The 115,343-nt window shown below is 73.3% G+C and carries 94 protein-coding genes, 3 rRNA genes and 4 pseudogenes (1 of these 101 only partly in view); 18 read left to right on the top strand and 83 right to left on the bottom strand.

Annotated elements, in window-relative coordinates; all coding sequences use genetic code 11:
• Window positions 1–226, bottom strand: partial view of an SDR family oxidoreductase gene (locus HUT16_RS24570; RefSeq protein ID WP_176190231.1) — the start only. The gene continues 563 nt to the left of window position 1, outside the view; only the first 226 of its 789 coding nucleotides appear in the window; it begins with the start codon at window positions 224–226; the stop codon falls past the left edge of the window.
• Window positions 227–330: 104 nt separating this feature from the next.
• On the opposite strand from HUT16_RS24570, the gene HUT16_RS24565 reads away from it, so the two are divergent.
• Both HUT16_RS24565 and HUT16_RS24560 read left to right on the top strand, forming a co-directional pair.
• Window positions 331–987, top strand: coding sequence for a TetR/AcrR family transcriptional regulator (locus HUT16_RS24565; protein ID WP_176190230.1), 657 nt, complete (start codon window positions 331–333; stop codon window positions 985–987).
• A gap of 59 nt (window positions 988–1,046) precedes the next feature.
• Window positions 1,047–1,556 carry a GNAT family N-acetyltransferase gene (locus HUT16_RS24560; protein WP_176190229.1) on the top strand — a complete coding sequence of 170 codons (510 nt, stop codon included), beginning with the start codon at window positions 1,047–1,049 and terminating at the stop codon, window positions 1,554–1,556.
• Between the two features lie 48 nt (window positions 1,557–1,604).
• On the opposite strand, the gene truB is transcribed toward HUT16_RS24560, so the two are convergent.
• The 9 genes and pseudogenes from truB to HUT16_RS24515 form a co-directional block, all read right to left on the bottom strand.
• A complete protein-coding gene (gene truB / locus HUT16_RS24555; protein WP_176190228.1) occupies window positions 1,605–2,510 on the bottom strand; it encodes a tRNA pseudouridine(55) synthase TruB in 906 nt (301 codons plus the stop codon).
• Between the two features lie 103 nt (window positions 2,511–2,613).
• On the bottom strand, window positions 2,614–3,780 hold the full coding sequence (locus HUT16_RS24550) for a bifunctional oligoribonuclease/PAP phosphatase NrnA (RefSeq protein WP_303392097.1): 1,167 nt from the start codon (window positions 3,778–3,780) through the stop codon (window positions 2,614–2,616).
• 2 nt (window positions 3,781–3,782) lie between these two features.
• A complete protein-coding gene (gene rbfA, locus HUT16_RS24545) occupies window positions 3,783–4,220 on the bottom strand; it encodes a 30S ribosome-binding factor RbfA (RefSeq protein WP_176190226.1) in 438 nt (145 codons plus the stop codon).
• 139 nt (window positions 4,221–4,359) lie between these two features.
• On the bottom strand, window positions 4,360–4,656 hold the full coding sequence (locus HUT16_RS24540) for a DUF503 domain-containing protein (RefSeq protein WP_176190225.1): 297 nt from the start codon (window positions 4,654–4,656) through the stop codon (window positions 4,360–4,362).
• A 126-nt stretch (window positions 4,657–4,782) separates the two neighbouring features.
• Window positions 4,783–7,865, bottom strand: a pseudogene (gene infB, locus HUT16_RS24535) (translation initiation factor IF-2).
• Between the two features lie 191 nt (window positions 7,866–8,056).
• The gene (locus HUT16_RS24530) at window positions 8,057–8,359 is read right to left on the bottom strand and encodes a YlxR family protein (protein ID WP_176192853.1); all 303 of its coding nucleotides are present in this window, start codon (window positions 8,357–8,359) and stop codon (window positions 8,057–8,059) included.
• 69 nt (window positions 8,360–8,428) lie between these two features.
• The gene (nusA, locus tag HUT16_RS24525; protein WP_176190224.1) at window positions 8,429–9,430 is read right to left on the bottom strand and encodes a transcription termination factor NusA; all 1,002 of its coding nucleotides are present in this window, start codon (window positions 9,428–9,430) and stop codon (window positions 8,429–8,431) included.
• Between the two features lie 2 nt (window positions 9,431–9,432).
• Complete coding sequence (rimP, locus tag HUT16_RS24520) at window positions 9,433–9,975, bottom strand: ribosome maturation factor RimP (RefSeq protein WP_176190223.1); 543 nt, start codon at window positions 9,973–9,975, stop codon at window positions 9,433–9,435.
• 209 nt (window positions 9,976–10,184) lie between these two features.
• Window positions 10,185–10,451, bottom strand: a complete 267-nt coding sequence (locus tag HUT16_RS24515) for a hypothetical protein (protein ID WP_176190222.1) — start codon at window positions 10,449–10,451, stop codon at window positions 10,185–10,187.
• 355 nt (window positions 10,452–10,806) lie between these two features.
• On the opposite strand from HUT16_RS24515, the gene HUT16_RS24510 reads away from it, so the two are divergent.
• The 3 genes from HUT16_RS24510 to HUT16_RS24500 all read left to right on the top strand — a co-directional run bounded on the left by HUT16_RS24510 (window position 10,807) and on the right by HUT16_RS24500 (window position 12,917).
• Window positions 10,807–11,202: a ferritin-like domain-containing protein gene (locus HUT16_RS24510; RefSeq protein WP_176192852.1), complete on the top strand. Its 396-nt coding sequence runs from the start codon at window positions 10,807–10,809 to the stop codon at window positions 11,200–11,202.
• 217 nt (window positions 11,203–11,419) lie between these two features.
• Window positions 11,420–12,316 carry an aminoglycoside phosphotransferase family protein gene (locus HUT16_RS24505; protein ID WP_176190221.1) on the top strand — a complete coding sequence of 299 codons (897 nt, stop codon included), beginning with the start codon at window positions 11,420–11,422 and terminating at the stop codon, window positions 12,314–12,316.
• Window positions 12,317–12,365: 49 nt separating this feature from the next.
• Window positions 12,366–12,917, top strand: coding sequence for a GNAT family N-acetyltransferase (locus tag HUT16_RS24500; protein ID WP_176190220.1), 552 nt, complete (start codon window positions 12,366–12,368; stop codon window positions 12,915–12,917).
• Window positions 12,918–12,924: 7 nt separating this feature from the next.
• Here the strand turns inward: HUT16_RS24500 and HUT16_RS24495 are convergent, their stop codons facing one another.
• From HUT16_RS24495 to HUT16_RS24465, 7 genes are all read right to left on the bottom strand, one after another.
• Window positions 12,925–13,800, bottom strand: a complete 876-nt coding sequence (locus HUT16_RS24495; RefSeq protein ID WP_176192851.1) for a GNAT family N-acetyltransferase — start codon at window positions 13,798–13,800, stop codon at window positions 12,925–12,927.
• Between the two features lie 81 nt (window positions 13,801–13,881).
• Complete coding sequence (ispG, locus tag HUT16_RS24490; RefSeq protein ID WP_176190219.1) at window positions 13,882–15,042, bottom strand: flavodoxin-dependent (E)-4-hydroxy-3-methylbut-2-enyl-diphosphate synthase; 1,161 nt, start codon at window positions 15,040–15,042, stop codon at window positions 13,882–13,884.
• Window positions 15,043–15,169: 127 nt separating this feature from the next.
• Window positions 15,170–16,477: an RIP metalloprotease gene (locus HUT16_RS24485; RefSeq protein ID WP_176190218.1), complete on the bottom strand. Its 1,308-nt coding sequence runs from the start codon at window positions 16,475–16,477 to the stop codon at window positions 15,170–15,172.
• Between the two features lie 19 nt (window positions 16,478–16,496).
• The gene (gene dxr / locus HUT16_RS24480) at window positions 16,497–17,726 is read right to left on the bottom strand and encodes a 1-deoxy-D-xylulose-5-phosphate reductoisomerase (protein ID WP_176190217.1); all 1,230 of its coding nucleotides are present in this window, start codon (window positions 17,724–17,726) and stop codon (window positions 16,497–16,499) included.
• A 106-nt stretch (window positions 17,727–17,832) separates the two neighbouring features.
• Entirely contained in the window at window positions 17,833–19,275 is a 1,443-nt protein-coding gene (locus tag HUT16_RS24475; RefSeq protein WP_176190216.1) for an aldehyde dehydrogenase family protein, read from the bottom strand.
• A gap of 127 nt (window positions 19,276–19,402) precedes the next feature.
• Window positions 19,403–20,968 carry a PucR family transcriptional regulator gene (locus HUT16_RS24470; RefSeq protein WP_176190215.1) on the bottom strand — a complete coding sequence of 522 codons (1,566 nt, stop codon included), beginning with the start codon at window positions 20,966–20,968 and terminating at the stop codon, window positions 19,403–19,405.
• 164 nt (window positions 20,969–21,132) lie between these two features.
• Entirely contained in the window at window positions 21,133–23,148 is a 2,016-nt protein-coding gene (locus HUT16_RS24465; RefSeq protein WP_176190214.1) for an ATP-binding protein, read from the bottom strand.
• A 220-nt stretch (window positions 23,149–23,368) separates the two neighbouring features.
• On the opposite strand from HUT16_RS24465, the gene gabT reads away from it, so the two are divergent.
• On the top strand, window positions 23,369–24,724 hold the full coding sequence (gene gabT, locus HUT16_RS24460; RefSeq protein ID WP_176190213.1) for a 4-aminobutyrate--2-oxoglutarate transaminase: 1,356 nt from the start codon (window positions 23,369–23,371) through the stop codon (window positions 24,722–24,724).
• A gap of 364 nt (window positions 24,725–25,088) precedes the next feature.
• Window positions 25,089–25,781, top strand: a complete 693-nt coding sequence (locus HUT16_RS24455; protein WP_254897970.1) for a phosphatase PAP2 family protein — start codon at window positions 25,089–25,091, stop codon at window positions 25,779–25,781.
• Between the two features lie 105 nt (window positions 25,782–25,886).
• Here the strand turns inward: HUT16_RS24455 and HUT16_RS24450 are convergent, their stop codons facing one another.
• Window positions 25,887–26,219, bottom strand: a complete 333-nt coding sequence (locus HUT16_RS24450; protein ID WP_176190211.1) for a DUF2218 domain-containing protein — start codon at window positions 26,217–26,219, stop codon at window positions 25,887–25,889.
• Between the two features lie 139 nt (window positions 26,220–26,358).
• Here HUT16_RS24450 and HUT16_RS24445 point away from each other — a divergent pair, with 139 nt between their 5' ends.
• The gene (locus tag HUT16_RS24445; protein ID WP_176190210.1) at window positions 26,359–26,829 is read left to right on the top strand and encodes a MarR family winged helix-turn-helix transcriptional regulator; all 471 of its coding nucleotides are present in this window, start codon (window positions 26,359–26,361) and stop codon (window positions 26,827–26,829) included.
• Window positions 26,830–26,855: 26 nt separating this feature from the next.
• On the opposite strand, the gene HUT16_RS24440 is transcribed toward HUT16_RS24445, so the two are convergent.
• From HUT16_RS24440 to HUT16_RS24425, 4 genes are all read right to left on the bottom strand, one after another.
• Window positions 26,856–27,599: a ZIP family metal transporter gene (locus HUT16_RS24440; RefSeq protein WP_176192850.1), complete on the bottom strand. Its 744-nt coding sequence runs from the start codon at window positions 27,597–27,599 to the stop codon at window positions 26,856–26,858.
• Between the two features lie 215 nt (window positions 27,600–27,814).
• Window positions 27,815–28,252, bottom strand: a complete 438-nt coding sequence (locus tag HUT16_RS24435) for a DUF6278 family protein (protein WP_176190209.1) — start codon at window positions 28,250–28,252, stop codon at window positions 27,815–27,817.
• Between the two features lie 61 nt (window positions 28,253–28,313).
• A complete protein-coding gene (locus HUT16_RS24430) occupies window positions 28,314–29,996 on the bottom strand; it encodes a restriction endonuclease (RefSeq protein WP_176190208.1) in 1,683 nt (560 codons plus the stop codon).
• 195 nt (window positions 29,997–30,191) lie between these two features.
• Window positions 30,192–30,749: a hypothetical protein gene (locus HUT16_RS24425; RefSeq protein WP_176190207.1), complete on the bottom strand. Its 558-nt coding sequence runs from the start codon at window positions 30,747–30,749 to the stop codon at window positions 30,192–30,194.
• Between the two features lie 40 nt (window positions 30,750–30,789).
• On the opposite strand from HUT16_RS24425, the gene HUT16_RS24420 reads away from it, so the two are divergent.
• Window positions 30,790–31,539 (top strand): hypothetical protein, encoded by a 750-nt coding sequence (locus HUT16_RS24420; protein WP_176190206.1) that lies wholly within the window; start codon window positions 30,790–30,792, stop codon window positions 31,537–31,539.
• A gap of 410 nt (window positions 31,540–31,949) precedes the next feature.
• On the opposite strand, the gene HUT16_RS24415 is transcribed toward HUT16_RS24420, so the two are convergent.
• The 12 genes from HUT16_RS24415 to HUT16_RS24360 form a co-directional block, all read right to left on the bottom strand.
• On the bottom strand, window positions 31,950–32,597 hold the full coding sequence (locus HUT16_RS24415; protein ID WP_176190205.1) for a YigZ family protein: 648 nt from the start codon (window positions 32,595–32,597) through the stop codon (window positions 31,950–31,952).
• Between the two features lie 119 nt (window positions 32,598–32,716).
• Window positions 32,717–34,000 carry an aldolase gene (locus HUT16_RS24410; protein ID WP_176190204.1) on the bottom strand — a complete coding sequence of 428 codons (1,284 nt, stop codon included), beginning with the start codon at window positions 33,998–34,000 and terminating at the stop codon, window positions 32,717–32,719.
• A 196-nt stretch (window positions 34,001–34,196) separates the two neighbouring features.
• Complete coding sequence (locus HUT16_RS24405) at window positions 34,197–35,906, bottom strand: DUF2637 domain-containing protein (protein WP_176190203.1); 1,710 nt, start codon at window positions 35,904–35,906, stop codon at window positions 34,197–34,199.
• Between the two features lie 304 nt (window positions 35,907–36,210).
• A complete protein-coding gene (locus HUT16_RS24400; protein ID WP_176190202.1) occupies window positions 36,211–36,879 on the bottom strand; it encodes a response regulator transcription factor in 669 nt (222 codons plus the stop codon).
• On the bottom strand, window positions 36,831–38,243 hold the full coding sequence (locus HUT16_RS24395) for a sensor histidine kinase (protein ID WP_368662710.1): 1,413 nt from the start codon (window positions 38,241–38,243) through the stop codon (window positions 36,831–36,833). Before HUT16_RS24395 ends, HUT16_RS24400 begins: the two co-directional genes overlap by 49 nt.
• Window positions 38,244–38,434: 191 nt before the next feature.
• A 5S ribosomal RNA gene (gene rrf / locus HUT16_RS24390) occupies window positions 38,435–38,551 on the bottom strand.
• 88 nt (window positions 38,552–38,639) lie between these two features.
• A 23S ribosomal RNA gene (locus HUT16_RS24385) occupies window positions 38,640–41,745 on the bottom strand.
• Window positions 41,746–42,025: 280 nt separating this feature from the next.
• A 16S ribosomal RNA gene (locus HUT16_RS24380) occupies window positions 42,026–43,542 on the bottom strand.
• The 16S, 23S and 5S rRNA genes sit together here, the layout of an rRNA operon.
• Window positions 43,543–44,173: 631 nt before the next feature.
• Window positions 44,174–45,700: a CoA-acylating methylmalonate-semialdehyde dehydrogenase gene (locus HUT16_RS24375; RefSeq protein ID WP_176190201.1), complete on the bottom strand. Its 1,527-nt coding sequence runs from the start codon at window positions 45,698–45,700 to the stop codon at window positions 44,174–44,176.
• A 106-nt stretch (window positions 45,701–45,806) separates the two neighbouring features.
• Complete coding sequence (locus HUT16_RS24370) at window positions 45,807–46,652, bottom strand: hypothetical protein (protein ID WP_176190200.1); 846 nt, start codon at window positions 46,650–46,652, stop codon at window positions 45,807–45,809.
• A gap of 116 nt (window positions 46,653–46,768) precedes the next feature.
• A complete protein-coding gene (locus tag HUT16_RS24365) occupies window positions 46,769–47,215 on the bottom strand; it encodes a hypothetical protein (RefSeq protein ID WP_176190199.1) in 447 nt (148 codons plus the stop codon).
• 179 nt (window positions 47,216–47,394) lie between these two features.
• A complete protein-coding gene (locus tag HUT16_RS24360) occupies window positions 47,395–48,909 on the bottom strand; it encodes a gamma-aminobutyraldehyde dehydrogenase (RefSeq protein WP_176190198.1) in 1,515 nt (504 codons plus the stop codon).
• A gap of 185 nt (window positions 48,910–49,094) precedes the next feature.
• Here HUT16_RS24360 and HUT16_RS24355 point away from each other — a divergent pair, with 185 nt between their 5' ends.
• Window positions 49,095–50,741 carry a PucR family transcriptional regulator gene (locus HUT16_RS24355; protein ID WP_176190197.1) on the top strand — a complete coding sequence of 549 codons (1,647 nt, stop codon included), beginning with the start codon at window positions 49,095–49,097 and terminating at the stop codon, window positions 50,739–50,741.
• Window positions 50,742–50,768: 27 nt separating this feature from the next.
• Here HUT16_RS24355 and HUT16_RS24350 read toward each other — a convergent pair whose 3' ends face one another.
• From HUT16_RS24350 to HUT16_RS24340, 3 genes are all read right to left on the bottom strand, one after another.
• On the bottom strand, window positions 50,769–51,473 hold the full coding sequence (locus HUT16_RS24350; RefSeq protein WP_176190196.1) for a hypothetical protein: 705 nt from the start codon (window positions 51,471–51,473) through the stop codon (window positions 50,769–50,771).
• Window positions 51,474–51,588: 115 nt separating this feature from the next.
• A complete protein-coding gene (locus tag HUT16_RS24345; protein ID WP_176190195.1) occupies window positions 51,589–52,947 on the bottom strand; it encodes an aspartate aminotransferase family protein in 1,359 nt (452 codons plus the stop codon).
• A gap of 172 nt (window positions 52,948–53,119) precedes the next feature.
• Window positions 53,120–54,565: a gamma-aminobutyraldehyde dehydrogenase gene (locus tag HUT16_RS24340; RefSeq protein WP_176190194.1), complete on the bottom strand. Its 1,446-nt coding sequence runs from the start codon at window positions 54,563–54,565 to the stop codon at window positions 53,120–53,122.
• A gap of 266 nt (window positions 54,566–54,831) precedes the next feature.
• Here HUT16_RS24340 and HUT16_RS24335 point away from each other — a divergent pair, with 266 nt between their 5' ends.
• The 4 genes from HUT16_RS24335 (at window position 54,832) to HUT16_RS24320 (ending at window position 58,797) form a co-directional block, all read left to right on the top strand.
• A complete protein-coding gene (locus HUT16_RS24335; protein WP_014138339.1) occupies window positions 54,832–55,305 on the top strand; it encodes an Lrp/AsnC family transcriptional regulator in 474 nt (157 codons plus the stop codon).
• Window positions 55,302–56,696, top strand: a complete 1,395-nt coding sequence (locus HUT16_RS24330; protein WP_014138338.1) for an aspartate aminotransferase family protein — start codon at window positions 55,302–55,304, stop codon at window positions 56,694–56,696. Before HUT16_RS24335 ends, HUT16_RS24330 begins: the two co-directional genes overlap by 4 nt.
• A gap of 240 nt (window positions 56,697–56,936) precedes the next feature.
• Complete coding sequence (locus tag HUT16_RS24325) at window positions 56,937–57,647, top strand: ABC transporter ATP-binding protein (protein WP_176190193.1); 711 nt, start codon at window positions 56,937–56,939, stop codon at window positions 57,645–57,647.
• Window positions 57,648–57,657: 10 nt separating this feature from the next.
• Window positions 57,658–58,797, top strand: coding sequence for a hypothetical protein (locus HUT16_RS24320; RefSeq protein ID WP_176190192.1), 1,140 nt, complete (start codon window positions 57,658–57,660; stop codon window positions 58,795–58,797).
• Window positions 58,798–58,869: 72 nt separating this feature from the next.
• Here HUT16_RS24320 and rlmN read toward each other — a convergent pair whose 3' ends face one another.
• From rlmN to rpsB, 6 genes are all read right to left on the bottom strand, one after another.
• Window positions 58,870–59,970 carry a 23S rRNA (adenine(2503)-C(2))-methyltransferase RlmN gene (rlmN, locus tag HUT16_RS24315; protein ID WP_176190191.1) on the bottom strand — a complete coding sequence of 367 codons (1,101 nt, stop codon included), beginning with the start codon at window positions 59,968–59,970 and terminating at the stop codon, window positions 58,870–58,872.
• A gap of 192 nt (window positions 59,971–60,162) precedes the next feature.
• Window positions 60,163–61,029, bottom strand: a complete 867-nt coding sequence (locus tag HUT16_RS24310; protein ID WP_176190190.1) for a phosphatidate cytidylyltransferase — start codon at window positions 61,027–61,029, stop codon at window positions 60,163–60,165.
• A 184-nt stretch (window positions 61,030–61,213) separates the two neighbouring features.
• Window positions 61,214–61,771: a ribosome recycling factor gene (gene frr / locus HUT16_RS24305; RefSeq protein WP_033256297.1), complete on the bottom strand. Its 558-nt coding sequence runs from the start codon at window positions 61,769–61,771 to the stop codon at window positions 61,214–61,216.
• Between the two features lie 81 nt (window positions 61,772–61,852).
• Window positions 61,853–62,608 (bottom strand): UMP kinase, encoded by a 756-nt coding sequence (gene pyrH / locus HUT16_RS24300; protein WP_033215167.1) that lies wholly within the window; start codon window positions 62,606–62,608, stop codon window positions 61,853–61,855.
• Between the two features lie 289 nt (window positions 62,609–62,897).
• Window positions 62,898–63,737, bottom strand: coding sequence for a translation elongation factor Ts (gene tsf / locus HUT16_RS24295; RefSeq protein ID WP_176190189.1), 840 nt, complete (start codon window positions 63,735–63,737; stop codon window positions 62,898–62,900).
• A 132-nt stretch (window positions 63,738–63,869) separates the two neighbouring features.
• Window positions 63,870–64,769 carry a 30S ribosomal protein S2 gene (rpsB, locus tag HUT16_RS24290; protein WP_176190188.1) on the bottom strand — a complete coding sequence of 300 codons (900 nt, stop codon included), beginning with the start codon at window positions 64,767–64,769 and terminating at the stop codon, window positions 63,870–63,872.
• A 646-nt stretch (window positions 64,770–65,415) separates the two neighbouring features.
• Here rpsB and HUT16_RS39325 point away from each other — a divergent pair.
• Complete coding sequence (locus HUT16_RS39325) at window positions 65,416–66,003, top strand: murein hydrolase activator EnvC (RefSeq protein ID WP_303392096.1); 588 nt, start codon at window positions 65,416–65,418, stop codon at window positions 66,001–66,003.
• 181 nt (window positions 66,004–66,184) lie between these two features.
• Here the strand turns inward: HUT16_RS39325 and HUT16_RS24280 are convergent.
• The 18 genes and pseudogenes from HUT16_RS24280 to proS all read right to left on the bottom strand — a co-directional run.
• A pseudogene (locus HUT16_RS24280) lies at window positions 66,185–66,760 on the bottom strand (TetR/AcrR family transcriptional regulator); the annotation flags it as partial.
• Window positions 66,761–66,915: 155 nt separating this feature from the next.
• Window positions 66,916–67,770, bottom strand: a complete 855-nt coding sequence (gene whiG, locus HUT16_RS24275; protein ID WP_176190186.1) for an RNA polymerase sigma factor WhiG — start codon at window positions 67,768–67,770, stop codon at window positions 66,916–66,918.
• 1,385 nt (window positions 67,771–69,155) lie between these two features.
• Window positions 69,156–70,769: a DNA-processing protein DprA gene (dprA, locus tag HUT16_RS24270; protein WP_254897969.1), complete on the bottom strand. Its 1,614-nt coding sequence runs from the start codon at window positions 70,767–70,769 to the stop codon at window positions 69,156–69,158.
• Window positions 70,770–70,899: 130 nt separating this feature from the next.
• Window positions 70,900–72,567 carry a YifB family Mg chelatase-like AAA ATPase gene (locus tag HUT16_RS24265; protein WP_176190185.1) on the bottom strand — a complete coding sequence of 556 codons (1,668 nt, stop codon included), beginning with the start codon at window positions 72,565–72,567 and terminating at the stop codon, window positions 70,900–70,902.
• Window position 72,568: 1 nt separating this feature from the next.
• Complete coding sequence (locus tag HUT16_RS24260) at window positions 72,569–73,060, bottom strand: YraN family protein (RefSeq protein WP_254897968.1); 492 nt, start codon at window positions 73,058–73,060, stop codon at window positions 72,569–72,571.
• Between the two features lie 275 nt (window positions 73,061–73,335).
• Window positions 73,336–73,662 carry a DUF2469 domain-containing protein gene (locus HUT16_RS24255; protein WP_030458804.1) on the bottom strand — a complete coding sequence of 109 codons (327 nt, stop codon included), beginning with the start codon at window positions 73,660–73,662 and terminating at the stop codon, window positions 73,336–73,338.
• 56 nt (window positions 73,663–73,718) lie between these two features.
• Complete coding sequence (locus tag HUT16_RS24250; RefSeq protein WP_176190183.1) at window positions 73,719–74,189, bottom strand: NUDIX hydrolase; 471 nt, start codon at window positions 74,187–74,189, stop codon at window positions 73,719–73,721.
• A gap of 82 nt (window positions 74,190–74,271) precedes the next feature.
• Complete coding sequence (gene lepB / locus HUT16_RS24245; protein WP_176190182.1) at window positions 74,272–75,015, bottom strand: signal peptidase I; 744 nt, start codon at window positions 75,013–75,015, stop codon at window positions 74,272–74,274.
• Window positions 75,016–75,182: 167 nt separating this feature from the next.
• A complete protein-coding gene (gene lepB / locus HUT16_RS24240; RefSeq protein WP_176190181.1) occupies window positions 75,183–76,100 on the bottom strand; it encodes a signal peptidase I in 918 nt (305 codons plus the stop codon).
• A 204-nt stretch (window positions 76,101–76,304) separates the two neighbouring features.
• Window positions 76,305–77,069: a signal peptidase I gene (lepB, locus tag HUT16_RS24235; protein ID WP_368662709.1), complete on the bottom strand. Its 765-nt coding sequence runs from the start codon at window positions 77,067–77,069 to the stop codon at window positions 76,305–76,307.
• 253 nt (window positions 77,070–77,322) lie between these two features.
• The gene (gene lepB, locus HUT16_RS24230; protein ID WP_176190179.1) at window positions 77,323–78,294 is read right to left on the bottom strand and encodes a signal peptidase I; all 972 of its coding nucleotides are present in this window, start codon (window positions 78,292–78,294) and stop codon (window positions 77,323–77,325) included.
• A 64-nt stretch (window positions 78,295–78,358) separates the two neighbouring features.
• Complete coding sequence (gene rplS / locus HUT16_RS24225) at window positions 78,359–78,709, bottom strand: 50S ribosomal protein L19 (protein ID WP_176190178.1); 351 nt, start codon at window positions 78,707–78,709, stop codon at window positions 78,359–78,361.
• 155 nt (window positions 78,710–78,864) lie between these two features.
• Window positions 78,865–79,683 (bottom strand): tRNA (guanosine(37)-N1)-methyltransferase TrmD, encoded by an 819-nt coding sequence (gene trmD / locus HUT16_RS24220; protein WP_176192846.1) that lies wholly within the window; start codon window positions 79,681–79,683, stop codon window positions 78,865–78,867.
• Between the two features lie 5 nt (window positions 79,684–79,688).
• On the bottom strand, window positions 79,689–80,336 hold the full coding sequence (gene rimM, locus HUT16_RS24215; protein ID WP_176190177.1) for a ribosome maturation factor RimM: 648 nt from the start codon (window positions 80,334–80,336) through the stop codon (window positions 79,689–79,691).
• Between the two features lie 151 nt (window positions 80,337–80,487).
• Entirely contained in the window at window positions 80,488–80,727 is a 240-nt protein-coding gene (locus HUT16_RS24210) for an RNA-binding protein (RefSeq protein WP_014138265.1), read from the bottom strand.
• A gap of 2 nt (window positions 80,728–80,729) precedes the next feature.
• Complete coding sequence (gene rpsP / locus HUT16_RS24205) at window positions 80,730–81,158, bottom strand: 30S ribosomal protein S16 (RefSeq protein WP_176190176.1); 429 nt, start codon at window positions 81,156–81,158, stop codon at window positions 80,730–80,732.
• A gap of 343 nt (window positions 81,159–81,501) precedes the next feature.
• Window positions 81,502–82,080, bottom strand: coding sequence for a hypothetical protein (locus tag HUT16_RS24200; protein ID WP_014138263.1), 579 nt, complete (start codon window positions 82,078–82,080; stop codon window positions 81,502–81,504).
• A 353-nt stretch (window positions 82,081–82,433) separates the two neighbouring features.
• The gene (gene proS / locus HUT16_RS24195) at window positions 82,434–83,846 is read right to left on the bottom strand and encodes a proline--tRNA ligase (protein ID WP_176190175.1); all 1,413 of its coding nucleotides are present in this window, start codon (window positions 83,844–83,846) and stop codon (window positions 82,434–82,436) included.
• Between the two features lie 236 nt (window positions 83,847–84,082).
• Between proS and HUT16_RS24190 the strand changes: the two genes are divergently transcribed.
• Window positions 84,083–84,898 (top strand): SAM-dependent methyltransferase, encoded by an 816-nt coding sequence (locus tag HUT16_RS24190; RefSeq protein ID WP_176190174.1) that lies wholly within the window; start codon window positions 84,083–84,085, stop codon window positions 84,896–84,898.
• 83 nt (window positions 84,899–84,981) lie between these two features.
• On the opposite strand, the gene ftsH is transcribed toward HUT16_RS24190, so the two are convergent.
• From ftsH to HUT16_RS24155, 7 genes and pseudogenes are all read right to left on the bottom strand, one after another.
• Window positions 84,982–86,889: an ATP-dependent zinc metalloprotease FtsH gene (gene ftsH, locus HUT16_RS24185; protein ID WP_176190173.1), complete on the bottom strand. Its 1,908-nt coding sequence runs from the start codon at window positions 86,887–86,889 to the stop codon at window positions 84,982–84,984.
• Window positions 86,890–86,950: 61 nt separating this feature from the next.
• On the bottom strand, window positions 86,951–87,475 hold the full coding sequence (locus tag HUT16_RS24180; RefSeq protein ID WP_254897967.1) for a GNAT family N-acetyltransferase: 525 nt from the start codon (window positions 87,473–87,475) through the stop codon (window positions 86,951–86,953).
• An 88-nt stretch (window positions 87,476–87,563) separates the two neighbouring features.
• Window positions 87,564–89,123 carry a signal recognition particle protein gene (ffh, locus tag HUT16_RS24175; protein ID WP_176190171.1) on the bottom strand — a complete coding sequence of 520 codons (1,560 nt, stop codon included), beginning with the start codon at window positions 89,121–89,123 and terminating at the stop codon, window positions 87,564–87,566.
• Between the two features lie 102 nt (window positions 89,124–89,225).
• Window positions 89,226–91,663: pseudogene (locus HUT16_RS24170) on the bottom strand ([protein-PII] uridylyltransferase).
• A 125-nt stretch (window positions 91,664–91,788) separates the two neighbouring features.
• The gene (locus HUT16_RS24165; RefSeq protein WP_176190170.1) at window positions 91,789–92,127 is read right to left on the bottom strand and encodes a P-II family nitrogen regulator; all 339 of its coding nucleotides are present in this window, start codon (window positions 92,125–92,127) and stop codon (window positions 91,789–91,791) included.
• Window positions 92,124–93,446 carry an ammonium transporter gene (locus HUT16_RS24160; RefSeq protein ID WP_176190169.1) on the bottom strand — a complete coding sequence of 441 codons (1,323 nt, stop codon included), beginning with the start codon at window positions 93,444–93,446 and terminating at the stop codon, window positions 92,124–92,126. The genes HUT16_RS24165 and HUT16_RS24160 overlap by 4 nt, the downstream gene beginning before the upstream one ends.
• Before the next feature lie 263 nt (window positions 93,447–93,709).
• Window positions 93,710–95,167, bottom strand: a complete 1,458-nt coding sequence (locus HUT16_RS24155) for a hypothetical protein (protein WP_176190168.1) — start codon at window positions 95,165–95,167, stop codon at window positions 93,710–93,712.
• 452 nt (window positions 95,168–95,619) lie between these two features.
• On the opposite strand from HUT16_RS24155, the gene HUT16_RS24150 reads away from it, so the two are divergent.
• Window positions 95,620–96,285, top strand: a complete 666-nt coding sequence (locus HUT16_RS24150) for a bifunctional DNA primase/polymerase (protein ID WP_176190167.1) — start codon at window positions 95,620–95,622, stop codon at window positions 96,283–96,285.
• Window positions 96,286–96,380: 95 nt separating this feature from the next.
• Here the strand turns inward: HUT16_RS24150 and ftsY are convergent, their stop codons facing one another.
• The 5 genes and pseudogenes from ftsY to HUT16_RS24125 form a co-directional block, all read right to left on the bottom strand.
• The gene (gene ftsY, locus HUT16_RS24145) at window positions 96,381–97,631 is read right to left on the bottom strand and encodes a signal recognition particle-docking protein FtsY (protein WP_176190166.1); all 1,251 of its coding nucleotides are present in this window, start codon (window positions 97,629–97,631) and stop codon (window positions 96,381–96,383) included.
• 24 nt (window positions 97,632–97,655) lie between these two features.
• Window positions 97,656–101,643, bottom strand: a pseudogene (locus HUT16_RS24140) (chromosome segregation SMC family protein).
• Window positions 101,644–101,931: 288 nt separating this feature from the next.
• Entirely contained in the window at window positions 101,932–102,135 is a 204-nt protein-coding gene (locus HUT16_RS24135) for a hypothetical protein (RefSeq protein WP_030458828.1), read from the bottom strand.
• 382 nt (window positions 102,136–102,517) lie between these two features.
• Complete coding sequence (locus tag HUT16_RS24130) at window positions 102,518–102,811, bottom strand: acylphosphatase (RefSeq protein ID WP_254897966.1); 294 nt, start codon at window positions 102,809–102,811, stop codon at window positions 102,518–102,520.
• A 117-nt stretch (window positions 102,812–102,928) separates the two neighbouring features.
• Window positions 102,929–104,293 carry a hypothetical protein gene (locus tag HUT16_RS24125; RefSeq protein ID WP_176190164.1) on the bottom strand — a complete coding sequence of 455 codons (1,365 nt, stop codon included), beginning with the start codon at window positions 104,291–104,293 and terminating at the stop codon, window positions 102,929–102,931.
• Window positions 104,294–104,529: 236 nt separating this feature from the next.
• On the opposite strand from HUT16_RS24125, the gene HUT16_RS24120 reads away from it, so the two are divergent.
• A complete protein-coding gene (locus HUT16_RS24120; protein ID WP_176190163.1) occupies window positions 104,530–105,444 on the top strand; it encodes a hypothetical protein in 915 nt (304 codons plus the stop codon).
• Between the two features lie 3 nt (window positions 105,445–105,447).
• On the opposite strand, the gene mutM is transcribed toward HUT16_RS24120, so the two are convergent.
• The 10 genes from mutM to HUT16_RS24070 all read right to left on the bottom strand — a co-directional run bounded on the left by mutM (window position 105,448) and on the right by HUT16_RS24070 (window position 115,126).
• Window positions 105,448–106,305, bottom strand: a complete 858-nt coding sequence (gene mutM, locus HUT16_RS24115) for a bifunctional DNA-formamidopyrimidine glycosylase/DNA-(apurinic or apyrimidinic site) lyase (protein WP_176190162.1) — start codon at window positions 106,303–106,305, stop codon at window positions 105,448–105,450.
• A gap of 13 nt (window positions 106,306–106,318) precedes the next feature.
• Window positions 106,319–107,113, bottom strand: a complete 795-nt coding sequence (rnc, locus tag HUT16_RS24110; RefSeq protein ID WP_176190161.1) for a ribonuclease III — start codon at window positions 107,111–107,113, stop codon at window positions 106,319–106,321.
• A 20-nt stretch (window positions 107,114–107,133) separates the two neighbouring features.
• On the bottom strand, window positions 107,134–107,307 hold the full coding sequence (gene rpmF, locus HUT16_RS24105) for a 50S ribosomal protein L32 (protein WP_014138241.1): 174 nt from the start codon (window positions 107,305–107,307) through the stop codon (window positions 107,134–107,136).
• Window positions 107,308–107,356: 49 nt separating this feature from the next.
• Window positions 107,357–107,983 carry a DUF177 domain-containing protein gene (locus HUT16_RS24100; RefSeq protein ID WP_176190160.1) on the bottom strand — a complete coding sequence of 209 codons (627 nt, stop codon included), beginning with the start codon at window positions 107,981–107,983 and terminating at the stop codon, window positions 107,357–107,359.
• Window positions 107,984–108,131: 148 nt separating this feature from the next.
• Entirely contained in the window at window positions 108,132–109,316 is a 1,185-nt protein-coding gene (locus tag HUT16_RS24095) for an ATP synthase F0 subunit B (RefSeq protein WP_176190159.1), read from the bottom strand.
• Window positions 109,317–109,446: 130 nt separating this feature from the next.
• The gene (gene coaD / locus HUT16_RS24090; protein WP_176190158.1) at window positions 109,447–109,932 is read right to left on the bottom strand and encodes a pantetheine-phosphate adenylyltransferase; all 486 of its coding nucleotides are present in this window, start codon (window positions 109,930–109,932) and stop codon (window positions 109,447–109,449) included.
• A 32-nt stretch (window positions 109,933–109,964) separates the two neighbouring features.
• Window positions 109,965–110,549 (bottom strand): 16S rRNA (guanine(966)-N(2))-methyltransferase RsmD, encoded by a 585-nt coding sequence (gene rsmD / locus HUT16_RS24085; protein WP_176190157.1) that lies wholly within the window; start codon window positions 110,547–110,549, stop codon window positions 109,965–109,967.
• A 93-nt stretch (window positions 110,550–110,642) separates the two neighbouring features.
• The gene (locus HUT16_RS24080) at window positions 110,643–111,152 is read right to left on the bottom strand and encodes a hypothetical protein (RefSeq protein WP_176190156.1); all 510 of its coding nucleotides are present in this window, start codon (window positions 111,150–111,152) and stop codon (window positions 110,643–110,645) included.
• 105 nt (window positions 111,153–111,257) lie between these two features.
• Entirely contained in the window at window positions 111,258–113,468 is a 2,211-nt protein-coding gene (gene recG, locus HUT16_RS24075; protein WP_176190155.1) for an ATP-dependent DNA helicase RecG, read from the bottom strand.
• Window positions 113,469–113,506: 38 nt separating this feature from the next.
• Window positions 113,507–115,126 (bottom strand): DAK2 domain-containing protein, encoded by a 1,620-nt coding sequence (locus tag HUT16_RS24070; protein WP_176190154.1) that lies wholly within the window; start codon window positions 115,124–115,126, stop codon window positions 113,507–113,509.
• Between the last annotated feature and the right edge of the window lie 217 nt (window positions 115,127–115,343).

The raw sequence follows: 115,343 nt of genomic DNA, 5'->3' as shown, positions 1-115,343 counted from the left end.
AGCGTTCGAGCCGGGCGGCGGCGCCGGGCGCGGTGAGGTCCAGGGGCAGGGCGAGGGCCGGGACGCCGTGCGCGGCGGTGAGTTCGGCGGCGAGCGCGGCCAGCCGGTCCCCGCTGCGGGCGACCAGGACCGGGTGCGCGCCGCGGGCGGCGAGTTCGCGGGCGAAGGCGGCGCCTATCCCGGTGGAGGCGCCGGTGATCACGGCGGTGCGGCGGGCGTGGTCCATCACTGGCTCCTGACGGGCGGGCCGCCCGGGATCGGCGGCGACGGGACCGAATGTAGTCGCCGACTACAAAGTGGTCAATGGCTACATCCGCCTATCATGACCCCATGCGAACGGGCCGCTACCACCACGGGGACCTCCGCGCCGCACTGCTGGCCCAGGCCGAGAAGGCCCTCCAGGAACACGGCCCGGACGCCCTCTCGCTGCGCGAACTCGCCCGCGCCCTGGACGTCAGCCACGCCGCGCCCAGCCGCCACTTCCGCGACAAGCAGGCCCTGCTCGACGCCCTCGCGCTGACCGGCATCCAGCGGATCTCCGCCGCCGCCCGGGCCCGGCTGGCCGAGGCCGGCCCCGGCTTCGACGCCCGGATCCGCGCCTTCGCCCGCGCCTACACGGACTTCGCCGCCGAGCGCCCGGCCATGCTCGAACTGACCTTCATCCGCAAGCACGCCCCCGGCGTCACCGACGAACTGCGCACCGCCTGGCAGCCGTTGGAGTCCGAGGCGTACGAGGTCATCGCCCGCGGCCAGCGCGCCGGGCTGGTCCGCCCGGGCAGCCCGGAGCGCGTCTTCGAGGTGCTCTTCACCGCCGTCCACGGCGTCGCCGCCCGCGCCGCCGCCGGCGTCCTCACCGGCCCGGCCCTCGGCCAGGTCCTCGACGACGTCCTCGACCACCTGCTGCGCGGCCTCGCCCCCGCCCCCGGCGACGCCCCGCTCGCCCCGCCGGCCCGGCCCGCCTGCCCGGAGCCGCCCGGCCCCCGCTGAGCGCCCCGCGCCGGAAAACCGCTGGCGCCGCCCCGCCGCCCCGGGCCACCCTGCCCGGCATGGACGTCCGCCTGGAACCCTGGTCCGACTCCCGCCTCGGCCTGCTGCGCCGGATCAACACCCCGGCGATGCGCCGGCACGTCGGCGGCCCGGAGACCGAGGAGCAGCTGCTCCTGCGCCACCGCCGCTACCTCGCGCTCCCGGCCCTGGGCGGCGTGGTGCACGCGGTGCTGGTCGACGGCGCGGAGGCCGGCTCGATCGCCCGCCACCGGCGCGAGTGGCGGAGCGCCGAGGTGCACGAGAGCGGCTGGAACGTGCTGCCGGAGTTCCAGGGCCGCGGCGTCGCCCTGGCGGCCGGCCGGGCGCTGCTGGCCGAGCTGCGCGCCCTGGTGGCCGCCGACCCCGCCGCCCCCGGCACGCTGCACGCCTTCCCCGCCGTCGACAACGCCCCCTCCAACGCGCTGTGCGCGCGCCTGGGCTTCACCGACGGCGGCCCGTGCGACTTCGAGTACCCGCAGCGCTCGGGCCGCTTCCTGCGCAGCACCGACTGGCACCTGGCGCTGCGCTGAGCCGCCGGCGGCCCCGGCCCTCGGCCCCTGACCCCCGGCCCTGGGCCCTCAGCCGACGAACACCGCCACCGGCTTGGCCTTGCCGCCGCGCTCCTCGATCAGCGCCAGGAACCGCCCGTCCGGGTCGAAGACCGCGACCGGCCCGTCCGCGCCCAGCCCGGGCGCGTCCAGCCGGACGCCGTTGGAGAGCAGCCGGGCCTGTTCGGCGTCCACGTCCCAGCGCGGGAAGGCGGCCGCCGCGGCCTCGGCGATCGGCAGCACCTCCAGCTTCTCCTCCAGCTGCTCCAGGGTGCGCGCGGACTCCACCGCGTACGGCCCGACCCTGGTGCGCCGCAGCGCGGTCAGGTGCCCGCCGACGCCGAGCGCCGCGCCCAGGTCCCGGGCCAGCGCCCGGATGTACGTCCCGGAGGAGCACTCCACGGTGACGTCCAGGTCGAGCACCGGCGTGCCGTCCTCGGCGACGGCCGGGCGCACCTCGTGCACCGTGAACGCGTGCACCGTGGTGGGCCGGGCGGCCAGCTCGAAGTCCTCGCCCTCGCGGACCCGGGCGTACGAGCGCTTCCCGTCGATCTTGATCGCGCTGACCTTCGACGGCACCTGCATGATCTCGCCGGTGAGTGCGGCGATCCCGGCGTCGACGGCCTCGCGGGCCACGCCGTCGGCCGGGACGGAGGCGGTGACCTCGCCCTCCCGGTCGTCGGTGACCGTGGTCTGCCCGAGCCGGATGGTGGCCTCGTAGGTCTTGGCGGTGAGCATCAGGTGCCCGAGCAGCCGGGTGGCCCGCTCGACGCCGATCACCAGCACGCCGGTGGCCATCGGGTCGAGGGTGCCCGCGTGCCCGACCTTCCGCGTCCCGGCCAGCCAGCGGAGCTTGGCGACCACGCCGTGCGAGGTGATGCCCTCCGGCTTGTCGACGACGACCAGCCCGTCGGGGCCCGTCCCTTTACGCTTCATCGCTCATCATCATTTCGAGATCCTGCGCGCGTCGATCGTTTCGCGATCCCGCGCGCGTCGCTGCGCGGCCGCTCCGGCGGCCCGACCGCCGGACCGCACGAGCCTAGCGCGCGCCCGGCCCCGCGGAGTCCGCCGCCGCCGCGACCTCGGCCAGCGCCGCCCGGAACCGCTCCACCACGGCGTCCACGGCCTCCCGCGCGCTGAACCCGGCCGCGTACACGTGCCCGCCGCCGCCCAGCCGGGCGCACACCGCCGCGACGTCCACCGCGCCGCGCGAGCGGCAGGAGCCGCGCAGCGTGCCGTCCGGGTCCTGCTTGAGCACCAGCGCGACGTCCGCCTCGGCGGGCTTGCGCAGCACGTCGATCAGGCCCTCGATCTCCTCCACGGTGACGCCGAACAGCGCCAGGTCCTGGTACGGCACCCAGGTCCACACCAGCCCGTGCCCGCCGGCCTCCTCGGGCTCGAAGGCGGCCCGCTCCAGCGCCCCGGCGAGCACCTTGAGGTACCCGAAGGAGGTGGTGTCCCACAGCTGGCGGGAGATCAGGTCCTGCCGGATGCCGGTGGCCAGCATCCGCCCGGCCATCTCGTGGGTGGCGGGCGTGGTGGCCCGGTACTTGAACGAGCCGGTGTCGGTGGCGATGCCGGTGTACAGGCAGGTCGCCAGGGACTGGTCGAGCGGCACCCGCAGCCGCCGCAGCAGCTCGTCCACCAGGACGGCGGTGGCGGGCGCGGCCGGGTCGATCAGCCGGACGGTGCCGAAGCCGGGGTTGGAGGCGTGGTGGTCGAAGACCACCAGCGCGCCCGCCGCGAACGCCTTCTCCCGCAGCAGGCCGAGCCGCTCCTCGGAGGCGGCGTCGAAGGCCAGCACCAGCGCGGGCGCGGCGGGCACCGCGGCGGCGGGGACGATCAGCTCCTGCCCGGGCAGGAAGGACAGCGACTCCGGGATGACCTGCGGGTCGTCGCCGAACGACACCCGCACCCGCTTGCCCAGGCCGCGCAGCGCCAGCCCGGCGGCCAGCGCCGAGCCCAGCGCGTCGCCGTCCGGGCAGATGTGGCAGACCAGGTCGATCTCGTCGCTGTCCGCGATCAGTTCGAGGGCGCGCCGCCACTCCTCCTCGAACCGGCCCGGGCCGCCGCTGCCGCCGTCCGCCTCCGCCCCGGAGGCGGACGGCGAGGCGCTGCGCGGGCCCGGAAGCACCGCGAGGGCGGTCTCCACCCCGATGGTGGAGACCGCCCCCGCGGCACCGGACTCGGCCGGCTCCCCGGCCACGGTCACTCGTCCTCGTCGTCGTCGCGCGCCGCCTTGTAGGGGTCGGCCTCGCCGGCGTACGCGGCTCCGGCGGCGGCCGTGCGGACGGCGGCGTCGGAGAGCCGCGCCTTGTCCAGCAGGTCGTCGATGTTCCGGGCGTTGTCCGGCAGGGCGTCGGCGACGAAGGTCAGGGTCGGCGTGAACCGGACCCCGGTCTGCTTGCCGACCTCGGAGCGCAGGATGCCCTTGGCGCTCTCCAGCGCGGCCGCGCTGGACTCGCGCTCGGTCTCGTCACCGTAGACGGTGTAGAAGACGGTGGCCTCGCGCAGGTCCCCGGTGACCCGGGCGTCGGTGATGGTGACGTACCCCAGGCGGGGGTCCTTGATCCGGCGCTGCAGGGTCTCCGCCACGACCACCTGGATGCGGTCGGCGAGCTTGCGCGCCCTAGCGGTGTCGGTCACGTTGCCTCCTCGTGCAGTAGGCGCGTACCCCGGGTCATGACCTCACCCGGTGGGGCCCTCTCCCCAACGTACCCGCCCGCGCCCAGCCTTGTGGGCGCTCTCGGTCCTGTGCGGGTGTGACGGTGGTGACTCCCGCAGGTCATTCGTCGTCGTCGTGGTGGTACCGCCTCCGTGCGGAGAGCAGCACCACCTCGGGGCGGCCGGCGACGAGCCGCTCACAGCTGTCCAGGATCTCGCTGACGTACCCGGCGTCGCCGGACACCACCGCGCAGCCGATCTCGGCCCTGCGGTGCAGATCCTGGTTGCCTACCTCTGCGGCGCACACGCTGTACTTGCGCTGCAGTTCGGCCACGATGGGCCGCACGATCGAGCGCTTCTCCTTGAGCGAGTGCACGTCGCCGAGGAGCAGGTCGAAGGTGAGTGTTCCTACGAACATGGGGGACAGACCTGAGCCGGTCTGGGGGCCTCGAAGGATGTTCCGACTGGCCCCGACCCTAACAAGCGCGGCCGGGGCCGGTCGACGGGTTAACGCACCCGCCGACCGGCCCCGGTCAGGCACCTGCTACGAGCGCGGCTTCTCCCGCATCTCGTAGGTCTCGATGACGTCCTCGACCTTGATGTCGTTGAACGAACCGAGGGTGACACCGGCCTCGAAGCCCTCGCGGACCTCGGTCGCGTCGTCCTTGAAGCGGCGCAGGCCCTCGATGTTGAGGTTCTCCGCCACGACCTTGCCGTCGCGCAGCAGGCGCGCCTTGGTGTTGCGGCGGATGATGCCCTCGCGGACGAGCACACCGGCGATGTTGCCGAACTTGGAGGAGCGGAACACCTCGCGGATCTCCGCGGAGCCGAGGCGCACCTCCTCGTACTCAGGCTTGAGCAGGCCCTTGAGCGCGGCCTCGATCTCCTCGATCGCCTGGTAGATGACCGAGTAGTACCGGATGTCGACGCCCTCGCGCTCGGCCGCGGTACGGGCACGCCCCTCGGCGCGCACGTTGAAGCCGATGATGATGGCGTCCGAGCCCATCGCCAGGTCCACGTCGGACTCGGTGATGGCACCCACACCGCGGTGCAGGATGCGCAGCTCGACCTCTTCGCCCACGTCCAGCTTGACGAGCGCGTCCTCGAGGGCTTCGACGGAACCGGAGACGTCACCCTTGATGATGAGGTTGAGCTTCTCGATGTTGCCGGCGGCCAGCGCGGCCTCGAAGCCCTCCAGCGAGACGCGGACGCGGCGCTGGGCCATCGAGGCGTTGCGGTCGCGGGCGGAGCGCTTCTCGGCGATCTGGCGCGCGGTGCGGTCCTCGTCGACGACGATGAAGCTGTCGCCGGCGCGGGGCACCGAGGTCAGACCGAGCAGCATGACGGGACGGGACGGGCCGGCCTCGGAGAGGCTGTTGCCGTTCTCGTCCAGCATCGCGCGGACGCGGCCGTAGGAGTCGCCGACCACGATCGAGTCGCCGACCCGCAGGGTGCCGCGCTGGATGAGCAGCGTCGCCATGGCGCCGCGGCCCTTGTCCAGGTGGGCCTCGATCGCGATGCCCTGGGCGTCCTGCTCCGGGTTGGCGCGCAGGTCGAGGGAGGCGTCCGCGGTCAGGACCACGGCCTCCAGCAGCTCCTCGATGTTGAGGCCCTGGCGGGCGGAGATGTCGACGAACATGGTGTCGCCGCCGTACTCCTCGGCCACCAGGCCGAACTCGGTGAGCTGGCCGCGGACCTTGGTCGGGTCCGCGCCCTCGACGTCGATCTTGTTGACCGCGACCACGATCGGCACGCCGGCGGCCTTGGCGTGGTTCAACGCCTCGACCGTCTGCGGCATGACGCCGTCGTTGGCCGCGACCACCAGGATCGCGATGTCGGTGGACTTGGCACCACGGGCACGCATGGCGGAGAACGCCTCGTGACCCGGGGTGTCGAGGAAGGTGATCCGGCGCTCCTCGCCGTTCACCTCGGTCGCCACCTGGTAGGCACCGATGTGCTGGGTGATGCCGCCGGCCTCGCCCGCGACCACGTTGGTCTTGCGGATCGCGTCCAGCAGTCGGGTCTTGCCGTGGTCGACGTGACCCATGACGGTGACCACCGGCGGACGCGGGGCCAGCATCTCCTCGTCGCCCTCGTCGACACCGAAGTCGATGTCGAAGGACTCGAGCAGCTCGCGGTCCTCGTCGTCCCGGCTGACGATCTCCAGCACGAAGCCCATCTCGTCGGCCAGCAGCTGCAGCGTGGCGTCGGAGACCGACTGGGTGGCGGTGACCATCTCACCGAGGTTGAACATCACCGAGACGAGCGCCGCCGGGTTGGCGTTGATCTTCTCCGCGAAGTCCGTCAGCGAAGCGCCGCGCGAGAGGCGAACGGTCGAGCCGTTGCCGCGCGGCAGCATCACGCCGCCGACGGACGGGGCCTGCATGGCCTCGTACTCCTGGCGCTTCGCGCGCTTCGACTTCCGGCCGCGCGCCGGACGGCCGCCGGGGCCGCGACCGAACGCGCCCTGCGTGCCGCCACGGGCACCCGGGCCACCGGGACGACCGCCGAAGCCGCCGGGACGGGCACCGCCGCCACCGAAGCCGCCGCCGCCACCGGCACCGCCACCCGGACGGGGGCCGCCGAAGCCGCCGCCGGCCGGACGCGAGCCCGGACCGGCCGGACGGCCCTGGAAGCCGGGACGGGCACCGCCCGGAGCACCCGGACGCGCACCGGGGCCACCCGGACGCGCACCGGCACCCGGACCCGGGCGCGGGCCCGGACGCTGCGGCATCATGCCGGGGTTCGGACGGGGCATCCCGGACGGGCTCGGCGCACCGGGGCGCGGAGCGGCCGGACGGGGCATGCCGTCGGGACGCGGGGCACCGGCACCCGGACCACCGGGACGCGGGGCGCCACCGGGACGGGGACCGCGCTCACCGGCCGGGGCACCGCCCGGACGCGGCGCACCGGCGCCCGGAGCGCCACCGGGACGGGGACCGCGCTCGCCACCGGGACGGGGACCGCGCTCGCCACCCGGCGCACCGGCCGGACGGGGACCGCGCTCGCCACCGGGGCGGGGACCGCGCTCACCGGACGGCGCACCGCCCGGACGCGGGGCGGACGGACGGGCCATGCCCGACGCGCCGCCCGAGGTGAAGGGGTTGTTGCCCGGACGCGGACCGGCCGGACGCGGGCCCGGACGGGCCGCGGGTTGGCCGGGCCGGCCGCGGGCGGCCGGACGCGCCGGAGCCTCACCGGCCGGGGCCGGGAGGAGAACTCCGCCGGCGCCGGAGCGGCGGGCGGGCGCCGCCGGGCGCGGACCTGGTCGGGCCGGCCGGCTTCGGCGCGGCCGGACCCGCGGCGGGCGCGGGGGCGGGGTCGGACGGGGCCCGGCGTCACGGTGGGACGCGGGCCGGGGGTGGGGGCACCCGGCTTGGGTGCGGCCGAACCGGCGCCGCCGGTCGGCTGGGGCGCCGCGGGCTTCCGCGGGCCCGGCTTCGCGGAGGACGCGCCGCCGGACGGCGGGGTCGCTCCCAAAGCGTCAGTCAGCTTGCGCACGACCGGCGCCTCGATCGTCGAGGACGCCGAACGCACGAACTCGCCCAGCTCGGTGAGCTTGGCCATGACGGCCTTGCTCTCCAAACCGAGCTCCTTGGCGAGTTCGTATACCCGGACCTTAGCCACTTCGCTCCTGTCTATGCGTCCGGGGTATTCGTCCGCCGGACTGCCGTTACTTCATGGGCGTACTCATCGCGTACTCATCGAGTGCTCATCGCAATCTCGACCTACTTCCATCTCGCGAGGTACCTGACTGGGGCGCACGGCGGCGTGACCGCGTGCCGTGCGCTGGTGCGTGTTGCCGGGCGCGATGCCCGTCAGTGGGCCGACTGCCGGTCGGCCGGACCTGCTCCCGCCCCGAGGTGATCCCGCAGGGCGCCGGGGTCGAGCGCGCCCTGGACCCGAAGGGCCCGGGGGAACGCCCGGCGGCGGACCGCGAGGTCGAGGCAGTTCGGGTCGGGGTGCAGATACGCGCCCCGGCCCGGCAGAGTGCCGCGGGGATCGGGGACGCATCCGTCCTCGCCCGCCACGACACGCAGCAGCTCGTGCTTGGCCGCGCGCTTGCGGCAGCCCACGCAGGTGCGTTCAGGGCATGCCCGGACATGCGTCCGGCCAGACACGTTCAAGTCTACCCCTCCGAAGGGACTCACCGCCGCCGAGTAGATCTCCGGAGGCACCTGACAACGTTGCTAGCGGGCTGCCGATTCCCCGGCGGGGGCCTCGGTGTCCGGACGGATGTCGATCCGCCAGCCGGTCAGCCGGGCGGCCAGGCGGGCGTTCTGCCCCTCCTTGCCGATCGCCAGCGACAGCTGGTAGTCCGGGACGATCACCCGGGCGGAGCGCTGGGCCAGGTCGACGATCTCCACCTTCGTCACCCGGGCGGGCGACAGCGCGGCGGCGACCATCTCGGCCGGGTCCTCCGACCAGTCGACGATGTCGATCTTCTCGCCGTGCAGCTCGGCCATCACGCCGCGCACCCGCATGCCGTTCGGGCCGATGCAGGCGCCCTTGGCGTTCAGGCCCTGGCGGCGCGACCAGACCGCGATCTTGGTGCGGTGGCCGGCCTCGCGGGCGATGGCGGCGATCTCCACCGAGCCGTCCGCGATCTCCGGGACCTCCAGCGCGAACAGCCGCTTCACCAGGTTCGGGTGGGTGCGCGACAGCGTCACCGACGGACCGCGGACCCCGCGCCGCACGCCCACCACGTAGCACTTCAGCCGGGTGCCGTGCCGGTAGTCCTCGCCCGGGACCTGCTCCTGCGGCGGCAGGATGGCCTCCAGCTTGCCGATGTCGACCAGCACGCTCTTCGGGTCGTTGCCCTGCTGGACGACACCGGTGACGATGTCGCCCTCCTTGCCCGCGTACTCGCCGAAGGTCTGGTCGTCCGCGGCGTCCCGCAGCCGCTGCAGGATGACCTGCTTGGCGGTGGACGCGGCGATCCGGCCGAAGCCCGACGGGGTGTCGTCGAACTCCTTCGGCTCGACGCCCTCCTCCAGCTCCGAGGCGTCCTCCAGCGCCCAGACCGTCACGTGGCCGGTCTTGCGGTTCAGCTCCACCCGCGCCCGGCGGCGCGAGCCCTCGGTGCGGTGGTACGCGATGAGGAGGGCCGACTCGATCGACTCGACCAGCAGGTCGAACGGCACGCCCTTCTCGGTGACCAGCCCGCGCAGGGCACTCATGTCGATGTCCACGACTACGCCTCCTCTTCCTCTTCGTCCACGTCCGCGATGTCGGCGGCGGCGTCGAGCAGTTCCTCGTCCTTGCGGTTGAACTCGACCTGCACCCGGGCCCGCGCGATCTCGGCGAACTCCAGTCGGCGCTCCTTGGGGCGGCCGCGCCCCTTCACCGGCTGCACCTCGACCAGCGCGCCGTCCTCGTCGCTCTCCAGCACCCGCGCGGTCAGCTCCGCGCCGTCCACCAGCTTGACCGCCGCCAGCCGGCCGGTCGCCCGGCGCCAGTGCCGCGGCTCGCTCAGCGGGCGCTCGGCGCCCGGGGAACCGACCTCCAGCAGGTACGGGGTCTCGCCCATCAGGTCCGACTCGTCCAGCGCCCGGCCCACCAGGCGGGAGAACTCCGCGATCGCGTCGAGGTCCACGCCGCCGTCGGCGTCCACGTCGATCTGCACCTGGCGGCGGCTGCCGGCCTGGGTCACCTTGACCTCTTCGAGGTCGAGCCCGGCCTCGGCGGCCAACGGCTCCAACAGAGCGCGCAGCCGGTCAGTGGGGGTGGTGCTCATCCGGGTGACTCCTCGGCCGCGTCTGCTGTTGTCGAAGGTGCTAACTCATCGCGAAGCCTATCGGGTCAACCCCCGAACCGCCGATTCCGACCCGGACGCCCGCACCCCCCTGCGAGCAAGCTCACAGCGGTCGGATAGCGTCCGAGGTCCGTACGGAGCGCGTGCGACTCCGGTAAAGATTCTCCCGACGGGGTGCACCGGGCCCCCACCTACCCGCTGGAGCACCGATGCCCGCGCCCGCACGCCGGACCTTCCTGGCCCTCGGGGCGCTCGCCGGGCTCCAGCTGCTCGCCGGCTGCACCGGCGGGCACCCCGCGGAGGCCGCCCGGCCGCAGGCCGAGGACCCGGACCGCCCGCTGAGGCTGCGCCAACTCGCCGCCACCGACGCCCTCCTGGCCGACTACGACGCCGTCCTCGCCACCGGGCCCGCCGAGGCCGACCGGCTCGGCGACCTGCGCGAGGACCTCCTCCGGCACCGCGAGGCGCTCGCCCGGACGCTGCCCTCGCCGTCGCCCTCCCCCACCGGCTCGGGTGCCGCTTCCGGCTCCGCCTCCCCCGCCGGTTCCACCGCCCGGACCGCCGCCGACCTGGCCGCCGCCGAACGCCGCACCGCCGAGCTGCGGCTCGCCGACCTCGCCGCGGCCTCCCCCGGGCTGGCCCGGACCCTCGCCTCGGTCGCCGCCTCCGGCGCGGCCCACGCGGCGGCCCTCGGCGACACCACCGCCCCGGCCACCCCGCGCCCGCGCCCGCCGCCCGGACCCCGCGTCCGCGGCCGCCTCCGCCTCCGCCTCCGCCTCGGCCGGGGCGCTCACCGCCGCCGACACCGAGGCCCTGCAGGCGGCGCTCGCCGCCGAGCACGCGGCCGTCTACGGCTACGGCGTGGTCGGCGCGTTCCTGCCCGCCGGGCCCCAGCGCGAGGACGCCCGCAGCACGTACGCCGCGCACCAGGCCCGGCGCGACGGCTGGCAGCGCGTCCTCGCCGCGGGCGGCGCCTCCCCCACCGCCGCGGCCCCCGGCTACCGCCTCCCCTTCCAGGTCCAGGACGGCCCGACCGCCACCCGGCTGGCCGCCTACCTGGAGACCCAGCTCACCGCCGCCTACGCCGACCTGACCGCCGCCCCCGCCCTGCGCGCGCAGGCCGCCGCCGCCCTGCGCGAGTCCGCCCTGCGGGCCGCCCACTGGGGCGCCGACCTCCCCGCCCTCCCGGGCCTCGCCGACGCGGACTGAACCGCAGCGCGCGCACTCAGGGGCTCGGGGAACGGCGAGGCCGTGCTGCTGGTGGTCGGAGCCCATCGGAGTGTCCGTGCTGCTGCGTGTCTTGAACAGAACCCGAAGCCGATGCGCCCAACGGCAATGCACCGCTCGCAGACCCGGGCTCGCCGTTCCCCGAGCCCCTGAATGCGCGTCGCGTGCACCCGGGCCCCCGGCGGTTAATCTCGCTCCCATGGCACAACCTGCGCAGTTCGACGTCCCCGCGCGCCTGGCCGAGTCGGTGCGGACGGGCTCCCCCGCCGGGCGGTCCTGGCTGGCCGGGCTCCCGGAGCTGGCTGCCGAACGGCTGGCGGGCTGGGGGCTGGTGCCGGAGCGGGTCGTGGAGCCGGGCGGCCGCGGCAGCCTGGTGCTGTACGCGCACCGCGCCGACGACCTGGCGCCCGTGGCGCTGAAGCTCGCCGGGCCGTCCGCCGAGGCCGCCGCGCTGCGGACGTGGGCGGGCCGGGGCGCGGTGCTGCTGCTGGACGAGGCGGACGGGGCACTGCTGCTGGAGCGCCTGCACGGGGAGATCCCGCTGCGTTCGCTCGCGGAGCCGAAGGCGATGCTGGAGGCGACCAGCCTGCTGCGTCGGCTGTGGGTCGAGGCCCCGGCGGGGCACCCGTTCCCGGCCCTGGCGGAGCACGCCGGGCGGCTGGCGGAGCGGATCGCCGAGCGGCGCTCGCTGCCGTCCGCCGCCGACGCCGGCCCGCTGGTGGACGAGGCGCTGGAGGCCCTGGCGCTGGCGGCGGACGGCGGCGGGTGGCTGCTGCACGGGGAGTTCCAGCACGGCCGGGTGCTGGCGGCGGACCGTTCGCCGTGGCTCGCGGTGGCGCCGCGCCCGCTGGTGGGCGACCGGGCGTACGACCTGGCGGGCCTGGTGCTGGACCGGCTGGACACCCTGGCCGCCGCCCCGGGTCCGCGCGGGGAGGCCCGGCGCCGGCTGTCCCGGCTCGCGGAGGCGGTGGAGCTGCCCGCCGACCGGGTCCGGGCCTGGACCCTGCTGCGGGCGGTGGACACCGCGCTGGGGGCGTTCGCGGCGGGCGACGCCGCGGCGGCCGAACTCCATCTGGAGTTCGCCGCCTGGCTGTGAGACCGGGGCGCTCGGCCGCCCGGGGCGGCAGGTAGTAACGTCCCGCTTCATGGAGCAGCTCACCGGGGTGACGATCGAGGCCATCGACCTGGCGGCGTGGGCACCCGCCGTGCTGGAGGTCCAGGCGGTCGCGTTCGGCCTGGCGCCGCACGAGGTGGCGGTGCGGCTGCCGATCGTGGGCCGGCACGCGGCGCAGCCGGGGGTGGTGGCGCTGGGCGCGATGGCCGGGGGACGGCTGGTGGGGTTCGGGTACGGAATGCCGAACCAGCGGACGCACTGGTGGTCGACGGTGATCGAGCCGTACCTGGAGGCGGGCGGCCACGAGGGCTGGCTGGACGGCGTGTTCGCGGTGACCGAGCTGCACGTGCTGCCGGAGTTCCAGGGCCTGGGCGTGGGCACCCGGCTGATCCGTTCGCTGTGCGGGCGCTCGGGCCTGGACCGGTCGATCCTGTCGGCGATCGACGCCGAGACCCCGGCCCGCCGGCTGTACCGCTCGCTGGGCTACCGGGACCTGGCCGCGGCGGTGCGCTTCCCGAACACGGTGCGCCCGTACGCGGTGATGGGCGCGCACCTGCCGCTGCGCGACCCGGCCCGGCGCTGACCGGCCGTCAGAACAGCACGCTCATGAACGCGCCGACCTCGCGGAAGCCGACCCGGCGGTAGGCGGCCCGGGCCCGGACGTTGAAGTCGTTGACGTACAGCGAGACGACGGGGGCGACCTCGGCCAGCGCGGTGTTGACGACGGCGGCCATGCCGGTCTCGGAGAACCGCCTGCCGCGGTGCTCGGGGGCGACCCAGACGCCCTGGATCTGGCAGGCGGCGGCGGTGACGGCGCCGATCTCGGCCTTGAAGACGACCTTGCCGTCCTCGTCGAAGCGGGCGAACGAGCGTCCGGTGGAGACGAGTTCGGCGACCCGGGCCTGGTAGAGCAGTCCGCCGTCGCCGGCCAGCGGGGAGATGCCGACCTCCTCGGTGAACATGGCCACGCAGGCGGGCATCAGCGCCTCGATCTCGTCGCGGCGGACCCGGCGCACCAGCGGGTCGGGCTCGACCTCGGTGACGGGCGTGGAGGTGGCCATCAGCGGCTGGTGGGCGCGGACGTCCCGGGCCGGGCCCCAGGAGCGCTCCAGCAGCGCCCAGAGCATCGCGGTGGCCTCGGCGGGGCCGACGATGGAGGAGCAGCGGCGGCCCTGCCGGCGGGCGCGCTCGGCGAAGGCGCGGACGGCCTCCGGCCCGGCGCCGACCGGGACCAGATTGGCCCCGGCGTAGCAGAGCGCGTCGAGCCGGCCGTCGGCGTCGTGCCAGCCCCACATCTCGCCGCCGAGCCGCCAGGGGTCGAGGCCGACGGCCTCCACCCGGGTGGCGACGAAGGCGTTGGCGACGGCGTCGCGGTGCAGGATCTCCAGCGCGTCGTCGAGGTCGGGGGCCTCCAGCACGCGGGTGGCGGCGAGCGCCCGGGCGGCCTGGAAGGGGCCGGGCAGCATCACACCTCGGTCGAGCACGGGGGCACCTCTCGAACGGGCGGGGCCGCCCGCTGGGCGGCCCCGCCGGGGGACTTCAGGCCGTCACTCGGCGGCCACGACGACGGGGGCGCCGGATTCGACGCCCTCCTCCTGCATCTGCTCGGCCAGCTTCATGGCCTCCTCGATCAGGGTCTCGACGATCTTCGACTCGGGCACGGTCTTGATCACCTCGCCCTTGACGAAGATCTGGCCCTTGCCGTTGCCGGAGGCGACGCCGAGGTCGGCCTCGCGGGCCTCGCCGGGGCCGTTGACGACGCAGCCCATGACGGCGACCCGCAGCGGCACCTCCATGCCCTCCAGGCCGGCGGTGACCTCCTCGGCGAGCTTGTAAACGTCGACCTGGGCCCGGCCACAGGACGGGCAGGAGACGATCTCCAGACCGCGCTGGCGCAGGTTCAGCGACTCCAGGATCTGGATGCCGACCTTGATCTCCTCGGCCGGCGGGGCGGAGAGCGAGACCCGGATGGTGTCGCCGATGCCCTCGGCGAGCAGCGCGCCGAAGGCCACCGCGGACTTGATGGTGCCCTGGAAGGCCGGTCCGGCCTCGGTGACGCCCAGGTGCAGCGGGTAGTCGCAGGCGGCGGCGAGCTGCCGGTAGGCGTTGATCATCACGACCGGGTCGTTGTGCTTGACCGAGATCTTGATGTCGCGGAAGTCGTGCTCCTCGAACAGCGAGCACTCCCACAGCGCGGACTCCACCAGCGCCTCGGGGGTGGCCCGGCCGTACTTCTCCAGCAGCCGCTTGTCGAGCGAGCCGGCGTTGACGCCGATCCGGATCGGCACCCCGGCGTCCTTGGCGGCCTTGGCGATCTCGCCGACCTTGTCGTCGAAGGCCTTGATGTTGCCCGGGTTGACCCGGACGGCGGCGCAGCCCGCGTCGATCGCGGCGAACACGTACTTCGGCTGGAAGTGGATGTCGGCGATCACCGGGATCTGCGACTTCTTCGCGATGATCGGCAGCGCGTCGGCGTCGTCCTGCGAGGGGACGGCGACCCGGACGATCTGGCAGCCCGAGGCGGTCAGCTGGGCGATCTGCTGGAGCGTGGCGTTGACGTCGGAGGTGAGCGTGGTGGTCATCGACTGCACCGAGACCGGCGCGTCGCCGCCGACCGGCACGTTGCCGACCATGATCTGACGCGAGTGGCGGCGCCGGGCCAGCGGCTTCAGCGGCAGGGAGGGGATACCGAGCGAGATCGCGGTCATGTGTGCGGTGTTTCCTCTGGAGAGGTCGGTGATGCCGGGGCGCGCGCGCCGTGGTGGCGGGCGCCCGGCGTCCAACGGTACGGCACGGCCGGGTGGCGGGGCACACCCGGCCGTGGGTGGCGCGCGGCTAGTTGATGCGCACCGGGTTGACGATGTCGGCGGCCATCACGAGGCCGGTGAAGCAGACGAAGATCCCGGCGACCACGTAGGCCAGCGGCATCAGCCGGGCCACGTCGAACGGCCCCGGGTCGGGCCGGCGCAGCACCCGGGCGGCGGTGCGGCGCACCGACTCCCACAGCGCGCCGGCGATGTGGCCGCCGTCCAGCGGCAGCAGCGGCAGCATGTTGAACAGGAACAGCATGAAGTTCATGTACGCGAGCAGCTGGACGAAGAAGGCCAGCTGCTGGGTGGCGGGCAGGTCCATCGCGAACACGTCGCCGCCGAGCCGGGCCGCGCCGACCATGCCGACCGGGGAGTCCTGCTCGCGCGGGGTGCCGTCGACCACGGCGTGCCACAGGCCGGGGATCTTGCCGGGCAGCTGGCCCAGCGACTGCACGCCGTGCTCCGCCATCTTCGCCATCTCGTCGAAGCTCTCGCCGACCGCCATGTGGTGGACGCCGGTGGCGGGGGTGATGCCGAGGAAGCCCGCGGTGACGGTCTTGTCCTTGATCGGGGCGCCGTCCTTGTCCACGGCGGCGAGGGTGTTGGTCTTGATGTCGGCGCCCAGGGTGCCGGGGGTGCCGTCCTTGTGCCGGACCTCGATCGCCACGTGCTTGCCGGCCGAGTCCCGGATCAGGGCCTGCAGCTGGGGGTAGTCGTGGATCCGCACCCCGTCGAAGGCCAGGATGGTGTCGCCGGCCCGCAGCCCGGCGGCGTTGGCCGGGGACTTCTCGGCGCCGGGCGCGCAGGTGTCGGTCTTCTCGCTGACCGGGACGACGCACTCGCTGACCGAGTTGACGGTCGGGGTGGAGCGGGTGATGCCGATGCCCATGAACAGGGTGAGGAACAGGCCGATCGCCAGGATCAGGTTCATGCCCGGGCCGGCGAACATCACGATGACGCGCTTCCACGGCTTGCGGGTGTAGAACAGCCGGGTCTCGTCGCCGGGCTGGAGCTCCTCGTAGGAGGCGGCCCGGGCGTCCTCGATCATGCTCCGCCAGGGCGAGGAGGACCGCTTCGTTATCCGGCCGTCCGCCCCGGGCGGGAACATGCCGATCATCCGGATGTAGCCGCCGAACGGGATCGCCTTGAGGCCGTACTCGGTCTCGCCGCGCCTGGTCGACCAGATGGTCCGGCCGAAGCCGACCATGTACTGCGGCACCCGGATGCCGAACAGCTTGGCGGTGGACAGGTGGCCGAGCTCGTGCCAGGCGATCGAGAAGAGCAGCCCGCCCACGAAGATCAGGACGCCCAGCACCCACATCAGCTTGTCCACCGCGTCGCCTCCGTCGTACCTAACCTGCCGCCAGTTCCCGGGCCCGCGCGCGGGCCCAGTGCTCAGCCTGGAGTACGTCCTCCACCGTGAGCGAAGTTCCCGCCGCCGGGGTGCCGTGTTCGGCGACCACCTTCGCCACAGTGTCCACGATTCCGGTGAAGGGCAGTGCGCCCTTCAGGAAAGCGTCCACGCATTCCTCGTTGGCGGCGTTGAAGACCGCGGGGGCCGTCCCACCGAGCGTACCCACCTCGCGGGCGAGCGCGACGGCCGGGAAGGCGTCGTCGTCCAGCGGGAAGAACTCCCAGGTCGCGGCCTTGGTCCAGTCGCAGCCGGGCGCGGCGTCGGGCACCCGGTCCGGCCAGCCGAGGCCCAGCGCGATCGGCATCCGCATGTCCGGCGGGCTGGCCTGGGCGAGCGTTGAGCCGTCCGTGAACTCCACCATCGAATGAACGACCGACTGCGGATGGACCACGACCTCGATCCGGTCGAAGGGCACGTCGTACAGCAGGTGCGCCTCGATCACCTCCAGGCCCTTGTTCACCAGGGTCGCCGAGTTGATCGTCACCACCGGGCCCATCGCCCAGGTCGGGTGCGCCAGCGCCTCGGCCGGGGTGACGCCGGCCAGCTGCTCGCGGGTGCGGGTGCGGAACGGGCCGCCGCTGGCCGTCACCACCAGCTTGCGGACCTCGGCGCGGGTGCCGCCGGCCAGCGCCTGGAACAGCGCGGCGTGCTCGGAGTCCACCGGCACGATCTGGCCCGGCCGGGCGACCGCCTTGACCAGCGGGCCGCCGACGATCAGCGACTCCTTGTTGGCCAGCACCAGCACCCGGCCGGCCCGCAGCGCGGCCAGCGTCGGGGCCAGGCCGATCGAGCCGGTGATGCCGTTCAGCACCGAGTGGCACTCCAGCGCGGCCAGTTCGGTCGCCGCGTCCGGGCCCGCCAGCACCTCCGGCAGCGGGGCGCCGCCGGCCTTCGCGGCCAGCGCCTCGCGCAGCGGCCGCTCGGCGGCCGGGTCGGCCACCGCGACGGTGCGCACGCCGAGCGCGACGGCCTGCTCGGCGAGCAGGTCCACCCGGCCGCCGGCCGCGGACAGCGCGACCACCCGGAACCGGTCGGGGTTGCGGAGCACCACGTCGATGGCCTGGGTGCCGATCGAACCGGTGGAGCCCAGGATGACCAACTCCCGGGGGCCGTCCGGGTCCTGGACCGCCGGGGTGAAGCGCGAGTGCGGATGGGCGAGCGAGTTCATGCCCCCATTGTGTCCTGCCGCCGGGCCCGCCCCGGCCCCGACGAGCCGCGCCCCGCCGCCGCGACGGGCGCGGCGGCGGGGCGGCGGGGGCGGAGCGGGAGGGCGCTCAGAGGTCGAGACCGGTGAGGACCAGCACCTTCTCGAAGGTGAAGTCGTCCATCGCGTAGCGCACGCCCTCGCGGCCCACGCCGGAGTCCTTCACGCCGCCGTAGGGCATCTGGTCGGCCCGGTAGGACGGCGCGTCGCCGATCACCACGCCGCCGACCTCCAGCTCCCGGTGGGCCCGGAAGGCGGTCTGCACGTCGTGCGTGAACACGCCCGCCTGGAGGCCGAACGCCGAGTCGTTGACCGCGGCGAACGCCTCCTCGGTGCCCTCCACCCGGTGCAGCGACAGCACCGGGCCGAACACCTCGGCCCGGGCCAGGATCGCGTCCGCGGGCAGCTCGGCCAGCACGGTCGGAGCGTACGCGGCGCCGTCCCGGCTGCCGCCGATGAGCAGCTCGGCGCCCTTGGCGACGGCGTCCTCGACCCAGGACTCGACGCGCTTCGCGGCGTTCTCGTCCACCAGCGGGCCGACGTCGGTGGCCTCGTCCGACGGGTCGCCGGTGACCTGGGCCTTCACCTTGGCCACGACCTTCTCCACCAGGCGGTCGTAGACGCTCGCGTCGGCGATCACCCGCTGCACCGAGATGCAGGACTGGCCGCCCTGGTAGTTGGCGAACAGCGCGATCCGGCTCGCCGCCCAGTCCAGGTCCGCCTCGGAGTTCCAGTCGGCCAGCACCACGGCCGCGGCGTTGCCGCCGAGCTCCAGGGTGACGTGCTTGCGCGGCACCGAGTCCATGATCTGGTAGCCGACCTTGTCCGAGCCGGTGAACGAGATCACCGGCAGGCGCTCGTCCTGCACCAGGGCGGGCATCTTGGCGTTCTCCACCGGCAGCACGCTCCAGGAGCCGGCCGGCAGGTCGGTCTCGGCCAGGATCTCGCCGAGCACCAGGGCGGACAGCGGGGTGGCCGGGGCGGGCTTGAGGATGATCGGCGCGCCCACCGCGATCGCCGGGGCGACCTTGTGCGCCACCAGGTTCAGCGGGAAGTTGAACGGGGCGATGCCCAGCACCGCGCCGCGCGGGAAGCGCCGCACGATCGCGTACCGGCCGGTGCCGCCCGGGTCGGTGTCCAGCCGCATGGTCTCGCCGTTGGTGCGGCGGGCCTCCTCGGCGGCCCAGCGGAACACCGACACGGCCCGGCCGACCTCGCCGCGCGCCCACTTGATCGGCTTGCCGTTCTCGGCGGTGATCAGCCGGGCGATCTCCTCGGTGCGCTCCGCCAGCCGCTTGGCGACGTGGTCCAGCGCGGTCGCCCGCTGGTGGGCCGGGGTCGCGGCGAACACCGGCACCGCGGCGGCGGCGGCCGCGACGGCCTCCTCCACCTGCGCGTCCGTCGGCACGCCGACCGTCGCCACCAGGCTGCCGTCGTGCGGGTGGCGCACCTCGAACGCCGTCTCGCCGCTCGCCCGCCGCCCGGCCAGCCAGAACTCATGAGTGGTGGTCACGGTCGCACCGGCCCCTTCCCTCGAAAGACTTGTCGCCTTCACGGTAGGGGTCGGCCCGGGGGTTTCCGATTGGACGGACGGGACGAAAGCAGAGGTCCGATTAGGACGCCGCGGAGGACAGGACGGCCTACTCCTCGCCCGACCTGAGCGCCAGCCACAGCTCCATCCGGACGTCGGTGTCGTCCAGCGAGCGGCCGAGCAACTCCTCGACCCGGCGCATCCGGTAGCGCAGGGTGTGCCGGTGCACGCCCAGGTCGGCCGCGGCGGCGTCCCACTGGCCGTGCCGGGAGAGCCAGGCGCGCAGCGAGGCGACCAGGTCGCCGCGGGCGGTGCGGTCGTGCTCGCGCAGCGGGCGCAGCAGGCCCTCGGCGAAGGCGGTGACCGCCTCCTCGCCGAGCAGCGGCAGCAGCGAGCCGGCGCCGACCTCCTCGTGGTCGACGGTGCGGCGGCCGCCGCGCTGGGCCACCGCGAGGGCGCGCTCGGCCTGGGCCTGGGCGGTCCCGGCGTCCTCCAGGGCGGCGGGCGCGGAGACGCCCAGCGACAGGCCCTCGTGCTCCTCGACGGCGCCCAGGCAGGCCCGGTGCACCGAGCCGTTGTCCAGCGCGAGCACCGTCAGGCGCGGCCCGTGCGCGCCGTCCTCCCGGGCCACCAGCAGCTTCTCGCCGACCTTGCCGCCGGCGTTCTCGGCCCGGTCGGCGAGCTCGCCGAGCGCCTCCGCGGCCTCCGGCCCCGGCCCGGCGGCGGCGACCAGCACCCGGACGGTGCCCTCGGGCAGGCCGCCGAACAGCCCGGCGGCGACCTGCCGGGCGGTGCCGACCTCGCCGGCCAGCACCATCCGCAGCAGCGCGGCGCCCATCCGCTCCTCGGCCTGCCGCAGCTCGCGCGAGCGCTCCAGGGTGAGGGTGAGCAGCGCGACGGCAGCGTTCAGCACGTACCGCTCGGTCGGGGTGATCCGGTCCTCGGTGCCGACCGCCAGGAAGCCGCGCGGACGCCGGTCGGCGCCCAGCGACTGGACGACGACGTAGTCCTCGTCCGCGGTGTCGACGGTGCCGGCCCGGCCCTGCAGCGCGGCGCTGGACGGGGCGGGGCGGCGGCGCAGCCGGTCCACCTCGGCGGCCAGCCGGCCGGCCCGCCGGGCCGCCCAGTCGGGGGCCACCGCGGACAGCGCGCCGGAGCCGTCGTACAGCGCCGCCCAGCCGCCCAGCCGGGCCGCCAGCCGGCGCACCACCGCGGTGGTGCCGTCCTTGCCGAGCGCGGCCCGGGTCAGCTCCTCCTGCGCCTCGAAGCTGGTGGTGACGGCCTCGTACTGCTCGGCGGCCAGCGCGGCCGAGACGGTCTTGGAGATCGCGATGAACGGCGTCGCCTCGGGCACCCGCAGCAGCGGCAGCCCGCGCTGGGCGGCGGCCTCCACCAGGGCCTGCGGCACCTCGCTGTGCGAGAGGCCGACGCCCAGGCCGAGGCCGACCACGCCCGCGTCGGCCAGCCGGTGCACGTACGCCTGCAGCCCGGCGGCGCCCCTGCCCAGCTTGATGCCGGTGGTGAGGAGCAGTTCGCCCCCCTCCAGGAACGGGGTGGGGTCGTCCAGCTCACTGGTGTGCACCCAGCGGACGGGTCGTTCCAGGTGGTCCGCGCCGGCCAGCACCGTCAGGTGGAGCGCGCTGGTGCGGACGACGGAGGCGAGAGTGGGGGGCATGGCACCTTCGGTGGTTCGACCTGGACGCGCCGTTGCGACCGGGCGAGTGAGGGATCTCTCCCCATTATGTACGCTCCGGCCAACCCGGAGCGCCGAAATCCGCCGGTCCGTAGCTTCCGTGACCCAACGATGACCGCTCCGCGATCCGCCGCCGCACCGCCCGCTCAGTGCCGCAGGTCGACCAGCAGCGGCGGCACCTGCTCCCCCGTCACCGAGGTCAGCGAGACCACCGCGTGCCCGGACGGCAGCGCGTGCGCCAGGTCGGACGGCGACCAGCGGTGCCGCTCGACGTCCCGGGTGGTGACCGACTCGGTCTGCGCGGTGGTGCCCGACAGCGCCTTGCGCAGCAGCCGCCCGGCGCGGCGAACCGTTCCTCCGGAGGTGTCCGGGACGTGCGTGACCGCGGTCTCCCGGACCAGGTGGGTGCCCCAGGCCTCGGAGAACAGCCGGCCGTCCCAGGGCGCGATGCCCGGGAACGCCATCCGGTTGCCGACCGCGCCGAACAGCGGCGCCCGCAGCGCCTCCGGCAGGTCCGACAGGGTGCGCAGCAGCAGCAGCACGCCGGCGTTGGCGCCGCGCAGCCGCTGGACGCCGCGGATCGCCTGCGCGTCCACGGCGGCGGTCGCGTCGTCCAGCACCATCCCGGCGAACAGCTCGCGGTCCCGGCGGTCGGCGGCGGCCTGGGTGAACTGGCCCAGCAGCAGCCGCGACAGGATCCGGGCGGCCTCCGGGTGGCTGCGCTCGGGCAGCTTCACCCGCACCCGCAGCGGGTGCTCCAGGGCGCGCATCGCGAACGCCGGCTTGGCGTCCGGGCCACCGGAGAACCCGGCCGCCAGCGCGGGCCGGTCCAGCAGCGCCAGCCGGTCGGCGAGCAGCGCGCCCGGGTCGTCGGCCCTGCCGTGCATCCGCTCGCGCTGCTGCAGGTCCGCCTCGAACTCCGACCGGCGGCCCGACGTGCGCAGCCGCTCGCCCAGCTCCGCCCAGCCCTCCGCGTCCCCCGCCAGCAGCGCCCGCAGCGCCCGCACCCCCGGGTAGCCGCCGTACGCCGCCCGGTACGGCCCGACCACCTGCTGCATCGCGGCCCGGGCGCTCTCCGCCCGCGGCGCCAGCTCGTCCGGCAGCAGCGCGTCCGCCAGCCGGGCCGCCGCCTCGTCCGAGTGCGGCGCCGCGCCGTACAGGTCCAGGCCGTACGGGGCGGCCGGGTCGCCGGGGGCGATCACCACGTCGTACCAGTCGTCCGGCCCGAGGTCCGCGTCGGCCGCGCCGACCACCACCGCGCAGGCCGCGCCCGCCAGCGCCTGCAGGCAGAGCGCCTCGGCGACCGGACGGGCCAGCGACACGGTCTTGCCGGTGCCGGCCGGGCCGACCGCCAGCAGCGAGGTGCCCAGCACCCGCGGGTCCAGCGCGAAGCCGGCGTTGCGGTGGGCCACCGGGTTCTTCGGCACGTCCTGCGCGGTGCCCAGCCGCACCTGCCGCACCAGCAGGTCGTGCCGCGCCGCCCGCCCGCCCGGCAGGTCCCGCTGCTCCGACGGGTGCGCGCAGGCCGCCGCGCCCCGGGCCGCCAGCTGCCCGGCGAACTCCTGCCACGCGACCGGGTCGCTCCCCACCGTCCGCCACGCCTGGTGCAGCCGCACGTAGTCCACGTCCCCGACCTGCTCCCCCTCCAACCGGCGCACGGCCTCGCCGACCGGCCGCAGCTCGGCCCACACGTCGACGACGGGGGCCTCCTCGGGGGCGGCGGGGACCTCGGTGACGGTGTGGGAGAGGACGGGGGCGATCCAGCGCCGCCACACCTCGGTCCAGCGGCCCATCCGCCCGAAGACCATCAGCACCATGATGATCAGTGCGGCGTTGACGGCGGCGGCGATCAGCAGGGAGATGACGAAGGAGCCGGGGGCGGTGAGCCCGAGGGTGGTCAGTAGTCCCTGCACCAGGGAGACGCCTTCGAGGTAGACGAAGAGCCCGACCGCCAGGTTCAGCGCCGCCCGCAGCAGCAGCGGCCCCGCCGGGGTCCTGGCCTGTTCGGCGGCCTTGGGGTCGTGCGGGACGTGGTGCTGCCGGTAGATGCCGGGGGCGGCCTCGGGGCGCGGGGCGGTGGCCCAGGTGGGGAGGTGGAAGGGGGCGCGGGGCGGGGGGAGATGGGGGTGGGTGTGCTGGGTTCTCGCGTCGTTCAGTTCCACTTCGGGCCCCTCCTACGTTGCCGGCGGTGCCATACCCGCATCGCCGTCCCACCGACACACCCGGGGGCCAATCTAGTGGAGTGCGCGGGCGCGCAACCGATCTTCGGCCACTGGCCGCGCCGGACAATCGGGGCGTCCCGGTACTACCGAGTGGCGCATGCCCGGGCCGGGCGGCCGGTCGTAGCCTGCGGTTACCGCGTCGAGAACTTGGAGAAGACTGATGAGCGCTGCAACGCCGCTCCCGCAGGAGCGCCGACTGGTCACCGCGATCCCCGGCCCGAAGTCGCAGGAGCTGCAGTCCCGCAAGCTCGGCGCGGTGCCGGCCGGCGTGGGCACCACGCTGCCGGTGTACGTGTCGCGGGCCGGCGGCGGCGTGCTGGAGGACGTGGACGGCAACAGCCTGATCGACTTCGGCTCGGGCATCGCCGTGACGAACGTGGGCAACAGCGCCGCGGCCGTGGTGGCGCGGGCGACCGAGCAGCTGGCCGCGTTCACGCACACCTGTTTCATGGTGACCCCGTACGAGGGCTACGTGGCGGTGGCGGAGCAGCTGAACGAGCTGACCCCGGGCGACCACGAGAAGCGCACCGCGCTGTTCAACTCAGGTGCCGAGGCGGTGGAGAACGCGGTGAAGATCGCCCGCGTCCACACCAAGCGGACCGCCGTGGTGGTGTTCGACCACGGCTACCACGGCCGCACCAACCTGACCATGGGCCTGACGGCGAAGAACATGCCCTACAAGCAGGGCTTCGGCCCGTTCGCGCCGGAGATCCACCGCGTCCCGGTGGCGTACCCGTACCGCTGGCTGACCGGTGCGGAGAACTGCGCCGCCGAGGCCGCCGCGCAGGCGATCGAGATCATCAACAAGCAGATCGGCGCGGAGAACGTCGCGGCGATCATCATCGAGCCGATCCAGGGCGAGGGCGGTTTCATCGAGCCGGCCAAGGGCTTCCTGCCGGCGATCGCGGAGTTCGCGAAGGCGAACGGGATCGTGTTCGTGGCGGACGAGATCCAGACCGGTTTCTGCCGCACCGGCCAGTGGTTCGCGTGCGAGGACGAGGGCGTCGTCCCGGACCTGATCACCACTGCGAAGGGCATCGCCGGCGGTCTGCCGCTGGCGGCCGTGACCGGCCGGGCCGAGATCATGGACGCGGCGCACTCCGGCGGCCTGGGCGGCACCTACGGCGGCAACCCGGTGGCGTGCGCGGCCGCGCTGGGCGCGATCGAGACCATGAAGTCCGAGGACCTGAACGGCAAGGCGCAGCGGATCGGCGAGGTCATGCTGGGCCGGCTGCGCGCGTTGCAGGAGAAGTTCGCCGACTCCGACCGGGTGCGCATCGGCGAGGTCCGCGGCCGCGGCGCGATGATCGCGGTGGAGCTGGTGAAGCCGGGCGGCAAGGAGCCGCACCCGGAGGCGACCGCGGCGATCGCGAAGGCCTGCCACGCGGAGGGCCTGGTGGTGCTGACCGCCGGCACCTACGGCAACGTGCTGCGCTTCCTGCCGCCGCTGGTGATCCCGGAGCACCTGCTGGTCGAGGGCCTGGACATCCTGGAGTCGGCCTTCGCGGGCGTCTGAGCCCGGCTCGGCACGCGGAAAACCCCTGGTGGGCGGCGCGGGGGCCGGACGGGGCGGGTCCCGTCCGGCCCCCGCGCGGGCGGCTGCCGGCCCGGTGGGTGGAGGTTGCCCCGCCGGTGGTGAAGATGCTGTGCACGATGGCGGGTCCGCCGTCGCGGGCCCCGGCTTTGACGTACTGTCATCACAGATGGACAGCGAACAGCACCCACTGCCCACCACCCCGTCCGCCGTCGAGGCGGATGCACCTGACCGATCGACCGGCCGTCCCGCCCACACCCCCCGGGCCGCACGGCGCGGCGATCACCTTGGCCGCCCCGGAGCTCTCCCCCCTGCTCCGGGGCGGCCGATTTTTGCTGTCCTGGCCATGACACTGGCGGTGGTGCTGGCCGCGGTCTCCTGGCAGGTGGCGGTGGACGGGCCGTTGCTGGGGCTCGACACGGCGGTCCGCGACGGGGTGCGGCACCTGCGCCGGGCGATCGGCTCGGCGCTGCTGAACCACCTGGGCGTGGCGCTGTCGGACCTGGGCGGCGGGCTGGTCGCCGTCCCGGTGCTGCTGGCCTGCGCGGGCCTGGCGGCCCGGCTGGCCCGGCGCGGCGGCCGACCGCGCTGGTGGGTGCCGGTGCCGGTCGCGGTGGCGGCCGCGGTGCTGGTCCCGCTGCTGGTGGTGCCCGCGAAGGTCCGGTTCGCCCGGCCGGGCCCGTTCGGGGTGCCGTTGGCCGGGGACCAGTGGGGCTGGTACCCGTCGGGCCACACCGCGACCTCCTCGATCGCGTACGGGACGGCGGCGCTGCTGCTGGCTCGGGTGCTGCCCGTGGCGGCCGGGCGGCGGCTGGGCGCGGCGACCGCGCTGGTGTGCCTGGGGGTGGGGGCGGGCCTGGTGTGGAGCGACTTCCACTGGCTGCTGGACGTGGTGGCCAGCTGGTGCCTGGCCGGCCTGCTGCTGCTCGGGCTGCACCTGCTGCTGCCGCGCCTGCTGCCCGACCGGCCGGACCGGCCGGACCGGCCGGACCTCGCGGGCCGACGCCGCGCCGGTCCGCCGTCCGGCCCGGGCCGCTGACGCTCCCGCAGCACGCGACCGCCGGGCGGTGGCGGGAGCCCGCTCCCCCAGCCTCCCCGCGGCGCGTTCCGCCCGCAGGGCTGCGCGGCTACGGGCGCGGGGCGGTCAGCCCTCCTCGCCGGTGAGGCGCTGGACGGTGCCCGCCGCCCCGCCGTCGCGCTGCCAGGCGACGACCAGCTCGTCGCGGGTGCCGAAGCGGACGAGGTGGCGGCCGACCACGTCCTCCAGCTGGTCGAGGCTCTCCTCGGCGCCCTCGACGGACAGCAGCAGCGCGCCGTCCTCGGCGGCGAGCTCGGCCCGGCCGGCGCCGAAGACGAGCGAGCCGCGGCCGGTCTCCTCCGACCACTCGGCGGGGACCTTGCGGCCCATGTGGGCGGCGAGCTGCTTGGCGTAGCGGGCGGGGCGGTCGGTGCTGACGCGGGCGGTGGAGCGGGCCATGACGGACTCCTCGGATCGAAGGCACGGGGGCACTTAGGCTCGCCTAAGCTACTCGATTGCTGAGCCAAGCTCAACAAGTTATCGAGGCGAGATCGGTCACCCTCCGTACCGGCCCCGACCCGACCGCTAACCTGTGCCCATGACCTCCCCGGGCCCCGCCGACACCGCAGCGGAACTCGCCGACGCGCTGACCAGGGCGATGAAGCGGATCCGCCGACGGACCATGCAGCGGCTGGAGCCGTACGGCCTCACCCCCGCCCAGGGCCGGGCCCTGCGCACCCTCGCGCACGCGCCCGGCTGCGAGAGCGCCGAGACCATGCGGCTGAGCGAGCTCGCCGAGCGCCTGCACATCGCGCCGCGCTCCGCCACCACCGTGGTCGACGCCCTGGAGGAGGCCGGCCTGGTCGCCCGCACCCCCGACCCGGCCGACCGCCGGGCGGTGCGCCTGGTCCTCACCGAGGACGGGCACGGCGCGCTGGAGCGGATCTCCCGGGTCCGGCACGAGGTCGCCCAGGAGTACTTCGGCCCGATCGGCCCCGCCGAACAGGACGCCCTGCTGCGCGCCCTGCGCCGCGCCGAGGAGGCCTACGAGGCCGGCCCCACCCCGTAGCGGTCCCCGGGGTGCCGGCGGCCGCGTCACGCCAGCCCCACCACCAGCCACATGAACCCCACCCCCAGCAGCGTGCAGGCGAGCGTCGCCTTCGACGGGTGCGGGCTGTGCGCCTCGGGCAGGATGTCCGAGGTCGCCAGGTACATCAGGAACCCGCCGAAGAACCCGAGGTAGAGCCCGAGCAGCTGTTCCGGGATGGTGAACAGCAGCGTGATCCCGGCCCCGGTGACGGGCGCGAGCGCGTCGGCGAACAGCAGCGCGACGGCCCGCCGCCGGTCGTTCCCGTAGAGCCGGGTGAGGGTGTACGTGTTGAAGCCGTCCGCGAAGTCGTGCGCGACGACGGCGATGGCGACGACCGTGCCGACCGTCGTCCCGGCCTGGAAGGCGGCGCCGATCGCGAAGCCGTCCATCACGCTGTGCAGGACCAGCGCGGAGGCGGCGGCGATCCCGACGCCCTGCTCGCGCTGCCGCCCGCCGTGGCCCGCCCCGTGGCCGTGACTGTGCGCGTGGCCGTGGCTGTGCGCGGCGTACTCGCCCTCGTGGCCGCGGTGGATGGCGACGGCGCGTTCGACGACGTGGATGGTGAGGAATCCGGCGGCGAACATCAGCAGCGCCTCGGGGACGCCGTGCAGTTCCTGCGGGGCCTGCTCCATCGCCTCGGGCAGCAGGTCGAAGGCGACCACGCCGAGCATCAGGCCGGCCGCGAAGCCGAGGACGAGGTGGCGGCGGTCGCCGGTGCGCTGAGCGACGAATCCGCCGATCAGGGTCATCAGGAAGGCGCCCGCGGCGACCAGCACGGCGGTCAGTTTCGGCCTCCCCGTCGCACGGTGCCGGGGGCCGGACGGCTGTGCTGACCGCTGCCCACGGGCATCCAGTCCGTCCGGCCCGGGCCGGACGGTGCCGGGCCCTGCGACCAGCCTGCGGGAGGCGGCGGCGGCGCGCCGCCCGGGCGGACCGTCGGGGTGACGGGCGCCGCGCGGGGCGCTCAGCCGTCGCCGGCCGCCCGGTAGACCGCGGCGAGCTGCGGGGCGCCCTGCTCGGCCCAGTCCCGGCCGATCGCCGTGGCGTCGAGCTCGAAGCCGGTGCCGAGCACCATCAGGGGGCGGCCGTCGGCGGCGAGCCGCCAGCGGGCGCCGGGCACCCCGCGGCGGATCACCGTGCCGAGGTAGAGGCCCGCGTCGGTGCCGAGCCACTGGGACACCTGCGGGTCGTCGCGCCAGCGCGGCAGCAGCTGGTCGAGGGCGGTCAGCGAGTCGACGGTGTCGTCGAGGCGGACGCCGGCCGACTCGGCGAGCTCGCGCAGCAGCCCGCACTCGGCGTACATCTCGGTCATCGCCAGTTCGCGGTCGTGCTCGGACGCCTGCCGGGTCGTCCGCGCGGCCGCGCGCCGGTCGTCCCGGTGACCGGGGAATCGATTCTCCACTCCCCCAGCCTGACAGCCCGTCGGGCCGCCCGCCGGGCGAACCCGCCGGTTCACACCGACCTCACAGGGTCAGCGGCAGCGCCAGGTGGGTGCGGGCGAGTTCGCGGATGCCGGGGCCGTCCATCAGGTGGATGCGCTGGTGGCGTTCCTCGCCGGTGAGGTCGAGCGCCTCGTCGGTGAACCGGCCGCAGGTCATCCGCAGGCCGCGGTCGGCGCCCTCCTCGCGGACGGCCTCGGCGAGGGTGGCGATCTCCTCGGCGGTGACCGGCCCCGGGCCGCGGGAGGCCCACACCACCCAGCGCCCGGGCAGCCCGCTGCCCGGTTCGCCCTCGGCGGTGGCGACCAGCCCGGCCGGTCCGCGCAGCCGCACGCTCCAGTCCCGCAGCCCGCCCGCGGTCAGGACGGCGCGCACCAGCAGGGCGAACTCGCCGGGCGACAGCTCGCCGAGCGCGGGCACCGCCGAGGAGGCGCTGCCCCAGGGCTGCACGGCCTCGCCCGCGTACGGGTCGGGGGTGATCACGGCGGCCAGCGCGCGCAGCCGCAGCAGCGACTCGTCGTGCTCGGCCTCCGCGTAGACGCCGCCGTCCGCGTCCTCGTCGCCGAGGTGCCCGGTGTCGGGGACGAGCCGGGTGCGGGCCAGCGCGTCGCGGTCGGCGTCGACGCTGAGCAGGCACTGCGGGGGCTGCCCGGGCACCCGCAGCCAGCCGTTGAGGACGACGCCGGACAGCACCTCGTCGGTGTCGACGGCGTCGGCGGCCTGCAGGGCGCGCAGCGCGAGCCGGGCGGCCAGCCGCAGGTAGTCGGTGCGGACGTCGGCGGCGGGGCGGGGCACCGGTTCGATCCCGCCGGCCTCGGTGAGCCGGTGGCCGGAGAGCGCGGGGACGGTGTCCAGCGGCGGCAGGTCGAGGTCGAGGACGGCGGTGCGGGTGAGGGCCCGGAACACCGCGCGGCAGGGGGCCGGCAGGTCCCGGGTGGCGCCCTCGGCGGCGGCCAGGGCGCGTTCCAGCAGCGACTCGACGGCGGCGGGCTCGGCCTGCCGGTAGGCGCGGCGGCACTCCTCCAGGCTGTCGTTGTACTCCTGGACGGCCCGGGCCCGGGCCTGTTCGGCCTCCTCGTGCGCCCGCCGGGCGGCGACGGCGCCGCTGTCGGCGAGTTCGGCCTGCCGGGTGCGCCACTCGCGCAGTGCGCGCTGGTGGCGCAGCCGGGCCTGGGCGAGTTCGCGCTGGTAGCCGGAGTCGAGCAGGCGGCGCGAGCGCGGCTGCTCGGGGTCGGTGTCGGCGGGCTCCGGCGGCGCGAAGTCGGCCCAGGCGGGCTCGGGTTCGGCCGCGGGGCCGGCGTCCGGGAAGGGTTTGGGCTGGTAGCTGCGCAGCTGGCTCTCGAAGTCCATCGCGGAGACCGGCTGGGCGGCCCGGCGCAGCAGGTCGGCCAGGTGCCGGTGCTCGGCCTGGACGGCGAGGGTGCGGTGGTGGGTGAGCGCGGCGGCCCGGCCGTGCGCGGCGACCGGGTCGTCCGCCGCCGGGTCCACCGCCTCGTCCGCCGCCTCGTCCGCCGCCGCGTCCGCCGGGGCGGGCGGTGGTCCGGGCTGCGGCGGCACCACGGGCGGGGCCGGCGCCGCGGCGGGGCCGGGTGCGGTGGCGGGTTCCTCGTCCTCGTCGGCGCCGAGTTCGCGGAACAGCGAGGCGAGGAATCCGGGCTGGAGCACCGTGGTGGTGCCGTCGGTGCTGCCCTCGGCTGGATGCTGCATCGGCGGTGGTTCCCCCTGCTCGTCCGGTCGTCCGGTCGCCCGGCGCACGTCGGCGGGCCGCCGTGGCGGGGCCCGAGCAGCATTGTCCCCCGTCCGGGGCGCGGGGGCGGCCAACACCGGTGGTTTGGCCGACCCTTGACGTCCGTTCGGTACCGTCGGCAGGGGGCGGATGCGCCACCGCCCCCTGCCGGACGGTCAGTTGGTGCGGGTGTTGGTCAGGTGCAGCCCGATGTAGCCGACGTAGATCCGGCCGCTGCCGGAGCAGTCGTCCAGGTAGTGCACCCGGGGGGCGGTGCCGCCGCCGCCGATCCGCAGGTGGGCGCCCATGAACGCGCGGCAGGAGGCGTCGACGGCGGCGGGGACGGGCAGCATCCGCTGGCGCTTCCACTTGCCGTGGCTGGCCACGGTGCGGGACTCGCCGCGGACCGCCTTGCGCGGCGGGAAGCGGTGGCAGCCGGGCGGGGTGTGCTCGCACCACTGCTTGAAGTCGCCGCCGGCCTCGCCGAGGACGGCGGCGGCCGCGTACTCCTGGAGCGCGGTCAGGCCGTCCCAGGTCAGCCGGGCCCAGCCGTCGGCCTCGCTCTGGCCGTCCAGGGCGAGCGTCTCCTTGCTGTCGCCGGTGAACTGCAGCAGCGGGAACTCGCCGAAGCGGTCGACGAGTTCGCCGAAGCTGACGGGGCCGCCGCCGACGCAGCGGGAGCGGCGCGGTTCGCGCGGAGGCTCGATCCGCAGCCGGCAGCGCTCCAGCCGCACCGGCGGGCGCTCGACGACGGCCCGGGGCGCGGCGGGGGCCTTGCGGGCCTCGGGCGGCAGCCACAGCCCGGGACGGCGTCCAGCGGGCGGGCAGCGGCAGGGCGGCCGCGATCCGGCGCGGTTCGCGGGCCAGCAGGGCGGCGGCGCGGCGCGGGTTCTCGTCGATCCGGCCGCGCGGCAGGACGGGGTGGCGGGTGGCGTCGGCCCGGGACGCCGGGTCGACCTCGGGCAGGAAGGTGCGCACCGCGCCGCCGTAGACCTTGTGGTACTCCAGCGCCAGGTTGAACCGGGGCAGCGCGCCGTGCCCGAGCACGTACAGCGAGGCCAGGCCGGGGAGTTGGCGCAGCAGCGGGTCGAGCACCCGGTCCTGCCACTGCTCGACCGGCACGGCGGGCGGCACGCTGGCCACCACGGTGGGCAGCGTCCGCTCCGGGTCGCAGAGCTCGTCGATCAGGCCGTCCAGGTCGGCGGGGGCCAGCAGCCGGGGTGCGACGGTGAGCGGCACGGGGCCCTCGGCGGCGTCGAGCAGCGGCAGCAGGCGGCGGACCAGTTCGGGGACGGGCACCCGGCCGGGCGGGACGGCGGTGGGCCCGGCGGGGAGGTACTCGGCCTCGATCCGCAGCCGGGTCGGGCCGTCGGCGGTGTCGGAGGCCAGGGTGAGGGTCAGTTGGTCGGTACCGGGCTGCACGGCGGGCGTGCGCAGTCTGCGGCGGCTGTAGCGGGCTCGGGGGGCGCGGCCGGGCAGTGGGCCGTCGTCGCGGTCCAGCAGGACCCGGTCGCCGAGCCGTAGTCGTTCGGCGGGCGCCTGCCGTGCGCGGGGCGCGGGCTCCTCGTGGCCTTCGGACTTGAGCCACTCGGCGAGCAGTTGGTCGGCGAGGGCGGCGGTCTCGTGGTGCGGGCGGGGTGTCGCGGCCGTCAGCCGGTACGGCGGCTGGGCGTGGTCGGTGGGCATGCGCGGAACCTCCCGTGGTGCGGTGCTGGGGTCTGCGAGTCCTCCTCCCGGAAGTCGATGGCGAATCGTTGTTCCTGCTACCTAGGAGACGAAACGATCAGGAGCGGAAGTTCCGCATCCGGACCCGTTTCCTTCGATCGGGTGTCATCCGGCGACAACCGGAACACTTCCGGTGCCGCCTCTGCTACCCGCTCGCCCGCGAGGGATGCACGCGTCCCCGGGCTTTCCGCGCGGGAGCTGACCGGGCGTCAGACCTCGACCTCGACGAAGGTCCGCCCCGCCGGGCGGGCCTCGGCCGATCCACCGGTCGCCCCGGCCAGCCAGGCGTGGAACCCGGCCGCGTCCGGCTCGGGGACGCCCACCTCGATCCGCACCCCGTCCGCCAGGTACTCCAGCCCGGCGACCGCGTACCCGGCCGCCCGCAGCTCGTTCTCCAGCCGCCCGGCCCGGGTGTGGTCGACGGCCACCGACAGCAGCGCGACCGGCCGCCGCTCCAGCAGCCCGACGCCGTCCAGCGCCTCGGACACCGCCGCCCCGTACGCCCGCACCAGGCCGCCGGCGCCCAGCTTGATCCCGCCGAAGTAGCGGGTCACCACGGCGGCGGTGTCGGTCACCCCGCGCCGCCGCAGCACCTCCAGCATCGGCACCCCGGCCGTCCCGGCGGGCTCCCCGTCGTCGCTGGAGCGCTCGCGCGGCTGCTCGCCGCCGACCACGAACGCGGTGCAGTTGTGCCGGGCGTCCCAGTACTGCTTGCGGACGGCCGCGATGAACGCCTGCGCCTCCTCCTCGTCGGCGACCCGCGCCAGGTGGCAGATGAACCGGGACTTCTTGATCTCCAGTTCACGGCTGCCGGAGCCCCGGACGGTCAGGTACGGCTTGGGGCTCGGCTCCGCCATGGCGCTGGTGCTCTCCGCTGTCGGTCTCGGCTGTCGGTCTCGGCTGTCGTCCCGTCCCGGCGGCCAGGTGCGCCGCCGGTCCCGCCGTCCAGCCTATGCCCGGCGCCCGGGGCCCCCGTTCAGCGGCCGGCCAGGGCGTCCAGCCGGGCGCGGTCGAGGCCGGTGCGGCCGGTGACCTCGGCGGGGTCGACCGCGCCGCAGTCCAGGCCGCGCAGCAGGTAGCCGCTGAGCGCGCGGGCGGTGGCGGGCTCGTCCATCACGTCGCCGCCGGACTTGGCGACGTACCCGGCGAGCCGGGCGCAGGCCGCGTCCAGGCCCTCGCGGTAGAAGGCGTACACCGCCGCGTACCGGGTCGGCAGGTGGGCCGGGTGCATGTCCCAGCCCTGGTAGTAGGCGCGGGCCAGCGAACGGCGGACCAGGCCGTGGTGCAGCCGCCAGGCGGCGTGCACCTGCTCGGCGGTGCCGGCCGGGACGACGTTGGTGGAGCCGTCGGAGAGCCGGACGCCGGTGCCGGCCGCGGCGACCTGCATCACCGCCTTGGCGTGGTCGGCCACCGGGTGGTCCATGCTCTGGTGGGCGGCGGAGACCCCGCAGGCGGCGCTGTAGTCGAAGGTGCCGTAGTGCAGGCCGGTGGCGCGGCCCTCGGCGGCGTCGATCATCAGGGCGACGGTGGCCCGGCCGTCCGGGCCGAGGATCGCCTGGGTGGTCTCGATCTGGATCTCGAACCCGATCCGCCCGGCGGGCAGTCCGGCCCGCCGCTCGAAGTCCTCCAGCAGCCGCGCCAGCGCGCCGACCTGGGCGGCGTGGGTGACCTTCGGCAGGGTCAGCACCAGCCCGTCCGGCAGCCCGCCCCCGGCCACCAGGGTGCCCAGGAACAGTTCCAGGGTGCGGATGCCGCGGGCCCGGACCGGTGCCTCCATGCACTTGGTCCGGATGCCGACGTACGGCGGGGCGCTGCCGTCGGCGACCGCCGCGGCGACCAGGCGGGCGGCCCGGACGGCCTCGGCGTCCTCCTCGGCGTCGGGGCGCGGGCCGTAGCCGTCCTCGAAGTCGATCCGCAGGTCCTCGACCGGCTCGCGCTCGAGCTTGGCCCGCACCCGGGCGTGCACGTCGGCCAGCAGCGCGTCGTCCGCGACCCCGAGCGCCTCGGCGAGCCGCCCGGGCGTGCCGGCGTGCTCGTCGAACACCGCCAGCGCCTGCGCGCCCCACTCCCGGACGGTGTGCGCCCCGAACGCGTCGGCCGGCACGTACACGGTGTGCACCGGCTGCCGCGAGCCGCTCTCGCCCGGGTAACGGCACGTCAGTTCGGCGTCCACCGGGGTCAGCAGCGCCTCGACGGCCGCCCGGGCGGTGTCCGAGAACGAGACGGGCCGGGCGGCATCGAACTGGGCAGGCTGCGACATCCGGGGGTCCTCCGCTCACCACACGACTTCAACAATTTGTTGATGTGAAGGTAGTGGCGGCGCCGCGGAAGCGTCAATGGCCGCCCGGCCGGAAGAACCGGCGGACGGCCATCGCGTTCCTGTGCTTACCTCCGAACGGCGGGACCGGCCCCCGGCCCGGACCACCCGGCCCGGGACACCGCCGCCCGCTGCCGGGTCACTCCCCCCGGCCGGACTCCATGTACCGCTCCTGGAGGTCCTGCCAGACCTTCTCCACGTCCTTCACCGCGACGCCGCCGTCCGGCCGCGAACCCGGGACGCCGCGCTGGCTCAGGTACTCGGCGAACCGACGCTCGTCGGGCTGCCGCTGGTTCTCCTCCATGTAGCTGACCAGCGCGTCGAAGCACTCGTTGGCGTCCAGCGGCTCGGGAGCGCCCGCGATCGGACGGCGCGCCGGGGCCTCCTGCCCCTCGAACGGCAGCGGCTCCGACTCGGGCGCCATCATCGTCTCCAGCCGCACCGGCCGGCCGGGCACCAGGATCGGCTCCACCCCCGCCGCCACCCCCGCCTCCGTCGGCGCGTGCTGCTGGATGTGCTGCTGGACGTGCTGCTGCGGGTGGGGCGCCGGAGCGTGCCCGCCCGCCGCCGGGTGGTACTCCTCCGGCCGGTACTCCTGCGCGGGGTACCCCTCCGGCCGGTACTCCTCCGGGTGGACGCCCTGCTCGGCGTACGCCTCGGCCTGCGGCGGCTGGTAGCCCGACTGCGGCCCGGCCTCCTCCTCCGGGCCGCTCGGGCGCGGCGCCTTGAACCACGGCGAGGCCTGCCCCGGCACCCGCGCCGTGTGCACCTGGCCCGGCTGCTCCAGGTGCGAGCGCACCGGGCGGGCCGTCCACACGTTCAGCTCCGCGGACGGGTCGATCACCGGCGCGGCCTGCGCCGCCTCGGGGTCCTGCTGGTCGCGCAGCCGCACCGCGGCCAGCTTCGCCAGCGTCGGCACCGCGACCGCCGCCGACACCTGCGGCACCGCCTGGGCCTGCGCCGGGCCCACCGGTGCCTGCACCTGGGCCGTCGGGGCCTGGGCCCGGGCGGCCTGCACGGGCGGCCGGGCCTGCGACCGCGCGTGCGGGCCCGGCGCCCCCAGGGCCGCCGGCCCGGCCGACGAAGCCTGCTGAGCCTGCGTCACCTGACCGCCCCGCACCGCCGGGAGCTCCTGCTCGGACTCCTCCACCGCGCCGCCAGGCACCATCAGCGGACCGTCGATCCGGTCCAGCACCGTCGGGTCCAGCGGGACACCGTACTTCGCCAGCTTCAGTGGCAGCAGCGCCTGGAACGGCGCCGACCGGCGCCAGCCCCGCCCGTACCGGAACCGCAGCTGCGCCCGGTACACCAGCCGGTTCTGCTCCAGCCGCACCGTCTCGTCGTACGAGCGCAGCTCCCAGAGCTTCATCCGCCGCCACAGCCGGAAGGTCGGCACCGGCGACAGCACCCAGCGCATCAGCCGCACCGACTCCATGTGCCGGTCCGCGGTGATCGCCGCGATCCGCCCCACCGCGTGCCGCGAGGCCTCGACCACCACCACGAACAGCACCGGGATCACCGCGTGCATCGCCATGCCCAGCATGTCGCCCCAGGAGGCCGCCGCGTTGAACGCGATCGTCGCCGCGGTCAGCAGCCACGCCGTCTGCCGCAGCAGCGGGAACGGGATCCGCAGCCAGGTCAGCACCAGGTCCAGCGAGAGCAGCACCACGATGCCCGCGTCGACGCCTATCGGGAAGGCGTAGGAGAAGGCGCCGAAGCCCTTCTCCATCGCCAGGTCGCGCACCGAGTTGTACGACCCCGCGAAACCGATGCCCGAGATCACGCACGCGCCGACGGCCACCACACCCAGCAGTGCCCGGTGCGCGCGGGTAAGGGAAGGACGTGCCATTCGTTGATCAACCCCTGGGACTCGGCAGCTGCCGTATACGACCTGTAGCCGCCGAGTACACGTCCCCACCCCGGGGCGCACGCTTCACGTCGTCGCGTCAGGACACGATGACGGTGCACCGTCGACAGACTCGGCCCACCGGATACTACTCGTACGGGCGTTCTCCCCCGCCGCCAGCCCGGGCCACCGCCCCCGATCGCCACCACACCTCCACTGGTCCACACCAATGGCGCGTCCGCACGCAGCGCCGCGCCCGGCACCGCACGCCTCGCCCGGACGTCCGCCGGCCCTCCGGCCTGCCGCTTCAGCCACCCACCGACCGCTCCGCCCCGCCGTTCAGGTACGCCAGCACCGCGAGCACCCGCCGGTTGCCGTCCTCGGTCGGCGCGAGCTCCAACTTCCCGAAGATGTTGGCGATGTGCTTGGCCACCGCGCCGTCGCTGACCGTCAGCCGCGCCGCGATCGCCGAGTTCGAACAGCCCTCCGCCATCAACCCCAGCACCTCCCGCTCCCGCGGCGACAGCCGCTGCAGGGGCTCCGACCCGGCGTTGTGCTGCAGCAGCCGGCCGATCACGTCCGGGTCCATCGCCGTCCCGCCCGCCGCGACCCGCCGCACCGCGTCCACGAACTGGTCCGCGTTGAACACTCGGTCCTTGAGCAGGTACCCCACTCCGCCCGTGCCGTCCGCCAGCAACTCCCGCGCGTACAACTGCTGCACGTGCTGCGACAGCACCAGCACCGGCAGGCCGGGAATCTCCCGGCGCGCCGCCAGCGCCGCCTGGAGCCCCTCGTCCGTCAGCGTCGGCGGCAGCCGGACGTCCACCACCGCCACGTCCGGCCGCTCCGACAGCAGCGCCGCCAGCAGGTCCGGCCCGGTCTCCACCGCCGCCGCGATGGTGAACCCGTGGATCTCCAGCAGCCTGGTCAGCCCCTGGCGGAGGAGGTAGAGGTCCTCGGCGAGGACAACGCGCACGGCAGCTCCATCGTGATCGTGGTCGGCCCGCCCACCGGACTGTCGAGCGAGATCATTCCGTCGAACGTACCCAATCGCTTCTCGATCCCCCGCAGCCCGCCGTCCGCCTCCATCCGCGCACCCCCGTGCCCGTCGTCCGTCACCACCACCCGCAGCCGGCCCGCCCGGTGCAGCACGTCCACCCACGCGTGCCGGGCCCCGGCATGCTTGGCCGCGTTCACCAGCAGCTCGCTCACGCTGAAGTACACCGCCGTCTCCAACGCCGCCTCCGGACGCCCCGGCAGACTCACCGTCACCTCCGTCGGCACCACCGAGGTCAACGCCAACTCGCGCACCGCGTCCGGCAGCCCGCGCTCCGCCAGCACCGGCGGATGGATGCCCCGCACCAGGTCACGCAGTTCCTGGAGCGCCTTCGCCGAAGCCTCCCGCGCCTCCGCCAGCAACTCCAGGGCCGCCGCCTGGTCCGTGGCCATCAGGTGCTCGATCGTCCCCAGCGTCAGCCCGATCGTCACCAGCCGTGCCTGCGCCCCGTCGTGCAGGTCACGCTCGATCCGCCGCAGCTCCGCCGCCTGTGCGTCCACCGCGTCGGCCCGGGTCTCCGTCAGGTGCGCCACCCGCTCGGTCAACTGCGCCCGGCTCTGCTGCGGCCCACCGCCCAGCACCCGGCAGGCGAACGCCCCGTGCATCCGCACCGCCCACGGCATCGCCGCCAGCCCCGCCACCGCCAACACCCCACCGATGAGCCCGGAACACAACAGGTTCACCGGCCGGCTGTCCAGTCCGAAGAAGTGCCGCGAATCCACCGTCGCCGAGGCGGCGAACACCAACCCGCCCCACAGCAGCGCCATCGGCACTCCCAGCAGCACCACAACCCCCGCCGGATTGGCCAGCAGCCACACCCCTTCCCGCTGCACCTGGTGGTCCCGCAACGCCCACCGCGCGAACTGGACCAGCCGTGCCACTCCCTGCCTTCGGTGGTACGACACCCCCGTCCACCAGAACCCACGCGCGTCCTGCTCCAACGCCTCCCGCGTCGAGTACACCACCCCCCACCGCTCACCCGCCTCCCGCTCCACCCGCTGCCGCGTCCACACCGCACCGCGCCGCACGAACCAGTACAGCGTCGACACCCCCGCCACGGCCGCACTCGGCACCTCCGCGTACAACCCCAACGGCCCCTGGTCGAACAACTGCCCCACGGCCAGAGCCGTGAACACCGCCGCGAGCACCGGCATCACCAGACCGGCAGCAGCCGCCACCGCCATCACCACGGCCTGCCCACCGGCCCGCACCGCCACCCGAGCCCGCTCACCCGCCACAGACCTGGCGCCCCCGCCATCGCCGAACCACACTGTCGTTGCCAAAGCCCGCTCCCCGAGAAGTCGAACGCCGTTCCCTGAACGCCCTCAGTCTCTCCCCGGCACCACGGCCGGCACATTGGCCGTGCCACCCGTCTTTGAGGTGGACCTAGCACCACCCCTGGCGGCCGCCTGGGCGGGTCCGGAAATGCAGAAAGGGCCCCAGCCTGACGGCTGGAGCCCTTTCCTGAATGATTGTTCGGCGGCGTCCTACTCTCCCACAGGGTCCCCCCTGCAGTACCATCGGCGCTGTGAGGCTTAGCTTCCGGGTTCGGAATGTAACCGGGCGTTTCCCTCACGCTATGACCACCGAAACACGGTGAAACTTTTCGCCGCCCACCCGCCCGCCGCGGCGGGGGTGGGGGTCGTTGTTTCAGAACAACACAGTGGACGCGAGCAACTGAGGACAAGCCCTCGGCCTATTAGTACCGGTCAACTCCACCCCTCACAGGGCTTCCATATCCGGCCTATCAACCCAGTCGTCTACTGGGAGCCTTACCCTCTCAAGGAGGTGGGAGTGCTCATCTCGAAGCAGGCTTCCCGCTTAGATGCTTTCAGCGGTTATCCCTCCCGAACGTAGCCAACCAGCCATGCCCTTGGCAGGACAACTGGCACACCAGAGGTTCGTCCGTCCCGGTCCTCTCGTACTAGGGACAGCCCTTCTCAACACTCCTACGCGCACAGCGGATAGGGACCGAACTGTCTCACGACGTTCTAAACCCAGCTCGCGTACCGCTTTAATGGGCGAACAGCCCAACCCTTGGGACCTACTCCAGCCCCAGGATGCGACGAGCCGACATCGAGGTGCCAAACCATCCCGTCGATATGGACTCTTGGGGAAGATCAGCCTGTTATCCCCGGGGTACCTTTTATCCGTTGAGCGACGGCGCTTCCACAAGCCACCGCCGGATCACTAGTCCCTACTTTCGTACCTGCTCGACCCGTCAGTCTCACAGTCAAGCTCCCTTGTGCACTTACACTCAACACCTGATTGCCAACCAGGCTGAGGGAACCTTTGGGCGCCTCCGTTACCCTTTAGGAGGCAACCGCCCCAGTTAAACTACCCACCAGACACTGTCCCTGATCCGGATCACGGACCCAGGTTAGACATCCAGCACGACCAGAGTGGTATTTCAACGTCGACTCCACCCGAACTGGCGTCCGGGTCTCACAGTCTCCCACCTATCCTACACAAGCCGAACCGAACACCAATATCAAGCTATAGTAAAGGTCCCGGGGTCTTTCCGTCCTGCTGCGCGAAACGAGCATCTTTACTCGTAATGCAATTTCACCGGGCCTGTGGTTGAGACAGTCGAGAAGTCGTTACGCCATTCGTGCAGGTCGGAACTTACCCGACAAGGAATTTCGCTACCTTAGGATGGTTATAGTTACCACCGCCGTTTACTGGCGCTTAAGTTCTCAGCTTCGCCCGACCGAAGTCGGACTAACCGGTCCCCTTAACGTTCCAGCACCGGGCAGGCGTCAGTCCGTATACATCGCCTTACGGCTTCGCACGGACCTGTGTTTTTAGTAAACAGTCGCTTCTCGCTGGTCTCTGCGGCCACCACCAGCTCGGGGAGAAAATCCCGTCACCAGCAATGGCCCCCCTTCTCCCGAAGTTACGGGGGCATTTTGCCGAGTTCCTTAACCACAGTTCACCCGAACGCCTCGGTATTCTCTACCTGACCACCTGAGTCGGTTTGGGGTACGGGCCGCCATGAAACTCGCTAGAGGCTTTTCTCGACAGCATAGGATCATCCACTTCACCACAATCGGCTCGGCATCAGGTCTCAGACTATGTGCTGCGCGGATTTGCCTACGCAACGTCCTACACCCTTACCCCGGGACTACCACCGCCCGGGCTGGACTACCTTCCTGCGTCACCCCATCGCTCACCTACTACAGGCTCGGACCGGCGGCTCCACCACGTCCCATCGTCCGAAGACTCCGGGCCGGCTTCACGGCCTTAGCATCACCTGGTTCGACGTTGGCGCTTCAAAGCGGGTACGGGAATATCAACCCGTTGTCCATCGACTACGCCTGTCGGCCTCGCCTTAGGTCCCGACTTACCCTGGGCAGATCAGCTTGACCCAGGAACCCTTGGTCAATCGGCGCAAGAGTTTCCCACTCTTGTATCGCTACTCATGCCTGCATTCTCACTCGTGAACCGTCCACAACTCGATTCCTCGGCTGCTTCACCCGGCACACGACGCTCCCCTACCCATCACAGCCTCCGTTGGGAGTATTGCTGCAATGACACGACTTCGGTGGTGTGCTTGAGCCCCGCTACATTGTCGGCGCGGAATCACTTGACCAGTGAGCTATTACGCACTCTTTCAAGGGTGGCTGCTTCTAAGCCAACCTCCTGGTTGTCTCTGCGACTCCACATCCTTTCCCACTTAGCACACGCTTAGGGACCTTAGTCGGTGTTCTGGGCTGTTTCCCTCTCGACCATGGAGCTTATCCCCCACAGTCTCACTGCCGCGCTCTCACTTACCGGCATTCGGAGTTTGGCTAAGGTCAGTAACCCGGTGAGGCCCATCGCCTATCCAGTGCTCTACCTCCGGCAAGAAACACACGACGCTGCACCTAAATGCATTTCGGGGAGAACCAGCTATCACGGAGTTTGATTGGCCTTTCACCCCTAACCACAGGTCATCCCCCAGGTTTTCAACCCTGGTGGGTTCGGTCCTCCACGAAGTCTTACCTCCGCTTCAACCTGCCCATGGCTAGATCACTCCGCTTCGGGTCTTGGGCATGCAACTCGAACGCCCTATTCGGACTCGCTTTCGCTACGGCTACCCCACACGGGTTAACCTCGCTACACACCGCAAACTCGCAGGCTCATTCTTCAAAAGGCACGCAGTCACAGCCCGAAGGCTGCCCCCACGGCTTGTAGGCACACGGTTTCAGGTACTATTTCACTCCGCTCCCGCGGTACTTTTCACCATTCCCTCACGGTACTATCCGCTATCGGTCACCAGGGAATATTTAGGCTTAGCGGGTGGTCCCGCCAGATTCACACGGGATTTCTCGGGCCCCGTGCTACTTGGGAGAAGCTCAAGCGAGCCGTACAGATTTCGTCTACGGGGGTCTTACCCTCTACGCCGGACCTTTCGCATGTCCTTCGACTACCCATACGGTTTCTGACTCGCCCAGCCGCCGGCAGACGACTGAAGAACTTTCCCACAACCCCTCGAGCGCAACCCCTGCCGGGTCTCACACGCTCAAGGTTTGGCCTCATCCGGTTTCGCTCGCCACTACTCCCGGAATCACGGTTGTTTTCTCTTCCTGCGGGTACTGAGATGTTTCACTTCCCCGCGTTCCCTCCACATACCCTATGTGTTCAGGTATGGGTGACAGCCCATGACGACTGCCGGGTTTCCCCATTCGGACACCCCCGGATCAAAGCTCGGTTGACAGCTCCCCGGGGCCTATCGCGGCCTCCCACGTCCTTCATCGGTTCCTGGTGCCAAGGCATCCACCGTGCGCCCTTAAAAACTTGGCCACAGATGCTCGCGTCCACTGTGCAGTTCTCAAACAACGACCAGACACCCACCCTCGGGAGCATGACGCACCCTCAAGTGAAGCCGGCATCCCAGAGACAACGGCAAGCCGTTCCCTCAGGACCCAACAACGTGCCCGACACAGTCACTCCCAGAGATCCGCGGTCCACGCCCCGAAGGGCAGTACTGGCGTCCTGTTCGCTTCCTGTGCCGAATAGTCAACGTTCCACCCATGAGCAACCGTGCGAGACATTCGCTCGCATCCGGCCGTGTGCTCCTTAGAAAGGAGGTGATCCAGCCGCACCTTCCGGTACGGCTACCTTGTTACGACTTCGTCCCAATCGCTGGTCCCACCTTCGACGGCTCCTCCCCTTACGGGTTAGGCCACCGGCTTCGGGTGTTACCGACTTTCGTGACGTGACGGGCGGTGTGTACAAGGCCCGGGAACGTATTCACCGCAGCATGCTGATCTGCGATTACTAGCAACTCCAACTTCATGGGGTCGAGTTGCAGACCCCAATCCGAACTGAGACCGGCTTTTTGGGATTCGCTCCGCCTCACGGCATCGCAGCCCTTTGTACCGGCCATTGTAGCACGTGTGCAGCCCAAGACATAAGGGGCATGATGATTTGACGTCGTCCCCACCTTCCTCCGAGTTGACCCCGGCAGTCTCCTGTGAGTCCCCGACATTACTCGCTGGCAACACAGAACAAGGGTTGCGCTCGTTGCGGGACTTAACCCAACATCTCACGACACGAGCTGACGACAACCATGCACCACCTGTACACCGACCACAAGGGGGCGCCTATCTCTAGACGTTTCCGGCGTATGTCAAGCCTTGGTAAGGTTCTTCGCGTTGCGTCGAATTAAGCCACATGCTCCGCTGCTTGTGCGGGCCCCCGTCAATTCCTTTGAGTTTTAGCCTTGCGGCCGTACTCCCCAGGCGGGGAACTTAATGCGTTAGCTGCGGCACCGACGACGTGGAATGTCGCCAACACCTAGTTCCCAACGTTTACGGCGTGGACTACCAGGGTATCTAATCCTGTTCGCTCCCCACGCTTTCGCTCCTCAGCGTCAGTAATGGCCCAGAGATCCGCCTTCGCCACCGGTGTTCCTCCTGATATCTGCGCATTTCACCGCTACACCAGGAATTCCGATCTCCCCTACCACACTCTAGCCTGCCCGTATCGAATGCAGACCCGGGGTTAAGCCCCGGGCTTTCACATCCGACGCGACAGGCCGCCTACGAGCTCTTTACGCCCAATAATTCCGGACAACGCTCGCACCCTACGTATTACCGCGGCTGCTGGCACGTAGTTAGCCGGTGCTTCTTCTGCAGGTACCGTCACTTGCGCTTCTTCCCTGCTGAAAGAGGTTTACAACCCGAAGGCCGTCATCCCTCACGCGGCGTCGCTGCATCAGGCTTTCGCCCATTGTGCAATATTCCCCACTGCTGCCTCCCGTAGGAGTCTGGGCCGTGTCTCAGTCCCAGTGTGGCCGGTCGCCCTCTCAGGCCGGCTACCCGTCGTCGCCTTGGTAGGCCATTACCCCACCAACAAGCTGATAGGCCGCGGGATCATCCTGAACCGCCGGAGCTTTCCACCGACCCCCATGCGGGAGACGGTCGTATCCGGTATTAGACCTCGTTTCCAAGGCTTGTCCCAGAGTTCAGGGCAGATTCCCCACGTGTTACTCACCCGTTCGCCACTGATCCACCCCGAAGGGCTTCACCGTTCGACTTGCATGTGTTAAGCACGCCGCCAGCGTTCGTCCTGAGCCAGGATCAAACTCTCCGTGAATGCTTCTCACGAAAGAGCGGCACGGCAACCACCGGAATAAGGCGGCCCCGCGCACTGCGTCCTCGCTAGTGATACTTCATAAAGGAATCTCCAACCAACCGATACCGGCCGGCCGGGGATGTCAACATATCTGGCGTTGACTTTTGGCACGCTGTTGAGTTCTCAAGGAACGGACGCTTCCTTCGACCGGCCTTCCGACCGCATCTCCGGGCGCTTCGTTCTTTCGTGTTTCCAGCTTATCAGATCCGAGCCTGTGCTCTTTCCCGACTCGCTTTCGTCTTCTGCGGCTTGACGCCCCGTCCGACGTTTCAAACTCTAGCCGATCCCCGCTTCGCAAAGCGAATCGGCCGCAATCTCCGGAAAAGCGCACGCCGACAATACGAACGGGGACGCGAAAAGGACGCGACCCGTCACGGATCATCGAACTGGTTTCTCAGGGGATTGGCCGCCCCGGGACCGTCCACACAGATGCGTGTCCGGTGCTCCCTGCCGAGCGACCAGTGAACACTACGCCGGATCCGCGCCAGGTGCAAACATCGCCTGGCCGGAGGCGTGGCCGGGCGCCGGACAGCCGGAAGGCCGGCCCCGGGTGGGGGCCGGCCTTCCGTCACGCCGGGGCGCGGTGGGCTGCTCAGTTGTTGGTGGGGAAGCCCAGGTTGATGCCGCCGTGCGAGGGGTCGAGCCAGCGCTGGGTGACGGCCTTGCCGCGGGTGAAGAACTGGACGCCGTCGGCGCCGTAGGCGTGGCTGTCGCCGAACAGCGAGGCCTTCCAGCCGCCGAAGGAGTAGTAGGCGACGGGGACGGGGATCGGCACGTTGATGCCGACCATGCCGACCTCCACCTCGTTCTGGAAGCGCCGGGCCGCGCCGCCGTCGTTGGTGAAGATGGCGGTGCCGTTGCCGTACGGGTTGGCGTTGATGAGCTCCAGGCCCTCGTCGTAGGAGGGGACCCGGACGACCGACAGGATCGGGCCGAAGATCTCATCGTTGTAGACGGACATGCCCGGCTTGACGTGGTCGAACAGGGTGGGGCCGAGCCAGAAGCCGTCGGCGGTGGGGGCGCCCTTGGCGTCCTCGGCGGCGATGGGGTGCTTGCGGCCGTCGACGGCGAGCTCGGCACCGTCGGCGACGCCGGACTCGACGTAGGAGGTGACCTTGTCGCGGTGCACGCCGGTGACCAGCGGGCCCATCTCGGAGTCGCCGTTGCAGCCGGGGCCGACCTTGAGGGTGGCCATCCGCTCCTTGATCTTGGCGACCAGCTCGTCACCGATCGGGTCGACGGCGACCAGGACGGAGACGGCCATGCAGCGCTCGCCGGCCGCGCCGAAGCCGGCGTTGATGGCGGCGTCGGCGGCCAGGTCGAGGTCGGCGTCGGGGAGCACCAGCATGTGGTTCTTGGCGCCGCCGAGGGCCTGCACGCGCTTGCCGTAGCGGGTGCCGTTCTCGTACACGTAGCGGGCGATGGGGGTGGAGCCGACGAAGGAGACCGACTTGACGTCGGGGTGCTCCAGCAGGCGGTCGACGGAGACCTTGTCGCCGTGGACGACGTTGAAGACGCCGTCGGGGAGGCCGGCCTCCTTCCACAGCTCGGCGATGAAGTTGGCGGCGGACGGGTCCTTCTCGGACGGCTTGAGGACGACCGTGTTGCCGGCCGCGATCGCGATCGGGAAGAACCACATCGGCACCATGGCCGGGAAGTTGAACGGCGAGATGATGGCGACCGGGCCGAGCGGCTGGCGGATCGAGTAGACGTCGACGCCGGTGGAGGCCTGCTCGGTGAAGCCGCCCTTGATCAGCTGCGGGATGCCGCAGGCGTACTCGACGACCTCCTGGCCGCGGGCAAGCTCGCCGAGGGCGTCGGAGTGCACCTTGCCGTGCTCGGAGACGATGATCGCGGCGAGCTCGTCCTTGCGGGCGTTGAACAGCTCGCGGAAGTTGAACAGCACCTGGGTGCGCTTGGCGATCGAGGCCTTGCGCCAGCCGGTGAAGGCCTGGGCGGCGGCGGCGACGGCTTGGTCCACCTCGGCGATCTCGGCGAAGTCGACCTGGCCGGTGACCTGGCCGGTGGCCGGGTCGTGGATGTCGCCGCGGCGGGGCGCGGTTCCGGCGGTGGCGACGTACTGGCCGCCGATCCAGTGGGTGATGTGCTTGCTGCTCAAGGGTCTCTGCCTCCGACTGTCCACGGTGTCCCGCGCTCGTCCTCCAGTCTGCGCGGGACGGCGGGCCCGCTCAACGAGCACCCTGACGGAGAAGCGCGATTCACCCTTACAGGTCGTCGGTGGGGTCGGCCGGGTCGGCTCCGGCGCGGTCCGGGTGGGCGTCCGGGGAGGGGTCGTGCAGGTAGGGGTCGTACAGGCCGTCGGCGAGCTCGGTGGTCTCCAGCAGGTCGAGGCGCAGGTCCTGGGCCCAGGTCTCGGCCCACTTGCGGGTGTCGGCGGTGTCGGTCTCGGGCGGCAGCAGGGCGGCGGCGGTCTCCAGCCGGTCGGCGAGCGTACGGGTGCTGAAGTCCTCGTCGAACGCACCGGCCAGGGCGAGGAGTTCGCCTTCGCGCCGCTGCGCGGTGAGGGCGTGCAGCGCGTGCAGGTCGGTGGGCAGGGCGCGCTCGCAGAGGGTGAGGACGGCGAGCGCGGCGGTGTCGTCCAGCGCGGCGACGGGGACGGGGGCTCCGGCGGGGAGGGTCGGCGGGTGGCGCAGCGGTTCGCGGCGCAGTTCGACGCCGAGCTCCGGCTGCCCGGCGGCACCGTCGGTGTCGGTCCCGGCCAGGCTGCCGAGGGACGGCTCCCCCGGACCGGCGGCGGGCACGCTGACGGCGAGTTGGCACCGGCGCGCGCTGCCGGGCGCCTGCCGGACGCGGTGGCCGGCGGCGCGCAGGGTCTCGGCGAGCCCGGCGGCGAGGTCGGCGAGCGGCGGGCCCCCGGCAGTGACCAGCAGCAGGCCGGTGTCGTGGACGGGGGCGGCCAGGCCGTGCAGGCGCAGCGCGTCGGGGCCGGCCAGGGCGAGGGCGTGCTCCAGGCAGTACGGCTGGGCGTCGGCGAGCAGCGCGGCGCGGTCGGCGGTGCCGGGGTCGGCGGTGCCGTGGTCCGCGGGCTCGACGGGGCTGGTGTCGTCCATGCTGGACAGTCTGTCCCGTCCTGCCGCGTCCAGTCGGCCGTACCCGCCACGGCCCTACCCGCCACGGCCGTGATCGCTGCGGCCGTGACTGCTACGACGCCAGCACCTGGTGGCGCCTAGCGGGGCCTGCGCAGGTGCGCGGCGGCGTCGTGCAGGGCGAGTTCGAGGGCGCGGGGGTCGACGAGCCGTCCGCCGGGGCGCGGCGGGATCAGCCAGTGCGGGCCGCGGGTGGGGCGGGTGGGGTGCGGGACGGCGATCCAGGTGCCGTGGCCGGAGGTGCGGATGCCGGTGCCGGTCCAGCGTCCGGCGGTGCCGACGGGGACGAGGAAGCCGACGGTGTCGCCGTCCGGGTCCTCCAGGACGGGGCCGGCACCGGATCGGTCGAGCAGGGCGGCGGCGGGTCGGCCGAGCGGGCCGGGTGCGTGCAGGACGTCCCAGCGGCGGCCGGCGGGCAGCAGGGCGAGGCCGAACCCGGTGCGTTCCCAGGCGGCGCGGCAGGCTTCGGGGTCGGGGGCGGCGGCGGCCAGCCAGTGCAGGGCGCTGGGGTGGCGGGTGGTGCTCACGTGGGGTTCCTCGTCTCTCCCGGGTGGCGCGCGGCGGGCGGGTGCCTGCTGTCGTCACCCGGGAGAGCGGGGTACCGGGGATCTCTTACACGGATCTCCGGACGGCCGGGGCCGCGGGACCGCCGGAGATCCGTCGGCGGTCGGCCGCAGAACCGGGGAGGAACTGTTCGGGGAACCGGTCAGCGGTCGCCGAAGATCGTCCGGTGCCAGTCCTTGCGGGCGACGGCGGTGGTGTCGAACATGACGTGCTTGACCTGGGTGTACTCGTCGAGCGAGTACTGCGACATGTCCTTGCCGTAGCCGGACGCCTTGTACCCGCCGTGCGGCATCTCGCTGATGATCGGGATGTGGTCGTTGACCCAGACGCAGCCGGCCGCGATCTCGCGGGTGGCGCGCAGCGAGCGGTGGACGTCGCGGGTCCAGGCGGAGGCGGCCAGGCCGTAGGGGGTGTCGTTGGCGAGCCGCAGGCCCTCCTCGTCGCTGTCGAAGGGCAGCACGACGAGCACCGGGCCGAAGATCTCGCCCTGGACGACCTCGCTGTCCTGGGCGGCACCGGTGATCAGGGTGGGGCGGTGGTAGGCGCCGAGCGAGAGGTCGGTGCCGTCGTGGCCCTTGCCGGTGGCGGCGCCGCCGGTGACGACGGTGGCGTAGGCGCGGGCGCGCTCGACGAAGCCGGCGACGCGGTCGCGGTGGGTGAAGGAGACCAGCGGGCCCATGTCGGTCTGCGGGTTCAGCGGGTCGCCGAGCCGGATGCCGTCGTAGAGCTCGGCGACGCCGGCCACGAAGGCGTCGTACAGCGGGCGCTGGACGTAGGCGCGGGTGGCTGCGGTGCAGTCCTGGCCGCTGTTGATCAGGGAGGCGGCGACCGCTCCGTGCACGGCGGCGTCGAGGTCGGCGTCGTCGAAGACCACGAAGGGGGCCTTGCCGCCGAGTTCGAGGTGGGTGCGCTTGACGGTGGCGGTGGCGATCTCGGCGACGCGCTTGCCGACGGCGGTGGAGCCGGTGAAGGAGACCATGGCGACGTCGGGGTGGCCGATCAGGTGTTCGCCAGCGGTGCGTCCGGCGCCGGTGACGACGTTGACGACACCGTCGGGGATGCCGGCCGCGGTGCAGGCGCGGGCGAACATCAGCGAGGTCAGCGGGGTGATCTCGGCGGGCTTGAGGACGATGGTGTTCCCGGCGGCGACGGCCGGGAGGATCTTCCAGGCGGCCATCTGCAGCGGGTAGTTCCAGGGCGCGATGCTGCCGATCACGCCGATCGCCTCGCGGCGCACGTACGAGGTGTGGTCGCCGCTGTACTCGCCGGCGGCCTTGCCTTCGAGGTTGCGGGCGGCGCTGGCGAAGAACGCGGTGTTGTCGATGGTCCCGGGGACGTCGAACTCGGTGGACAGCTTGATCGGCTTGCCGGTCTGCGCGGTCTCGGTGCGGGCGAACTCCTCGGCGTGCTCGGCGAGGATGCCGGCGAGGCGGTTCAGGGCCTCGGACCGGGCGCCGGGGGTGGCGCCGGACCACTCGGGCAGGGCGGCGCGGGCGGCGGCGACGGCGGTGTCGACGTCGGCGGCGGTGGCGAGCTCGACCTGCTGCACGGTGGCGCCGTTCGCCGGGTTGACCACGGCGAAGGGTTCGCCGCCCGGGCTCCGGGCCGGGCGGCCCGCGATGTGCTGCGCGCCGTCGTTGAAGCTGGTCAGGTCCATGAGTTGCCTCCATTGCCTACTCGACCCGGCCGACGATGCCTCGGTTCGGGTGCCCGGGGCAAGCGTCACTCAGCAACGGGCGGAACGAAGGGCCTTACACGCTGCAAGGCTGCGTCCGGGCGACAGGGCGTCGCCGTCGAGCATGATTGACCTGACACCCTGCGAACCCCCCGGAGGTACCCGCGATGCTGCCCACCGTCGCCCGCGTGCTCGACCTGGACGTGATGCGGCGCGGCCTGCCCCAGGTGGTGGCCGGGTCCGGTGCGCTGGAGCGCCCGGTGCGCTGGGTGCACGTGAGCGAGCTGCCGGACGTGGCGGGGGTGCTGCGCGGCGGCGAGCTGGTGCTGTCGACCGGCATCGCGCTGCCGGAGGACCGGGAGGGGCTGGCCCGGTACGTGCGGGAGCTGGCCGAGGTCGGGGTGGCCGGGCTGGTGATCGAGTTCGGCCGCCGGTACTTCGACTCGCTGCCGCGGGCGCTGGTGGCGGCGGCGGAGCGGCACGGCCTGCCGCTGGTGGCGCTGCGCCGGGAGCTGAAGTTCGTCGCGGTGACCGAGGCGGTGCACGCGCTGGTGGTGAACGCGCAGCTGGAGCAGCTGCGGGTGTCGGAGGCGGTGCACCAGGTGTTCAACGAGCTGGCCACCGAGGGCGCCGAGCCCGCCGAGGTGGTGCGGCAGGTGGCCCGGATGGGGGGCGCGCCGGTGGTGCTGGAGAACCTGGCGCACCAGGTGCTGGCGCACGACACGGCGGGCCGCGGCGAACAGGAGCTGCTGGAGAACTGGGAGCACCGTTCGCGGGGCGTCCACCTGCCGGGCCGCACCGGGTACGACCCGCGTTCGGGCTGGCTGGTGACCACGGTGGGCGCGCGCGGCCAGGACTGGGGGCGGCTGGTGCTGGTGGACGAGCCGGTGCCGCTGCCGCCGGACGTGCCGCACCCGCACGCGATGCTGCTGGAGCGCGGCGCGGCGACGCTGGCGCTGAACCGGCTGGTGGTGCGCGACCGAGAGTCGCTGGAGCGGCAGACCCACCGCACCCTGCTGTCGGGCATCCTGACCCACGCGCTGACCGTCTCCGAGGTGGCGCTGCGCGCGCAGGCGCTGGGCGTGCCGCTGGAGGGGCGCCGGCTGGTGGGCGTGGTGCTGCGGCAGCGGCAGGGTCCGCTGCCGGCGGCGCTGGAGGCACAGGCCCGGCTGCGGGACTTCACCGAGCTGGCGGCGACCGCGATCCGCACCTCCCGGCTGTCGGCGCTGGTGGGCGCGCTGGACGACGAGGGGGTGGGCCTGCTGGTGGCGCTGGGCTCGCAGCAGGAGGAGCACGCCTCGCTGGAGGCGTTCGCGGCGGCGCTGCGCCGGCTGTCGGCGGAGGCGGGCCGGGACGGTTCGGCGGCCGAGCCGGTGATAGCGGTGGGCTCCTCGGTGGGCTCGGTCCGCGACGCCCGGCGCACCCTGCTGGAGGCCACCCAGGTCGCGGACGCGGCGCTGCACGACGCGCCGGGCGGCCGGGCCGCGTACTACCGGCTGCCGGACGTCCGGCTGCGCGGCCTGCTGCACCTGCTGCGTGACGACGAGCGCCTGCAGACGTACGTGGAGCGGGAGTTGGGCCCGCTGCTGGCGTACGACGCGGAGCACGGCGGGCAGCTGGTGCAGATGCTGCGGATCTACCTGGAGCAGGGGCGGAACAAGTCGGCGGCGGCGGACGCCGCGCACCTGTCCCGCCCGTCCTTCTACGACCGGCTGCACAAGGTGGAGCGGATCCTGGGCGTGGACCTGGACCAGGTGGAGTCCTGCCTGTCGCTGCACGTGGCGCTGCTGGCGCTGGACGCGGTGCGCCGCTGACCGGCGGCGCCGGTTCCACCGCTTCCGTCAGTTCCCCTGCCGCGGCGGCGGGAGCTGGCCGCGGAGCAGCGTCTCCAGGGCCCGGACGTGGCTGTCGGGGCTGACGTCGAGCGCGACCCGGGAGCCGTCCGCGAAGTACGCCTCGACCCGGCTGGACCAGGAGCCGTTGCGCGGTTCGATCCTGGCGAGCTGGGCGCGCGGGATCTCGCCGTACCGGTCGTAGCCCTGGGAGAGGGTGTCGCCGAGCAGGATCCGGTGGTCGGTGAAGACCAGCGTGGTGCTGCGGTTCTCGTACCTGACCCCGGCCCGGCCGCCGGTCAGCACCTGGACGGCGAACCGGCCGGCCTGGCTCTCCCAGCCGCCGGCGAGGCCGCGGCCGCGGAAGATCCGCCGCAGGTTGCGGAAGAAGCCGCCGACGGCCTCCTCGACCGCCTCGGCGACCACGGCGACGGCGTTGAACAGGAGGTCCAGCACCCGGATCAGGCCGTCCCGCTCCTTGGGCCGGTGGCGGCGGGGCACCCGGCGCAGCAGATCGCTGAGCTGGACGTCGACGACGGCGTGCACCCGCTCGCCGGGCGCCAGGTGCGGTGCGATCAGCGGCAGGTGGGAGCCGCCGCCGAGCCGGTGCGGCTCGTAGACCTGCGGCGCCGCGCCGGGGTGCTGCTGCTGGTACTGGCCCGCGCCGTACGCCGCGAATGCCCCGGGTCCGCCCCGAAACCCCGTGTCCCCCATGGTCTTTCCTTTGCTCTGCCAATCAGGCGGATCATCGTACTGGCCGGGTCGGCAGAGACGTCACCGGGCCCCGGACGGATCGTCCGGGGCCCGGTGGAGGAGTCGTGAATGACCGTCAGACGGTGTGCGCGTCGGTGAGGGTGAGCACCTCGTCCAGCACCGCGAGGCCGGTCTTGGCCTCCTCCGCGCTGACGTTGCACGGCGGCACCACGTGGAAGCGGTTCATGTTGGTGAACGGCCACAGGCCGCGCTGCTTGCAGGCCGCCGCGAGCTGCGCCATCGGCGCGTTGTCGGCGCCGGCCGCGTTGTACGGCACCAGCGGCTCGCGGGTCTCCCGGTTCTTCACCAGGTCCAGCGCCCAGAACACGCCCAGGCCGCGCACCTCGCCGATCGACGGGTGGCGCTCGGCCAGCTCGCGCAGGCCGGGGCCGAGCACGCTCTCGCCGATGTGCTTGGCGTTCTCCACGATGCCCTCCTCGGCCATCGTGTTGATCGTCGCCACGGCGGAGGCGCAGGCCAGCGGGTGGCCCGAGTAGGTCAGGCCGCCCGGGAACGCCTTCTGCGCGAAGGTCTCGGCGATGGCGCCGGAGATCGCCACGCCGCCCAGCGGCAGGTAACCGGAGTTGACGCCCTTGGCGAAGGTCAGCAGGTCCGGGGTGATGCCCCAGTGGTCGGCGGCGAACCACTCGCCGGTGCGGCCGAACCCGGCCATCACCTCGTCCAGGATGAACACGATCCCGTAGCGGTCGCAGATCTCCCGCACGCCCGCCAGGTACCCGGCCGGCGGCACCAGGATGCCCGCGGTGCCGACCACGGTCTCCAGGATGATCGCCGCGACGGTGCCCGGGCCCTCGAACGCGAGGGTCTGCTCCAGGTGCGCCAGCGCGCGCTCGCACTCCTGCGCCTCGTTCTCGGCGTGGAAGTTCGAGCGGTACGGGTACGGGCCCCAGAAGTGCACGATGCCCGACACGCCGGCCTCGTTCGCCCAGCGGCGCGGGTCGCCGGTCAGGGCGATCGCGTTGGCGGTGGCGCCGTGGTACGAGCGGTAGGTGGAGAGCACCTTGTGCCGACCGGTGTGCAGCCGGGCCATCCGGATCGCGTTCTCGTTCGCCTCGGCGCCGCCGTTGGTGAAGAAGATCTTGTCCAGGTCGCCCGGGGTTCGCTCGGCGATCAGCCGGGCGGCCTCGCTGCGCGACTCCTCGGCGAAGCCCGGGGCGATGGTGCACAGCTGCGCGGCCTTCGCCTGGATCGCCGCGACCACCTTCGGGTGCTGGTGGCCGATGTTGGTGTTCACCAGCTGCGAGGAGAAGTCCAGGTAGCGGTTGCCGTCATAGTCCCAGAAGTAGGAGCCCTCGGCACCGGCCACCGCGAGGGGGTCGATCAGTGCCTGGGCGGACCACGAGTGGAAGACGTGCGCGCGGTCGGCGGCCTTGACGGCCTGCCCGGCGGCCGAGTCAGCGGTGGGAGTGCTCATGCGACCAGCGTAGGGAGGCCGCCTCGCCCGGGGCAGCTTCATCCTGTCACGCGAGTCGCGCGCCGCCCTGACAGGGTGAAAAGCCGGGGCGCGGGAAGAGTCTCCCCGCGCCCCCGCCCGTACCGCTAAACGATCAGATCGCGGTCATACTGCGTCCGATCGTCCTGACCCGCTAGATCGCGGTCATGACGTGCTTGATCCGGGTGTAGTCCTCGAACCCGTACGACGACAGGTCCTTGCCGTAGCCGGACTTCTTGAACCCGCCGTGCGGCATCTCGGCGACCAGCGGGATGTGGGTGTTGATCCACACGCAGCCGAAGTCGAGCCGGCGGGACATCCGCATCGCGCGGGCGTGGTCCTTGGTCCACACCGAGGAGGCGAGCGCGTACTCGACGCCGTTGGCGTACTCGACGGCCTGCTCCTCGTCGGTGAACTTCTGCACGGTGATGACCGGGCCGAAGACCTCGTTCTGGATGATCTCGTCGTCCTGCTTCAGGCCGGAGACCACGGTCGCCGCCCAGAAGTAGCCCTTGTCGCCGACCCGGTGGCCGCCGGCCTCGATCTTGGCGTGCGCGGGCAGGCGCTCGATGAAGCCGGCCACCTGCTTGAGCTGGTTGGCGTTGTTGAGCGGGCCGTAGAGCACGTCCTCGTCGTCCACGCCGCCGGTCTTGGTGTCGGCGGCGGTCTTGGCGAGCGCCTCGACGAAGGCGTCGTGGATCGACTCGTGCACCAGGACGCGGGTGGCGGCGGTGCAGTCCTGGCCGGCGTTGAAGTAGCCGGCGGTCGCGATGCCCTCGACGGCCTCGGCGATGTCGGCGTCCTCGAAGACCACGACCGGGGCCTTGCCGCCGAGCTCCAGGTGGACGCGCTTGACGTCCTTCGCGGCGGACTCGGCGACCTGCATGCCGGCCCGGACCGAGCCGGTGATGGAGGCCATCGCCGGGGTGCGGTGCTCGACCATCAGGCGGCCGGTCTCGCGGTCGCCGCAGATCACGTTGAAGACGCCGGCCGGCAGGTCGAGGTCCTTCAGCACGCCGCCGATGATCTCGGCCAGCAGCACGGTGGAGGCGGGGGTGGTGTCGGACGGCTTGAGCACCACGGCGTTGCCCGCGGCGATCGCCGGGGCGAACTTCCACACCGCCATCATCATCGGGTAGTTCCACGGCGCGACCTGCGCGCAGACGCCGACCGGCTCGCGGCGGACGATCGAGGTCAGCCCGTCCATGTACTCGCCCGCGGCCTTGCCCTCCAGCAGGCGGGCGGCACCGGCGAAGAAGCGCAGCTGGTCGACCATCGGGCCGATCTCCTCGGAGAGGGTCAGCCCGCGCGGCTTGCCGGTGTTGCGGACCTCGGCGTCCACGATCTCGTCGGCCCGGGCCTCGACCGCGTCCGCGACCTTGAGCAGCAGCTTCTGCCGGAGGGCCGGGGTGGAGTCCCGCCAGACCGGGAACGCGGCCGCGGCGGCGGCCATCGCGGCGTCCACGTCGGCCGCGCCGGAGAGCGGGGAGGTCGCGTAGACCTCGCCCGTGGTCGGGTCGACGACGTCGAGCGTGCGGCCGTCCGCCGCGTCGACGAACTCGCCGTTGATGTAGTTGCGCAGCGTACGAAGCTCGCTCACGGTCTCTCCTCGGTCTGGGCCTGCGTCGTTGCAGCCCCGGGCGTCAGGTTACTCCGGGGTCGGGACGGCCACGGCATGTCAGCGACAAGCCACGATCGGCGGTGTGCAGGCGCGCGCGGGTACGTAGCCAGAGTACCCATTGGGCTTCCGGTATCGACAGGGGCTCGCATCGGACACCACGCTTTCCGCGCCACTTCTTCGAATCGGCGACGAAATCAGCAGAGTCGACGCTTGCGCTTCCGCCGCCCGTCGGGCACAGTGGCGGCGTGGCCAACCGTGACCGGAACGCCAGCGTTCCCCTCGACGCCGCCTCCAAGGCGATCATCGAGCAGCTCCAGGAGGACGGGCGCCGTCCGTACGCCGCCATCGGCAAGGCCGTGGGCCTGTCCGAGGCGGCCGTCCGGCAACGCGTCCAGAAGCTGCTCGACCAGGGCGTGATGCAGATCGTCGCCGTGACCGACCCCCTCACCGTCGGATTCACCCGCCAGGCGATGGTGGGCATCCGCGTGGAGGGCGACATCGAACCGGTCGCCGACGCGCTGGCCGCCTTCGACGAGGTCGACTACGTGGTGTGCACCGCGGGTTCGTTCGACCTCCTCGCCGAGCTGGTGTGCGAGGACGACGAGCACCTTCTCGAACTGATCAACAAGCGCATCCGCTCGCTTCCCGGCGTGCGGAGCACCGAGAGCTTCGTTTACCTGAAGCTCCGGAAACAGACCTACACCTGGGGCACCCGATGACAGCCGACCCGGCCCAGAAGGACCTTTCCAAGACCGCCTACGACCACCTGTGGATGCACTTCACCCGCATGTCGTCGTACGAGAACTCCCCCGTGCCGACGATCGTCAAGGGCGAGGGCACCTACGTCTGGGACGACAAGGGCCGCAAGTACCTCGACGGCCTGGCCGGCCTCTTCGTGGTGCAGGCGGGCCACGGCCGCGAGGAGCTCGCCGAGGCCGCCGCCAAGCAGGCCAAGGAGCTCGCCTTCTTCCCGGTGTGGAGCTACGCCCACCCGAAGGCCGTCGAGCTGGCCGAGCGCCTGGCGAACTACGCCCCGGGCGACCTGAACAAGGTGTTCTTCTCCACCGGTGGCGGCGAGGCCGTCGAGACCGCCTGGAAGCTGGCCAAGCAGTACTTCAAGCTGACCGGCAAGCCGACCAAGTACAAGGTCATCTCCCGCGCGGTCGCCTACCACGGCACCCCGCAGGGCGCGCTGTCCATCACCGGCCTGCCGGGCCTGAAGGCCCCGTTCGAGCCGCTGGTGCCGGGCACCCACAAGGCCCCGAACACCAATATCTACCGCGCCCCGGCCTTCCTGGCCGGCCCCGACGGCACGGTCGACCCGGAGGCCTACGGCCGCTGGGCCGCCGACGAGATCGAGCAGGCCATCCTCTTCGAGGGCCCCGAGACCGTCGCCGCCGTCTTCGTCGAGCCGGTGCAGAACGCCGGCGGCTGCTTCCCGCCGCCGCCCGGGTACTTCCAGCGCCTGCGCGAGATCTGCGACCGCCACGACGTGCTGCTGGTCTCGGACGAGGTCATCTGCGCCTTCGGCCGCCTGGGCACCATGTTCGGCGCCGACAAGTTCGGCTACGTGCCGGACATGATCACCTGCGCCAAGGGCATGACCTCGGGCTACTCCCCGATCGGCGCCACGATCATCTCGGACCGCATCGCCGAGCCGTTCTACAAGGGTGACAACACCTTCCTGCACGGCTACACCTTCGGCGGCCACCCGGTCTCCTCCGCGGTGGCGCTGGCCAACCTCGACATCTTCGAGCGCGAGGGCCTCAACCAGCACGTCCTCGACAACGAGTCGAAGTTCCTGGCCACCCTGAACAAGCTGCGCGACCTGCCGATCGTCGGCGACGTCCGCGGCAACGGGTACTTCTACGGCATCGAGCTCGTCAAGGACAAGGTCACCAAGGAGTCGTTCAACGACGACGAGGTCGAGCGCGTCCTGTACGGCTTCCTCTCCAAGGCGCTGTTCGACAACGGCCTGTACTGCCGCGCCGACGACCGCGGCGACCCGGTCGTGCAGCTGGCCCCGCCGCTGATCTCCGACCAGTCGACCTTCGACGAGATCGAGCAGATCCTGCGGACCAGCCTCTCCGACGCGTGGCAGAAGATCTGATCCTCCTTCCCCACCCTCCACCGAAGGGCGGCCCCGGCTCCTCACCGCCGGGACCGCCCTTCGGCGCGTCCGGGGGCGCCCCGCGCCCGGCCCGGACCTCCAGCAGGGTGAATCCGCGCCCCGACACGCCGCTTTCGGGGTGGTTCATCCATGTTCGGGGCAGTGCGGCGCACCCGCGCCCCCGCCCGATCGTTCTAATCTGACGACTGTCATATCCCCGTCGGCACCTGGATGGATCTCATGTCAGCGGCCCCGCCCGACAACGACGTGCTCTGGGCCCGAGGCATCGTCAAGTCCCACCACGGCACCCCCGCCCTGCGCGGCGTCTCGCTGGGCGTCCGGGAGGGCGAGATGCTCGCCGTCACCGGCCCGCGCGGCTCCGGCAAGTCCACCCTGCTCGGCTGCCTGTCCGCGCAGCTCCCGGTCGACGAGGGCGAGGTCTGGTTCCACAGCTCCCCCGTGCACACCCTGGGCCGGGCCGGGCGCGAGAAGCTCCGCCGCGAGCGCTTCGGCTACGTCGGCCCCGAGCCGCACCTGGTGCCGGAACTGACCGCCCGCGAGAACGTCGCCCTCCCGCTGCTGCTGGCCGGCGCCGGCCACCGGGCCGCGTACCAGGCCGCCGGCGACTGGCTGGAGCGCCTCGACGTCGCCGACTGCGCCCGGCTGCGCCCCGCCGACCTGCGGCAGGACCTGCGCCAGCGGATCGCCGTCGCCCGCGCGCTGGCCCCGCAGCCGCCGGTGGTCTTCGCCGACGACCCCACCGCGCCGCTGCACCACGACGACCGCGAGCAGGTCCTGCGGATACTGGCCAGCGCCGCCCGCTCGCACGCGCTGACCCTCGTGCTGGCCACCCACGACCCGGCGCTCGCCCGGTACGCCGACCGCACCGTCCAGCTGGTCGACGGCCGGATCGCGGCCGAGCCCGCCGCCGTCGCCGCCGCCGAGCGCTGAGGGGGCCGCCGTGTACTACCTCAGACTCGCCCGCGGCTACCGCACCCTCGACCTCGCCCGCGGACTGCTCACCGCGACCGCCGCCGCCGTGGTCGCCGCCTTCCTGCTGCGCGCGCTCGGCCGCGCCCTGCAGGGCACCGGGGGCAACCTCGAACGGCTGCTCTGGTGCCTGCCGCCGCTCGCCGCGGTCGCCTGGTTCGCCGCCGCGGCCGCCCGCGCCGTCCCCGCCCAGCACCCCGAGCGGATCACCGGCCTGACCGCGGCCGGCGCCGGGCCCGCCCGGATCCGGCTGCTGGTGGCCGGCGAGACCGCGCTCGCCTGCGCACTCGGCTCGGCGTTCACGCTGCTGCTGTTCCTGATCCTGCGCAACGACATCGCCGGGCCCTCACTGGCCCCCGACATCGGCATGGGCGTCCCGCTGCCGGCCGCCGCGCCGGTCGCCCTGCTCGCGGTCCTCCCGCTGGTCGCCGGCGTCTCCGCGGCCTGCGCGGTCCGCTTCCCCGAGCGCCTCCCGGGCCGACCCGCCGAACCCGCCCGCTCCCGGTACGGCGCGCTGCGGCTGCTGCTGCCCGCGCCGGTGCTGCTCGCCGGGCTCGGCCTCGAACTGTACGGGCTGCGCCCCGACGCGACCGACGCCGAGCGCACCGTCACCCTCCCCGCCGGGCTCCCCGCCACCAGCCCCGCCCTGCTCACCGGCTGGGCGCTCGCCGGGCTCGCCCTGGCGCTGTGGACCGGACCGCTGCTCGCCCTGGCCGGCCGGCTGCTCGCCCTGCACCGGCCCGCCCCGCTGCGCCTGCTGGCCGGTCGCGGCCTCACCGCCCAGGCCCGCGGCCTCGGCGCCCCGCTGGCCGTCCTCACCTCGATCGTCGTGCTGATGCTGGTCGCCTGGCGGAGCTGGGCCGGGACGGGCACCGCCGCCCCGGCGCTCACCCTGGTCGAGGGCGCGCTCGTCCTCGCCTGCGCGGTCGCGGCGCTCGCCGCCCGCCTGTACGAGCTGCGCGCGGCCCGCCGCCCCGCCCTGGACGCGCTCGACCGCCTGGGCACCCCGCCCGGGCTGCTCACCGGCACGGCCACCCTGCGCACCCTCACGGCGAGCACCGTCCTGCTGCTGACCGGCGGGCTGACCGTCCTGCTCTGCCCGCTGGTGTAGCGGCGCACGCGCCGGGGCCCGGGAGGAACAGTCCTCCCGGGCCCCGGTCCGTTCTGCGTCCTGCCCGGGCGCTCAGCCCGCGGCGGCCAGCTGCCCGCAGGCGCCGTCGATCTCCTGGCCGCGGGTGTCGCGGACGGTGGTGGGCACGCCGTGGGCCTGCAGACGGCGGACGAACTCCCGCTCGTCCTCCGGCCGGGAGGCCGTCCACTTCGAACCCGGCGTCGGGTTGAGCGGGATCAGGTTCACGTGCACCCGGCGGTTCTTGATCAGCCGGCCGAGCAGGTCGGCGCGCCACGCCTGGTCGTTGATGTCCTTGATCAGCGCGTACTCGATGGAGACCCGGCGACCGGACTTCTCCGCGTAGTTCCACGCGGCGTCCAGCACCTCGTCGACCTTCCAGCGGGTGTTGACCGGCACCAGCTCGTCGCGCAGCTCGTCGTCCGGGGCGTGCAGCGACAGCGCGAGCCGGCAGCTCAGGCCCTCGTCGGCGAAGCGGTGCATGGCCGGGACCAGGCCGACGGTGGAGACGGTGATGCCGCGCTGCGAGAGGCCGAAGCCGTCCGGGGACGGGTCGGTGAGGCGGCGGATCGCGGACAGCACCCGGTTGTAGTTGGCCAGCGGCTCGCCCATGCCCATGAACACCACGTTCGACAGCCGGGCCTCGCCGCCGGGGACCGCCCCGGACTTGAGGTCGCGCATGCCGGACGCGATCTGCTCGACGATCTCCCCGGTGGACAGGTTCCGGGTCAGCCCCGCCTGGCCGGTCGCGCAGAACGGGCAGTTCATGCCGCAGCCGGCCTGCGAGCTGATGCACATGGTGACGCGGTCCGGGTAGCGCATCAGCACCGACTCGACCAGCGTGCCGTCGAACAGCTTCCACAGCGTCTTGCGGGTCGCGTCGTCGTCGCAGGAGACGTGCCGCACCACCGACATCAGCTCGGGCAACAGCGCCTCGGTCAGCTTCGCCCGGCTCGCCGCCGGGATGTCCGTCCAGCTCTCCGGGTCGGCGGACATCCGTCCGAAGTAGTGGTTCGACAGCTGCTTCGCGCGGAACGGCTGTTCGCCCAGCTCGGCGACGGCCTCCTTGCGCTCGGCAGGGCTGAGGTCGGCGAGGTGTCGCGGGGGCTTGGCGCCACGCGGCGCGACAAAGGTCAGTTCTCCGGGCTTAGGCATGGTTGTTCCAGTGTCTCAGATCCGGAGAACCGGTCCGCGTCCCGCTGGGGCGGGCGCCGCTCGGCGCCCGGCAGTCGCGGCGGTGCTCCCGGCACCGGCGGCGCCCCGTCTTCCGGGGAGCGGACGGCCCCCGGACGCGGTCGTGTTACGGGGGCCGTTCGAACGCCGCGGGCTTGGCGGCGGCTGCCGGGCTCAGCTGCCGACGAAGGCGGCGAGCAGCAGCCAGACCACCGGGGCGGTGGGCAGCAGGGAGTCCAGCCGGTCCATGATGCCGCCGTGGCCGGGGAGCAGGGTGCCCATGTCCTTGATGCCGAGGTCGCGCTTGATCATCGACTCGGCGAGGTCGCCCAGGGTCGCGGTGACGGCCGCGCAGCCGCCCAGGATCAGGCCCTGCCACCAGCTGCCGCCGTCGATCAGGAAGTGCATCATCAGGGCACCGGCGATCATCGACAGGCCGACGCCGCCGGCCAGGCCCTCGCGGGTCTTGCCGGGGCTGATGGTCGGCGCGAGCTTGGTGCGGCCGAACTTGTAGCCGACGGCGTAGGCGCCGGTGTCGGAGCAGACCGTGACGACCAGGAACAGCAGGATCCGCCAGGCGCCGTCCTCGGCGGCCAGGATCAGGGCGACGAAGGTCGCCAGGAACGGCACGTAGAAGGCGGTGAAGACGCCGGCCGTTATGTCGCGCAGGTAGTTCTCGGGCGGGGTGGCCATCCGGGCCACCATCATCGCCAGGCCGGTGACGGCGAGGATCGCGGCGGCCCACTGGCCGCCCGCGAAGTAGCCGGTGACGACCATGCCGACGCCGCCGACCAGCAGCGGGACCTGCGGGACGCGGACGTCCTTGCGCTCGGCGAGCCGGCTGGTGAGCTCCCAGATGCCGACGGCCACGGCGGCCGCGACGACCACCATGAAGACCGCCTTGACCACGAACAGCGAGGCCGCGATCACGGCCCCGAGTCCGACGCCCACGCCTATCGCGGCGGGCAGGTTGCGGCCGCCGCGCGGCTTGCGGGGCTGCTGGTCGGTCTGGGCCACGGGGCTCTCCTGGGCGGGGGGCATGAACTGAGTCTGTGCCGCGCCGCCCCCTCGCCATGCCGGGGGCCGCCGCGCGTGACCCGTTTGGTGTCGGCCGGGTCGGGCCGCCGGCGCCGGTCCGGCCGGAGCGGATCCGGCCCGGGTGGAGCCGCGCCCCGGGCCGGGCGGTCTGGCCGCCGGTCCGGGGCGTTGCGGGCAGGGGTCCGGATCAGACCTCCAGCAGCTCGGCTTCCTTGTGCTTGAGCAGCTCGTCGATCTGCGCCACGAACTTGGCGGTCAGGTCGTCGAGCTCCTTCTCGCCGCGGCGACCGTCGTCCTCGCCGATCTCCTTGTCCTTGACCAGCTTGTCGATCGCGTCCTTCGCCTTGCGGCGGACGGAACGGACCGAGACCTTGGCGTCCTCGCCCTTGCCGCGGGCCTGCTTGATGTACTCGCGGCGGCGCTCCTCGGTGAGCTGCGGGAGCACCACCCGGATGACGGAGCCGTCGTTCGACGGGTTGACGCCCAGGTCCGAGTCGCGGATCGCGGTCTCGATGGCCTTCAGCGCGGTCTTGTCGAACGGGGTGACCATGGCCATCCGCGGCTCCGGCACGGAGAACGAGGCCAGCTGGTTGATCGGCGTCAGGGCACCGTAGTACTCCGCGACGATCTTGGCGAACATCGCCGGGTGCGCGCGCCCGGTGCGGATGGCGGCGAGGTCGTCCTTGGCGACGCCCACGGCCTTCTCCATCTTCTCCTCGGCCTCGAGGAGGGTCTCATCGATCACTGTCTGCTCCCTGTCCGGTTCATCTGCTGTTGTCCCGTCCCGGTGCCCCGGACGGCTGGTGCTGCTCAGAGCCGCCGGCGGCTAGGCCCGGGCGGAGTCCTCGCTGATGAGTGTGCCGATCTTCTCACCCTTGACCGCGCGGGCGATATTGCCCTCGGCGAGCAGCTCGAAGACCAGGATCGGCAGCCCGTTGTCCTTGCAGAGGGTGATCGCGGTCAGGTCGGCGACCTTGAGGTCGCGGGAGATCACCTCGGTGTAGTCCAGCGCGTCGAACCGGACCGCGGCGGGGTTGGTGCGCGGGTCCGAGTCGTAGACGCCGTCGACGCCGTTCTTGCCCATCAGCAGGACGTCGGCGTGGATCTCCAGGGCCCGCTGCACCGCGGTGGTGTCGGTGGAGAAGTACGGCATGCCCATACCGGCGCCGAAGATCACCACGCGGCCCTTCTCCAGGTGCCGGATGGCGCGCAGCGGCAGGTACGGCTCGGCGACCTGGCCCATGGTGATGGCGGTCTGGACCCGGGTCTCCATGCCCTCCTTGATCAGGAAGTCCTGGAGCGCGAGGCAGTTCATCACGGTGCCGAGCATGCCCATGTAGTCGGAGCGGGCCCGGTCCATGCCGCGCTGCTGGAGCTCGGCGCCGCGGAAGAAGTTGCCGCCGCCGATGACGATGGCGACCTCCGTCCCGGCCCGGACCACCGTGGCGATCTCGCGGGCGATGGCGTGCACCACGTCCGGGTCGACGCCGAGGCCGCCTCCGCCGGCGAACGCTTCGCCGGACAGCTTGAGCAGTACCCGGCGGCGTGCACCGCCCGGCGCGGTCTCCTGCGTCTCCTGCATGGACTTTCTCCTTCTCCACCTGCTGGTCAGCAGATCTGCAAAGTGCTGGTCACGGCGCCGGGTGTGCGGACCCGGTGCCGTGTACACGAGAGGAGGCCACTGCCGCGGGAACCGGTACGGTCTCCTGCACGGCAATGGCCTCCTCGTCGTTCATGGTGCCGACGCCGCCCCCGGTGGGTGCTCGGGGGCCCGGTCGGCGCGCTCCTCCGTCCTCGCGGACGGGAGCGGTCCTCCTACTTTATGTCCGGCCCGGGGCCGGAAGGGGCGGGACGGACCGCGGGAACGGGTCTCAGGCGCCGACGCGGAAGCGGACGAAGCGCTTGAGGGTGACGCCGGCCTCGTCGAGGACCTTGGCGACGGACTTCTTGTTGTCCTTGGCGAACGCCTGCTCCAGGACGGCGTTCTCCTTGACGAAGCCGGTGACCCGACCCTCGACGATCTTCGGCAGGGCGGCCTCGGGCTTGCCCTCCTCGCGAGCGGTGGCCTCGGCGACGCGGCGCTCGTTCTCCAGGTCCTCGGCCGGGATCTCCTCGCGGGAGAGGTACTTCGGCGCGAAGGCGGCGATGTGCTGGGCGACGTCCTTGGCGGTGTCGGCGTTCTCCTGGTCGAGCTCGACGAGGACACCGATGGTCGGCGGCAGGTCCGGGTCCGACTTGTGCAGGTAGACGCCGACGAAGCCGTCGTTGTCGAACTGCGCGAAGCGGCGGAACACGATCTTCTCGCCGAGGGTCGCGTTGGCCTCGTCCACGAACTGCTGGACGGTCTGGTCCGGGGCGATCTCGGAGGCCAGGGCGGCGTCCAGGTCGGCCGGGGAGGTGGCGGCCACGTGGGCGGCGATCGCGTTGGCGACCTCGACGAACTTGCCGCCCTTGGCGACGAAGTCGGTCTCGCAGTTCAGCTCGACCAGGACGCCGGACTTCTTGTCCTCGGCGATCAGCGCGGCGACGGCGCCGTTGGAGGCGTCGCGGCCCTCGCGCTTGGCAACGCCCTTCTGGCCCTTGATGCGCAGGAGCTCGACGGCCTTCTGGACGTCGCCCTCGGCCTCGTCCAGGGCCTTCTTGCAGTCCATCATGCCGGCGCCGGTGAGCTCACGGAGCTTCTTGACGTCCGCGGCGGTGAAGTTCGCCATGGTTGTGATCTCTTCTCACGTCTCGCGTGTCTGCGTGGGAAAGTGCCGGGGTCCGGGGTGCGGACCCCCGGCACGGGAGAGAGGGGCACCCACCGGCTCAGCCCGGCCGGTGCCCCTCACCCTGGTGGTGCGTCAGGCCTGCTCGGCCTCGGCGGCCGGAGCCTCGGCAGCGGCCTCGGCCTGCTCGGCCTCGGCGGCGGGGGCCTCAGCAGCAGGGGCCTCGGCAGCGGCCTCGGCGGCGGGGGCCTCGGCGGCCTTCTCGCCCTCGAGGATCTCCTTCTCCCAGGCGGCCAGCGGCTGGTCGGCGCCCGGCTCGGCCTTGGCGTCGCCCTTGGCGACACCGGCGCGGGACTTCAGGCCCTCGGCGACGGCGTCGGCGATCACGCGGGTCAGCAGGGTGACGGAGCGGATGGCGTCGTCGTTGCCCGGGATCTTGTAGTCGACCTCGTCCGGGTCGCAGTTGGTGTCGAGGATGGCGACGACCGGGATGTTGAGCTTCCGGGCCTCGCCGACCGCGATGTGCTCCTTCTTGGTGTCCACGATCCAGACGGCGCTGGGCACGCGCTGCATGTCGCGGATACCGCCGAGGGTCTTCTCCAGCTTGTCGTACTCGCGCTGGAGGACCAGGAGCTCCTTCTTGGTGAGGCCGGAACCGGCCACGTCCGTGAAGTCGATCTCGCCGAGCTCCTTGAGGCGCTGCAGGCGCTTGTAGACGGTCGAGAAGTTGGTCAGCATGCCGCCCAGCCAGCGCTGGTTGACGTACGGCATGCCCACGCGGGTCGCCTGCTCGGCGATGGCCTCCTGGGCCTGCTTCTTGGTGCCGACGAAGAGGACGCTGCCGCCGTGGGCAACGGTCTCCTTGACGAACTCGAAGGCGCGGTCGATGTAGTTCAGCGACTGCAGGAGGTCGATGATGTAGATGCCGTTGCGCTCCGTGAAGATGAAGCGCTTCATCTTCGGGTTCCAACGACGGGTCTGGTGACCGAAGTGGACGCCGCTCTCCAGCAGCTCCCGCATCGTGACGACGGCCATGTGCCGTGCTCCTCGTGTGTTGCCCGGCGCGCCGTTCGGCGGGTTGCAGCCTGTGGGGTGCCGGGGTACTCGGTTTTGTCCGTGCCGGTCGGGCGACCGTCACGCCTGACGCCCCGACGTGCCAAGCCGCTCGGCCTGCGCGAGGCTTGCGGCCTCGGCAGGCTCGGCGGACCGAGCGGCACTCGCACCGTGACGACCGCTCCCCGAGGGGGCGGACCGCCGGTGGCGGGGCGTGCGAAGTCGACCCGGCAGACCGGGTCGCGTGTGAAGTGTACGGGAAGCCCCGAGCGGCGGGCGACTCCCGGCGGCCCCGTCACCCTGTTCAACGCCGCTCCGGACGGTCCGCCCCCCGCCGTTCACCCCTGCGGGGGACGGCGGTTGTCCACAGCCACCGGTCTGTCCACAGCTCCCGGAACCGACACGCGCAACGGCCGCCGCGGGCCCCACCCTGACGGTCGGCCCCGGCGAACGCTTTCGGCCGTTTTCGGCGGGTGCGGACGGGGGTCTGTACGTACGGGGTCTGTACGTGCGGGGGGCGGGGGTCGGCGGGGGTGTGGGTCGGACGTGTCGGTTCGGGTGCTCGGGTTGGGAGTCGGTCTTGGTCGGGGTGCGGCGGGTGCGGGTGCGAGTGCGGGCATGGCGGCGGGTGGCAGGACGGGCAGCGGCGGGGCGGGCGTTGGCGCTGTTGCTGGTGCAGGGGGTGGTGCTGGTCGCGCTCGGCGGGTTCGCTCCGGGTGCGGGGGCGGGCCGGGTGCGCTCCGCCGCGGCGGAGGTGGCGGGGGCGGTGGGGACCCTGGGACCGGCGGGGCCGGGGCGGGCGTGGCCGGTGGGTGACCGGTCGGGGCTGCTGCGGCGGTTCGAGCCGCCCCCGGCCCGCTGGGCGGCCGGGCACCGGGGGGTGGACCTGGCGGCCGCACCGGGCACGGTGGTGCGGGCGGCTGCGCCGGGCACGGTGACCTTCGCCGGGCAGGTGGCCGGGCGCCCGGTGGTCGTGGTGACCCACCCCGGGTCGGGTGCTCCCCCGCTGCGGACCACCTACCTGCCGGTGGCGGCCTCCGCGCCGGTCGGCACCGCCGTCGCGGCGGGCGACCCGATCGGGGTGGTGACCGCCGGCTCCGGCCACTGCCCGGTCGACTGCCTGCACTGGGGGCTGGTCCGGGGTGACCGCTACCTCGACCCGCTCGCCCTGCTCGGCTCCGGCCGGGCCCGACTGCTACCACTCACCCCGCCCTGACACGAGGTCAGCCCTCGTCCGGACCGACTGCCGCGCCGGTCGCGGTAGGGACTGGCGTGCCGGTCGCGGTAGGGACTGGCGTGCCGGTCGTCGGGTCGACTGCCGGGTCGGTCGTCGGGTCGACTGCCGGGTCGGTCGTCGGGTCGACTGCCGGGTCGGTCGTCGGGTCGGCTGCCGGGCGCAGGCCGTCGAGGGCGAAGCGCACCGCGGTGTCGGCGATCTCCTCGACCGCCGCGGGCCCGGCACCGGGGGCGCCGTCCCTCCCGCAGATCCGCTCGGCCTGGCGGACCGCCGCCTCCACCACGCCCTGGAGCAGCGAGGCCGCGACGCCGGGCCGGTCATGGCCGAGATCCTCCAGGGTGCGGACCACCATCGCGGTCAGCCCGGCGTGGGCCGCCCTGATCCTGGCCCGCGCCGCATCGTCGAGCTCGTGCTCGGCGACGGCCACCACCGCGCGGTGGACCGGGTCGGTGGCCAGCGAGACCTGACCGCGGACGTACGCCTCGATCCGCTCGACCGCACTGTCGCGGGCCGCCATGCCGGCCTCGATCTCGGCGGCCCAGAGCGGGAGGTCGACCGTGCAGAGCGCTTCCACCAGTGCGGACTTGGAACGGAAGTATTCGTACACCGAGGACCTGGCCAGGCCGGTGCGCGCCGCGAGCGCGCCGAAGCTCAGCGCCTCCCGTCCGCCCTCCGCCAACAGGACGCGTGCGGCGTCCAGCAGCGCTGCCTGCTGCAACTGTCGATGCTCGGCCACCGTGGCCGCCCGGATTTTCGGCACGTCCCAACTCTACGGACGCCGACGACCGGTGGGCACGACATCGCACTCCCACGGCCACTACGTGCCACACCGCACCGCGCCAACGGCCTGCCGGACGCGCGTCCGGTGATCACCGGACGCTCACCGAGCGCTCACCGGGCGTCGGACATCTTCGCCCGCAGTTGCAGCACCGACTTGGTGTGGATCTGGCTGACCCGGCTCTCCGTCACCCCGAGCACCTGGCCGATCTCCGCCAGGGTCAGGCCCTCGTAGTAGTAGAGCGTCACCACTGTCTTCTCGCGCTCGGGCAGCGTGTTGACCGCCGAGGCGAGCAGTCGCCGCAGTTCGCGGTCCTCGGCGATCTCGACTGGGTTGTCCGCACCGCTGTCCGGCAGCGTCTCCATCAGGGTGAGCCGGTCTCCGCCCTCACCCGCCGAGTGCAGCAGCTCGTCCAGCGCCACCACGTTGGCCAGCGACAACTGGCTGAAAATGGTGTGCAGTTCGTCCAGTGAGATCTTCATCTCCGCCGCGACCTCGGGGTCGTGCGGAGTGCGCCGCAGCCGGGCCTCCAAGGTGGCGTAGGCCCGCTCGACCGCCTTGGCCTTCTGCCGGACCGACCGGGGGATCCAGTCCAGCGCCCGCAGCTCGTCGATGATCGCGCCGCGGATCCGACTGATCGCGTAGGTCTCGAACTTGATCGCCCGGTCGATGTCGAACTTCTCGATGGCGTCGATCAGCCCGAAGACCCCGGAGGAGACGAAGTCCGCCTGCTCCACGTTGGCGGGCAGCCCGACCCCGACCCGACCCGCCACGTACTTCACCAGCGGCGAGTAGTGCAGGATCAACTGGTCCCGGAGCCCGTGGTCCCCGGTCTCCTTGTACGAGCGCCACAGCGCTTGCAGCGCCGACTGGTCGGCACCCTTCGCGCGCTCGCCGCCCTTGGCCTCGCTCTTGCCCTCGCTCTCCGCGATGACGCCCGCCCGGGGCGCGGAAGCCGGCGCGGGCACCGTCGCACCGGCGCGCGCGCCCGTCCCCGCGCCCGCGCCCGCGCCACTGTGGTCGGCCGGGCTCGCGGGCGCCTTCCCGACCGGGTTCGCGGGCGAACCCGAACCGGGGCGCGGCACGGTCGACGGCGCGGCCGACTCCACCGGCTGCCCACTCCCCGACCCGGGAACAGCCCCGGGTGTGGACCCGGGCACCGCTCCCGGTACGGCTCCGGGCGCGGGCACCGGCGGCGGCACCGACGGCAGTGCGTTCCGTCGGGTGTCCGGACTGCCGCTGGTACCCGTGCTCGCGCCCGGGGCCGGCGGCTCCGGTGTGCGGGCGGGCAGCGGTCCGCCCGCCTGCCTGCGGACCTGGGTGCTGCGCGCGGACGGGTCCTTCGCCTTCGACCGGGCACCCCGCTTGGCCTGGCCGCGCACCGGCCGCCCGCCGACGGACGGGGTCGAACCCTGCGGCCCGGGTACAGGGCCAGCCCCTGTGCTGGGCCCCGGCACTGGCCCGGCAGCGGTTCCGGCCGTTCCCGAACCGAGCCAGCGCCCGTCGATGCCCTGCCCGTCGGTACCTCGCTCTTCGACGCCCCGTCCGTCGGCACCGTGATCGCCACCAGCCCGGTCGGCACCGACCCGGCGCCCGGTACCGGCCGACCTGCCGGGCCCGACATCCGTGCTCGTAGCTGCGCCTGCGCCCGCACCCGCAGCGGCGCCGGTAGCGGTGTCTTCGTCGGTACGCGGCCGGGGCTTTGCCACCGCACCGGGCAGCACCTGGCCGGTGCGGTCCGCCGGCGGGTGTGCCGGGGTCGGCCGGGGGGCGGCCCCCGAGGGGGCCGGTGGGCGCGGGAGGGGTGAGTTGGGGGCGGGACGGAACGGGGGTTGTGGGGGCGCGGCCGGGGAGCCGCCCGGTCGCGTCATTCCCACGACGCCCTTGGATCTGGCCCGCAGTTCCGCGGCGTTGTGGGTCTCGGCCCCCGTCCCGTCCGGGGACCGACCGTCACCGGTCACCCTGTGTCCGGGAATGTGAGTGGGCATGCGTTGGTCTGCGCCGTTCTGCCGAGTCATGTGCTGATAGGGACGCCATGAGCGAGCGTAGCGTGACCGAGTCGCTGCGCAGCGCTACCGCCACTCGGGCGTCGCCCAAATCGGTGGCAGCAAAGGGCGGCGTCGGCGCGTCGCGGTCGGGCCGCCGGGCCCGGCCCGGTGGCTCCCGCCCGGCGGGCCCACCGACCAGCGCGGACCCGCGCCACTCCGGACGTATCGCGGCCCGGGCGCCCTGCCCGGCGCCCCGGCCGAACCGACCGAACCGCCATCGTCCCTCAACTCGCCCCGCATCACCTCCCGTTGACTACTTGACCCGCTCGGAACCCACTACTCTGTCCGGCTCTGCCCGAATGCGATCACTTGCGGCGCACCAACCTCCAGTGCGCTCCGTGCCGTTCGACGAAGCCGAGCGAACTCAGCTCGTGGAGGTGCTGGACCGTCGCGGTCTCGGAGAGCGCCGCGTAGTGGGCGAGGCGCTGGACCGGCGCGCCGTCCGCGCTGGCGGGCACCGCCTCCAGGACCCGGGCCACCGGTGGCTCCAGCGCGTCCCTCGGCAGGAGCGGGCCGGCCCGCTCCGGTGCCAGGTCGGCCCCGATGGAACCGATCAGCTCGCCCACCTCTGCACCGCTGGTGACCATGGTCGCCGCGCCGGACCTGATCAACGTGTGTACGCCCGCCGAGAGTTCGGAGGTGATCGGGCCGGGGATGCCCATGGTGTGCCGGTTGAGGTCCCGCGCCCGCCGCGCGGTGCTGAGCGCGCCGCTGCGCGATGCGGCCTCGACCACCACCGTGCCGCGGGTGAGCGCGGCTATCACCCGGTTCCGCAGCACGAACCTGAACCTGGTGGGGTTCATCCCGAGCGCCAGCTCGCTCACCAGCAGCCCGTCCCGTCCGATCCTCTCGATCAGCGCCTCGTTCCCGCGCGGGTAGCAGATGTCGACGCCGCTGGCGAGCACCGCGATCGTCATCCCGTTGACCGCCAGCGCCCCGAGGTGCGCGGCGGTGTCCACCCCGTGGGCCGCTCCGGACACCACCACCCAGCCGCGCTCGGCCAGTTCGGACCCGAGCTGGCCGGCGATGTGCCGCCCGTACGCGGTGCAGGCCCGCGATCCGACGACGGCGACCGAACGCAGGGCGAGCAGGCGCAGCGACGGCAGCCGCTGTGACGGGAGGCCGCGGACCCACAGCCCGACCGGGCGGCCGTCGCCGAGGTCGTCGAGCTGGGAGGGCCACTCGCTGTCGCCCGGAATGATGAACTTCCCGCCGAGTCTGGCGATCCGTTCCAGGTCGGTGGCCGGGTTGAACTTTCGCAGTCTCTCCTGGTAGGCGGCGATCCGGTCGGCGCCGAGCCCGAGCCGACTGGCGGGCGCCCCTTCGTAGAAGCCCTGCACCAGGCGGACCGCGCCGAGCCGTTGGACCGCCCGGCCGATCGCGGCGTCGCCCGGTTCGATCAGTCTGGTGAGCGCGGCCCGGGAGATCCGCTCGGGCTCGGGCGGGTCGGGCGGGGCTGTGGGCGCGGCCCACGCCGTGGGGCGGATGACGCGGCGTTCGCCCCACGCCGTCCCGGTGCGGAGGGGCCGGTCGGCTGTCGCGGCCCCGGCCGTGTGGTGCGCCTGGTCGGGCCGGCCCTCGGGTGGCGGGCCCGCCGTGTTCGGGCCCTCCGTCCACGGCACGGCCCGGGCGGGTTCCGTCGGCCCGTGGCGCGAGCGGTGCACGGCGGGCGGTCCGGCGCCGCGCATCGGGCGTCGGAGCCGTTCGCCGCCGTCGCACGCCACAGGGGCGTCGGGCGGATGCGGCGGGCAGGGGCCGTCGGACGGCTCGGCCCGGGTCGGCCCGGCTCCGGCGCCTCCGGGCCGGACGAGGCCGAGCCTGCGGGTGGCGTCGTGCGGTGCGGGCCGGTCGGCGATCGGCGCGGCCGGTGGGCCGACGGGGAGGTCCGCGTGTGCGCGGGGTGCGAGGTGTGCGGTCATCGGTGCTCCTTCGTGCTTCCGCTCGTTCCTGCGGCGCAGGTGGTGATGCAGGTGATGCGAGTGGAGAGGGCTCGTCCGTGGAACGGCCCGGTCCTGTGCGGTTCCTGGTGGTGCGGCAGGTGAGGCTGGGTCAGAATCCGCCGTCCGGGCCGGTGCCGGCGTCGGTTTCGTCGTACGGGTAGAGCGGGTCGTTCCGGCGGTCCGTGGGGCGGGCGGCACGCTGGACGCCGGTGCGGAGGGTGAGCGCGCTCTGGAGGTCGGACCGGTGGGGGCGGTCCCGGCCGGCGAGGTCGGCCACCGTCCAGGCGACCCGCAGGACGCGGTCGAGGCCGCGCGCGGTGAGCAGGCCCCGGTCGAGGTCACGTTCGGCGTCGGCCAGCGCACCGGGTGCGAGTTGCCAGCGCGTGCGCAGTTCGTGCCCTGGCACTTCGGCGTTGGTCCGCCACGGGGTGTCGGCGAGGCGAGCGGCGGCCCGCGCCCGGGCCTCCAGCACGCGTGCGGCGACCGTCGCCGTGCTCTCGGCCCTTCCGCCTTGCTGCATCAGTTCGGCCTTGGTGACCCCGGTGACCTGCACCTGGAGGTCCACCCGGTCCAGCAGCGGTCCGGACAGTCTCGCCTGGTAGCGGTTGACCATGACGGGGGTGCATTCGCATCCTTCTCCTCTCAGTGAATAGCGGCCGCAGGGACAGGGATTGGCGGCCAGGCAGAGCAGGAAGCGGGCGGGCAGCCGCATCGAGCCGGCGGCTCTGGCGATCATCACCTCCCCCGATTCCAGGGGTTGGCGCAGCGCGTCGAGGACCCGGACCGGGAATTCGGGTGCCTCGTCGAGGAACAGCACGCCGCGGTGGGCGAGGGAGACGGCTCCGGGTCTGGGCAGGCCCGTTCCGCCGCCGACGATGGCGGGCATGGTCGTCGAGTGGTGCGGCGCGCAGTAGGGCGGGGTGTCGATCAGCGGACGGTCGGGCGGGAGCAGGCCGGCCACGGAGTGGATCGCGGTCACTTCGAGGGCTTCGGTGGGGGTGAGCGGGGGGAGCAGGGCCGGCAGCCGTTCGGCCAGCATCGTTTTGCCGGCTCCCGGCGGGCCCTTCAGGTAGATGTGGTGGCCGCCCGCTGCGGCGATCTCCAGGGCTCGGCGGGCCTCGTACTGCCCGGCCACGTCGGCGAGGTCGGGGCGGACGGCCCGTTCGGAGGTGAGGTCGCGGACGCCGAGGCCGGGCAGCAGCAGTCCGGCGAACGAGGAGTCGGGGCGGCCGGTGGGCTGGTCCGGCGGTTCGTCGGGGACGGGGGCGTCGGTGAGGATCGCGATGAGCTGGCGCAGGCTGCGCACTCCGAGGACGGAGACGCCGGGCACCAGTTTCGCTTCGGCGGCGGTCTGCTCGGCGACCACGATCTGTCGGTAGCCGGCGTCCGCTGCCGCCAGGACGGCGGGCAGGACTCCGCGCACCGGGCGCACCCGGCCGTCCAGGCCCAGCTCGCCGATGATCAGCAGGCCGTCGATCGACGCGGGGTCGAGCCGTTCGGCGGCCGCCAGGACGGCGCAGGCCACCGCCAGGTCGTACCCGCTGCCGCTCTTGGGCACGGAGGCCGGGGTGAGGCCCACGGTGAGCTTGCGCAGCGGCCACTTCTCCCCGCTGTTGGAGACGGCGGCGCGTACCCGGTCGCGGGCTTCCAGGAGGGCCTTGTCGGCGAGGCCCACCAGGCTGAAGGCCGCCAGTCCGGGTTCGAGGTCGGCCTGGACCTCGACCACGACGCCGTCCACTCCGACCAGGGCGACCGAGCAGGTGCGGGCGAACGCCATCTCACACCGCCCCGCGCAGGTGCTCGACCGCGGCGGCGCCCCGGCGGGGGTTGACCACGGCGACCAGGTCGATGCGGATCCCGCCGGGCGGCGGCGGAGCCGGGCCGCCGCTCTCCGGATCGGACCGCGGGTCGGCGCCATCGGACCGCGGGTCGGCGCCACCGGCCCGCTCGGCGGCGAGCACCAGGCGGGAGAAGTGCACCGGCCAGCGCTCGGCGAGCCAGCGTTCGGCGAGGTGGCGCAGCCGGTCGGCCTTGGCCTGGTCGATCGCCTCGGCGGGCTGTTGGAAGCCCCGCTCGGAGCGGGTCTTCACCTCGCAGATCGCGAGGACGTCCCCGTCGAGCGCGACGATGTCGAGCTCGCCCGAGGCGCAGCGCCAGTTGCGTTCCAGGATGCACAGCCCGTGCTCGGCGAGCCGGCGGGCGGCGACCTCCTCGCCGTAGCGACCGAGGCCGTGGGTGGACGTCTTGTTGGGGTTCTGCACGGCAATCACCTCCGGCCGGCAGGTTGCCGTCACGTGCCCGGGGCGGGCCAGCCGAATGGCCAGGCCTGTGGATAACCCGGGCCTGTGGATAACTTCGCTCACCCGTTCGAGCGACATGTCGAAAATGCGCTGGACAGTGCCCGCCCGGCGCGGTCAATCTCGGTGGCCCGGGCACCGTCGCAGCTCACCGAGGTGCGACGGACCTGGCGGGAGGGCGCGGTCGGCCGCGCCGTTCCCGCCCGGCACCGGGCCCCGCGGGGGCCGGCCGCTCAGTCGCGGGGCGGTCAGTTCCCGAAGGCGGAGTCGTCCGAGGGCAGCTCGAGGTCGCTCTTGGCGAGCTCCTCGATGTTCACGTCCTTGAACGTCAGCACACGGACCTTCCGGACGAAGCGGGCCGGTCGGTACATGTCCCAGACCCACGCGTCCGCCATCGACACCTCGAAGAACACCTCACCCTGCACCGAGTGCACCTGGAGGTCGTAGTCATTCGTCAGGTAGAAGCGCCGCTCGGTCTCGATCACGTACTTGAACAGGCCGACGACATCCCGGTACTCCCGGTAGAGCTTGAGCTCCATCTCGGTCTCGTACTTCTCGAGGTCTTCGGCACTCATTCCAAGCGTCCCCTCACTCGTCACGTCCACCCCATTGTGGACCACCGAGCCCGTGCTCAGAGCCTTACTGGCTGTTCTGGCGGCCCATCGGTCAGAACCCGTGCCACCAGTCGGGCCAGCCCCCTGGGGTGGACGGTCTCCCCGGTGGTCCTCAACTCCCCCAGCGTCCACCAGCGGAGAGCCAGCAGCAGGGCGTGCTCGTCCGCCCCGCTCTCCGCCAGGGACACGGCGGTCCGCGTGGTGCGGGCCAGCCGGAACCACTGCTCCTGTCGGTACTCCCTGCCTCGGAAGGAGAACTCCGCCGTGCCGTACGCGACCAGCGGTCCCCAGTCCACGTCCGTCAGCCCGATCTCCTCGGCCAGCTCGCGCCGGGCCGCCTCCTCCGGGCCCTCGCCCGGTTCGATGCCGCCGCCGGGCGTGATCCACCAGGTGGTGCCGGGCTCGGCCGGGTCCATCCCGCGCAGCAGCAGGACGCGGTCCTCCGGGTCCAGCAGCAGCACCCGAACGGCCCTGCGGTGCTCCACCACCTGGCTCGGCTCCGTCCTGAGGCGCTGGGCGCGCCTCCTCGCCGGGACCGGCACCGGTGCCGGTCCGTCGTCGGCCCCCGGGTCAGGCCTTGCGGCGTCCCCGCAGCCGGCGGGTCAGCGAGACCGCCCAGCCCGCCGCGGAGGCGGCCACGATCAGGACCGCCCCGCCGACCGACGTCCACGTGGCGGGCACCAGCGGGCCCGGCCGGTGGGCGGTCGGCGCGCCCAGGTCGTCGAAGGCCCGGACGGGCGACTCCAGCCCGGCCCGGGACAGCGGCCGGATCACCGCCTCCACCCTCGCCTTCACCCCGGAGGCGGGCACCGAGCCGAACGCCACGTCGAGGTGGCTCCGCGAGTCCAGGGAGTTCCCCCGGAAGTCGCCGAGCAGGAACAGCCGGCCCTCGGGCACCGTGACCGAGAACTCGGTCGTCCCCATCTCGGCGGGGGCCAGGTAGGGCTCGGACACCTGGTGGCCGTTGACGGCGATCCGCCCGGCCCGGTCACCGGAGACGGTGTCCCCGCCGACCGCGACCACGCGCTTCACCAGGGTCGCGTTGCCCCAGTCCTCGTCCTGGAAGACCACGATGTCGCCACGGCCGACCGATCCGCCGGTCCGGGCCAGGACGGTGTCGCCGATCGCCAGGGTCGGGCTCATCGAACCGCTCGGAATCCGGTAGGGCCGGTACTGGAGCGCCAGCACCGCGAAGCCGCCCACCAGCATCACGAAGCCGAGCGCGATCGCCACGCCCTGCACGATCGACCCGGCGCTCCGGCGGCGGGCCGGTCCGGCCCCGGTGTGCGCGGTCCGCTCCGCGACGCTGCTCATCGGCTCCGCCCTCTCCTGGCTCCAGGCTGCCCCGCCGGAGCACCGGCGGCCGGTCCGCGGTCGGCCGTCCCGGTCCGGACAGCGCTGCGGGCCGCGGCACGTGCGAGCAGATTACTCGCCAGTACCACGGCCCGCGCAAGAGGCGTTCCCGACCGGTCGGTGTCCGGTCAGCGGCGGCGCCGGCGCAGCCACCACACGGCGGGGACGGCGAGCGCCGTGCCGGCCATGGTCGGAGCGAGCGGTCCGGCGGCGGCCAGGCCCTTCTGGTCGAACGTCTCCGGGATGGGCAGCGTCGCCCAGTCGCCGACCGGCCAGGCCACCACGAACGCCCGGCCGACCACGTTGCCGACCGGCACGGTGCCGCCACCCGGCTGGTCCATGTGGTACCGCGAGTCCAGGGAGTTGCCGCGGTGGTCGCCCATCACCCAGATCCTGCCCTTGGGCACGTTCACCGGCCCGAACGGCTTCTCCCCGCACGGGGTGTTGCCGGGGAAGATGTACGGCTCGTCGAGCGCCACGCCGTTCACCTTGACCGGGCCGGAGCCCTGGCACTCCACGGTGTCACCGCCGACCGCGATGACGCGCTTGATCAGGTCCTTCTCGTCGCTGGACGGCATCAGGCCGATGAAGCTGAACACGTCCTGCACGCCGCGCACGAAGGAGTTGTCGCTGCGCTGGGTCGGCTCGTCGTTCAGCCAGCCGCCCGGGTCCTTGAAGACCACGACCTCGCCGCGCTCCGGCTCGGAGCCGAACCACGGGGTGAGCTTGTCGACCAGGACGCGGTCACCGACCTGGAGCGTGTTCTCCATCGACCCCGAGGGGATCGAGAACGCCTGGACGAAGAAGGTCTTGATCACCAGGGCCAGGATCAGCGCGATGCCGATCAGGATCGGCAGCTCCTTCCAGAAGGAGCGCTGCTTGGGCGCCTTCCTGGACGGTGCCTCCGTACTTCCGTCGGCTTCCGCCCCGGCCTCGGCGTCCCGGAGCGCCTCGCCGTCGCCGGCGTGCGCCCCCTCCTGGTTGCCCACGGGTTCCCCGTCGGGCTCCGGAGCACCTGAGCGGGCACCGATCACCAGATCCCCCACGACATCTCCTCCCTGCTGTGCGGACGCCTGCGCGTCCGCGCTCACCAGTGCCGCACAGCGGGCACCACACTCTGAGATCGGCCGAGAACCCGCCTCTGGCTTGCCCTACGGGGGCAGACCCGACACCAGGCCGGAACCGAGCACTTCACACTTCTCTATCACTCCCGGTCGACGCGCCCGTGCTCCCACGCGCCCGCCGGAACGTCAGTCGGCCACCGGCCCGTCCCTCCCGCGCGTTCCGCGGCACCGGACGAGGAGCGGAAGGACGCCCAACACACCCATAACGAGCGGGGGTTCCGCAGGAACCGGCCCGATGGCCGCCGATCCCGCGGCCCGCACCGGCAGGGAGGAGAGTGAATCGGGAACGTCTAGTTGACCGAAGTGGGAGAGCGGCCAGGCGATCACGAAGGCGCGCCCCACCACGTTCCCCACCGGGATCGTTCCGGAGCCCGGATTGCCCATGTGGTAGCGGGAGTCGGCGGACAGGTCGCGGTGGTCGCCCATCACCCAGAGCCGGCCCGGGGGCACCGTCACCTTGAAGGTGATCCGCGAGGGCGAGTTCCCGGTCGCGATGTACGGCTCGTCCAACGGGGTGCCGTTCACGCTCACCCGGCCGTGCTCGTCGCAGCACTCCACGGTGTCACCGCCGACGCCGATCACCCGCTTGATCAGGTCCCGTTCGTCATCGGAGGGAAGGAGCCCCACCGCGGAGAACAGCGACTTCACGTTCCGCATCACGGGTCCGTCCGTGGACGGCTTGTGGTCGTTCTCCAGCCAGCCGCCCGGGTCCTTGAAGACCACCACCTCACCGCGCTCCGGCTCGGCGCCGAACCACGGGGTGAGCTTGTCCACGACGACCCGGTCACCGATCTGCAGGGTCTGTTCCATCGAACCGGAGGGGATCACGAACACCTGGAGCAGGAAGGTCTTCATCACCAGCGCGATCACCAGGGCGACCAGCACGATCACCGGAAGCTCGCGCAGGAAAGAGCGCCGGCTACGGCGCGCGGCGCGCTTGGCCGCGCGGCGACGCTCGGCCCGGCCCCGGACGGGACGGCTCCCCGGGTCGGAGGCACCAACACCGCCACCGCCACCGCCACCGCCACCGGCCGGGAGGTACACGGACTCGGGCTCGGAGTCGGAGTCGGACGCGGAGCCGGTGCGGGCGCTGCGGTCCGGACCGGCGGTGGAGTCGGACGGGCCGTCGGGGGCGGTCCGGGGTCTACCTCTGCTCCCCATGGCCACCCGTCCCCTCAATCGCGGCGAACGCCGCCGGGCGGTCGAGGGAGGTGGCACGGCCGAGGGGGAACATCACCCAGTCCGCGCGGCCGATCACCTTGTCCTCGGGCACGGCGCCGCCGCCGGGCTCGCCGAGGTGGTCGCGGGAGTCGCGGGAGACACTGCGATGGTCGCCCATCACCCAGAGCCGGCCCGCGGGGACGACGATGTCGAAGGGCACGGCGGAGGGCGCGTCGCCCGGGAACAGGTACGCGCTCTCGTCCAGCGCCACCCCGTTGACCTTCAGGCGGCCGTCGGTGCCGCAGCAGGTGATCCGGTCACCGCCGACGCCGATCACCCGCTTCACGTAGACCGTGTCGCCGGCGGGGGCGAGACCAGCCCCGGCCAACAGGCGCTTCAGCCCGGACGGTTCGTGCTGGTACGGCAGGAAGGAGCCGATGCCGTCGAAGACCACCACGTCGCCCCGCCGGGGGTGCCCGCCGAAGGCGTACGCGAGCTGGTTGACCAGCACCCGGTCGCCGGGCTCCAGCGTGCCATCCATCGAACCGGACGGCACCGCGAACGGCCGCGCCACGAAGGCGTTCACCAGCAGCAGGACGACCACGCACACCGCGCCGATCCACAGCAGGTCCCGCGACCACCGCCGCCCGCCCCCGCCGTCTACCTCGCCGTCGGCGCCCTCGGTGGCGTCGTCGCCGTCATCGCCGTCGGTGCTGTTGTCGCCGCCGTCCGTACCACCGCCCGCACCGCCATCCGTACCACCGTCGGTGCCGCCGGCGCCCACGCCGCTCTCACCGGTGGCCGAGCCGAGGTCCGGACCGGCGGCCTGGCCGGGGCGCGGGTCGGTACCGAGAGCTGGTCCGGGGGCGGAAACGACGGCGGACCGCGTCGGCGAGTCCGCACCCGTGGGTGCGGGACTGCCGTCGCGGTCCGTCGGTGGCTCGTGCGTGCTCATCGGGGGTGAGCTTATCCCCCCGGTCTACACCGGAAGGAGGGCCGACCCCGTCGAGCCCGCGCGATCACGCGTCGCGCTTCTCCTTGATCTTCGCGGCCTTGCCGCGGAGGTCACGCAGGTAGTACAGCTTGGCGCGGCGGACCGCACCGCGGGTCACGACCTCGATCTTCTCGACGACCGGGGTGTGCACCGGGAAGGTGCGCTCGACGCCGACGTTGAAGCTGACCTTGCGAACGGTGAAGGTCTCACCGATGCCGGCGCCGTGGCGACGGATGACGACGCCCTGGAAGACCTGGACGCGCGAGCGGTTGCCTTCGATGACTCGGACGTGCACCTTGAGGGTGTCGCCGGGGCGGAAGGCGGGGACGTCGGTACGCAGCGAAGCCGCGTCGACAGCAGCGAGCTTGTTGCTCATCGTTGCTCTCCATCGCAGGCGCCACGGGCCGCCCACGGATATTCGTGTCAACTGGGTGGTGCTGCGGGCCGCTTCGGCTGGCGGTGATCCCCCCGTGGCGGGGGCACCGGTCCACTGACTCCCTGGACGGGAGCCGGGCGACAGACAGCAGTCGCCTATTGTTCCACAGGCTCGGCCGCGGACCGAAATCGGCCGGTGGTCTCGTCCCAGGCCAGGCCCAGCACGCTGAGCGCCTCGCGCTCCTTCTTGCTGAACGCGTCCCGCTGCCAACGGGCCACCAGGTCGGGCCGGTTGTCGAGGGTGCGGGCGAAAGCCTGCTCGCGCCGCCACTGGGCGATCTTCCCGTGGTGTCCGCTGAGCAGGACCTCCGGCACCTCGCGGCCGCGCCACTCGGCCGGCTTGGTGTACACCGGGCCCTCCAGCAGGTCGGCCATGGCGCCGGGGGCGAAGGAGTCGTCGCGGTGCGACTCGGCGTTGCCCAGCACGCCGGGCAGCAGCCGGGCGATCGCCTCGACCATGACCAGCACGGCGACCTCGCCGCCGGCCAGCACGTAGTCGCCGATGGAGGTCTCGACCACCGGCATCCGGGTCGCGGCCTCCTCGATGACCCGCCGGTCGATGCCCTCGTAGCGGGCGGGCGCGAAGGCGAGCCAGGGGCGGCCGGCGAGGTCCTGGGCGAGCTCCTGGGTGAAGGGGCGCCCGCTGGGGGTGGGCACCACCAGGGTCGGCACCTCGCCCTCGGGCCCGGCGGCCAGGACGGCGTCCAGCGCGGCACCCCACGGCTCGGGCTTCATCACCATGCCGGGGCCGCCGCCGTAGGGCGTGTCGTCCACGGTGCGGTGGATGTCGGTGGTCCACGACCGCAGGTCGTGCAGGTGCACGTCCAGCTGGCCGCGGGCCCGCGCCTTGCCGACCAGGGAGACGTTCAGCGGCTCCAGGTACTCGGGGAAGATCGTGACGACGTCGATCCGCATGTCGCTCACGCGCCGCCACCCTTCCCGCCCGAGTCCGAGTCCGAGCCCGAGTTCCCGTCCGAGTCCGAGTCCAGGTCGGAGTCCGAGTCCGAGTCCGCACCGGCACCGGCACCGGCACCGGCACCGGCATCAGCGTCCGCGTCGACCGGGTCGATCAGGCCGGGCGGCGGGGTGATGACGACGCGCTGCTCGTCCAGGTCGATGGTGGGGACGATCTGCTCGACGAACGGGATCAGCACCTCGGTGCCGTCGGGGCGTTCGACCGTGAGCAGGTCCTGGTACGGGAGGTGGACCACCTCGGTGAGCTCGCCGACCGGGGTGCCGTCGGCCAGCACCACGTCCAGGCCGATGAGCTGGTGGTCGTAGTACTCGTCCGGGTCGTCGGGGGTCTCGTCCGGGTCGACCTCGGCGATCAGCAGGGTGCCGCGCAGGGCCTCGGCGGCGGTGCGGTCCTTGACGCCGGCGAAGCGCAGCAGCAGGCGCCCGCTGTGCACCCGGCCGGTCTCGACGGTCAGCGGTCCGGTGGCGGCGGGGTCGGTGAGGAGGACCGCGCCGGGCCCGAGCCGCAGTTCCGGCTCGTCGGTGCGGACTTCGACGCTGACGTCCCCCCGGATGCCGTGGGCACGGCCGATCCTGCCGACGACGAGCTGCACGGTGATCGTTCTCCTGAGAGGTGGTGGCACGGGAAGGGGGCGGGGTGCCCCGGAAACGGGAAGGACCGGCCGGGACGACGGATGCGTCCCGGCCGGTCCTGAAACCCGGTGGCCGACCTGGCGGTCGGCGCCCTCGGCGGTCGAGCGGAGGTCAGCGGAGGCTGTCCACGTCGACCAGGTCGACCCGGACGTTGCGTCCGCCCAGGGCGCCGACCACGGTGCGCAGCGCGCGTGCCGTGCGGCCGCCCCGGCCGATCACCTTGCCGAGGTCGTCAGGGTGCACTCGCACCTCGATGGTGTGGCCGCGGCGCAGGTTGCGCGAACGGACCTGCACCTCGTCGGGGTGCTCGACGATGCCCTTCACCAGGTGGTCGAGGGCTTCCTCGATCATGCTCAGGCCTCGGTGGAAGCGGCCTCGGCCTCGTCAGCCTTGTCCGACTTCTTGGCCTTCGGGGTGATGGCGACACCGGTGGTGGCGTCCTCGAAGCCGGCGACGGCCTTGGCGAACAGGTGCGAGAAGTCCTCGACCTTGGGCTCGGCCACCTTCAGCGGCTCCGGAGCCGGCAGGCCCTTGAACTTCTGCCAGTCGCCGGTCAGCTTGAGGATGGCGAGCACCGGCTCGGTCGGCTGGGCGCCGACGGACAGCCAGTACTGGGCGCGCTCGCCGTCGACCTCGATCTTCGAGGGGTTGTAGGTCGGCTGGTAGATGCCGATCTCCTCGATCGCGCGGCCGTCACGCTTGGTGCGCGAGTCGGCGACGACGATGCGGTAGTGCGGGGCGCGGATCTTGCCCAGACGCTTCAGCTTGATCTTGACAGCCACGGGTGTGGATTCTCCTGGTTTTGACGTGGGTGAGCAGCGCTCCGCCGCGTGGGGCTGCGGCGAGAGGTGCCGTTCAAGGGACACGCCAGCCTTTGGGAGAGAGGGTCCTGCTGGGCTGCCGAGTACTCAGCCATCCATTCTGCCACATCGCGAAGGCCCCCCCGAACCGCGCCCCCGCACGGTACGGCAGGGCCTCCGGGCCTCCTCGGGCCTGGCGGCCCGGGCGACAGCGGTACTCCCGGACGGGCCGCGGGCACCCCGCCCGCGTCCCGGTCAAGCAGTCCGTTCCGGCCAAACGGCGTCCGTGGTCGGCCACCGTTCGGTCCGGCGTCGTACGGAGGGTTCAGGCGATCTTGAACGGCTGCTGGCAGGCGCCGCAGACGATCGCGGCCTGGGCCAGCACGGACGGGACCACGCGGACGTTGCGACCGCAGCCGCACACCGCCTTGACCCGGACGCCGCCGCCCGAGGAGCCGTGCCGGGCGGCCGGGCCGCGGAAGGCGCGGTGGTTGCCCTCGCCGGCCACGGCGAGCTGGTGCGCCCCGAGCGCGCGGTCGAGACGCTCGATGGTCTCGGCGTAGCGGTCGCGGGTCTCGTGCCCCATCGTCACCTGGGAGAAGCCGCTGCTGGCGTGCGGCTCGACCGGGTGGGCCAGGCCCAGCTCGGAGGCGAGCAGCAGGAAGCGGCGGTTGTGGTAGCGGCCGGCCCGCGAGGTGTCGCGGATCTCCCGGGCGGCGGCCAGGCCGTGGGCGGCCTCGTGCAGCAGCCGCTCGAAGTTGAGCTGGGTGCCGCAGGCGGACGAGGACTCGCCGATCAGCGCCTCGGGCGACGCCAGGTCGGGCAGGTCCCGGTGGTGGGCCTGGATGTCGCTCCAGGCGGCGGCCAGTTCGGCCGCGAGGACGAGGGGCTGTGTCGTGCTCACGCTGTACCAACGATGGGGAGAGAGCCGATGTTCCGGTGGGCACCCGTGTTCGGGAATTCCCAGCGGACTCTCAGGAACGCATTTTCGCGCGCGAATTGCGCGGCTCCGGACTGACGCAAGACCAACCCCCTGCACGTGTGGACCCGGCGGGTTTCGCCGGGCTTCGGCACCCGCCGCGGAGCCCAACATCCCCACGACGGACGGCCCGCGACCTGTCCGAAAATTGACAGGGCCACGGGCCGTATACCGTACCGCTTGTGGGGTACCTCGGGGAGTTGACTGGTCAGTAGTCTCAACTGCCAGCACGCGGGCCGGGGTTCCGGAATTCTCCGGGCCCCCGCCCGCGGTCCGGATCAGTACGCGCGGGCGACCAGGGCGAGGTTGCCGGGCTGGTCGTCGGCGGCCGGAACGGTGCCGTCCGCGGCGATCAGGCAGCGCACCGAGACGCCCTGCTCGGCCAGCTTGGCCTCGCCCTCGGGGCCGAGGTCGGCCCAGGAGATCCGGCCCCAGCCGGTGGCCGCGGCCTCGACGGCCTCGTCGATGTCCTTGACGTCCACGGTGCGGGACTCGCGGCGCTCGCGGGACTCGCGCAGCAGCTGCGCCTGGTCCTCCTCCAGGATGCCAGGGACGATCGCGGCCAGGGAGTCGACCGCGACCGGCTCCTTGCCGCCGGCGATCCGGCGGACCAGCATCGCGGTGCCGGCCTCCAGGTCGCGCGGGCCGACCTCGATGCGCAGCGGGACGCCCTTGAGCTCCCAGTCCACGGCGCGGCGGCCGAACGGGGTGTCGGTGCGGTCGTCGACGACCACCCGGACGCCCGCGGCCTCCAGCCGGGCGCCGATCTCGCGGACCTTCGCCAGCACCGCGTCGTCGCCCTTGATGGCGAGCACCACGGCCTGGACGGCGGCCAGCCGCGGCGGCACCCGCAGGCCGTTGTCGTCGCCGTGCGACATGATCAGGCCGCCGACCATGCGGGTGGAGACGCCCCAGGAGGTCTGCCAGACGTACTCGCGCTCGGCGCCCTGCAGCTGGTAGGTGGTGTTGAAGGCCTTGGCGAAGTTCTGGCCCAGCTCGTGGCTGGTGCCCATCTGCAGCGCCTTGCCGTCGCCCATCATGCCTTCGAGGGTGAGGGTGTTGATGGCGCCGGCGAAGCGCTCCTTGGCGGTCTTGCGGCCGAGGACCACGTCGATGCCCAGGACGTTGGTCATGAAGTCGCCGTAGACGTCGGTGTGGATCCGCGAGGCGTACGCGCGGGCGTCCTCGTAGGTGGCGTGGGCGGTGTGGCCCTCCTGCCAGAGGAACTCGGTGGTGCGCAGGAAGACGCGCGGGCGCAGCTCCCAGCGGACCACGTTGGCCCACTGGTTGATCAGCAGCGGCAGGTCGCGGTGGCTCTGCACCCACTTGGAGAAGTACTCGTTGATGATGGTCTCGGAGGTGGGCCGGACGACGACCGGCTCCTCCAGCTCCTTGCCGCCGCCGTGGGTGACCACCGCGAGCTCGGGGGCGAAGCCCTCGACGTGCTCGGCCTCCTTGGTCAGGTAGGACTGCGGGATGAACATCGGGAAGTAGGCGTTCTGCGCGCCGGCCTTCTTGATCCGCGCGTCCATCTCCTGCTGCATCCGCTCCCACAGGCCGTAGCCGTACGGTCGGATGACCATGGTGCCGCGCACCGGACCGTTGTCGGCCAGCTCGGCCTTGTTGATGAGGTCCTGGTACCAGCGGGGGAAGTCTTCCGCCTGGGGGGTGAGAACGGGTGCCTTAGCCATGGGCCGAATGGTACGGAAAACCCGGGCCCGACCGTGAATCCGGTTCACCGTACGGCCGCGGGCCCGTCCCGCCGCCGCACGCCCCGCGCACACCCCGGGGCGCACACCCGCGGCGCACGGATACCTGCTCGCACCCCTCTGGACGTCGGGGGCGGCCCGCTGTTCGCTGGAGAGGGGACCGGGGGGCAGGGCTGCGGGGGCCGCAGCCGATTCCGAGGACCGAATGGGAGGCCGCGATGGCTTCAGCGCAGGTGACCGGCAGCACCGTGGACCGGGTCCGGACGGACGGGCCGGCCGGGCGCGGCGGTCGGGCGCGGGACTGGGCGGAGATCCAGGAGCGCATGCTCGTCCCCCTCTACCAGGACGTTTACCGGCGGCTGGAGGTCGGCTCGGCCACCAGCCTGCTGGGCGTGGGCTGCCGGTCCGGGCTGGCGCTGCTGCTCGCCGCCGAGCGCGGCGCGCAGGTCGCGGGGGTGGAGGCGGACGGCGGTCTGCGGGAGCTCGCGGCGGCCCGCGGGCTCCAGGTGGCGCCCGGCGGCCGGGCGGAGGACGTCGCCCGTTCGGCGCACCCCGTCCCCCGCCCGGCGCACTCCCTGGTGACGGTTTTCGAGCAGCCGCCGGTGCCCGCGCTGGTCGCCCGGGCGGCTGCCCGCGCGCTGCCCGGCGGGCAGGTGGTGGTGGCCTCCTGGGGTCCGGCGGAGCGCTGCGAGAGCGCCGCCGTGCTGGAGGTCGCGCGCCGGCACGCCCCGCTCGGCACGCCGGACCCGTTCGCGGCGGCCGGCCCGGGCGCGCTGGAGACGCTGCTCGTCGCGGCCGGGACGCACCCGTCCGGGGGCGGCCGGGTGGCCTGCCCGTTCGCCTACGCGGGCCTGGACTCGGCGGTCCGCGGCCTGCTGTCGACCGGCCTGTTCGACCGGGCCGAGGAGGCCGCGGGTGCGGCACTGGTGGCGAAGGAGCTCCAGGAGGCGCTGCACCCCTTCCTGCGCCCGGACGGCTCGGTGCGGATGGCGAACGAGTTCCGCTGGTCGGTGGGGACCAAACCCCGCGCCTGAGGGACCGTCCCGGCGGACGGCGGAACAGCAGGGAAGGCAGGGCAGGCAGGGCAGGCAGCGGCGGCGGAACCCCGCGGGCGGCGTCAGGAGGACCGGTCGAGCCCGGCGGCGGCGTACGCGGCGGCCTCGTCCAGGGTCTCGGCCTCCAGCAGGGCGGCGGCCAGCGCGTCGAGCCGGTCTCGGTGCCGGTTCAGCAGCGCGACGGCCTCCTCCCAGCACTCGCCGACGATCCGGCGGGCCTCCTCGTCGACCGCGTCCAGCGTGGTCGGGGCGGCGGCCAGCCCGTACGGGGACTGGCTGTCGTCGGGGATCGCGGTGACCCGGCCGACCCGCTCGCTCATGCCCCAGCGGCCGGCCATCGAGCGGGCGATGGTGGTGAGCTGTTCGAGGTCGCTCTCGGCGCCGGTGGTGACCACCCCGTAGACCACCTGCTCGGCGGCCATCCCGCCGAGCGCGCCGATGATCCGGCCGCGCAGGTAGGGCTCGGTGTAGGAGTAGCGGTCGGTGTCGGGGGTGGAGAGGGTGACGCCGAGGGCGCGGCCGCGCGGCACGATGGTGATCTTGCGGACCGGGTCGGCGCCGGGCTGCAGCATGCCGAGCAGGGCGTGCCCGGACTCGTGGAAGGCGGTCCGCTCGCGTTCCTGCCGGGGCATCACCAGCGGGCGGACGGCGCCGAGCTGGACCTTCTCCAGGGCCTCGGAGAGGTTCGCCTGGTCGACGGCGTCCTGCTGGCGCTTGACGGCGATCAGCGCGGCCTCGTTGACCAGGTTGGCCAGGTCGGCGCCGGTCATGCCGGGCGTGGTGCGGGCGACGGCGCCCAGGTCGGTGCCCTTCGCCAGCGGCACCTGGCGGGTGTGGATCCGCAGGATCTGCTCGCGGCCGGTGCGGTCGGGCGGGCTGACGGTGATCCGGCGGTCGAACCGGCCGGGGCGCAGCAGCGCCGGGTCGAGGACCTCGGCCCGGTTGGTCGCGGCGATCACGATCACGCCCTCGGCGCCGGAGAACCCGTCCATCTCGGTGAGGATCTGGTTGAGGGTCTGCTCGCGCTCGTCGTGGCCGCCCATGCCGCCCCCGCCGCCGCGCTGGCGGCCGATGGTGTCGATCTCGTCGATGAACACGATCGCGGGGGCGACCTTGCGGGCCTCGGCGAACAGCTCGCGGACCCGGCCGGCGCCGACGCCGACGATCATCTCGATGAACTCGGAGGCCGAGGCGGAGAAGAACGGCACGTCGGCCTCGCCCGCGACGGCGCGGGCCAGCAGCGTCTTGCCGGTGCCGGGCGGGCCGGACAGCAGGACGCCGCGCGGCATCTTCGCGCCGAGCCGGCGGTAGGCCTGCGGGTTCTTCAGGAAGTCGACCACCTCGCTGAGTTCGGCCTCGACCTCGTCGATGCCGGCCACGTCCCGGAAGGTGGTGCGCTTGCCCTGGGTGGTGTCCACCGGCTTCGGCGGGGCCTTGCGGCCGAGCGCGCCGCCGCCGATCCCGCCGGCCATCCGGCGGGCGATCAGCACCCAGACCCCGATCAGCAGCAGCATCGGCGCCAGCGAGATCAGCAGGTTCGCCAGGAAGCTGCGCTGCTGCACCACCGGGCGGGCCGTCACCTCGACGTTCTGGGACTGCAGGGTGCCCCAGATGTTGTCGGTGGCGAACGCCGGGCGCTGGGTGGTGAACTCCTTGTAGTCGCCCTTCTCCCCGTCCGGCTTGGGCTGCCCCTCCTTGAGCGTGCCCTCGATGGCGTCGCCCTTGGAGTAGATCTTGGTGACGTTCCCGCTGTTCAGCTGCTTGCTGAACTCGGTGTACGAGATCGTGGTCGAGCCGCCGTTGCCGAAGAAGCTCAGCAGGGCGTCCGACAGCAGGAACACCACCAGCGCGGTGAGGACCAGGCCCGTCCAGCCGCCCGGCATCCGCTTCTTCGGCGGCGGCGGGGGCGGGGCGCCCTCGGAGCGCCAGGGCTGGTCGGGGGTCTGGCGCGGCGGCACGGGGTTGCTCACCCACCGGACGATACGGACCGCCCGCCGCGCCGGGCGGCGCGCAACGCCGCGGCCCGGCCGGTCAGCGCACCGGCGTCGGCCACTCCTCGGCCGTCAGCGCGAACCGCTCGTGGTCGCGCCAGGCGTCCTGCAGGAACAGCATCCGCGGCGTGAAGCCCTCGTGCCGGAAGCCCAGCCGGCGGGCCAGCGCGATCGAACGCCCGTTGTCCGGCTGCACGTTGATCTCCAGCCGGTGCAGCCCCAGCCCGCCCCGCTCGGGCGGCGTGAAGCAGCGCTCCACCACCAGCCGCATGCCCTCCGTCATCCGGCCCGTCCCGACGAACGGCTGGTACGAGTCGTAGCCCAGCACGCCGTTGCAGAACCGCGCCATCACGATGTTCGCCACGTTGCACTTGCCGACCAGGCCGCCGGTCCCGGTGTCGACGACCATGAACGTCCGCAGTCCGGCGCCCTGACGGCTCAGCAGGTCCGGCATGCCGTCCGGCTCGACCGGGTTCCACCGCCCGATGTGCGCGGCGGAGCGCCGCACCGCCTCGGCGTAGGGGACGACGTCATCGGGGCGGGGGGCTCGGATCGTCACGCGCATACGGGACATCATCGCGCAACGGGGCGCGAAAACGGGGGCGCGGGGAGAACCCGGTCGCCCGTGGTCCTCCCCGCGCCCCCGGGGGTGCCTACAGCAGGTCCTTGAACTCCTTGGGGAGGTCGAAGTCGGCCGGGCCCTTGCCCGGCTGGAGGCCGAACGCGCCGCCCGGCTGGGTGCCCTGGCCGGGGCCGAGCGCCTTGCGCTCGGCGGCGGCCGCCTCCTCCTGCGCCCGCTTGAGCGGGTTGCCGCTCTTGCGCTTGCCCTTGGCGACCGGGGCCTTCTTGGCGGAGCGCTTGCCGCCGCCGCCCATCCCGGGGATGCCCGGCATGCCGGGGATGCCCTTGCCGGAGGCCATCGCGGACATCATCTTGCGGGCCTCGAAGAACCGCTCGACCAGGCTGGAGACCTCGCCGACCTGGACGCCGGAGCCCTTGGCGATGCGCAGGCGGCGCGAGCCGTTGATGAGCTTGGGGTCGGACCGCTCGGCCGGGGTCATCGACTTGATGATCGCGCCGACCCGGTTGACGTCCTTGTCGTCCAGGTTGTTGATCTGCTCCCGGATCTGGCCCATGCCGGGGAGCATGCCGAGCAGCTTGGAGATCGAGCCCATCTTCTGGACCTGCTCCAGCTGCGACAGGAAGTCGTCGAGCGTGAAGTCCTTGCCGCCGCCCTGGAGCTTGGCGGCCATCTTCTCGGCCTCGGCCTGGGAGAAGGTCTGCTCGGCCTTCTCGATCAGCGAGAGGACGTCGCCCATGCCGAGGATGCGCGAGGCCATCCGGTCGGGGTGGAAGGCGTCGAAGTCGTCGACCTTCTCGCCGTTGGAGGCGAACATGATCTGGCGGCCGGTCACGTGGGCGACCGAGAGCGCGGCGCCGCCGCGGGCGTCGCCGTCGAGCTTGGAGAGCACCACGCCGGTGAAGTCGACGCCTTCGAGGAAGGCCTGGGCGGTGGTGACCGCGTCCTGGCCGACCATGGCGTCGACCACGAACAGGACCTCGTCCGGGTCGACCGCGGCGCGGATGTCGGCGGCCTGCTGCATCAGTTCGGCGTCGATGCCGAGGCGGCCGGCGGTGTCGACGATGACGACGTCGTACTGCTTCTGCTTGGCGTACTCGATGGAGTCGCGGGCGACCTGCACCGGGTCACCGACGCCGTTGCCGGGCTGCGGGCCGTAGAAGGCGACGCCGGCCCGCTCCGCGACGACGCCGAGCTGGGTGACGGCGTTGGGGCGCTGGAGGTCGCAGGCGACCAGCAGCGGGGTGTGCTTCTGGGACTTGAGCCAGTGGCCGAGCTTTCCGGCCAGCGTGGTCTTGCCCGCGCCCTGGAGGCCGGCCAGCATGATCACGGTCGGGCCGGTCTTGGCGAAGCGCAGGCGGCGGGTCTCGCCACCGAGGATGCTGACCAGCTCCTCGTTGACGATCTTGATGATCTGCTGGGCCGGGTTCAGCGCGCCGGAGACCTCGGAACCGAGGGCACGGTCCTTGACCTGCTTGATGAAGGCGCGGACCACGGGGAGCGCGACGTCCGCCTCCAGCAGGGCGATCCGGATCTCGCGCGCGGTGGCGTCGATGTCCGCCTCGCTGAGACGGCCCTTGCCCCGGAGGTTCTTGAACGTCGCTGCGAGGCGGTCGGAGAGAGTGTCGAACACGTCGGTCGCGGGTCCCTTGCGGCATCGAGTACGGGTACTGTCGTCGCCCCCAAGGGTAGCCGTACCCCGGCCGGGGGTCTGCGCCCCGGCGGGAACAGCGGGTCAGTGCGCCTCCAGGGCGGCCCGGACCGCCCGGGCGACCTCCTGCGCGCGGTCCGCCGCCAGCGGCCGGCCGTCGGTCGAGGTGAGGTAGAAGGCGTCGACGGCCTCCGCGCCGAGGGTGGAGACGTGCGCGGTGCGGACCCGCACGCCGGAGGCGTCCAGGGCGCGGCCGATCCGGTGCAGCAGGCCGGGCGCGTCGTGCGCGCGGACCTCCAGCACGGTGGCGGAGCGCGAGGCGTCGTGCGGGGCGACGGTGACCACCGGCGGCGGGGTGCTGATGCCGCGGCGGCGCGGCGCGGCGGCGTCCCGCTCGGCGAGCTTGCGGGTGACGTCGAGCGAGCCGTCCAGGGCGCGGCGCAGGTCGGCGCGGAGCCGGGCCGCCTCGGGCAGGTCGCCGTACTCGGCGGCGACCGTCCAGGACAGCAGCAGCACGGGGCCGGCGCCGACCGGGTCGAGTTCGCGCAGGCCGGCCTTGCGGACGGCGAGGCGGTGCACGGCGAGCACGCCGGCCACCGTGCCGAGCAGGCCGGGGCGGTCGGGGATGGCCAGGGTGAGTTCGACGCCCATCGGTTCGCCGCCGCCGCCCTCCGGCGCCGGTTCGGCGTGGGCGGTCAGGTCGAGTGCGGGGCCGCCGGTGCGGGCGGCCTCGACGGCGAGCCGCTCCTGGTCGGCGGTGGTCTCGGGGTCGGTGGCCCCCGGCCGGGTCTCCCCCGCCAGCCGGGCGGCGGTCCGCTCGACCAGGGTGGCGACCAGCGAGGCCCGCCAGGCGGACCAGGCGGCGGGGCCGGTGGCGGTGGCGTCGGCCTCGGTGAGGGCGTGCAGCAGCTCCAGGTGGGCCTGGGTGCCGACGGTCTTGGCGATCAGGTCGGCGGTGGCCGGGTCGTCGGGGTCGCGCCGGGTGGCGGTGTCGACCAGCGTCAGGTGGTGGCGCACCAGCAGTGCCAGGGTGTCGGTGTCCTGCTTGTCGAAGCCCATCCGGACCGCGACGTCGCGGACGATCACCTCGCCGGCCTCGGAGTGGTCACCGGGCCAGCCCTTGCCGAGGTCGTGCAGCAGGGCGGCGACCAGCAGCAGGTCGGGGCGGGCGGTGCGGCGGGTCATCGCGGCGGCCCGGACGGCGGTCTCGATCAGGTGCCGGTCGACGGTCCAGCGGTGCACGGCGTTGCGCTGCGGCCGGCAGCGGACCCGCTCCCAGTCGGGCAGCATCCGGCTGATCAGCCCCTCGGCCTCCAGCGCCTCCCAGACCGGCAGGCAGGCCTCGCCGGCGCCGAGCAGGGTGACCAGCTGTTCGCGGGCCTCGTCGGGCCAGGGCACCGGCAGCGGCCCGGTCTCGGCGGCGAGCCGGCGGACGGTGGCGTAGCCGACGGTCAGCCCGGCTTGGGCGGCCGCGGCGGCGGCCCGCAGCGGCAGCACCGGGTCGGTGGCGGGCCGGGCGGCCTGGGCGAGCACCGCCTCGCCGTCCTGCTCGACCACGCCCTCGGCGAGCGGGCGGCGCTCGGGCGCGGCCGGTCCGGCCGGGCGCGCCGGGCGCCGTTGAACGGGAAGCCGAACCGGACGGCGCGGCGCGGCGCGGCCCGGCGGCGCTCGGCCAGCACCCGGTCCACCGAGCGCCAGGTGACGTCCCCGGCGTACGCGACGGTGCGGGCGGCCTGGTAGACCTGCCGCAGCAGGGTGTCGGCGTCGAGCACGCCGAGGCGTTCGGCGACCTGGTCCTGGTCCTGCAGGGAGAGCCGTTCGGTGGCCCGGCCGGTGGTCAGGTGCAGCGCGTCGCGGACGTCGGCGAGGGTGCGGGCGGCGGCGTCCAGGCCGTCGCGGGGGGCGTCGGCGAGCCAGGTGGCGGCGACCGCGTTGAGGGCGACCAGGTCGCGCAGGCCGCCGCGGGCCTCCTTGAGGTCGGGTTCGAGCAGGAAGGACAGCTCGCCGTGCCGCTCGGCCCGGGCCCGGCCGAGTTCCCGCAGCTCGGGGAGGCGTTCGGGGGCGGCGGCGCGCCAGTCGGCGAGGACGGCGGAGCGCAGGTCGGCGGTGAGCTGCGGGTCGCCGGCCAGGTGGCGGGCGTCGAGCAGGCCGAGCTGGGCCTTGAGGTCCTCGGCGGCGACCGCGCGGGCCTCGGCGGGGGTGCGGACGGCGTGGTCGAGGGCGACGCCGCCGTCCCAGACCGGGTACCAGACGCGTTCGGCGAGGTCGGCGGCGAGCGGGCCCTCGTGCAGCAGCAGCACGTCCAGGTCGCTGCGCGGGGAGAGCTCGCCCCGGCCGTAGCCGCCGACGGCGACCAGGGCGGTGCGGGCGGGGGCGCCGGCCATCCGGTAGAGGCCGGCCAGCCAGTCGTCGGTGAGCCGGGCTAGGGCCGCGCGGCGCTGCGGGCCGGTGGCCCCGGGGTCCGCCAGCAGGCGGGCGCGTTCGGCCGGGTAGCCGTACTCGGCGGGGTCGGTGCTGCTCACGTCTGCTCCCGGTGCGTACTGGTGCCGGATACGCCTTCGGCGGACCTGCCGCAGGGGCAGGTCCGCCAGGAGGGTTTTCGGCGGTGGATCAGAGCGGGTCGGGGGTTCCTCGGGGACCGGCGCGCTCAGAGGGCGTCGGGGCCGCGTTCGCCGGTGCGGACCCGGACGGCGGTCTCGACCGGGATCGACCAGACCTTGCCGTCGCCGATCTTCCCGGTGCGGGCCGCCTTGACGACCACGTCGATCAGCTGCTCGGCGTCCTCGTCGTCGACCAGTATCTCGATCCGGACCTTCGGCACCAGGTCGACGGTGTACTCGGCGCCGCGGTAGACCTCGGTGTGGCCGCGCTGCCGGCCGTAGCCGCTGGCCTCGGTGACGGTCAGGCCGTGCACCCCGAACGCCTGCAGGGCGTCCTTGACCTCGTCCAGGCGGTGCGGCTTGATGACGGCGGTGATGAGCTTCATCGGGCGTCGACCTCGGTCTTCTCGGCAGGGACGGCCACCGGGGCGGCCACGGTGCGGGCGAGGCTGGCGCCGACGGCGGTGAAGTCGTAGGCGGACTCGGCGTGCTCGGCCTGGTCGATGCCGGACACCTCGACGTCCTCGGAGACCCGGAAGCCGATGGTCTTCTGGATCGCCTGGCCCAGCAGCCAGGAGAGCACGAAGGAGTACACCAGGACGGCGACCACGCCGAGCGCCTGCTTGCCGAGCTGGCCCAGGCCGCCGCCGTAGAACAGGCCGGACGCGGTCTGGCCGACGTGGCCGGTGGCGAAGAAGCCGATCAGCAGCGAGCCGATGACGCCGCCGACCAGGTGGACGCCGACCACGTCGAGCGAGTCGTCGAAGCCGAACTTGTACTTCAGGCTGATCGCCGCGGCGCACAGCGCGCCGGCGATCAGGCCGATCGCGATCGAGCCGAGCGGGGAGACCGAGCCGCAGGCCGGGGTGATGGCGACCAGGCCGGCCACCGCGCCGGAGGCGGCGCCGAGGGTGGTGAACGCGCCGTGCTTGATCTTCTCGTAGGCCAGCCAGCCGAGGACGGCGGCGGCGGTGGCGACCTGGGTGTTCACGAAGGCCATGCCCGCCACGCCGTTGGCGGCCAGCGCCGAGCCGGCGTTGAAGCCGAACCAGCCGAACCACAGCAGGCCGGAGCCGAGCATCACCAGCGGCAGGTTGTGCGGGCGCATCGGGTCCTTCTTGAAGCCGATCCGCTTGCCCAGCACCAGCGCCAGGGCCAGGCCCGCCGCACCGGCGTTGATGTGCACCGCGGTGCCGCCGGCGAAGTCGATCACGCCGTTGCGGTCACCGAGCCAGCCGCCGTTGCCGCCGTCGAAGAAGAACACCCAGTGCGCGACCGGGAAGTACACGACGGTCACCCAGAGCGCCACGAACAGGCTCCAGGCCGCGAACTTCGCCCGGTCCGCGATCGCGCCGCTGATCAGCGCCGGAGTGATGATCGCGAACATCAGCTGGAAGGCGGCGAAGCCGGTCACCGGGATCGTTCCGGTCAGCGCGTTCAGGTCGATGCCGCGCATGCCCAGGAAGTCGAGGTTGCCGATCAGGCCCGCCCCCGCGTCCGGCCCGAAGGCCAGCGAGTAGCCGTACAGGACCCAGAGCACGGTGACGATGGCCAGTGAGATGAAGCTCATCACCAGCATGTTGAGGGTGCTCTTGACCCTGACCATGCCTCCGTAGAAGAAGGCCAGGCCCGGGGTCATCAACATGACCAGGGCCGCACAGATGAACACAAAGGCGGTATCGCCCGCGCTGAAGCCGTCCGGCATCGGCGTCTCCTCCGAAATGAGAGCCGCACCACGACCGGGATACCTGTCCCGTGCCATCCCGGCGTGTCGGCGATGAGAGGAGAGTGCCCAAGCCGGGTTTCCGCCGATGCGGCACGGTGTTTCGCCGCAGTGACGCGGTTGACGCGCCCGTTACGGGCAGGTGAACCACACCTGGTGACGCGTACTGGACAGCCCGTGTCATACTCCGACGGCCGTCCGGGCGGGGGGCGGACGGCCGTGGACGCAGGGGCGGGCGGCGGGGGTCAGACCACCGAGACGAACTCCGGGATGTCGTGCACCACCCGCTCGGCCAGCCGGGCCACCCCGGGGGCGCCGCGGAAGTCCCGGCTGGCGGCCTCGGAGGTCTTGCGGACCCGGGTGTTCAGCCGCTCGGAACGCACCTTCTTGGCGATGTCGACCGCCTCCTCGCAGAACTTCGCCGCCTCCTCCGGCTCGTTCTGCAGCAGCCGCACCGAGGCCATCCCGACCAGGTTGAACGCGTAGGTGCGGACGTGGTCCTGGTCGTCCCGGAACCGGTCGACCGCCTCGGTGATCAGCCGCTCGGCGGGCTTGGCCATCGCCGCGCCGTGGTCCGAGGTGTACGCCAGGTCCCGGTAGGAGTGCCCGTTCTCCGCGCACAGCTCGGCGTACGAGAAGAACTTGAGCCAGTTCGGCGTCTCCTCGTTGCTCTCCCTGATGTCGCTGAAGGTGTCCTCGGACAGCCGGACCGCCCGGGCGCACCGGTTGAGCTCGCCGATGTTGGAGTACGCCCGCGCCTCCATCGCGTACAGCAGCGACTGCTGGCGGGCGGTGGCGGTGTCCCGGCTGCCGTACTGGGCGAGGTGGATCAGCTCCAGCGCGTCCTCGCCGCGGTTGAGGTGGATCATCTGCCGGCTCATGTCGGTCAGCACGTGCGCCCCGAACGGGCGGTCGCCGGCCTCCTTGGCCGCGTGCAGCGCCAGCACGTAGTACTTCTGCGCGCTCGGGTGCATGCCCACGTCGTACGACATGAAGCCCGCCAGGTGGGCGAGTTCGGCGGTGATCCGGAACAGCCGCTTGGTGATCGCCTCGGGGTAGCTCTCCTGCAGCAGGTCGGTGACCTCGTGGAGCTGGCCCACCACGGCCTTGCGGCGCAGGCCGCCGCCGTTCTGCGCGTCCCACTTGCGGAACATCTCGGTGGTCTGCTCCAGCAGCTGCATCTCCGGCTCGGACAGCCGCCCGGTGAAGTGCTCGCCGCCGTTGGCCGCCGCCAGGATCGGGGTGGGCGCGCCGTTCGGACCGGGCGTCAGCCAGCGCTGCATCGGCTCGATCAGCGCGGCGCCGGCCGTCAGCGCCAGCGAAGTGCCCAGGAAACCCCGGCGGTTGAGCATCAGGTCGCTGCGCGAGTACTCGCTGATCGCCTGCACCGTCTGCTGCGGGCTCCAGGGCAGGTCCACCCCGCTGCCGGCGGTGGTCACCTGGACCACCGCGCGCAGGCCGAGGTCCTCGACCGAGACCACCGAGCCGAAGCGCTCCGAGAACAGCTCCGACATGATCTTCGGGATCGGCTCGCGCGGCTGCTCGCCGTCCAGCCAACGGCGCACCCGCGAGGTGTCCGTGGAGACGTGGTGCGCGCCGATCTGCCGTGCCCTGCGGTTCACTTGGCGCGCCAGCTCGCCCTTCGACCAGCCGCTGCGCGCGAACCAGGAGCCAAGCTTCTCGTTCGGCTGCTTCTCACCCATGGGACCGTCCCCATCCCGCCCCGACCCCGGGGCCCCGCATTCGCCTTGACCCTTGTCCGTCGCCGCCCGCGTGACCGGCCGACTGCGTTCCGTGTGCCGAACGTAGCGCCCCTGCGCCATCCGGGGGAGCAACGCCGGAGAAACGCCACCTTTCGCCACCCCCAAGGGTGAACTACCGGACCGGCGGGCGCGATTCACTGTCAGTCAGCCCGGCATGACCCCGGCACATGCCCGGACCCGACGGAACCCGACGGAACTCGACGGAGGCACGCGTGCGGCAACGACGATCCGGCATCCGAAGCGCCGGTGCAAGGCGCCTGCTCGCGCGGGCCACCCGGATCGGCGCGCGCCGCACCGCGCGCGCCTCCGGCGCACCCCGCACCCCGCACCCGACCGGCGACGCGCCGTCACCGTCCCGTAACCAGCGGCGACCGGAACAGGTTGGGGGTGGCATGGACAAGCTCTTCGGCACCCTGCGGCTCACCCCCCTCGGCGGCCGCCGCCGCACCCGGCCCACCGCGCTGCAGGCCGCCGCCGAGTACTCCGGGCGCTGGGGCTGGACGCTGGCCGCCGGCAGCCCGACCGTGCGCGCCGGGACGGCCTGCGACTGCGGCGTCCCGCGCTGCGCCGCGCCCAACCTGCACCTCCGGGTCGGCCCGGCCATCGCCCCCGGCGCGACGGCCGCCGAGCTCGCCGTCCGATGTCCGGCCGACGCCGCGCTGCTCCTGCCGACCGGCCACCAGTTCGACGTGCTGGACGTGCCGGCCCAGCCCGGCCTGCAGGCGCTGGTCCGGCTGGAGCGGATGGGCACCCAGGTCGGCCCGGTGCTGGCCTCCCCGGCCGGGCGGCTGCTGCTGTTCGTCGCCCCCGGCACCGCCGAGCGGCTGCCCGACCTGCTCTACCGGATGGGCTGGGACGACGCCTCGCTCGACCTCGCCTGCCACGGCCTCGGCTCCTACCTGGCCGCCCCGCCCACCCCGCTGGGCCCGCTCGGCCCGATGCGCTGGCTGCGCCGCCCGACCGCGGACGGCGCCCCGCCCGAGGCCCGCCTGCTGCTGGGCACCCTCGCCTACGCCTGCCACCGCACCCGCGACCGCCAGACCGAGTTCGCCAGCTAGCGGCCCCCGGGGGCGATGCCCCCGGCAGCCGCAGGGCCCGTCCGGGAGGGGGCTTCCCTCCTCGAACGGGCCCTGTGCGGTCGGGTGGCGGCGGCTCAGCCGAGCAGCGCGTCCACGAAGGCGCCCGGCTCGAACGGCGCGAGGTCGTCCGCGCCCTCGCCGAGGCCGATCAGCTTGACCGGCACGCCGAGTTCGCGCTGCACCGAGATGACGATGCCGCCCTTCGCGGTGCCGTCGAGCTTGGTGAGCACGATGCCGGTGATGTCCACGACCTCGGCGAACACCCGGGCCTGGACCAGGCCGTTCTGCCCGGTGGTGGCGTCCAGCACGAGCAGCACCTCGTCGACCGGGCCGTGCTTCTCCACGACCCGCTTGACCTTGCCGAGCTCGTCCATCAGGCCGGTCTTGGTGTGCAGGCGGCCCGCGGTGTCGACCAGGACGGTGTCGACGCCGTCGGCGATGCCCTGCTTGACGGCGTCGAAGGCGACGGACGCCGGGTCGCCGCCCTCGGGGCCGCGCACGGTGTGCGCGCCGACCCGCTCGCCCCAGGTCTGCAGCTGGTCGGCGGCGGCGGCGCGGAAGGTGTCGGCGGCGCCGAGGACGACCTTCCGGCCGTCGGCGACCAGGACGCGGGCGAGCTTGCCGGTGGTGGTGGTCTTGCCGACGCCGTTGACGCCGACCACCAGCACCACGGCCGGGCCGTCCTCGTGCTTGACCGAGCGGACGGTGCGGTCGGCGTCGGTGCCGATCAGCTCGACGAGCTCCTCGCGGAGCAGGCCGCGCAGGTCGTCGGGGGTGCGGGTGCCGAGCACCTTGACCCGGGTGCGCAGGTTGTCGACCAGCTCCTGGGTGGCGGCGACGCCGACGTCGGCGGTGAGGAGGGTCTCCTCGATCTCCTCCCAGGTGTCCTCGTCGAGGCGGTCGCGGGAGAGCAGGGTGAGCAGTCCCTTGCCGAGGGTGGACTGCGAGCGGGAGAGCCGGGAGCGCAGCCGGACCAGGCGCCCCGCGGTGGGCTCGGGCACCTCGATCGCGGGCGCGGCCTCGGCCTCCTCGACCCGCACCTCCTCGGCGGTCGGCGCCCCGGGCTCGCCGGCCGCGGGCTCGCCGGCCGGTGCCGCGGGGGCCTGCGGCGCCTCGGTGGCCCCGGTCGCCGCGGGCGGCGCGGTGGGCTCGGCGGCCCCCTCAGCGGGCTTCGCCGGGGCGGGCTTGGTCGGGGCGGGCGCGGTGATGGTCGGCGCCTGGCCCGGCTTGTCCAGTTCTTTGCGTCGTTTGCCGGAAACGACGAGTCCGGTGATCGCGCCGATGGCGACCACCGCGATGACAACGGCAAGGATCACGTATTCCATAACCCGTCCAGTATCACTTAGCGCCTATGCCGGGCCCGGCTCCGCGGGTTCCAGCGCTGTCCTGTGCTCGTCCTTGCGTTCCGGTTGTCCTGGTACCCGCAGCCGCTGGCTGATCACCTGCGAGATGCCGTCGCCCTTCATGGTGACGCCGTACAGGGCGTCGGCGGACTCCATGGTGAGCTTCTGGTGGGTGATGACGATCAGTTGGGAGCTCTCCCGCAGCTCCTCCATGATCCCGACCAGCCGCCGCAGGTTGGTCTCGTCCAGCGCGGCCTCGACCTCGTCCATGACGTAGAACGGGCTGGGCCTGGCCTTGAAGATCGACACCAGCAGGGCGACGGCGGTGAGCGAGCGCTCGCCGCCGGAGAGCAGCGAGAGCCGCTTGACCTTCTTGCCCGGCGGCCGGGCCTCGACCTCGACGCCGGTGGTGAGCATGTTCTCCGGGTCGGTGAGCAGCAGCCGGCCCTCGCCGCCGGGGAACAGCCGGGCGAAGACGCCCTCGAACTGGGCGGCGGTGTCGTGGTAGGCGGCGGTGAACAGCTGCTCGACCCGGGTGTCGACGTCGCGGACGATGTCCATCAGGTCGCGGCGGCTGCGGCGCAGGTCGTCGAGCTGTTCGCCGAGGAACCGGTGCCTGGCCTCCAGTGCGGCGAACTCCTCCAGCGCGAGCGGGTTGACCTTGCCGAGCTGCTGGTGGGCGCGTTCGGCGGCCTTGAGCCGCTGCTCGACCTCGGCCCGGACGTACGGGCGGGGCTCGCCGGGCTCGGCGTCGTCCCCGGCGGTACGGCCGTCCCCGGCGGCGCGGCCGTCCCCGGGCGGCGGGGCGGGGACGGGCTGGTCGGGGCCGTAGCCGGCGAGCAGGTCGCCGCCCTCGATGCCGAACTCCTCCAGCGCCCGGGACTCCAGCTGTTCGATCCGCAGCCGCTTCTCGGCGCGCAGCACCTCGTCGCGGTGGCCGGCGTCGACCAGGCGGTCGAGTTCGGCCTTGAGCTCGCGGCCGTGCTCGCGGAACCGCCGCAGTTCGGCCTCGCGGGCGGCGCGGTCGGCCTCGACGGCGGCGCGCTCGGCCTCGGCGGCGGCGAGCGTCGCCTCGATCCGGCCGAGCAGGTGGCGGGCGCCGGTGGCGACGGCGGTGGCGGTGGCGGACTCCCGGCGGGCGCGTTCGCGGCGCTCGGTGGCGCGGGCGCGGCCTCGCGTTCGGCGCGGGCGGCGCGGTCGAGCTGGTCGGCGCGTCCGGCCAGGCCGCGGACCCGCTCCTCGTGGGTGCGGACGGCGAGCCGGGACTCCAGCTCGGCCTGCCGGGCGGCGGACGCGGCGGCGGCGAGCCGGTCGCGTTCGGCGGGTCGGGCTCGTCCTCGCCGCCGTCGGCGAGTTCCTCGGCGGCGGTGAGCCGGGCGGCGAGCTCCTCGGCGGCGGTGCGGGCCTCGGCGAGCGCGCCGTCCGCCCCGGCGGCGGTGGCGGCGCGCCCGCCCTCGTCGGCGGCGGCCCGGGCGGCGCCGGCGGAGCGGCCGAGGGCACCGGCGAGTTCGGCCCGGCGCTGTTCGCCGCGGCGCCGCAGGTCGGTCAACCGTTCGACTTCGGCGGCGAGTTCGGCCCGGTGTTCGCGGGCGGCGGCGAGCTCTCCGGCCGACTGCCCGCAGCGGGTGTCGAGCTCCTCGATGCCGCGGGCGGCCTCGGCGACGGCGGCCCGGGTCTCCAGCGGGCTGGGCGCGCCGGGCGAGCCGCCGTGGGCGAGGGCGGCGGAGAGCAGGTCGCCGTCCCGGGTGACGGCGCTCCAGTGCGGGTGGGCGGCGACCAACTGCCGGGCGGCGGCCAGGTCCTCGACCACGGCGGTGCGTTCCAGCAACCGCCGGGCAGCGGCCGCAACGGCGGGCGGCCCCTCGACGAGGGCCCCGGCCCAGCGTGCTCCGGCGGGCGGCTGCACGGCTGGCGCGGCAGGCACGGCGGACCCGGCGGATGCAGCGGACCCGGCGGGCGCGGTGGATGAGGTGAATGAGGTGGACGCGGTGGACCCAGCGAACGCGGCGGACGCAGCAGGCGCGGCGGATGCGACAGGCACGGCGGACCCGGCAGGCACGGCAGGCACGGCGGACCCGGCGGACCCGGCGGACCCGGCGGATGCAGCGGACCCGGCGGGCGCGGTGGATGAGGTGGGCGCGGTGGACCCGGCGGATGCGGCAGGCACGGCAGACCCGGTGGGCGCGATGGACCCAGCAGACGCGGTGGGCGCGATGGACCCGGCAGACGCGGCAGACGGGACAGACGCAGCTGACCCGGCGGACCCGGCGGACCCCGCGGCGCTCGTTCGGTCGGCGACCAGCAGGGCGGCCCGCCCGGCGTCGGTGGCGCGTAGCCAGGCCAGGGCCTCGGCGGCGGCGTCGGTGTCGGGGACGGCGACGGCCGCGGCGGCGGGGCCGAGCGCGGCGGCCAGCGCGAGCTCGAACCCGGGTTCGACGGTGAGGAGTTCGGCGGCGGAGCCGAGGACGCCGGGGCGCTCCAGCAGGGCGGCGCTGCCGTCCTTGCGGCGCAGGCCGAGGGCGAGCGCGTCGTGCCGGGCGGTGAGCGCGGCGCGTTCCCGCTCGGCGGCGGTGAGCGCCTCGCGGGCCGCCGAGACCGCCCGTTCGGCGTCCCGCAGTGCGCCGCGGGCCCGGTCGCGGCGCTCCTCGTCCTCCCCCTCCCCCGCGGTGAACTCCCGGTGCTGTTCCTGGAACCGCTCGTGCTCCTGCCGGGCGGCGGCGGCCCGCAGCAGGGCCTCGTCGCGGGCGGTGGCGAGCCGCTGCGCCTCGGCCCCGGCGGCGGCCCGGGAGCGGGCCGCCGCGGCGGCGCCCTGCAGCCGGGCGAGCCCCTCGCGCCGGTCGGCGATGGCCCGGGCGGCGGCCCGGAGCCGGGCCTCCTCCTCGGTCAGGGCGCGTTCCAGGTCGGCGCGTTCCTCGACGGCCTCGGCCAGCGCGTACCGCGCCTGTTCCAGCGCCTCTTCGAGGGCGGCCTCCTCCGCGCGGACCCGGGCGGCCTCGCGTTCCAGGTCCTCCGGGTCGCGGCCGCGGCGCTCCTCCAGCTGTCCGGCGGTGGCGGCGGCCCGCACCCGGGCCTCGGCGAGCCCGATGGTGCCGCGGGTGCGCTCGGCGAGCGAGGAGAGTCGGTACCAGGTCTGCCGGGCGGCCTCCAGGGCGGGCCCGAGCTGTTCGACCTGGGCCTCCAGGACGGCTTCGCGCTGGAGGGCGGCGGCCAGTTCCTGCTCGACGGTGGTGCGCCGGAGCGCCAGGGCGAGTTCGTCGGCGACCTCGGCCTCGACGGCGCGGCGCAGGGTGAGCAGGTCGTCGGCGAGCAGCCGCAGCCGAGCGTCGCGCAGTTCGGCCTGGATGCCGGCGGCGCGCCGGGCGATCTTCGCCTGGCGGCCCAGCGGGCCGAGCTGGCGGCGCAGTTCGGCGACCAGGTCCTGGACGCGGTTGAGGTTGGTCTGCATCGCGTCGAGCTTCCGCAGCGCCTTCTCCTTGCGCTTGCGGTGCTTGAGGACGCCGGCCGCCTCCTCGATGAAGGCGCGCCGCCCCATCGGGTCGGCGTGCAGCACGGAGTCGAGCTGGCCCTGGCCGACGATGACGTGCATCTCGCGGCCGATGCCGGAGTCGGAGAGCAGTTCCTGGATGTCGAGCAGCCGGCAGACGGTGCCGTTGAGCGCGTACTCGCTGCCGCCGTTGCGGAACATCGTCCGGGTGATGGTGACTTCGGAGTAGTCGATCGGCAGGGCGCCGTCGGTGTTGTCGATGGTGAGGGCGACCTCGGCGCGGCCGAGCGGGGGGCGTCCGCTGGTGCCGGCGAAGATGACGTCCTCCATCTTGCCGCCGCGCAGCGACTTGGCGCCCTGTTCGCCCATCACCCAGGAGAGCGCGTCGACGACGTTGGACTTGCCGGAGCCGTTGGGGCCGACCACGCAGGTGATGCCGGGTTCGAAGCGCAGGGTGGTCGCCGAGGCGAAGGACTTGAACCCGCGCAGGGTCAGGCTCTTGAGGTGCACCCGACCGTCCTCCTCGCCGTGCCGCGAACCGCCGCACCGCGACCCGCCACCTGCCGTTCCCCTCCGGGACGGCCCGCCGCCTGCGACTGTATCCGGCGCACCGCCGACGGACCTTCAGGCGGTGGTTTGGCCGTGCGGCGGGTCGGGCAGTCTCACGGCAGGACGACCGGCGTGGACACGACGAAGGGACGTCCGCATCGGACGTCCCTTGCAGGCTGCCATCCCCTCGGCGGGGAAGCGCCGGGAAGCTCAGTGCACGACTGCGTCGATCGTGAGGACCACGAGCGATCAGGTCAGGGCCGGCTCGCGCTGGTCCAGGTCGATGCTGCTGAGCAGCGAGTGCTCATCCGCGACGGCGGACAGCGCGTCGTTCTCGGCCTGGAGCTTGACGAGCTCGTTCTCCAGGTCCTGGACGCGCTGCTGCAGCCGTCGCATCTCGGAGAGCATTCGCGGGTCGGGGCCGCCGACGTACCCGAGAAGCGCCTTTGCCATGATGTGTGGTCCTCCACGCTGAGTGACCGAACCGTGTACGGTGGGTCTTTGGGGGAAGGGATACGCACGCGTCTGCGCGCCGGACGTGCTGGCTGGGCACTACGAGGGCATCCGCTGGTGAGTGACACACTCACAGGCGTGGCCCCGCCGGTTAAACGCAAACCTGTGCGCGGGTTTCCAGCGTCTCACCAAAGACCGTACGGGTCAACACGATCACCGCACGCTACCGCGCCCCTGTCACCTGCATGGCGGGAACCTCACACCATCGGCCGGGCTAGTGGATCACTACGTCTGCGGAGTCAACCACGAGTCGGGGCCGAAGGCAACCCTGTGACACCGGCAGTTGCCGGGGGCTCTCCTCCCGCCGGCAACTGCGGTGTGCTCATCGGATCGCGAAGCCCGGGTAGCCGTCGCCCACGGCCGTCCAGATCTCGGTGACCCCGCTGACCTGACCAGGCGTTCCGGGCCCGCGCAGCGCGGCGAGCAGCCGCTCGCAGTCGGCGCGCGACCCCTCGGCGACCACCTGGACGCGGCCGTCCCCGAGGTTGCTCGTGTAGCCCGTCAGCCCGATCTCCAGGGCCCTGGCCCTGGTCCACCAGCGGAACCCCACCTGCTGGACGCGGCCGCGCACCCAGATGGTGGCGCGGACGGATCGGTGGCTGTCGTGACCTTGCATGTGTCCGACCATAGTCGGGCACTTCGGGGGCGCTCGGAACGGGCTTCACGCCCCTTCCACCGTCCCTCCCCACCACCACCCGCCCCGCCGCCGCCCGCCCGACCCCGCTGCGGGGTGTCAGTCGCCGAAGCCGCCGCCGAAGTCGCCACCGCCGCCGAAGTCCCCGCCGCCGTCGAAGCCACCGCCGCCGTCGAAGCCGTCGCCGAAGTCCGCGGAATCGAAGTCGGCGCCCGAGTGGTCGCCGGCGCCCGCGTCGCCGGTGTAGTCGTACCCGCCGTCGTGGCCGCCCGCGTAGGCGTAGCCGGGGGTGGCGAGCACCGAGCCGAGCATGGTGCCGACCAGCAGGCCGGGCAGCAGGCCGCCGCCGAAGTAGCCGCCGGCCCAGGGGCTGTAGGCGGGGCCGGCGTCCCAGTACGGCTGGTGGCCGTGCTCGGTCCGCACGGTGCGGACGTCCGGGTCCTGGCCGCTGGAGATCCGGGCCGCGTCGGCGGCGCAGGCCGGGACGGAGCGCACCGCGCCGCCCTGCGGGGCCCAGTCCACGTCGGTGCTAGAGGGGCCGTGCCGCGGGTCGAAGAAGCACGGGACGCGGCGCTCGGGCAGCGGGCGGCCCGCGCGGCGGGCGGCCAGGGTGGCCAGCGCGAACCGGCCCCGCTCCAGCGCCTCGGTCACCGGGCGGACGTCCTCGGGCTCCTTCGCCTCGTCCATGGCCCGCTTGGCTCGGTCGTAGGCGTCCAGCGCGCCGGTGTAGTCGGCGCGCTGGGCGTCGTCCGCGTCGGGGGCGCCGGGATCGAAGTCGAGCCGGTCGAGCTCCTCGCCGAACGCGGTGATGTCCTCGTCCACCACGGTGCGCAGCTGGGCGAGTTCGGCCCGCAGCCGCTCCTCCTTGCGCTTCCTGGCGCGGCGGAGGAGCAGCAGGACGCCGACGCCGAGCAGCACGAGCAGCAGCACCGGGACGATCACCCAGGCGATCGAGGTGCTGTGCTGCGGGCCCTCGCCCCTGGTCTGCTTGGCCGCCCCGTCGACGAACTCGTCCAGGGTGGCGGCGATGTCCCCGGAGTTGGAGCGGAACGCGGCGCCGGCCAGGTTGTCGGTCGCGCTCCGGCCGAGCGCCTCGGAGTCCGCGTCGGCGGCGAACTGGTCGCCGCGCCAGATCGCGTAGACGCCGACGATGCCGACCTTGGTGCGCAGGTCCTTGAAGACGGTCTTGCCCGGGTACGCGTCGCCGGCGGGCAGCACCGCGACGAAGATCGGCTTGTCGGCGTCCTTCAGCTTCTTCGCCAGCTTCTCCGCCTGGTCCGCGGAGAACCGGCCGCTCATCGCCGGGTCGACGTAGACCTGGGTCTTCTTCAGGGAGTCGGCCGCGTCGTTCAGCCCGGACGCCGAGGCGGGCGCGGACAGCCCGAGCACCAGCAGCAGGCCGAGCAGCGCCGCCAGGACGGCGGCGGGGCCGGTGGGCCGGGAGCGGCGGAGCACAGTTCTCATGTCACCGACCGTACCGGTCCGCCGACCGGCCGACGCCCTCCTCCGGTACTGCTCCCACCCGGAGACCGACCCCTACTCCGGGCTGAGGGCGGCGGCCCGGACCCCCGCCGACCGGCCGGAGTTCGCGCCCGGCGGTCCGGCCGGGGCCGCGGAGCGGGCATAGTGGTGACGATCTTCCGCAGCGGTGCCCGTCAGCGGTACCCGTTCCCCCCTCTCCCACCGACAGGAGACCCCCGGTGATCCTCGGCCTCGTCACCGCCGTCGCGGCGTCCGCCTGCTACGGCACCGGCTCGGTGCTGCAGGCCCTCGGCGCCCGCCGCTCGGCCCGGCAGGAGGCGGCGGCGGGCACCCTCACCGAGCACGGCGGGCCGAGCCTGTCCTCGACCGCGAAGGCCGCCGTCACCTGGGAGTTCATCCTCGGCACGGTGCTCGACTTCATCGGCTTCGGCCTCGGCGCGCTGGCCGCCTGGCTGCTGCCGCTGTTCCTGTCGCAGACCATCATCAGCGCCAACCTGGTGATCACCGCGGTGCTCTCGGTCCGGCTGCTGGGCCTGCGGCTGCGCCGACCGGAGTGGCTGTCGATCGGCATCCTGTGCGGCGCGCTGGTGCTGCTCGCGGTGGCCGCCGGTCCGGAGGGCGGGCACGAGGCGGACCGGACCTTCCACTGGGCGCTGCTGATCGGCTCGGCGGTGCTGATCGCGGGCGGTTCGCTGCTGGTGCGCCGGCTCGGGTCGAGCGGGGCGATCGTGGCGGGCCTGCTCTCCGGCCTGGGCTTCGGCGCGCTGGGCATCGGCGTGCGGATCCTGGACGGCGTGCAGCCGTTCTCGCCCGGCGCGCTGCTCGCCGACCCGGCCCTGTACGCCGTCCTGGTCGGCGGCCTGGGCGGGATGTACCTGCACACCGTCGCCCTGCAGGTCGGCTCGGTGAACGGCGCGACCGCCGCCCTGGTGGTCGGCGAGACGGTCGTCCCCGGCGCGGTGGGCGTGCTCTGGCTCGGCGACTCCTCCCGGGACGGCCTGGGCTGGCTGGCCGTCTCCGGCTTCCTGCTCGCCGTGGTCAGCGCCGTCGGCGTGGCCTACTTCGGCGAGGAGGGCGGCGCGCTGCAGGCGGCCGCCGAGGAGGAGAAGGCCTCCGCCGGGAACCCGGGCTGAGGGTCAGGCCCGGGGCGGGCGCTGGCAGGTGGGGCAGGAGTAGCTGGAGCGGTTCATCCAGGCGTCCCGGCGCATCGCGGTGCCGCAGCGGCGGCAGGGCCGCCCCTCGCGGCCGTAGGCGTCGAGGTCCCGGGAGAAGTAGCCGCTCTCGCCGTTGACGTTGACGTACATCGAGTCGAAGCTGGTGCCGCCGACGGCCAGCGCCGCGGTCATCACGTCCCGGGCGTGGCCGAGCAGTTCGAGCGCGGCGGGGCGGGTCAGGGTGGCGGTGGGGCGGTCGTAGTGCAGGCGGCTGCGCCAGAGCGCCTCGTCGGCGTAGATGTTGCCGACGCCGCTGACCAGGGTCTGGTCGAGCAGGGCGCGCTTGACGGTGGTGCGCTTGGCGCGCAGGGCGCGGGCGAAGGCGGCGTCGTCGAAGCGGGCGTCGAGCGGGTCGCGGGCGATGTGGGCGAGCGAGAGCGGGGTGGCCTCGGGGTCGTCGGCCTCGGCCTCCTCGACGGCCAGGCCGCCGAAGGTGCGCTGGTCGACGAAGCGCAGCTCGGTGCCGCCGTCGGCGAAGCGGAGCCGGGCCCGCAGGTGCACGGAGTCGGCCATCTCCGGTTCCTGGACGAGGAGTTGGCCGCTCATGCCGAGGTGCCCGATCATCGACAGGCCGTCGCCGAGCGGCACCCACAGGTACTTGCCGCGGCGCTGCGGTTCGCCGAGCGTGCGGCCGCGCAGCAGGGCGGCGAACTCGTCGGCGCCGCCGGCCTGGCGGCGCACCGCGCGCGGGTGCAGCACCTGGACGTCGGCGACGGTGCGTCCGGCGGCCCAGCGGGCCAGACCGCGGCGGACGACCTCGACCTCGGGCAGCTCGGGCACGGCGCGACCGCCGTCAGACCGTCGCGGCGGGTTCGCCGGCGGCCCGGTCGGCCTCGTGCTTGGCCTTGATCGCGCGCCAGGCGGACTCGGCGGCCTTCTGCTCGGCTTCCTTCTTCGAGCGTCCGCTGCCGGACCCGTAGTCCTCGCCGGCCACCCGGGCGGCGGCGGTGAAGGTCTTCTCGTGGTCCGGGCCGGACTCGGTGACCACGTACTCGGGGACGCCCAGGCCGACGGAGGCGGTGAGCTCCTGGAGGCTGGTCTTCCAGTCCAGGCCGGCGCCGAGCTGCGCGGACTCCGCGATCAGCGGGTCGAACAGGCGGTGGACGAACTCGGTGGCCGCGTCCAGGCCCTGGTCGAGGTAGGTGGCGCCGATCACGGCCTCGACGGTGTCCGCGAGGATCGACGACTTGTCGCGGCCGCCGGTGCCCTCCTCGCCCTTGCCGAGCCGGATGAAGGCCCCGAGGTCCAGGCCGCGGCCGACCTCGGCGAGCGCGCGGGAGTTGACCACCGCGGCGCGGAGTTTGGCGAGCGTCCCCTCGGCGACCTCCGGGTGGAGGCGGTAGAGGGTGTCGGTCACCACGAGGCCCAGCACCGAGTCGCCGAGGAACTCCAGGCGCTCGTTGGTGGGCAGCCCGCCGTTCTCGTACGCGTACGAGCGGTGGGTCAGGGCGCGTACCAGAAGGGCGCGCTCGAGCGAGTACCCGAGGCGCCCTTCCAGGACGTCGTATTCGGTCGAAGCCGGCCCACCGCCCTTGCCCCCGTTGGTCCCGGGGTTCGGCTTGCGGGAGGAACTGCCACTGTCCGACATCGATCCGTGCACCCCGCCGATCAGACCGAGAGGACCTGGCGACGGTTGTACGTGCCGCAGCTCGGGCACGCGATGTGCGAGAGCTTCGGCTCGTGGCAGCGGTCGCACGCGACGAGCGCGGGCACGACGGCCTTCCAGTTGGAACGGCGGTGACGCGTGTTGCTGCGCGACATCTTCCGCTTCGGAACAGCCACGGTAAATCTCCTGGTTCTACGGCGAGGCCCTCACGGGCAGCGCTGTGTCTTATTCCTCGTCACCCTCGTCGCCGGGGGCGGCGGAGAGTCCCTGCAGGGCCGCCCACCGGGGGTCGGCGGCGTCGTGGTGGTGCGACGGGTCGTCGCTCAGGCGGGCTCCGCACTCGGAGCACAGACCCAGGCAGTCGTCCTGGCACACCGGCTGCAGCGGCAGTGCGAGCACCACCGCGTCACGCAGCACCGGCTGGAGGTCGAACAGATCGCCCTCCAGGCGGTAAGTCTCGTCCTCGGACTCCTCGTCGACGTCGTCCCCCGCGATCGCGCGGTGACGCTCCTCGGACTCCGGGTAGTAGTACAGCTCCTGGAAGTCGACCTCCAGGTCGTCCTCCACCGGCTCCAGGCAGCGGGAGCACTCGCCGGTGACGCGGGCCTCGGCGGTGCCGGTGACCAGCACGCCCTCGACCACCGACTCCAGGCGGAGCTCCAGCGTGATCTCGCTCTTCTCCGGAACGCCGATCACGTCCGCGATGCCGAGCTCCGCCGGGGCCTCCAGGGTGCGGGCGACCTTGCGCAGCGATCCGGGGCGACGGCCGAGCTCGTGCGTGTCGAACACGAGGGGGTCGCGGTGGTCGAGGCGGTTCAAGGTTTCCTGACTTCCTGCTGCGGCGGCGCGCATCCCTGCGCGGCGCGGGTTTTCGGCTTCCTGCGGCGTTACGGCGGTTCCCGAGGCCCGGCGGCCCGGAAGCGGGCGCACGGCGGACCCGGCGCGAACAGGCCGGAGTGGTCAGACTACCGGAGAGTCCGCGCCGAACCCAACTCGCCCCTCAGCGGCCGCCCAGCTCCCGGAGCCTGGTCATGTCGATCATGCTGGTGTCGAAGAAGCTGGTCTCGTCCAGCCCGGCCTGCTGCTGGGGCAGCTGCGCCTGCTGCTGGGGCTGGTAGCCGTACGGGTCGACGGGCAGCGGGTTGCCCCACTGGTCGAAGCCCTGCGGCTGCTGGTACTGCGGCTGCTGGTAGTACGGGTCCACCGGCTGCTGGTGCCCGTAGGGCTGGCCGTACGGGTCGGTCTGCGGGGCCGCGGCCGGGTCGTAGCCGCCGCCGTACACCTCGGCGTACTGCGGGCTCTGCGGCTGGGCGTGCGGGTCACCCCAGCCGGAGCCCGGGGAGGGGTCCTCGCCGGGCTGCTGCCAGCCGGCCGCGGCCGGGGTCTGCTCCGGCCAGGACTGCTGCTGCGGGACGTCCGCGTACCAGTTCTGCTGCTGCTCGTCGGTGCCGGCGCCGCTCCCGCCGTCGACGGCGGCGAAGCCGGCCGCCACCGCCTCGGCGCGGTCCTTGAGCTGCTGGGCCTCGTCGGCGGCGGCCAGGTAGGCGCCCAGCTCGTCGATCGGGGCCTTGCCGAGCAGCTTGTCGCGGCCCTTGCCGACCGCCTCCAGGGTGGCGGAGAGCACCGCCTCCAGGGTGGCCAGCTTCACGTCGACGTACTCGTCGGCCTCCGGGCTGGGGCTGATCCGCGGCCGGAACTCCTCGCCGTCCTCGGTGCCGTCCGCCTCCGGCTCGTACACCCCGGACTCGCCGCGCAGCTTCTGCCGGCCGCGGCCGACCGCGCCGAGCGTCTTGGTGAGCACCACCTCGAAGTTGGCCAGCTTGGAGTCGACGTAGTCGTCGGCCTCGGCCCGCTTGGTGTGCACCTCGGCCCGGGCCTCGGTGAGGATGCGGTCCGCCTCGGCCTGCGACTGCCGGACCACCTCGGTGTCGGAGATCAGCGAGCCGCGCTCGTCGTGCGCGCCGCGGATGATCTGGTCGGCCTGCGCCCGGGCATCGGCCACCATCTGCTGGTGGTCGGCCACCACCGACTGCGCCTGCGCGAGTTCGGCGGGCATCGCCTCCCGCAGCTCCCGGAGCAGTCCGGTCAACTCGGCACGGTTGACCACGCAGGACGACGACATCGGCATGGCCTTGGCCTTCTCGACCACGGCGATGATCTCGTCGAGTTTCTGCTGCACGTCCACGGGCGTCTTCAGTCTTTCCGTGTGCCGCCGAGGTGCGGCGGAGGCAGTGCCCGAGGACCGCCGGCTGCGGCCCCGGGTGCGGGACTACAGACTGTACGGCCACTCACCCCGCCGCCCGCAACGCCCGGGGTCAGTTGCGGCGTTCGGCGATCCGCTCGACCAGTCGGCGGTGCACCGTGTCGGGCAGCAGGTGGGAGACGTCGCCGCCCAGCGAGGCGACCTCCTTGACCAGGCTGGAGGAGAGGAAGCTGTACGTCGGCGAGGTCGGCACGAACAGCGTCTCCACGCCGGTCAGCCCGTGGTTCATCTGGGCCATCTGCAGTTCGTAGTCGAAGTCGCCGGCCGCCCGCAGGCCCTTGATGATCGCCGGAATGCCGCGCTCGCGGCAGAAGTCCACCAGCAGGCCGCTGTGCGACTCCACCTCGATGTTGCCCAGGTGGGCGGTGGTCTCCGCGATCAGGGCGATCCGCTCCTCGATCGAGAACATGCCCTGCTTGTTCCGGTTGATCAGCACCGCCACGTGCACCACGTCGTACAGCTTCGAGGCCCGCTCGATGATGTCGAGGTGTCCGTTGGTGATGGGGTCGAAGGACCCCGGACAGACGGCGCGGCGCATGCGTGTGCTCCCTTGTGGGGCGGGATGTTCTGCTACGAGTCTTGATCAGCCCCGTCGGCGGCGCGACCGTACCAGAGCGTGCCCTCGCCGTACCTGCGCGAACGCAGCCCCTCGAAGCCGTCCGGCCAGCCGAACTCGCCGCCACGGGTGCTGCGTTCCACGGTGACGAGAACGTGCTCGGACAGCCAGCCCCCGGAGCGGAGTGTGACCAGCATCTCGCGCAGCGCGGCGTCCTCCACCGCGTACGGCGGGTCCAGGAAGACCAGGTCGTACGGCTCGGCCGGGGGCGGCCCCGCGATCACCTTCTCGGCCTTGTCCGCCCGCACCTCGGCGCCGGGCAGGCCCAGCGCGCGGACGTTCTCCCGCACCGTCCGCACCGCGCCCGGGTCGGCCTCCACCAGCAGGGCGTGCGCGGCCCCGCGGGAGAGCGCCTCCAGGCCGACCGCGCCGCTGCCCGCGAACAGGTCGAGCATCCGGGCCCCGGTGATCGGCCCGGCCAGCGCCTCGACGGTGGAGAACATCGCCTCCCGCGCCTTGTCGGAGGTCGGGCGGGTGGTGCGGCCGGGCGGCGCGGCGAGCGGGCGGCCTCCGGCACGGCCGGCGATCACGCGGGGCATGGCGTTGGGTCCTTTGCGGGTGGAGGGTGCTGCGCGCCCGACCATAGCCGACCCGGGCGGCCGTGGCCGGGCGCGCGCTCCCCCGCGCGGGGCCTACTCGCTGGAGGCGGCGCCCAGCAGCGTCGGCGAGGCGTAGCGCGACCAGGACAGGCAGCCGTCGGGCGGGCAGTACTCGGGGCGGCGCGGGTCGTGGCCGAGCTCGCGCAGCTTGGTGCGGACGGAGTCGGGCGTGCGGCCGTAGCGGGCGGCGATCCGGGCGACGGTGTCGCCGTCGTGGAAGCGGCGCACCAGCTCCTCCTCGTGCTGCGGCACCCAGGGGGAGCCGTGGCCGGGGTAGAGCTCGCGGAGCACGTCCCGGTCGGGGATCGGCTCGGAGACGTCGGCGACGATGGCCAGCGCGCGCAGCGCCCGGTTGAGCGCGATCCGCAGCGAGGCGACGTCCTCCACCGGGAGGCGGAGCTTGCCGGAGGCGACCGGGTTGGCGGAGTCCCCCTCGCGCCAGCCGGTCAGGGTGAGGGCGACTTCGCGGTCGTCCTCGCTGGCGACCTCGATCCGGAAGACCTTGTCGCCGAGCGGGAGCTCGTTGAGGTGACGGAATGCCATGCAATGACCCCCAGTTCTCGCGCCGGGGACGCGACGTGGAGTGCGCCCCGAACAACTCCATTCTCTCCCGGGGCACTGACAACCGGGGTGTCCGAACGACCCGCCTCAGCCCTTCTCCAGGTACTCCGCGCGGTCCTCGTCGAGCAGGCTCTCCAGGGCGGTGCGCAGCTCCGGGTGGGCGGCGAGCTCCGGGTCGGCGGCGACCAGCCGGGTGGCCTCGGCCCGGGCGGTGGCGATGACGTCCTCGTCCTCCAGCACCGAGAGCACCTTGAGCGAGGACTTCACGCCGGACTGGGCCTGGCCGAGCACGTCGCCCTCGCGGCGCTGTTCGAGGTCGATCCGGGAGAGCGCGAAGCCGTCCAGGGTGCCGGCCACCGCGTCCAGCCGGGCCCGGGCGGCGCTGGCCGCGGGCATGTCGCTGACCAGCAGGCACAGCCCGGCGGCGGAGCCGCGGCCGACCCGGCCGCGCAGCTGGTGCAGCTGGGAGACGCCGAACCGGTCCGCGTCCATGATCACCATGACGGTGGAGTTGGGGACGTTGACGCCGACCTCGATGACGGTGGTGGCGACCAGCACGTCCACCTCCCCGGCGGCGAAGCGGCGCATCACGTCGTCCTTGGCCTCGGGCGCGAGCCGGCCGTGCAGGACCTCCACCCGCAGCCCGGCCAGCGGCCCCTTCGCGAGCTTCTCGGCGGTCTCCAGCACGGCCAGCGGCGGCCGCCGCTCCTCGCCGTCCGCGCCGGCCCCCGCATCGACCTCCTCGGGCTCCTCCTTCCGCTTCTTCTTCCCCTTCGCCGGCTCCTCCTCGTCCCCGATCCGGGGGCAGACCACGTACGCCTGGTGGCCCTTGCCGACCTCCTCGCGGACCCGCTCCCAGGCCCGGACGAGGAAGTTGGGCTTCTCCAGCGCGGGCACCACGTGGGTGGAGATCGGCGAGCGGCCGGAGGGCAGCTGGTCCAGGACGGAGGTCTCCAGGTCTCCGAAGACCGTCATCGCGACCGTGCGCGGGATCGGCGTGGCCGTCATCACCAGCAGGTGCGGGGGCTGCTCGCCCTTGGCGCGCAGCGCGTCGCGCTGCTCGACGCCGAAGCGGTGCTGCTCGTCGACGACGACCAGGCCGAGGTCGGCGAACTGCACCCGGTCCTCGATCAGGGCGTGCGTGCCGATCGCGATGCCGGCCTTGCCGGAGGCCATGTCGAGCAGCGCGCCGCGGCGGGCGGCGGCGCCCATCGAGCCGGTCAGCAGGGCGACCCGGGTGCCGATCTCGGAGCCGCCGATCATCCCGGCCTCCGCGAGGTCCCCCATCATCTCGACGATCGAGCGGTGGTGCTGCTGGGCGAGCACCTCGGTGGGGGCGAGCAGCACGGCCTGCCCGCCGGTGTCGACCACGGCGAGCATCGCGCGCAGCGCCACCAGCGTCTTGCCGGAGCCGACCTCGCCCTGGAGCAGCCGGTGCATGGGGTGCTCGGTGGCCAGGTCGGCGAAGATCTCGGCGCAGACCTTGCGCTGGCCGTCGGTGAGGGTGAACGGGAGCCGGTCGTCGAAGGCGTCCAGCACCCGGCCGGGGACGGGGCGGCGCGGGACGGCGGGCAGCGCGGAGTCGGCGGCCCGGCGCCGGGCGAGGGCGACCTGCAGGACGAACGCCTCGTCCCAGCGCAGCCGGTCCTGGGCGCGCTCCTTCTCGGCCTGGCTGTGCGGGCGGTGGATCAGCTCCAGCGCCTCGGGCAGCGGGATCAGGCCGTGCTCGGCGCGCAGGGCGGCGGGCAGCGGCTCGCCGACGTCGGACAGGTGCTTGGTGAGGGCCATCCCGACGCACAGCGCGAGCTTCCAGCTGGGCATCTGGGAGCTGGCCGGGTAGACCGGGATGAGCCGCCCGGCGAACTGCTTCGCCGCCGCGGAGTCCTCCTCGTCGTCGATCAACTGGTAGTCGGGCGAGGCGAGTTGGCGGCTGCGGTTGAACAGGCCGACCTTGCCCGCGAACAGGCCCTGCCGGCCGGGGCGCAGCTCCTTCTGCCGCCAGCCCTGGTTGAAGAACACCAGCGAGAGCTTCGAGCGGCCGTCGGTGACCACCACCTCCAGCCGGTCGCCCTTGCGGCCGCGGAACGGGATCAGGGTGACCTTCTCGATCCGGGCCAGCACGGTGGCGTGCTCGTCCACCTCCAGCTCGTCCAGGCTGGTGAGCTGCCCGCGCTCGACGTACCGGCGCGGGTAGTGGTGCAGCAGGTCACCGACCGTGCGCAGCTTGAGACTCTCGGCCAGCACCTTCGCGGTGCGGTCGCCGACCAGTTCCTTCAGCGGTTCATCGAGAGCGCCCATGGCGTCCCATTTCACACCACCGGAGTGACGCCGGGGCGTCACTCCACCCCGATGAGCAGCGGGGCGGCCTCCCGCCCGCCGCGGTAGGCGACGGTGTCGACCTCGGGGCGGGTGCGCCGGGCGTGCGCGATCAGCCGGTCGGCCAGGCCGTCGGGGGCCTCTTCGCCGAGCACCAGGGTGACCAGTTCGCCGCCGGCCGCGATCATCCGGTCGAGCACGGTCAGCGCGGTCTCGGTGAGGTCGGTGCCGATCACCGCGACGTCGCCGTCGATCAGGCCGAGCACGTCGCCGGCCTGGCAGACGCCCGCCATCGTCCACGACTCGCCCTCGGCGACGGCCAGTTCGGCGTACCGGGTGGCGCCGGCCGCGGAGGTCATCGCGACCACGTCCTCGTCGAAGCGCCGCCCGGCGTCGTGCACGGCCAGCGCCGCCAGGCCCTGCACCGGGGAGCGGGTGGGCAGCACGGCGATCCGCACGCCCTCCTCGCGCAGCTGGTCGGCGGCCGCGCCGGCGGCGGGGCGCAGTTCGGGGTCGTTGAGCAGCAGCACCACCTCGCGGGCCCCGCAGCGGTGCACGGCGGCGACCAGCTCGGCGCTGGCGGGCGGGCGGTCCGGGTCGGCCGCCAGCACCACCGAGCCGGCCTGCTCGCACAGCTGCGCCAGCCCGCTGCCGGTCACCACGCTGAGCACCGCCCGCCCGTGCGAGACGGTCTCCTCGCGCTCGCCGGAGCGGGCCGCGGCCTCGGCGAAGTGGGTGATCCTGATCCGGTGGGGCCGGCCGGCCTCGACGCCCGCCTCGACGGCCGCGCCCGCGTCGTCCACGTGCACGTGGACGTTCCACAGGCCGTCGCCGCCGCCGATCACCAGCGAGTCGCCGAGCCGTCCCAGCCGCTCGCGCAGCAGCGGCAGCTGCTCGTCCCCGGCCTCCAGCAGGTAGATCACCTCGAAGGCGGGGTGGCCGGAGCCGGGCGGCCGCTCGTGGCTCTCGCAGCCCGCCACCGGGGCGCCCCGGTCGGCGTCCCGGCGCAGCGCGACCGGCCCCATCGGCTGCTGCCCGGAGACGGCGTCCACCAGCGCGCCCAGCACGGCGACCAGGCCCCGGCCGCCCGCGTCCACCACGCCGGCCTCGGCCAGCGCGGAGAGCTGGCCGGGGGTGAGCAGCAGCGCCTGCCGGGCCGCCCGGTACGCCTCCCGGGCCTGGCCGGTCAGGCCGTCCGCGGCGTCGGCGGCGTCGGCGGCCTTCGCGGCGGCGGCGGCGACGGTGAGCAGGGTGCCCTCCACCGGCACGGCGACGGCCCGGTAGGCCGAGCGGGCGCCGTGGTCGAGCGCGGCGGCCAGTTCGCCGCCGTCGGCCAGCACCTCGGCCAGGCCGCGCAGCCACTGGGCCAGGATGACGCCGGAGTTCCCGCGGGCCCCGATCAGCGCGCCGCGGGCGGCGGCGGCCGCGGCGACGGCCAGCTCGGGCTCCTCGGCGGCGGCGAACACCGCGTCCAGCGCCTCGGCGGCGGACTCCACCGTCAGGTAGAGGTTGGTCCCGGTGTCCCCGTCCGGCACCGGGTACACGTTCAGCGCGTCGATCTCCTCGCGGGCCTGGCCGAGGGCCGCCAGCGCGAGCCGGCACCAGGTGCGGACGGCCGGGGCGTCGAGGGTGTCCAGCACCAGGTCTCCTCCGGATGAACGCCACGGGAACACGACAGGACGCGGTGGCGAGGGGCGATGCTGGCAGGTTATCGGCCCCCGCGGGGGTGCCCGCCGCAGGCTCGTGCCCAGCTCGGGGGAACGATCACCCCGGCGATCGTGGTAGTTTCGTTGAGCGGGAGTCACCGTTGTATGCTCTCCCGGTTGCCTGGAGCACCCCGGGCTAGTGACAAGTACC

Origin of the sequence: Kitasatospora sp. NA04385 (assembly GCF_013364235.1) — a bacterium.
Lineage (GTDB): Bacteria > Actinomycetota > Actinomycetes > Streptomycetales > Streptomycetaceae > Kitasatospora.
The sequence above is the reverse complement of the archived record's forward strand: the minus strand, read 5'-3'. Positions and strand labels throughout refer to the sequence as shown.

What these genes read in the sequence shown, in the direction of transcription:
- HUT16_RS24565 (WP_176190230.1), top strand. Translation starts at nt 331, where the DNA reads ATGCGAACGGGCCGCTACCACCACGGGGACCTCCGCGCCGCACTGCTG.
- HUT16_RS24560 (WP_176190229.1), top strand. Translation starts at nt 1,047, where the DNA reads ATGGACGTCCGCCTGGAACCCTGGTCCGACTCCCGCCTCGGCCTGCTG.
- truB (WP_176190228.1), bottom strand. Translation starts at nt 2,510, where the DNA reads ATGAAGCGTAAAGGGACGGGCCCCGACGGGCTGGTCGTCGTCGACAAG.
- HUT16_RS24540 (WP_176190225.1), bottom strand. Translation starts at nt 4,656, where the DNA reads ATGTTCGTAGGAACACTCACCTTCGACCTGCTCCTCGGCGACGTGCAC.
- rimP (WP_176190223.1), bottom strand. Translation starts at nt 9,975, where the DNA reads ATGAGCACCACCCCCACTGACCGGCTGCGCGCTCTGTTGGAGCCGTTG.
- HUT16_RS24505 (WP_176190221.1), top strand. Translation starts at nt 11,420, where the DNA reads ATGGCACAACCTGCGCAGTTCGACGTCCCCGCGCGCCTGGCCGAGTCG.
- HUT16_RS24500 (WP_176190220.1), top strand. Translation starts at nt 12,366, where the DNA reads ATGGAGCAGCTCACCGGGGTGACGATCGAGGCCATCGACCTGGCGGCG.
- HUT16_RS24495 (WP_176192851.1), bottom strand. Translation starts at nt 13,800, where the DNA reads ATGCTGCCCGGCCCCTTCCAGGCCGCCCGGGCGCTCGCCGCCACCCGC.
- ispG (WP_176190219.1), bottom strand. Translation starts at nt 15,042, where the DNA reads ATGACCGCGATCTCGCTCGGTATCCCCTCCCTGCCGCTGAAGCCGCTG.
- dxr (WP_176190217.1), bottom strand. Translation starts at nt 17,726, where the DNA reads ATGAACTCGCTCGCCCATCCGCACTCGCGCTTCACCCCGGCGGTCCAG.
- HUT16_RS24470 (WP_176190215.1), bottom strand. Translation starts at nt 20,968, where the DNA reads ATGCCCCCCACTCTCGCCTCCGTCGTCCGCACCAGCGCGCTCCACCTG.
- gabT (WP_176190213.1), top strand. Translation starts at nt 23,369, where the DNA reads ATGAGCGCTGCAACGCCGCTCCCGCAGGAGCGCCGACTGGTCACCGCG.
- HUT16_RS24455 (WP_254897970.1), top strand. Translation starts at nt 25,089, where the DNA reads ATGACACTGGCGGTGGTGCTGGCCGCGGTCTCCTGGCAGGTGGCGGTG.
- HUT16_RS24450 (WP_176190211.1), bottom strand. Translation starts at nt 26,219, where the DNA reads ATGGCCCGCTCCACCGCCCGCGTCAGCACCGACCGCCCCGCCCGCTAC.
- HUT16_RS24445 (WP_176190210.1), top strand. Translation starts at nt 26,359, where the DNA reads ATGACCTCCCCGGGCCCCGCCGACACCGCAGCGGAACTCGCCGACGCG.
- HUT16_RS24440 (WP_176192850.1), bottom strand. Translation starts at nt 27,599, where the DNA reads ATGACCCTGATCGGCGGATTCGTCGCTCAGCGCACCGGCGACCGCCGC.
- HUT16_RS24430 (WP_176190208.1), bottom strand. Translation starts at nt 29,996, where the DNA reads ATGCAGCATCCAGCCGAGGGCAGCACCGACGGCACCACCACGGTGCTC.
- HUT16_RS24415 (WP_176190205.1), bottom strand. Translation starts at nt 32,597, where the DNA reads ATGGCGGAGCCGAGCCCCAAGCCGTACCTGACCGTCCGGGGCTCCGGC.
- HUT16_RS24410 (WP_176190204.1), bottom strand. Translation starts at nt 34,000, where the DNA reads ATGTCGCAGCCTGCCCAGTTCGATGCCGCCCGGCCCGTCTCGTTCTCG.
- HUT16_RS24405 (WP_176190203.1), bottom strand. Translation starts at nt 35,906, where the DNA reads ATGGCACGTCCTTCCCTTACCCGCGCGCACCGGGCACTGCTGGGTGTG.
- HUT16_RS24370 (WP_176190200.1), bottom strand. Translation starts at nt 46,652, where the DNA reads ATGGACGACACCAGCCCCGTCGAGCCCGCGGACCACGGCACCGCCGAC.
- HUT16_RS24360 (WP_176190198.1), bottom strand. Translation starts at nt 48,909, where the DNA reads ATGGACCTGACCAGCTTCAACGACGGCGCGCAGCACATCGCGGGCCGC.
- HUT16_RS24355 (WP_176190197.1), top strand. Translation starts at nt 49,095, where the DNA reads ATGCTGCCCACCGTCGCCCGCGTGCTCGACCTGGACGTGATGCGGCGC.
- HUT16_RS24350 (WP_176190196.1), bottom strand. Translation starts at nt 51,473, where the DNA reads ATGGGGGACACGGGGTTTCGGGGCGGACCCGGGGCATTCGCGGCGTAC.
- HUT16_RS24345 (WP_176190195.1), bottom strand. Translation starts at nt 52,947, where the DNA reads ATGAGCACTCCCACCGCTGACTCGGCCGCCGGGCAGGCCGTCAAGGCC.
- HUT16_RS24330 (WP_014138338.1), top strand. Translation starts at nt 55,302, where the DNA reads ATGACAGCCGACCCGGCCCAGAAGGACCTTTCCAAGACCGCCTACGAC.
- HUT16_RS24325 (WP_176190193.1), top strand. Translation starts at nt 56,937, where the DNA reads ATGTCAGCGGCCCCGCCCGACAACGACGTGCTCTGGGCCCGAGGCATC.
- rlmN (WP_176190191.1), bottom strand. Translation starts at nt 59,970, where the DNA reads ATGCCTAAGCCCGGAGAACTGACCTTTGTCGCGCCGCGTGGCGCCAAG.
- HUT16_RS24310 (WP_176190190.1), bottom strand. Translation starts at nt 61,029, where the DNA reads ATGCCCCCCGCCCAGGAGAGCCCCGTGGCCCAGACCGACCAGCAGCCC.
- pyrH (WP_033215167.1), bottom strand. Translation starts at nt 62,608, where the DNA reads ATGCAGGAGACGCAGGAGACCGCGCCGGGCGGTGCACGCCGCCGGGTA.
- tsf (WP_176190189.1), bottom strand. Translation starts at nt 63,737, where the DNA reads ATGGCGAACTTCACCGCCGCGGACGTCAAGAAGCTCCGTGAGCTCACC.
- rpsB (WP_176190188.1), bottom strand. Translation starts at nt 64,769, where the DNA reads ATGGCCGTCGTCACGATGCGGGAGCTGCTGGAGAGCGGCGTCCACTTC.
- dprA (WP_254897969.1), bottom strand. Translation starts at nt 70,769, where the DNA reads ATGACCGCACACCTCGCACCCCGCGCACACGCGGACCTCCCCGTCGGC.
- HUT16_RS24265 (WP_176190185.1), bottom strand. Translation starts at nt 72,567, where the DNA reads ATGGCGTTCGCCCGCACCTGCTCGGTCGCCCTGGTCGGAGTGGACGGC.
- HUT16_RS24255 (WP_030458804.1), bottom strand. Translation starts at nt 73,662, where the DNA reads ATGAGTGCCGAAGACCTCGAGAAGTACGAGACCGAGATGGAGCTCAAG.
- lepB (WP_176190182.1), bottom strand. Translation starts at nt 75,015, where the DNA reads ATGAGCAGCGTCGCGGAGCGGACCGCGCACACCGGGGCCGGACCGGCC.
- lepB (WP_176190179.1), bottom strand. Translation starts at nt 78,294, where the DNA reads ATGAGCACGCACGAGCCACCGACGGACCGCGACGGCAGTCCCGCACCC.
- rplS (WP_176190178.1), bottom strand. Translation starts at nt 78,709, where the DNA reads ATGAGCAACAAGCTCGCTGCTGTCGACGCGGCTTCGCTGCGTACCGAC.
- trmD (WP_176192846.1), bottom strand. Translation starts at nt 79,683, where the DNA reads ATGCGGATCGACGTCGTCACGATCTTCCCCGAGTACCTGGAGCCGCTG.
- HUT16_RS24210 (WP_014138265.1), bottom strand. Translation starts at nt 80,727, where the DNA reads ATGATCGAGGAAGCCCTCGACCACCTGGTGAAGGGCATCGTCGAGCAC.
- proS (WP_176190175.1), bottom strand. Translation starts at nt 83,846, where the DNA reads ATGGCTAAGGCACCCGTTCTCACCCCCCAGGCGGAAGACTTCCCCCGC.
- HUT16_RS24190 (WP_176190174.1), top strand. Translation starts at nt 84,083, where the DNA reads ATGGCTTCAGCGCAGGTGACCGGCAGCACCGTGGACCGGGTCCGGACG.
- HUT16_RS24180 (WP_254897967.1), bottom strand. Translation starts at nt 87,475, where the DNA reads ATGCGCGTGACGATCCGAGCCCCCCGCCCCGATGACGTCGTCCCCTAC.
- HUT16_RS24165 (WP_176190170.1), bottom strand. Translation starts at nt 92,127, where the DNA reads ATGAAGCTCATCACCGCCGTCATCAAGCCGCACCGCCTGGACGAGGTC.
- HUT16_RS24160 (WP_176190169.1), bottom strand. Translation starts at nt 93,446, where the DNA reads ATGCCGGACGGCTTCAGCGCGGGCGATACCGCCTTTGTGTTCATCTGT.
- HUT16_RS24155 (WP_176190168.1), bottom strand. Translation starts at nt 95,167, where the DNA reads ATGGGTGAGAAGCAGCCGAACGAGAAGCTTGGCTCCTGGTTCGCGCGC.
- HUT16_RS24150 (WP_176190167.1), top strand. Translation starts at nt 95,620, where the DNA reads ATGGACAAGCTCTTCGGCACCCTGCGGCTCACCCCCCTCGGCGGCCGC.
- ftsY (WP_176190166.1), bottom strand. Translation starts at nt 97,631, where the DNA reads ATGGAATACGTGATCCTTGCCGTTGTCATCGCGGTGGTCGCCATCGGC.
- HUT16_RS24135 (WP_030458828.1), bottom strand. Translation starts at nt 102,135, where the DNA reads ATGGCAAAGGCGCTTCTCGGGTACGTCGGCGGCCCCGACCCGCGAATG.
- HUT16_RS24130 (WP_254897966.1), bottom strand. Translation starts at nt 102,811, where the DNA reads ATGCAAGGTCACGACAGCCACCGATCCGTCCGCGCCACCATCTGGGTG.
- HUT16_RS24125 (WP_176190164.1), bottom strand. Translation starts at nt 104,293, where the DNA reads ATGAGAACTGTGCTCCGCCGCTCCCGGCCCACCGGCCCCGCCGCCGTC.
- rnc (WP_176190161.1), bottom strand. Translation starts at nt 107,113, where the DNA reads ATGTCGGACAGTGGCAGTTCCTCCCGCAAGCCGAACCCCGGGACCAAC.
- HUT16_RS24100 (WP_176190160.1), bottom strand. Translation starts at nt 107,983, where the DNA reads ATGCGCGCCGCCGCAGCAGGAAGTCAGGAAACCTTGAACCGCCTCGAC.
- coaD (WP_176190158.1), bottom strand. Translation starts at nt 109,932, where the DNA reads ATGCGCCGCGCCGTCTGTCCGGGGTCCTTCGACCCCATCACCAACGGA.
- rsmD (WP_176190157.1), bottom strand. Translation starts at nt 110,549, where the DNA reads ATGCCCCGCGTGATCGCCGGCCGTGCCGGAGGCCGCCCGCTCGCCGCG.
- HUT16_RS24080 (WP_176190156.1), bottom strand. Translation starts at nt 111,152, where the DNA reads ATGGCATTCCGTCACCTCAACGAGCTCCCGCTCGGCGACAAGGTCTTC.
- recG (WP_176190155.1), bottom strand. Translation starts at nt 113,468, where the DNA reads ATGGGCGCTCTCGATGAACCGCTGAAGGAACTGGTCGGCGACCGCACC.